The sequence below is a fragment of the Nocardia sp. CA-151230 genome (genome assembly GCF_050942175.1).
GTDB lineage: Bacteria > Actinomycetota > Actinomycetes > Mycobacteriales > Mycobacteriaceae > Nocardia.
Window position 1 is genome coordinate 4766716 of the sequence record NZ_CP192061.1, and the last position, 113342, is coordinate 4880057.

Sequence of the window (113342 nt, forward strand, 5' to 3'; positions counted from 1 at the left end):
ACGACGGCTTCTCTCGGCCGGCGATGGTCGGCAGATAGTGCCAGACCTCACCGTGCGCGGGGACGGCGCCGGTCACCAGGCGGCGCTGTCGGCGCGGATCGCTTCGGCCATCGCCGCGCGTTCGGCCTCGACCTCCGCGAAATACTCGGCAGTGTCGCGGCCTTGAGCACGCTCGTAGTCGGCAGCGATCCGCGAGGAAGTCATCAGTACCCGATCGCGCAGCGCAGCCTCGGTGAATGCCGAGAAAGTGGTACCGAGGGCCTCGGCAGCCTCCTTGGACTGTTCGAGCACCGCGTCGTCCAAACTCACCGAGGTATTAGCCTTCATAACAGGAATCGTAGCAAGAACTGCGGGTGCCCTCAGACGTCAGCCGAGGCAGTTCGGATCCCCTCGTGCGCCGAGCAGATTGGCCGACTAGTCAACCGCGGCGGCGCACATCGCTGCGCAGCAGGTCAGCGAGGGTGAGGGTAATCAATGCGAACGTACAGCGACGAACATGCAGCAGGTGATATCACGGGTGATCGGGTTCGTGCGGGTGGGTTGTTGCTGGCGCTTGGCGTGGGGACTTTTTGTCGGTCTGGTCGAGTGGCGTGTCGTGATGCTCGAGATAGTTGTTGCATGTGTGGTGGTACTGCCCTGCGGTGCAACAACTATCTCGAGCGGTGAGTTTCGGCGCCCTGCTTCTGGGCTGGTGCTATGCGGTTCGGGGCGATTGGTGGGTCACTGATGGTTCCGGGCCACTCGGCCTATGCCGGGTTGTCGTCCGGCAGGTCGGCGGGCCGCATTCCGGGTGGGCCCAGGATGACGTCTCCGAGTTCGGTGGTGATCGTGTTGAACAGGTCCAGATCCCATTCGGTGTCGGGCGTCGCTTCGGCTTCGGGTGTGCCCGCGCGACGGATGAGGTCGACGAAATGCGCTGGGGAACTCATGGTGAGCACCCGGACTCCTTCGGGACCGGCCTCGAGCATGTGCGGGGTATTCATGGTGATCGTGTAGAAGTCGCCGGGTCCCAAGGTGTAGGCGTCCTGGCCGGCCCACACGGAGACCGTGCCCTCGACCACCCAGAGCCGCTCCTCGTAGCGAGTGTGCTTGTGCAACGGGGTATCCGAACCCGGGGGCAGGGTGACATCGGCGAGGTCGTGGCGGCCGTCGGTCTCCTCCGGGGTGGTGAGGATGGTCATCCGCAGATGGTTGCCCAGGACGAAGCGACGGTCCTGTGCGACGGCGGGCGGAGGCGGGAATGCGGTCACGAGAGGAACTCCAGAAGTGAGGGGTTGACGATTTCGGGGTGGGTCCAGGCGATGTTGTGCGGGCCGCCTTCGACGGTGACCACGGTCAGGTCCTTGATCAGGCCGGGCAGGCGGGCCGCGGTCGCGGAGTAGGGCAGGATGCGGTCGGCGTCGCCGTGGATCAGCAGGACGGGTACGTCGATCGCGGGCAGATCGTCGCGGAAGTCGGTCAGCCAGGTGTCGACGCAGGCGTAGGCGGCGTGGGTCGAGGCGGTCACCGCGACGTTGAAGCTGTTCTGCCAGGCCTGTTCGCTGATGCGGGTGCCGCCGAGCACGTCGACGTTGTAAAAGGTGTCGAGGAAGTCCTTGAAGTAGGCGGGGCGGTCGGCGAGGATGGCGGCCTTGATGCCGTCGAAGACCGCCTCGTCCACGCCCTCGGGGTTGTCCTCGGCCTTGCGTAGATACGGTGGAATCGCGCCCATCAGAACGGCTTTCGTGATGCGCTTCGAGCCGTACCGGCTGAAGTACCGGGTGACTTTGCCGGTTCCCATGGAGAAGCCGACCAGGACGGCATCGGTCAGGTCGAGATGCTCGATGAGGGCGTGCAGATCTGCGGTGAAGATGTCGTAGTCGTAGCCGACGGTCGGGCGGCTGGAGTTGCCGAAACCGCGGCGGTCGTAGGTGATCACGCGGTAACCGGCGTCGAGCAGGACGCGCTGCTGCTTCTCCCATGAAGCGCCGTTGAGCGGGTATCCGTGAATGAGCACGACCGGTCGGCCACTGCCGTGGTCTTCGTAGTAGATGTCGATGGTATCGCTGTTCTCGCGACCCACGGTCAGCTTGGCCATGGTGGTTCCTGTTCGGTGATGAAATAGCGGGTGGATCAGTGGTGGTGTGCTGCGGGCGCTAGCCCATGAGCTCCCGTACGGACGGTCCACGACCGTGCAGCACGGCGGTCTCCGACCAGATCAGCATCGCGATCGGTCCGCAGACGAAAAGCTCTGCGATCAAAGGCCGTTCGGGATATTGCCGGTTCATCTCATGAGCCTTTCGGGACTGCTATCGCTCGGCGATGGCAGAGATTGAGTCGAGAGGACGAGGTTCTGGACGGCGTCGGTGAACCGCTCGGGTTCTTCCAGATGCCCCAGATGGCCACTGTTTTCGAGGACCACCAGCCACGAACCGGGGATCAGGTCGTGCAGTTCCTGCGCCCAGCGCGGTCCGCAGACGACGTCGAAGACACCCACGATGGCCAGCGCCGGGACAGTCACTTTCGGCAGGTCGGCGCGGTCATCGATGAGGGCGGGGGAACCGAACGCGTCCAGTCCGGAGATGTAGCCGGCGCGCAGCGCATCTCGGACCGGAGCCCAACGCTGTTCGTTACCCCAGTAGTCGGCGATGTACGAGGGCAGGACACCGCGGGCGACGGCAACGGTCTGCTCATCGCTCGAAATGTCTTGCATTCCACTGAATGCCGCGAGCACGTCCTTCGATCCGGGCCGGTCGGCGTGCGCGGCGGCGAACTCCTGCAGCCGCCGCCCGGCCTCCGCGCCGTGCTCGGATCCGGTCGCCGGAGCGCCCTCGTAGTGGATGATCCCCGCGAGCCCGGCAGGGCGGTGGATCGCATGGTAGGCGGCGACGAAGGCCCCGTGCGGGTGACCGAGCAGACGCACCTTCGGCACGCCGAGATGGTCGATGATCCGTTGCAGTGCAATGCTGTAGCGCTCGCGGGTGTGGCCGTTGGGTTGCGTCGGCAGCCGGCCGGATTCGCCGGTGCCGAGCGCTTCGACGTACACCATGGTCAGGTGTTCTTCGAGCTCGGTCATGCGCAGGTACTCCCAGTGGCTCCCTGGTCCGCCCGGATGCGCCGGGCAGACGGGTCCATTGCCGTACACGTGGTACCGCTGGACGACGCCGTCGGAGTCGAAGGCGTGCCCGCCGGGCGCGAGCGCGCCGGAGGTCTGCTGCCGCGCGGCCATTACGCGGCCTGCAGTGGTACGGCGAAGGATTTGCGCAGCGAGGACGGCCCGACCAGGGGCAGCAGCGCCGCCAGGATCTTGCCCTTGATCGTGTTCTCCTGTGGTGGTGGGGTTTCGGGTCAGTGCGCGGCTGCGGCAGCCTGCTCGATCACCTTGGCGACCACGTCCGGATGCGAGACCGCGACCGAATGCGAGGCGTCGACCTCGGTGACCTGCGCGTGGGCCCGCTCGGCCATGAAGCGCTGCGCCGCGAGCGGGATGTTCAGGTCCTTGGTGGTGACGATGTCCCAGCTCGGCTTCTCGTTCCAGGCCGCGACCGTGGCCTTCTCCTCGAGCGCGGACTGGGCGATCGGCCGCTGCGCCGCGGCAGCGAGCGCGGCGCGATCCTCGGGCACATCGGCCGCGAACTGGCCGCGGAACTTGTCCTGCCGGATGTAGAGATCGGTGCCGGCGCTGCCGTCGGAATTGGTGAACGGCACCGGATTCAAGGTGCCGGGCAGGGTGGAGCCGGGGTACTTGTTGGTCAGTTCGAGCGCGGTCTCGCCGGGCGCGGGCAGGAACGCGGCCACGTAGACGAGCCCCTTGACCTTGTCGTTTCCGGCCGCCGCGGCGCTGATGACCGAGCCACCGTAGGAATGCCCGACCAGAATGACTGGCCCGTCGATGTGGCTGATCACGCTGCGCAGCGCGGCGGCGTCATTGCCCGGACCGCGCAGCGGGTTGGCCGCCGCCACCACGGGATACCGGTCCTTGCTCAGCTTCGCGATCACATCGTTCCAGCTGGACCCGTCGGCGAACGCGCCGTGCTCCAGCACAATGGTCGGTCGCGGCGCATCCTCGTCGGGACCGGCGTGGGTGACGGTGTTCGAGGAGCAGGCGACGGCGAGGCTGAGGCCCGCGACACCGGCCACGAGTGCGCCGGCAGCCCGGGTAGCGCGTCGCTTGTTGCGGCCATTTCCGTTGTCGACCATGGGATTTCGTCCTTCTAGCAGGGGGATGCGGGTTGTACGATTCCACTGTCGTCGCCGGGCCCGGGCGGCACATCCGTCAGGTGACGCTGGCATCGACGTACGTCGTTCCGCGGCCCGATGAGCTACGTCGCGATCACCGTCACCTGACGGATGCGGGGGTACATCGCCCGGCGCGAGGGTGGTGTCCATGAGACTGCATGGCAAGAAGACCCTGATCACCGGCTCCACCAGCAATATCGGCCGCGCCATCGCGTTCGCCTTCGCGGCCGAAGGAGCGCACGTCATCGTGTCCGGGCGCGACCGGACACGCGGCGAGGCGGTCGTCGAGGAGATCCGCGTGGCGGGCGGGGAAGCGGATTACCTTGACGCCGATCTCGACGGCACCGCGGCCGCCAGCCGGGAACTTGCCGCCGCGGCGACCGAGCGGCTGGGCGGACGCATCGACATCCTGGTCAACAATGCGGGCATCTACCCGCCGGGAACCACCCTGACCATCGACGACGAGACCTTCAACCGCGTCTACGCCGTCAATGTCAAAGCGCCGTTCTTCCTGACCCAGGCCGTCGTCCCCGCCATGCTCGACGCCGGCGGCGGCGTGATCATCAACCTCGGCTCCTGGGTCGCGCGCCTCGGCATCCCGGTGGGCGCCCTCTACGCCTCCACCAAGGGCGCGATGGAAACCCTCACGCGCGCATGGGCATCCGAGTTCGGCGACCGCGGCATCCGCGTCAATGCCATCTCCCCGGGCGTCATCGTCACCCCCGACTGGGACCCCGCCGTCGAACACCCCGGCGAGGCGCTGATGCACGGCACCCCCGCCGGGCGCTCCGGTCACCCCGACGCCATCGCGGCCGCCGCCGTCTACCTCGCCTCCGACAACGCCGCCTTTGTCCACGGGACCGTCATCGATGTCGACGGCGGCCGAACGGGTGTCGCGGTCGTCGCCGACAGCAGAAGTGCCTGATCGACAGCGCCCGAATTCCTCGCGCACGACATAAAGGATGAACGAAATGCCTTCCTCCGATACCTACGACTTCGTCATCGTCGGCGGCGGTACCGCGGGCTGCGTGCTCGCCACCCGGCTCACCGAGGACGAGAACCTCCGGGTGCTGCTGCTGGAGGCCGGCGCCGCGGCGCTGCCGGACGCGGTCGCGCATCCTCCGGCCTGGCCGACCCTCGCCAACTCGTCGGCCGGATGGGGCGATCGAACTGTGCCACAGCGGTTTTCGCGAACACCGGTGCCGCTGCCGCGCGGGAAGGGACTGGGCGGCTCGTCGGCCATCAATGCCATGGTGTTCGCGCGCGGGCACCACACCTCATATGACGGCTGGAATGTCCACGGCGCCAAGGGCTGGACCTACGACGATCTGCTGCCCTATTTCCAGCGCAGCGAGACCGCCGTGACCGGTGCGCCCGGCCGCGGCACCGCCGGGCCGCTGACCGTCAGCCCGACCACCACGCCCAATGAGATCCTGCGCGCCTGCCTGGACGGGGCGATCGAGGTCGGATTCCCCCGCGCCACCGATATCAGCGGCGGACTCGAGGACGGTTTCGCTCCGGTCGACCTCAATATCGTGGCCGGACAACGGCAGAGCGCCGCCGACGCCTACCTCACGCCCGCACTGGGACGACCGAACCTCAGGGTCGTCACCGGTACGCTCGCACCGCGGCTGCTCCTCGAGGGTCAGCGCTGCACCGGGGTCGAGTACGGGGTGGGTGGTGAAATCCATCGCGCCACCGCCTCTTCCGAAGTCGTGCTGGCGGCCGGAACTATCGGCAGCGCACAACTGCTGCTGTGCTCGGGCATCGGACCGGAGTCCGTGCTGCGGGACGCGCACGTGGAGGTGGTACACCCGTTGGCGGGGGTGGGCCGCAATCTGCACGACCATCCCCGGATCAACCTCGTGCACAGTTCCCGCCGCCTGGTGCCCACGCCACGGGCGAATCACGGCGAGATCATCGGCCTCCTGCACAGCAACCCGGACCTGGCGGGGCCGGATGTGCAGATCATCTTCATCGATATCCCGCTGCCCAATCCCGTTGCGGCGGTGCCGAACGGCTTCACCATCGGCGTCTCGCCGATGCTTCCGGTAAGCCGGGGCTCCTTGCGCATCACCTCGGCCGACCCGTCCGCGCCGCCGATGCTCGACCCCGGATACTTCACGGCGGCCGCGGATGTCGAGGCAGTGGTCGCCGGTATCGAGGCCGCCCGCGAGATCGCGGGTTCGGCGGCACTGGCCGGATGGGGCGTCGCCGAGGTCGCGCCCGGACTCGACGTCACCGACGAGGCGGTGCTGCGCGACTACGCCCGCAGGAATTTCGGCTCCTACTGCCACCCGGTCGGTACCTGCGCCATGGGTGAGGACGAGTCCTCCGTCGTGAATTCCGAACTGCGAGTGCACGGGCTGGAGGGCCTGCGGATCGCCGACGGATCGGTCATACCGGCGATTCCGTCGGCCAACACCAACGCGACGGTCTACGCGATCGCCGAACGCGCCGCGGATCTGCTGCGGCGGTCATAGCTCGGACGAGCACATCACTTCTAGTGCAATCACAGTGAAACGGAGAATCTCATGGCCAGGATCGGCATCACCCTCGACAGCGCCGGTATCACGCTCGCCGGTCATCTCTACATCCCTGAACAGTCCGCGGACGGCCCGCGCCCCGCGATCGTCGTCGGTCACCCCGCCAGCGGCGTGAAGGAGCAGACCGCCGGGCTCTACGCGTCGAAACTTGCCGAAAAGGGCTTTGTGACACTGACTTTCGACGCCGCATACCAGGGCGAGAGCGGCGGCGAGCCCCGTGGCCTCGAAGACCCCACCCACCGAGTCGAAGACATCAAGGCCGCGATGTCCTATCTGACCACCAGACCCGAGGTCGACGCCGAACGCATTGGCGCGCTCGGTATCTGCGCATCCGGCGGCTATGTGCTCTCGGCCACCGGAAGTGACCACCGGGTGAGAGCGGCCGCGACCGTCAGCGGCGTGGATGTGGCTCGACTGTTCCGCTTGGGTCCCGACGGCGCACAGGATCCCGCGGTCTTCCAAGGCATGCTCGACGCGGCGGCACACGCCCGCACGGTCGAGGCCCGCGGAGAAAAGCCGCACACCCTGCCCCTGTTCCCCGAAACGATCGAGCAGGCCCGTGAGCTCGGCGGCGAGTACGGCGCCGAAGGCTTCGAGTACTACTGCACCCCGCGCGGTCAGCACCCCCGCGCCGCGAAGGCATTCGACTGGACCAGCATCGACAAGCTCGCGGCGTTCGACGCCTTCGCGGCGGTGCCGCTGATCGGGCAGCGTCCGCTTCTCATGATCCTGGGCACCCGTGCCATCACCGCCTGGATGGGTCTCGAAGCCTTCCAGAAGGCAGCCGGGCCCAAGAGGATTCACTGGATCGAGGGCGCGAGTCACGTCGACCTCTACGACAAGGAACAGTACGTCGGTCCGGCCGTGGAGCAGCTCACCGACTTCTTCACCGAAAGCCTCGTCTGAACCCGAATTACGTCGGCCGAGCGTCACCTGACTGATGCGTCGGTGGTGGCGCGCCGGACACAGTGGGTGCAATTCCAACTGAGGAGAGATCTTGAAGCGACGAGTACTCGCACTCGCAACCGTCGGTATCACGGTGGCAGGCGCTGCCGCCATCTACGCACTGGTGGACAGATCGGACGATTCCGCCACCACTCCAACGAACGCGAATGCGTTCAACTGCAATACATTTCAGATACCTGCACCGGCTGGCGCCACCGTGGAATCCCTGGCCGCGACCGCCGTCCCCGCGGGAACGTTCCAGGTCCCCGGGACCCCGCCGCTGGGCGGATACCCCGTGGCCGATGTCCCCGCGCACTGCGAAGTGACCGTCACCCTGACCCATCCCGGTGCGAATGACCATGCCAAGGTGCAGGTTTGACTGCCGGAGTCCGGCTGGAACGGCCGATTTCAGGCGGTCGGTGGCGCTGCCTACGCCGCCGGGAACATCGGCGGCGTGGCCGCGGCCGTCAAGCAGGGCTACGCGGTCGCAACCACCGACGCCGGCGTGGATATCAGTGGCCTGAACAGCAGTTGGGCGCTGAACTCGAACGGCCGGATCAACACCGCGCTGCTGGAGAACTTCTCGTCCCGCTCGGTGCACGAGCTGGCCGTCGTCGGCAAGCAGGTCGTCAACGACGTCTACGGGCATGCCGCGTCCTACGCCTACTGGAACGGCTGCTCCACCGGCGGACGACAGGGCTACATGGAGGCCCAGAAGTACCCGACCGACTTCAATGGCATCAACGCCGACGCCCCGGCCATCAACTGGAATCAGTTCGAGGTCGCCACACTCTGGCCGCAGGTGGTGATGAAGGAGGCGCACACCTACCCGACCACGTGCGAGTTCAATGCGTTCAACCAGGCCGCGGTCAAGGCCTGCGACCCACAGGACGGCGTTGCCGACGGTCTGATCAGTGACCCGAGCCGCTGCAACTTCGACCCGCGCAGCCTGATCGGCACCAAGGTCGCGTGCGACGGCAAGGAGTACACGATCAGCGAGGCCGATGCCGAAGTGGTCCGCAAAATCTGGGACGGTCCGCGGGACGGCAACGGCCAGCGGCTCTGGTACGGCCTGCCGATCGGCGCCGACTTCAGCAACCTGACGGCCAGCACCACCGGCCCCGGCGGTGTCACCGTGGGCGCGCCGTTCCCCGTCCCCGCCCAGTGGGTCGCCAACTTCGTGGAGAAGCAGCCCGCCTTCAACACCGCGAACCTCACCTACGCGCAGTTCGATCAGATCTTCCAGCAGGCCCGCTCCGAGTTCGACTCGGTCATCGGCACCGCCGACCCGAACCTGTCGGCGTTCCGCGACGCGGGCGGCAAGATCATCACCTGGCAGGGTGACGCCGACCAGCTCATCCCCACCGCCGGCACCGTCGACTACCGCAACCGCGTGGACGCGCAGCTGGGCGGCACCGCCAAGGTCGACGATTTCTATCGCGTCTTCCTGGCCCCGGGTGTCGCGCACTGCGCCCTCACCGGCAGCAACGACCTGACCGCCCTGACGGCGTGGGTCGAGCACGGCCAGGCGCCGGATGTCCTGCGGGCCGACTTGACCACCGCCACCGGCCAGACGGTCTCGCGCGACATCTGCCGTCTCCCGTTCGTCTCCCACTACAACGGCGACGGCGACCCGGCGTCCCCGGCCAGCTTCCGCTGCGTCGCACACACTCCCTGACCCGACCCTGGACCGGGCCCGCCCTCTCGATGGGGGTCGGGCCCGGACCCACAGTCCAGACGACGCAGAAAGGGGCCGAACGATGCCCGAGACCGAATCCGAGAACATGCCGGACGGCGCACCCGTGGCTCGGAGAACACTGCTGGGCATGCTCGGCCTCGGCGCGGCGGGGCTGATCACGGCGCCGTATCTGCAATCCGGCTGGGAAGGCTTGCTGGCCAAGGCTTCCCAGAATGATCCGACCGGCGTCACCGGCCTGCTCCCGAACCCGGGCGGGTTCCGCTATTACAGCGTCGTCCGCTCGGTCCCGCGCAAAGGCGAGACCGACTACGAGCTGAAAATCGACGGCCTGGTGGACCGGCCGCGGACCTACACACTCGCGGACCTGCGCGCATTGCCGCAGACCCGGGTCGTCCACGACGTGCAATGCACCGACGGCTGGCGCGTCGAGAAGGTGCCCTTCGACGGTGTGAGGCTGTCCGACCTGCTGGACGACGCCGGGGTCAGCGCAGGCGGTGAAGCCCTGAGCTTCGGCTGTTTCGACGGCGCGTACACCGAGAGCCTCACGCTCGAGCAGGCCCGGCGCTCCGACGTGCTGGTGGCCCTGCAGATGCAGGACGCGCCGATCACCCACGAGCACGGCGGCCCGGTCAGGCTCTACGTGGCACCGATGTACTTCTACAAGTCCGCCAAATGGCTATCGGGCATATCGGTCACCAGCCGGGTCGTCCCCGGCTACTGGGAGGAGCGCGGGTACGACGTGGACGGCTGGCTCGATGACAAGCACTGAACGGCGCGGCGGTGTGCGGCGGTTCACGAGAGCCGAGCGAATGGTCCACCGCACCACCGCGACACTGATACTGCTGTGCACGACGACCGCAGCATTTCTGTACATCGGGCCGCTGGCTCAACTCGTGGGTCAACGAAACATCGTGGCGACCGTCCACGAGTGGTCGGGCGTCCTACTGCCCGTGCCGGTCCTGCTGGGATTGTTCTCGCCCGCCTTCCGCGCCGACCTCCGCAGGCTGAACCGCTTCGCACCGTACGACCGTCGCTGGCTGAGCGCGGTCCGTCGGGGCCTGACCGCACCGGCGGACCGCCCCGCCGGCAAATTCAACGCCGGGCAGAAGCTCTACGCGGGCTGGATCGCCGGCGCCGTGCTGGTGATGATGTTTACGGGTCTGCTGATGTGGTTCATCCATCTGCTTCCTGCCATCTCCCGGACCAGCGCGATCTTCGTGCACGACGTCCTCGCGTGGGCCATCGCGGCAGTCCTGGCCGGTCACATTCGAAAGGCGTTCCAGGATCCGGAGGCGCGGCGCGGCATGCGGACCGGCCACGTCGACCGGGACTGGGCGGACCAGCAGCATCCCCGATGGCTGGCCAGAAACGACAATGGTCCGGAACCAAAAGGTTCCGGACCATTTCGCTCGTAGCGAGGACAGGATTTGAACCTGCGACCTCCGGGTTATGAGCCAACGAGGACCCGTCCCGCACGGTCCCTCTAGGTTCGCCGGAATCCGTTCTGTACTGGTCAGCGAGGTTTCGTTCGTCCGTCCTGTCCGCGTCGTAGCACCCAGCCCGCTGGATTGCACCGTGTCCGGTTGCCAAATCCGTTGCCAACTTCGGCCGATTCGTGGGCCCGACGCCAACCGTCCCGAAACCAACTGACGACCGCGGGACCGAAACTCTGGATCAAACCGGTGGGCACGCGCCAGACAACGTCGCATGGCCCCTCAGCCGTCATGAGTAGCCTCTGCTACGCGGTATGAGGGGGTCTCATGAATCCCTCATGGAGTAGCTGGCAGTGTGCACGCGTGGCAAAACGATGTACCCGCATGATCGGCATGTTCGCTGTCTGCCTTGCACCGGCGATTCTCGCGGTCGGTTGCTTCCAGCCGGCCCACGAGTCCGGCGACCGGTCAGGATCCCCACGTGCCGAGGTGCGCGTAGACCAGGTCGGGTACACCCCCGACGAGAGCAAACACGCTTACCTCATGACCGACACCGCCACGCCTGCAGCGACATTCCGAGTTCGGGACACCGCCGGAAACGAGGCGCTCAGCGGCCGAGTCGGCAACTCCGCCGGACAGTGGAACGACACCTTCGGAGCGGTCCAGGTGCTGGACCTGTCGCCTCTCACGACGCCCGGTGACTACCGTGTGGAGGTGTCGGGCCCGGTCACTGCGGTCTCTCCTCGGTTCCGTATCGCGCCCGCTGGTGAATTGTTCGGGACGCTCATCCGTGACAACGTCCGCTACTTCCAAGCCCAGCGAGACGGGGCCGAAGTCATTCCCACCGACCTTCGACGCCAGCCTTCACACCTGTCCGATCGTCAAGCGACCGTGTACGACAAGCCCGTCTACGACTCCGACGACCAGGTCTTGACCAAGCCCCTCGAGATCGTGGGTGGGCCGATCGACGTCGCCGGCGGTTGGAACGACGCGGGAGACTTCCTCAAGTTCACCCATACGGCCTCCTACTCGGTAGCCAGTCTGTTTCTGGCACAGCGGACCACACCGGTCGGTGGGCCATCGCTAGCCGCTGAGGCCCGCCACGGGTTGGACTGGCTCGACAAAATGTGGGACGACCAGTCGCGCACCCTCTATCTTCAGGTCGGACTCGGCAAAGGCGACACCGACGACGGCTCGGGCAACATCCGATCCGACCACGACCTGTGGCGGCTGCCCGAAGCCGACGACGCAATGCACGTCAGAGCGGGTGACCCGGACTACTTGATCAAACACCGCCCGGTCTTCCGCGCCGCACCGCCCGGACAGCCGATCAGCCCCAACCTGGCCGGACGCGTCGCTGCGGCCTTCGCTCTCGCAGCCCAACTGGATGCCACCGACAATCCCGCGCGGGCACGCGCGGAACTGGAAAAAGCCGCACACATCTACGAACTCGCCGATACCTCGCCGGGCGACGAGCTCGTCACCGCCTTCCCGCACAGCTTCTACCCGGAGGTCTCCTGGCAAGACGATATGGAATTCGGTGCCACCGAACTTGCCCTCGCCGGATACGCTCTCCGCGACAGCCGCACCACCGACTGGACCCAGCAAGCCGATCATTGGGCCGAGCAGTACCTCACCTCGGAGACCCTCGGCACCCTCGGGCTCGGCGATGTCAGCGCACTCGCCCACGCCGATCTCGCACACCTGCATGCCGCCGACCGCTCGAGCAGCGAGGTCAGCCGGGCGCAACTTGTTGCCGATCTCGCACGTCAGCTCGACGACGGCAGCGCCCGCGCAGCCCGCGACCCATTCCGCGCCGGAGCCGACATCACCGACTTCGACTCCGTACCGCATACCTTCGGCTTGGCCGCAACCGCCGTGCTGTACCGCCAGGTGACCGCAGACCCACGCTACGGAGCATTCGCGACGCAGCAACGAAACTGGGCGCTGGGTGCCAACCCATGGGGTTCTTCCTTCGTCATCGGGGCCGGCACAACTTTCCCGCGCTGTCCGGCACACCAGGTCGCCAATCTTGCCGGAGATCTCGACGGGGGCAACGGCATTCTTCGTGGTGGCGTCGTCAACGGCCCCAACGCATCGCACAAGCTCGCCGATCTGAATTCGTTCCCCTCCATGCGCACCTGCCCCTCGAACCATGGCAACCCCTTCGCCACGTTCGACGGGCACGAAAGTGCCTTCATGGACCACGCCGGCGCGTGGCAGACCGCCGAAACCGCAGATGATTTCACCGCCACCGCCCTGCTCTCCTTCGCTTTCTCCGCTGCTGAATCTCCTATCGCCTAGGCAGGTCCGGCCCCCGCGGCAAGGGCCTGTCGACGACTGGATTGTCAGCGGGCTCGGAGGTGACCGGGTGCGTGGCCGGCGTGGTGGCGGAACCATCGGGAGAAGGCGCTGAGTTCGGAGAAGCCGAGTTCTGTGGCGATATCGCTGAGGGTGCGGTCGTGGTGGGTGAGATAGCGGTGGGCCAGGTCGAGGCGGGTGCTGTTGAGGACGGTGAGGAAGGATTCGCCGTCGCGCTGGAGTTGGCGGTGCAGTGTTCTGCGGTCCATGCCCAGGTGATCGGCGACGGTGGCGGCCGAGCACTGTTGGGTGGGGAGCAGAGTTTCGATAATGGCCCGGACGCGGCCGGAGATGGTTTCGTCGGGTGCCGCCAGCGATCTCAGGTAGTCGCGCGCGTAGGGGCGCAACAGCGGGTCGGCGAGTGGGTTGGCGGAATCGAGATCGTGGCTGTAGCAGACGATTCCGTCGAAGCTCTGGTCGAATTCGATGGAGGGTCCGAGGATCGGATGGTCGTCGGTGCGCTGCGCCGGTGCGCCGTGGGTGAAGCAGACCGAGAGCGGGTGCCAGTCCTGACCGAGGAACTCGCGCAGGATCCGGCAGGTCGCGCCGACCGTCAGTTCGATGGACTGCCGACCGAGCACGAATCCCGGCGCGGACTGGATGAGAATCGTTGTCAGGCTGCCGGTTTCGGAGAGCCGGGTACGTAGCGCTTCGTTGTGCAGGGCGATGTGACGCAGCGCGATGGTGAGTGCGCTGCGAATCTCGGGCTCCTCACGCGCCACCAGGGCAACCGGTCCGAGATTGGCCAGGCCCCGCCGCGCGGCCAGCCGCAGCCCGAAGGTCTCGCAGTTCGATTCGTGTGCGGTGCGTTCCATCAACAGGTCGAGCGCGTCGGCGGGCAGCCACAGATCGCTGGCGGTGAGCGCCGCGGCGCCGATACCGACCGAACGCAGCAACAGCATCGGGTCGACGTCCAGCGAGAGCGCCAGATCGACGTAGCCGGACAGGACGGCGCTTCGGACCATGGGGGCCATCGATTCACCCTCGCTTCCATGTCCCAGATTGTCAAGTTTCTCGTCCCATATGGTCAAGCATCATGCGGTGCTCCCGAATACCGTGACGGCAGTTACGCCAGAACGCATCGAAGGAGCTGCCGGTGACCGCCGAGTCCGTCCCCACCACAGTCGTCGAAGCCATGCGCGCCCAAGGTGCCTGGAATCCGTTGTGGGACCAGCTGCATGACTGGGACCCCGAATGGACCGAGCAGTTCATGTCGATGGGTTCGCTGCCCATCCGCCGGGGCGTGCTGTCACCGCAAACCGTGGAGTTGCTGTGCATCGCGGTCGATGCCGCCTGCACCCACATGTACTCGCCGGGCGTCCGCCGTCATATTCGCGCCGCCCTGGAATTGGGTGTGTCCCGCGAGGAAATCCTCGCCGTTCTCCAACTGACCAGCGTGCTGGGCATTCACGCCTGCAATATCGGCGTCCCCGTTCTGGCTGAAGAACTCGACGCGTTCCAGCGTCGCCGTGCGGAGCAGCCGTAATCCCGCCCCGCACAGTGCAACCCAGAAGAATCAGGAAGGAAGATCATGCATTATCTCGATGATTCGCTGCTGCCGGAGAACCAGGAGAATCTGGTTATCCAGGTCGCCCCGTACGGCCCGGAGTTCCTGCCCGGCGATTCCGACGACATTCCCGTCACGATGGACGAGCAGGTCCAGAAGGCGGTGGACTGCTACAACGCGGGCGCGCAGGTGCTGCACGTCCACGTCCGCGAGGCCGACGGATTCGGATCCAAGCGACTCGAGCTGTTCAACGAGATGCTCGGTCGCCTGCGCGAAGCGGTGCCGGAGATGATTCTGCAGGTCGGCGGGTCGATTTCGTTCGCGCCGCCCGAGGACGGCGACAAAGCCAAGTGGCTGGACTACGACACCCGCCACCTGCTGGCCGACCTCGACCCGAAACCGGATCAGGTCACCATCGCCATCAACACCAGCCAGATGAACGTCATGGAGCTGCTCAGCGATGACGATATCGAGGGCACCTCACTGCAGAATCCGGTGCTGTACAAGGCATATCGCGACATGGTCCTGGAAGCGGGACCGGACTTCTACATCGAGCACCTGCGCCGTTTGACCACCGCCGGCATCCAGCCGCATTTCATGCTGGGACACGTACACCAGCTCGAGACGGTGGAGCGGCTGATCCGCCGCGGCATCTACACCGGGCCACTGATCCTGAATTACGTCGCGATCGGCGGCGGCGCGGCGGGCACCCATCCGGCCGACCTGATGGAGTTCATTCGCCGGACCCCGGACGGCGCGGTGCTGACCATCGAGACCATCATGCGCAATGTCACCCCGATGTGCACCATCGCGATGGCCATGGGCCAGCACGTGCGGGTCGGCATCGAGGACAACCTGTGGGGCCGCAAGGGCGAACGCCGGACCTCGGTGCAGCAGATCGAGCAGATGGTCCGCATCGCCGGTGAACTCGGCCGGGAAGTGGCCACCTGCAAGGAAGCCCGCGAGATCTACAAGTTCGACGAGGTCTACACCGACACCGACGACGCGCTGGCCAAGATCGGATTCCCGCCCAACCGGAAACCGGGACAGCTCGGATTCCTGCACCACGCTTGATCTTTCGCCAGGCAGGTGCGCCGACGCCGGTCGGCGCACCGCGACGTGTTGATTCCACCAGGCTCGAGGAAGCGCCATGGATCTCTCCACCACACCGTCCGACCCGCCGATCACCGCCCCGCCCGACAACCGTTCGCGGATCTTCCCCTGGGTCGTGTTCGGCCTGACCTTCGGGCTGCTGCTCTCGGATTACATGTCCCGCCAGGTGCTCTCAGCGGTATTCCCGTTGCTGAAATCCGAATGGGGACTGTCGGATTCACAGCTGGGCGCATTGACCAGCGTCGTCGCCCTGATGGTGGGGCTGCTGACGTTCCCGCTGTCGCTGCTCGCCGACCGGTGGGGGCGGGTGCGCAGCATGCTGGTGATGGCGACGGTCTGGAGTCTGGCCACCCTGCTGTGCGCGCTCGCCGAGAATTATCACCAGTTGCTCGGTGCGCGGTTCCTGGTCGGCGTCGGTGAGGCCGCGTACGGCAGTGTCGGTGCCGCGGTAATGCTTTCGGTGTTTGCGCCGCAACTGCGCGCCTCGTTGAGCGGGGCATTTCTCGCCGGTGGCTCGTTCGGATCGGTGGTGGGTGTCGCGGTGGGCGGGGTGATTGCCGAACATATCGGCTGGCGTTGGACTTTCGCCGTCATGGCCGCGCTGGGACTGTTGCTGGTCGCGGTGTTCCGCGTCCTGGTGACCGAATCATCTTTACGCCGGCATACTTTCACCGATTCCCCGGCGGGCGACGGAGACTCCCCCGCGCCGAGCAACACGGTGCGCGCACCCCTGTCCAGCTTGTTCTCGTCGGTCCCGTTGTGGTGCGCCTATATCGGCGGCGGCCTGCAACTGTTCGTCGGTGCGGCGCTGATGGCCTGGCTGCCGAGTTTCTTCCAGCGCTCCTACGCCATGCCCACCGACCACGCCGGACTCGCGGCCTCGGGGTATGTGTTGCTCATCGGAGCCGGAATGGTGGCGTGCGGCATTCTCACCGACCGCGCGGCTCGCCGAAATCCATTGCGGCAGTGGAGCAGCGCGCTGTTGTACTGCACGATCTCGCTGATCCTGCTGACGGCGGCCTTCAGCCTCGGCACGGGCCCGATTCAACTGACCGTTCTCGCACTGGGTGCGCTGACCGCCGCCGGATCAGCGGGCGCCATGTCTTCGATGGTGGTCAGCCTGACCCACCCCGGCTTGCGGGCAACGGCTCTCGCCGTAGTCACCTTGGCCAACAGCATCCTCGGACTCGCGCTCGGGCCTCTGGTCGTGGGCATTCTCGCCGATCGGTACGGGCTCGCGTCCTCCTTGCGCCTGGTGCCGCTGGCCTACCTCGGCGCCATCGGGTTCCTCGTGCTGGGCCGCTACACCTATCCAGCCGGACTGCGCCGACTCGCCGACTCGGGCCGGGAACCATCCGGCCCGTCTACCCTCCCGTGAGGACTCCCATGCTCAATCTCGCTGTCCTGCTGGGTGATACAGCCCGGCGCACTCCGAACCGCGATGCCGTGGTCGTCGGCGATCAACGACTGACCTACGCCCAGATCGACGCCGCCGCCAACCGAATCGCCCAGCTGCTGGTCGACCACGACATCCAGCCCGGTGACAAGGTCGCGCTGTCCTGCCCCAATATCGCGTGGTTCCCGATCATCTACTACGGCATCCTCGAGGCCGGAGCAACGGTGGTGCCGCTCAACACCCTGCTCAAGGATCGCGAAATCGCCTACCACCTCGATGATTCCGATGCCAAGGCGTTCTTCTGCCACGAGGGCACAGCGCAACTGCCGACCGGTGCATACGGCCGCGCCGGATTCGACCAGGCGCCCAACTGCCGCCACCTGTTCCTCATCGATTCCGCCGCCCCGCTGGACGTCGAGAATCCCGGCGAACTGGCGACCGCGATCCAGGCATACCCCGCCGAATTCACCATGCGGACAACGAATCCCGACGACACGGCGGTCATCCTCTACACCTCGGGCACCACCGGCAAACCCAAGGGCGCCGAACTGACCCATGCGAACATGCTGCTCAACGCCTTCACTGCCAACCGGCAATTCGGCAATGACCTCGCGCAGCACGATCGACGCCTGGTGGTGCTTCCGCTGTTCCACTCCTTCGGGCAGACGATCATCATGAATGCCGGTTTCTCGGTGGGCGCGACACTCGTGCTGCAACCACGTTTCGAAGCCGCGGGCGCCTTGGAGCTCATGCGCGCCGAGCGGATCACGCTCTTCGCCGGTGTGCCGACCATGTATTGGGCGTTGCTCGAAGCCCTAGGACACACCGGCAGCGCAGGCGATATCGCAGAACATCTGCGGCTCGCGCTCTCCGGCGGCGCCGCGCTCCCCGTCGAGATCCACACTCGCTTCCGGCAGCGCTTCGGAGTGAATATCGCCGAGGGCTACGGACTCTCGGAGACCTCCCCGCTCGCCCTGTTCGCGGACACGGCCGACGGACCACGACCCGGATCGATCGGCAAGCCGGTGTGGGGTGTGGACGTGCGTCTACTCGACGACGACCGGAACCCGATCACGGCGGACGACACCGTCGGTGAGATCGCCGTCCGCGGCCACGACGTCATGAAGGGCTACTACCGAAACCCCGGCGCCACAGCCGAAGTCATGCACGACGGCTGGTTCCGCACCGGCGATCTGGCCCGCCGCGACCCCGACGGCTACTACTACATCGTCGACCGCGCCAAGGACATGATCCTGCGCGGCGGACTCAACGTCTACCCCCGTGAAATCGAAGAAGTCCTGATGACCCACGAAGCGGTATCCCTGGCCGCGGTCATCGGAATCCCCCACCGAAGCCACGGCGAGGAAATCAAGGCGTACGTCATCGCGGCCCCCGGGACAGACCCGTCGGAGGCATCGCTCATCGACTGGGCCAGACAACGTATGGCCGCCTACAAATACCCCCGCCATATCGAATTCGTCCCCACGCTGCCGATGACCTCCACCGGCAAAATCCTCAAACGCGAACTCCGCACCAGCAGCTGAAAATTCCTGCGCGGCAAGCTCATTTACGCCGGATGCGAGAGAGCACCGAAAGCGAGAACACAATGCCACTATCCAACAGGACCGCCGTGGTAACCGGCGCGGGCCAGGGACTGGGCAGGGCGATCGCGGTGGCGATGGCCCGCGCGGGCGCCGACATCGTCGCCTGCGACATCCGGCCCGACACCCTCGCAGCCGTCACCGACGAGATCCACGCGATTGGCCGCCGGTGCCTACCGGCCCGGGTCGACGTCTCCGACCGAGACGCGGTCGACCAGATGTTCCACGGGGCCGCGGACCATTTCGGCAGCCTCGACATCCTGGTCAACAACGCCGCGCTCGTGCCCGACTCCCCGGCCGAGGAAGCACGCCGCAACCGGCACTACGCGTTTCTGACCACGCCGGCCGAACGCCAATCTCTCGGTATCACAACAAGTCTCACCGACGACGACTGGCTGAAATGGTGGAATGTGAACGTGCACGGCGTGTTCTGGTGCACACGCGCCGCGTTGCGGCACATGGAGCCGCGGCGCCACGGCCGGATCATCAATATCACCTCCATCGCCGGGATTTCCGCGGCGAGCACGCATAGTCCCGGCTATTCGGCCACCAAAGCCGCGGTCGCCAGCCTCACCAAGACCGTCGCCCTCGACGTCGCCGGAGCCGGTGTCCTGGTCAACGCCATCGCGTGCGGCGCCGTCGCCACGCCACCGTTCCAGACATACCTCGCCACGGCCACCGACGAACAGAAACGCAACCTGTACCAGCTGATCCCCGTCGGGCGGCTGGGGACGCCCGAGGAGTACGCATCCCTGGCCGTCTACCTCGCCGGTGACGATCACTACCTCACCGGACAGGTCATCAGCCCCAACGGCGGGGCCGTGATGTGACCCGCGCACCCCTGAGCGACTCCACCGAGCCCGCTCTCGTCATCGTTCCCGGACTCGACGACCGGTCCTCGAACCACTGGCTGAACACCCTGGCCGCCGCCCGGCCCCACGCTCGAACCGTGCCGCGACCGCCCGTGGGCGCTCACCTGGATCGGAAGGCATGGGTAGCGAACCTGTCGGACGTGGTGTCGACGCTGTCCGGCGAGATCGTCCTGACCGCCCATGGCGCGGGTGTCCTGACCGTCGCGCACTGGGCACAACGATCGAACCGGCCGATCCGCGCGGCATTGCTGGTCACACCACCGGACTTCGAACATCCACCCGGCGACGATTCGCGTCTTCGCCGACTCGGGTGCACTCACGGCTGGTCCCCAGTCCCCCGTAGCACGCTGCCGTTTCCCACCATCCTGGCCAGCAGCGCCAACGATCCCTACGCCAGCCACCGGCGTGTCACCGGTCTCGCCGAATCCTGGGGCAGCCGCCCCGTGGAACTCGGCCCGGTCGGACATCTGGACCCCACCGCCGGGTATGGACCCTGGCCCCGAGCAGCACAACTGCTCAACGAATTGATCTCGCCCACAAGGCACTCCGCAGTCATGCACCATCGATGAACCAAGGAACCACCTGATGAGGAAAACCACCGCCACCGCCGCGCTCGCCACGACCGCGCTCGTGCTCGCCGCCGCCACCGCCAACGCCGCCCCGCAACCCGGCGACGACAACGCCGCCGTGCACTACGAGGTCACCCGTCGAGGCGACGCCGCCGTCCTGACCATCAGCGGCGGCGAACTACACGCTGCCGCAGACCAACTCGTCCTCGTGGACCGCGACCGGCAAGCGGTCGCCGCCATCCCACTCACCTACCGCATCGACAACACCGCCTACCCGATCACCGCGCGAATCGACGGCGCCACAGCAACACTCACCCCCGATCGAAGCCACGGCCAGCCGATCCAGGCGGCCACCCGCGACCAGATCATCACGACCGACCAGGCCGCGACCCAGGTGGCCGAATCCTTCACACCGCGCGACACCCAAGCCCTGGGCGTCTTCGCCCAACGCGCCGCCATCGGCGCCGCAGTCAGCGCCGTACTGGGCGCGGTGCTCGGCGCGGGCGCCGGCTGCCTGGTCGGAGCGGCCGCCGGGGCCACGGTCAGCAGCCCGCTCCTCGTCCTGCTGGTGCCCTTCGTCGGAGCCACCATCGCAGGCTGTGTCCTGGGCGCCGCCACCCTCGGCGCCGTCGGCTCCATGATCGGCCTGGTCATCGCTGGCGGCCCCATCACCCTGTTCTCCGCGATCCAATACTTCTCAACGATCCTCGCCCCCTGCCCGCCCGACACCGTCTACTGCAAAGACCCGGCACAAACGACCACACCCGGGAAATAGCCCTCAGGGATTCGAACCGACAACACTGAACAATCGTTGGGCCGACACCCCAGCGAACGCAGCCGTCCCGTGGGTTCCGTTGCGTCCATCGGAAAATGACTGGTAGCAGTGGGTTTCGTAGTGTTCGTTGACTACTGGGCACGGACATACCGGACGGTTGCCAAATTCGTTGCCACAAACCTCGACAAAGATTGAGGGCGGTCCTGAAACCTACCGGTCAGGACCGCCCTCGTTTGTAGCGGGGACAGGATTTGAACCTGCGACCTCTGGGTTATGAGCCCAGCGAGCTACCGAGCTGCTCCACCCCGCGTCGGTGTTCACTACCTTGCAGACTCGCGGTCGCCGGAACCTAATCGCCTGGTGAGAGCCCGTTTTCAGGGCAGGGGGCAGGCGTCCGCGACGAGGGTGGTGGTGTTGTCGGTGCCGCCGGTGGCCAGGGCGGATTCGACGAGGGTTTCGGCGGCGGTCCGGCCCGAAGTGGCGTCGGCCAGAATCGATTTGATGGCGGGCATGGCGAGGCTCTTGCCGATGCCGTCGGTGCAGAGCAGCAGGCGGCCGGTGCTGGAGCCGGTGGTGGCGTGGCCGATGTCCTCCGGGCGGGCGGTGCGGGGCGGAGGTGGTGACGAGATGGGCCATGCCGGGGAGAGGGTCGTGGCCGCGGGCCCGGAAGTATTCGGCGACAGTATGATCGGTGGTGACGCGGTGCAGGACGCGGCCGTTCCACCGGTAGGCGCGGCAATCACCCACCCAGGCGAGGTCACAGGGGGCGTCGAGGTGACCGGCGGCGGGAAAAGCACGGCAACGACCAGTACGGTGTAGGCTCCGGCCTCGGGCAGCTCGCGGAGCAATTCCTGTTGGGTGGCAACGATTCCCGCGTGGCGCCCTGCCGGGCGGCCACCCGCGCCGCGGTCCGCGCCGCTAGCCGGGCCGCCCGCGCGGCGGCCATATGATCACCGACCCCCGTCGGCGACGACGAAAGCGCCACGGCCCGTGCGATTGTCGGTGCAGGTGGCGACGGACCCGAGCCGAGATGTCCCTGGCCCCACATCGGTCGGCAGCGAAGGCGAGCCCGACCTTCGTGAAGCCAAACACCCTGGGCAGAAGTGAATCTCGTTCAGGAGACCAAACCAGGGTTACGTGCAGCAAGATTGAGGATTCGGCACTGCGAAGACTGCACACGACCGAGCGGCGACTGCCCACTTCGAGCGCGCAAGGTTCTCTGCCATCAGGCCGAGGAATCGCCAAGTCGGAAAACGTGCAGATATGCAACAACCAAACTGAGCCGTTTGGCGAATCCGTGCTCAGTTCAGTTGTTGCACCGCAGGTCAGAGTCTTGGTGTGCAACAACTACACTGAGCGCCGACATGACGGTACAGAATCGGTGGGCAAGAAATATTGTGGCATGCTTGCCCCTTGGTGGAAAATTTCCGGATCGAGCCGAAATCGCTGGGTGTGGCCCACGACTGGACCGCTGGTTCCATTGACCGCTCCCCCGGCCCACGGCCCCTGGTCCATTGATCGTCACAGTGACGTATTAATCTGGACTGGCTGGATGGTGGAATCTGTTGCTATCAGGGCGAACTCGCTGCCGGATCAGCTCTCCGGTGCCGGCAAGCTCCGGGATGGGCCTTATCCCGCGGGCTGGGTGCGCCCGATGCCTCGCCAGCCCAGTGGGAGTTGGACGCGCCCTGCCCGGATGTCGCCGATGAGGTGGGCGTAGCCGTCACGAACTTCGCCGAGATGGACCCATGCGGAGTGCCGCAGCTCCTCGCAGTCGCTGTGCAGCACCGTCCACCATGCCTCGGCGTAGGTCTTGGCCACATGGCTGATCACCTCGCCGAAGGTATGCGTGTGGCGGCGGGCGCACCGGCTGTGGCGCACGGTGGACGCGGCCCAGGAGTTGATCTTGTCGATGACCTTCGCGATATCCGCGCACAGCGCCGCCTCGGTGACCTCCGGTACGTTCCGCCGCGGATTCAGAACCGCCGAAATCAGCGCGGCGTGCAGATCGCCGAGTTCTCTGGCCCACGTGATGAGCGGGAACGGCTCGGTGAGCCGCCCGGCGATCGCGGCCAGTAGTTGGTCCGGCGACAGCAGGGACGCCGCATCCGTCGCCTGATCCCCGTACGCCGCTACACCCGTGCTCATGGGTGACCACAGGTGACGCTGCCAGAGGAGCTGGTCGTCATGCGATAGGTGCGAAAGCTCGTCGCTCAATGACGGCCTCGGTGGAATGGACGTGGTGATACATGGGCGGTAAGTCAACTTTTCGCGGTGAATGGTTGATGTAGAGAACGCGCCGCTGCGACTCGGGGCATTATGCTAATACTGACTGCGTACTCAGTCAACGACTAGTCGAGTAGTCGGTCGGTGCGAGGGTGTCCGGAAATTTTGGACGAGGAGGGGCGGGATCGGTGAATGAACGTGCGGTGGGACCGGGCAAGTCAGGCGCGATTCTCGATATTTTCACGCGCCATGTCGCCGAGAAGGGCTATGACGGAACGAGTTTCAGCGGTGTCGCCAGCGAGCTGGGTATCTCGCAGGGCTTGATCGTGCATCATTACGGCACGAAGGCGCGGTTGATGGAGGCTCTGCACGTTTCCTATATGCGGCGCCGTATCGCTGAGGCGGAGCGAATCGTGTCGACCTTCGCTACACCGCCCGAGCAGCTGGCCGGGCTGCTGCACGCGGCCATGCTGTATCAGGTGCACGACCGAAATGGCACTGTCGCATTCCAGCGCGAGGTCGCACGGCTCGCGCAGGAGGATGAGGATTCCGAGGGGCGCAAGCTGCGCAGGCATTACATCGGAATCCTGCTCGGCGTCCTGGACGCGGGTATCGCGTCCGGTGACTTCCGGCCCGTCGATACCAGCATCCGGAGCCTGCTCATTTTCGGTGCCGCGCAATGGGCGTGGACGTGGTTCGAGCCGGAAGGGCGCAGATCCGCCGAACAGGTCGGTGCCGAACTGGTCGATCTCACTCTGGGATCTCTGTTGGTGGACAGGGCGTCGTTGCCGCGCCTCAGCGATCCCGAAGGCCAGATCGTCGCAACGGTGATCGGCATCATCTCCGGTGCCCCGGAGGCGTCTCCGGCAGCGTTGGGGGAATGACCCGGCGCCGACCTGAACCATTCGGGGGTATGCGGCGGCTCGGCAGGGTTAGTCGAGGCGGGTGGCGGCCACGGCCCACACGGGTATGTGCACCCGGTTGTTCTTCAGCAGCGGCCCGATGATCTGGAGTTGTTCCATCATCGGCTTCATCCGATCGGCCCATCGGGGGTCGTCGCTCATCTCCTTGGTCATGTAGGCGAACGTCTCGGGGCTGAAGTTGGCCTGGTAGGTGGTGGTTCCCAGGTGGTCGATGACCCACCCGGTCGCGGAGAGCACGCGGTCGAAATTCTCCGCCGGCAATCCTTCGAGCTGGAGGCCGTTGACGTTGTGGCGGCCGAATTCGAACATGAACAGTCGCGCCGCCGGTCTGGTGGCGCGGTGCAGGGCCTGCGCGTACCGGATCTGGGTTTCTTCGTCGTCGAGGAACACGTGGTAGAACGCGCTGTCGATGACGGTGTCGAACCGATTCTCCAAGCCCTCGAGTTTGGTGGCATCGGCCACCTGGAAGTCCACGGTCACCTCGGCCCGCTCGGCGTTGCGCTTGGCCCGCTCGATCGCCGAGGGCGAGGAGTCGATACCGGTGACCGAGTAGCCCTTGGATGCGTAGTAGATCGCGTGATGTCCCGGGCCGGTTCCGGGGTCGAGCACCTCGCCCCGTACCGCGCCGTAGGCCACCAGCTGCTGTACCACCGGCTGTGGGCCGCCGATGTCCCAGGGGATCAACGCGGGAGCATCCTGTTCCGATGACGTGTCGTGGTACAGCGCTTCGAAGTCTGGCTGATCGGTGTGTTTCGGTTCCGTGCCCATGACTCCTCCTTCGATTGCGGATGGGCAACATCTGAAGGGTCGTGCCAGCGATGAGACCAAATTGGTTCCGATGGTGGCGCGTCGGTTCTCGGATCATCAGTTTAGTTGTTGCACCACCGGCGCTTGGCCGGTGCTGTTGTTCTTTTCGTGTTCGGCGCCGAATATGCTTCTGGCGAATTGAAATCCTTTGGCGTATTTGGCTTCTGGTGGAATTTTCTGATTCGACCGAGATTGGTGATCGTGGCCGATGGCGTGGCTGCGTGTACCCCTACCCCTCCGGCTGCCGCCGCTTTCCCACCCTGATTTCTCGGCATTCGATACGTCACAGTGACGCAGCGTGGTCGATTGGCTGGATGGTGGAAACTGTTGCCGCCGCAGCGAGTTGGTTCGCGGTGTCGGCAGTTCCGCTCAGTGGGACACGGGCCGGTCGTCGGCCCGAAGGCTGGGTTACTGTCCGGTTGGTTCGATGATCAGCATCACATTCCGGGTAGCAGGGCTATGAAACTGACGTATTTGCTGTGGGGGGCCGAATTGAAGACGAGCCTGCATGATGGCGAACTGCGGCGGGCGCTGTCCTACCGTGGTGTCAGCGAACTGCAGGTGAATATCCGTGACGAGTACGTCGCCGCGGCCGAGCTGTGGATGTGCACCTACGACACACCCGTCGACGCCGTGGTGACGCTGCGTGGGGTCGAGGATCCCGATCAGATCACCGCACTGCTGCGGCCGCTGGCCGATCGGCTCGACGGGTTCGTCGTCGACGAGCTCACCCCGTTGCGCCCGCCGCGCACCGACAGCGGTGTCCGCGCCGACGCATTGGCGCGCATCGCGGTGATGAGGATTCCGGCGGGGATGACCCGGGCGCAGTGGCTGGAGAACTGGATCGGCGACCACACCCAGGTCGCGCTGGACAACCAGGCCAGTCTGGGCTACATCCAGAATCCGGTGCTGGGCTCGATCACCCCCGGCGGGCGGGTGGACGCCGTTGTCGAGGAACTGTTCCCGATGGCGGCCATGTCGGATCCGCACGCCTACTGGGGAAGTGGCGGTGACGACACCGAACTCGAGCGTCGCTGTACCCGCATGCTCGACAGCATCGCGCGTTTCGGCGCCGACCGCGACCTCGACGTCATCCCGACCAGCCGCTACGTCTACTCCCTGCGCTGACCGGTCCGCGGCGCAGCGGTATCAGCGGGATGTGGCGAGGATCGTGGAGGCCGGAACGGCGGATACCGCCCCACTCCGGCAGCCGCACGGCAGTGTCGGCCACCGCGGCGCGCGGGCGATCTCCATGTCGGGGCCGATGAGGAGGGTGGCCTTGCCGGCGGTCAGGGACCGGCCGGACGAACCCGGCCGCACCGGGCGCTGAACCGTTCGAGCAGATGATTGTTGGTCACGACAGCTGCTCGCGGTCGATGAGGACGCCCGGGTTGAGGATCCATGCGGGGTCGAGGGCGTGTTTGGTGGCGCGCAGCGCGGTGGCGAACGGGCCGGGTCGTTCCCGGTCGTACCAGGGCCGGTGGTCGCGGCCGACGGCGTGATGGTGGGTGATGGTGCCACAGTTGGCGGAAATCGCTTCGGAGACAGCGGTTTTGATCTCGTCCCACTGTTCGACGGTGCTCCCCCACCGGCCGGCGGCGTACACGCCGAAGTAGGGTGCGGGCCCGTCGGGATAGACGTGGGTGAACCGGCAGGTCAGCACGCCGGTGACACCGGTGGACCGGAATGCGTCGGCGGCGGCGGTCTCGACGGCGGCGCGCAGCTGGTCGAATCGGTCCCAGGTGCAGGCGGTTTCGAAGGTTTCGGTGATCATCGACTGGGCGGCGAGGGCGTCGCGCTGGTAGGGCATGCGCAGGAACGACGAGCGCCAGATGTCGGAGGGGTCGGTGTCGGGTGCGGTGGCGGGTGCCTCGTCGCGGGTGCGGCCGCCGAACCCGGCGCAGATCTCGACGGCACGCCGCAGGGAATCGTCGACGGGGTGGTCGGCGGATTCGAATCCGAGGACCAGGACTCCGCCGGCGGCGGCGACTCCGGCGTTGAGGAATGCTTCGGCGGGGTCGAGCAGCCGGCAGTTGGCCGGGTTCAGCCCGGATTGGGCCAGGGTGCGGGTGGCGTCGACGGCGGCGCGGTAGTCGTCGAACAGGACCGAGGCCTTCGCGCGCCAGCGGGGCCGATCCTGCAGCCGCATCCACGCTTCGGTGATGACGCCGAGGGTGCCCTCCGAGCCGAGGAACAGGCGGTCGGGGGCCGGCCCGGCGCCGGAGGCGGGCAGCCGCCGCGATTCGCTGACCCCGACGGGGGTGACGACGCGCATGGATTCGAGCAGGTCGTCGATGTGGGTGTAGAGGGTGGCGTAGTGTCCGCCGGCGCGGGTGGCGAGCCAGCCGCCGAGGGTGGAGAACTCGAACGATTGCGGGAAGTGCCGCAGGGTCAGGTCGTGGGGTCGCAGCGCGGATTCCAGTGCGGGCCCGAGGATTCCGGTCTGGATGCGGGCCGCGCGGCTGGTGCGGTCGATCTCGAGGACCTGGTCGAGCGCGGTGAGATCGAGCGCGACGGTGCCGGGATAGTCGCGGCAGTCGCGGGGTTCGACGCCGCCCACGACCGAGGTGCCGCCGCCGAAGGGGATGACCGCGAGTCCTGCACCGGCGCACCAGTCGAGGACATCGACGACGTCCTGCTCGGTGCGCGGCCGCACGACCAGGTCGGGGACGTCGCCGATGCGGCCGAGCAGGTTGCGCACGATGTCGCGGAAGGCCTGCCCGTGGCCGTGCAGGACACGGTCGGCGGTGTCGTAGGAGGCGATCCCGGCCAGGGCCTGCGGGGCGCGGGTGCGGGGTTGCGGGATCGGGAGTGCGGTGAGCTCGGGTGGCTGGTGGATGGTGAGGTCGGCGCCGGGCAGCAGGGCCGCGATCCGCTGGGTGAGTGCGGTGCGTTCGGCGCCGGTGACGGCGTCCTCGACGGTGCCCCATCCCCACCACGATCTGGTTGCCATGGTCGTATCCTCCACTCGCCACATTAATGACTGATGGGTAAATTACTACATGGTCAATAATGCTGGCGGCAAGAGGCAGCATCGCGGACACCGCTGCGTGGCCACCGGATTCGGGTCATCCGAACGCGGCGATGAGCCGGCGGGTCCTGGCCGCCATCTCCGGCCCCGGCACCTGCGGATGCCGCTGCCACCAGTGGATCAACGCGGTCACCGCACCGATCCACACCTCGGTGAACGCCGCGAGATCGACCGGATCGGTGATCTCACGCGCGGCCATGAACGCCGACATCCCGCGCGCGGCCTGCGCTTCGATCCGCGCGCGCGCCGCGTTCGCGGCCTCGGCGGCCGGGCCGTCGGCGGGATGGCTGCGATCCAGCAGCACGTTCCAGTCGTGCGGGCGGTGCTCGAGCGCACCGAAGAGCGCCAGCAGGGTCTGCTCGGCCGTGGTCGGATCCGCGGTCCCCGACAGCACCGGCTCGACCGCCCCGGTGACGGCCCGGGCGGCCCGGTCCACGCACGCGGCATAGAGTCCGTCCCTGGTGTCGAAACACGTGTGCACCAATGTCTTCGACACCCCGGCCTGTTTGGCGACGGCCGCCATCGACAGACCCGCGTAGCCGACCCGCGCGATCTGTGCGGCGGCGGCGTCGAGGATCTGCTCCTCGCGTTCGGCGCGCGGCACATTCCTGCTGCCCGCGGTGCGTGCCATCTCAGCCCCTCCCGGATGCGGCGGTCACGACAGTGCCGTGATCAGGCGGCGGCTGCGCGCGATCATCGCCGCGGCGGATTGTTCGGGATGGCGGATCCACCACGACACCAGCGCGGTGACCGAACCCATCCAGATATCGGTCAACACCGACAGATCCTGCGGATCGCCGACCCCGCGCGCCCGCATGACCGCGCTCGCCCCGTGCGCGGCCTGCGCGGCGATGCGCCGGCGCGCCGCCCGGGCGGCATCCGCGGCCGGGCCGTCGGCGGGATGACTGCGATCGAAGAGGACATTCCAGTAGTAGGGGCGATGCTCGAGGACTCCGAAGATCGCGGCGAGGGTGTTCGCCGCCATCTCCAGCTCGGCCGGACCGGCGATGACGGTGTCGATCGCGTCGCCGATCGCCGCGGCGGCCCGGTCCACGCACGCCGCGTACAACTGGTCCTTCGTGCCGAAGTAGGTGTACACCAACGGTTTCGACACCCCGGCCTGGGCGGCGACCTCACCGGGATTCAGCCCGGCATATCCGACCGCGGCGATACGTTCGGCGGCGATCTCCAGGATCTGGTTCTCCCGCTCGGCGCGCGGCACACCCTTGGTTCCCGCCGTACCCATTCCACCGTCCTCGGTCACACACCCTGTCACCAGCAACTTACCGAACCGGCGAACGCGCCCGGCCCTCCCGCCGCGCGCGCCGGGCACCGGGCGACCCTGTCGGGCTCGGCCGAGGACGGTCGCGGCCGCCCCGGTTCTCACGCGTGACGCGAGGGACGACCGATGGGTGCCCGAGCGTGGAAGCTGTTGGCGCCGAAGAGGATCGGGTGGATACGGCACACGTCGGGACCCGCGGGCCGGCCCGCCGCCGATCTGCCGCGCGGCGCGGACATGAGCGAGCCCCGCTGCGGGCAGGTGCCGGAAGGGGGCTCGCGCGGCGTCGGGTCAGCGGATGGTGCCGGCGCCCGGGATCAGGGGCAGATCCAGTGGGGTGACCCAGCCCGGCGGTAGGGCGTTGACCGCGGGCACGGCGTTGAGGGCGCGCATGCCGGTGGCCAGGCATCCCGCGACGGCGGGGGTGCGGCCCGAACCGTCGGTGAAACGGAACGAGGTCTCCTGCGAGATCGACGGGCTGCCGATGATGTCGACCCGGTAGACGTCGTCCTTGGTGCCCGCGGGCCAGTCGGGGGCGGCGTCGAGGCCGATGCGGTTGACGTGTTCGAGGGTGATGACCTCGCGGCCGCGATACACCCCGTTGACGGTGAAGCGGATCGCGGCGACCGTGCCGGCCTTGATGATGCCCTTGGCCGAGGGCCGGTCCTCGGGCGTCACCCACTTGTCCCAGGTGGTGGTGATGGCGTCGAGTTCGATCCCGGCGGCGGTGGCGATCATGGGAACCGTTGCGCCCCATGCCATCACGAGCATGTCGGGGTGTTCGAGCAGGGCGGTGAACTCGGGCGGGTGGCCGATGCCCATCTCGAATTCGTAGTCGCCCTCGTAGTCGGTGTAGTCGAGCAGTTCGGAGGCGCGCACGGATTCGACCTCACCGCACAGGCCCATCAGGGTCATGGGGAACAGGTCGTTGGCGAAGCCCGGGTCGATGCCGGTGGTGAAGCACGACGCCCCGCCGGCCGCGCACGCCTCGGTGATCGGGTCGCGCCACAACGCGGGCAGCTTGTCCATGTGCGGCCACACCCACGGGGTCATCGCGGTCGAGCACACGTCGATGCCCGCGCGCAGGAACGACCCGATGACGCGCATGTTCTCCTCGGCGAACGCGGCCGTCGGCCCGTAGTGCACGACCGCGTCCGGGCGCAGTGCGATCAGCTCCTCGACCGAATCTGTCGCGAGGACACCGGTTTTCGCGGCCCCGCACAGGTCCCCGGCGTCCTTGCCGACCTTGTCGGGATTGCTGACGCCGACCCCGACCAGGTCGAAGCGCGGGTGGCGCAGGATCTGGGCCAGCACCATGGACCCGACCACACCGGTTCCCCACAGCACGATGCGCTTGTTCACGGTTGCTCCTGTACTCATCGGTGGAACTCGCCGCAGTCGACGGTGAGCATCTGGCCGGTGACGGCGGTGGCGAGATCACTGGCCAGGAACAGGGCCGCGCGCGCGACCTCCTCGGGTCCGGCGAGGCGGCCCAGATCGGTGGGCGCGGCCTTCTGCCGGTAGATGTCGTCGTGGGTGACCCCGGCCTGGCCTGCCAGCCAATCGAAATAGGCCTTGTTGATGTCCTCGTACACATACGACGGTGCGACGGAATTGACGCGGATGCCGCGCGGCCCGAGTTCGGTGGCCAGCGACGAAGCCAGGTGCGCGAGTGCGCCTTTGGACAGTTTGTAGCCCGAGTACTCCGGTTGCGAACTGTAGGACACGCACGAGTTGAGCATGATGACCGACCCGCGTGAGCGTTCCAGCGCGTCGGCGAACAGCGCCGACAGTCGCAGCGGCGCGAACACGTTCGTTTCGTTGGCGTGGCGCAGCGCCTCCACCTCGATCTGGGTGATCGGGTACATGGGCGGAATGGCGAAGGCGTTGTTGATCAGGCAGTCGACCCGGCCCATTTCGGCCAGCGTGGTCTCGACGAGGGCGGCGCGCTGGGATTCGTCGGTGACGTCGGTCTTGGCGACCACGGCGGCGCGGCCCAGGGCGCGGACCTCGTCGGCGTATTCGTGCAGGCGTTTCTCGGTGCGTCCGGCCAGCACCAGATCCGCGCCCATGCGGGCGGCTTCGACGGTGAGCGAATGGCCCAGGCCCGGTCCGACACCGGAGACCACGATGACCTTGCCGGCCAGCAGCGGCACCGGCTGGTAGGTGTCGGCGGGGGTGACCTGCGGGGCAGCTGACACGACTCCTCCTCGAGTCCTCAGCGGTTACAGAATGTAACGACTTTGATGTGACAGACTGTATCGACTCCTGCCCGCAGCGACAAGGACGGATTTCCGTGACCACACGCCACCGGCTGGGCCCGCACCGCGACCCCGCGGTGGACGCCGCCGTCCTCGACGCCACCCGCGCCCTCGTCGTCGAACAGGGCTACGGCGCCACCTCCATCGACGCCATCGCCGCCCGCGCCGGCGTCAGCCGCCCCGCCATCTACCGGCGCTGGCCCTCCAAGGCCCACCTCATCGCCCAGGCCGTGTTCCCCGACGTCGGATCCGCGGTCGTCGCCCCCGATCTGCTCGCCGAGATCCGCAAGGTCATCCGCGGCACCATCCAGCTGTTCGGATCGGCCGAGACCCGCGCCGCCATGCCCGGACTCATGGCCGAGATGCGCCAGGACTCGGGCCTGTACGAGAAACTGTCCGCCCGCCTGGACACCCCCACCCGCGACGAGCTCGCCGACTACCTGCCCGGCGACGCCGAACGCCCGGGCCTGGACCCGAACACCGTGCTCGACACCATCGCCGGAGCCGCCCTGTTCGCGATGTGCATCCGCGACATCGACGACCTGGACGGTTTCGCCGCCTCCCTCGAGGACCTGCTGCTCTACGGCATCGTGGGCACCCGCCCCGACACCGAATGAACCTGTGAGGCCTCACATCTGGGCGAGACCGACACCCGCCATCAGGGCCGGCGAGTCGGCCGGCGGCCGGAATTCCACCGCCTCGCCCTCGCTCACCTGCCGGAGACCCCTCTCCTGACCTGCCGCATTCGGACCCGCGACACCCGCTCCGCGCCTTACCGTCTGAGAAGGCTTCGATGGTGAGTGGAACGAGAATTGTGATGAGCGAACCGAATACGTCCCCGGCCGCTTTCCAGGCGACCGCCGCGATCGACCCCGGCGCGGTCGCGGTCCGCGACATCGGCGGCACCCGCAGCCTGACCTGGGCCGACTACGCCACCCAGGTGCGCGAGGTCGCCGCCGGGCTGGCCGCGCTGGGGGTGGGGCGCGGGGACACGGTGGCGTTCATGATGGCCAACCGTGTCGAGTTCTACCCCCTCGAGGTCGGCGCCCAGCACACCGGCGCCACCTCGTTCTCGGTGTACAACACGCTCTCGGCCGAACAGCTGCACTACGTGTTCGGCAATGCCGGCAACCGGATCGTTCTGTGCGAGGCCCACTACGTCGAGCGCATCCGCGCCTGCGGGGTGCCCGTGCAGACCATCGTGTGCGTCGACGAGCCCGCTCCCGGCACACTGACCGTCGCGCAGCTCAAACAGTTGGGGCGCAACGATTTCGACTTCGACGCCACCTGGCAGGCGATCCGGCCCGACGACATCGTCACCCTCTGCTACACCTCCGGCACCACCGGCAACCCCAAGGGCGTGGAGATCTCCCACGCCAACCTCGCCTTCGAATGCCGCGCCTACGCCTCGGTCATGCCCGTCGAGTTCGGCGACCGCATCACCTCGTTCCTGCCCACCGCGCACATGGCCGACCGGGTCACCAACCTGTACCTGCACGAATACTTCGGCACCCAGATCACCGTGGTCCCCGACCGCACCCAGCTGCCCGCCGCCCTGGCCGACGTGCACCCCACCATCTGGGGCGCGGTCCCGCGCGTGTGGGAGAAACTCAAAGCGGCCGTGGAATATTCGGTCACCGCCGAAACCGACCCCACCCGCCGCGCCGCCCTCACCTGGGGGCTCGAGGTCGCCGCCCGCAAGGCCGCCGCCCAGCTGGCCGGGCAGCCGATCGACACCGACCTGGCCGCAGAGTGGGACAGGGCCGACGCTGCGGTGCTGCGGCCGCTACGCGCCAAACTCGGCCTGGACCAACTCAAATGGGCGCTGTCGGGGGCCGCGCCGATCCCGCCGGAAACCCTCGGATTCTTCTTCGGCCTGGGCATCCCCATCTCCGAAGTGTGGGGCATGTCCGAACTGACCTGCATCGTCAGCGTCTCCCCGCCCGCCGAAGCCCGCCTGGGCACCGTCGGGCGACTGCTGCCCGGACTGGAATCCAAGATCGCCGACGACGGCGAGTTCCTGGTCCGCGGGCCGCTGGTCATGCGCGAATACCGGCACGAACCCCAGAAGACCGCCGACGCGCTCGACCCGGACGGCTGGCTGGCCACCGGCGACATCATCACCTGCGACGCCGAGGGCTACCTGCGCGTGGTCGACCGCAAGAAGGAACTCATCATCAACTCCGCCGGAAAGAACATGTCCCCGGCCAACATCGAGAACACCGTCAAAGCCGCCACCCCGCTCATCGGCGCCCTGGCCACCATCGGCGACAACCGCGCCTACAACACCGCCCTCATCGTCCTCGACGCCGAATCCGCCGCACCCTACGCCGCCCAGCACCGGCTGCCCGACGCCTCCGCGGCCGCCCTGGCCGCCGACCCGGGCGTCATCGCCGAGATCGCGCGCGGCGTCGCCGCCGGCAACGCCAAACTCTCGCGCGTCGAACAGATCAAACGCTTCACCATCCTGCCCGCCTTCTGGGAACCCGGCGGCGACGAGATCACCCTCACCATGAAACTGCGCCGCACACCCATCGCCTGCAAATACGCCGCCGACATCGACCGCATGTACACACCCGCCCTCACCGACGGCGTCCACGAACCCGCCACCACCCCCTGACCCCACACCGGCATCCGATCCGGCCCTCTTGCCACCCTGTCGCGGAGGCGGCCGGATCTGTTCGCACCCGGGCCCGATTCGTGACCCGGCCCGAATCCCGCCCGCGCGGAGCGGGATCCGTTCGACCAGGCACCGACCCGCGCCCAGGCCGGAGCCCCGCAAGGAAACGGCCCGTGAGGGACATCGGTGCGAGAAGTAGCCCTTAGCGATCTACGGAACGGTCTGGTTGCTCTGACGGCAGTTGGGTGGAATCGGCAACGGCGTTGGACTGCTGCTGGTTTCATGTCCGGCTGTGCGTGATGAGGGCGCGTCGGCGTATGGCCGGCCGGTTCAGGGTGTTGTCGCGGGTGGAGCTGGAGCGGTATTTCCATCTCGACGACGAGGATCGTCGGCTGATCGCGGCTCGACGCCGCGTCACCGATCGTATCCGGCGTCGCCGCGCCCGCCCGTGCCCTCGGTGTCCACCGCCTGCAGTACATTCCGCGACAGGCCACCGCCTCCCAACGTCCGGTGCGCGAACTCCGCAGTGAACTCGACCACGTCGTATTACCGCTGTATTCTCGACTGTGTGACCTATGAATGGTTGCCGTGGTTGGCTGCACGCCTGACCCAGGCCGGTCTCACCCACGTCGAGGTCATCGAAGCGTTGGACAGCCCGAGGCGGTGGCCACGCATGAGCACCAGCAAGGACGGACTACGTGTCTTGCAGGTGTGGGCACGCACCGAGGCCGGGAAGCCGATCATCGTCGCGTTGCGGGCGCTGCGCGGACTGGACTGGACTGGCAGATCATCGGCGCGAAACCGATGACGAACCCGCAGGACATTGCTGATTTCTAGGAATGGGAGAGCCAGCGATGACAGAACACAGCGACCACGACGACGCTCGAGCCCTGTCGGAGGCCATGGCGCTGGCCGACGCGTTCGAGGCCGGCGAACTGGTCATCGACGACAGCGAACCCACCCCCGAGCTGCCGCCGGTCACCGAGCCCCTCGACGAGCAACTCGTGGTGACCACCGTCCGGCTCACCCTGCGCCAGCGCAAAGCCATCGAGGCACTCTGCGAGGTCCGGGGCCTGGACCGATCGGCGCTGATCCGCGGCTGGATCAACGAGGGCCTGGCCGAGACCGACGACGACCGCAAGATCTCCCTGGCCGACCTCAAGCGCGCCATCGCTGGACTGCCGCCCGCCGCCTGACCGGCTCGAAACCCCGCGCACCGATCGAGGTGATTACGCGCTCCTGCCAGTCTCAAGGCTCGTCTGGCTTGCCGACTGCAGTGCTTTGCGTGCTCTTGCGGAAATGCCACCATGTAAACGCGGCACACACCACACTGACCGCCGCCGCGACACCGGCGTGGCCCACCCGATCCGCGACCGGCTCATCGCTGCTCGCGAAGGGGCCGACGAGCGCGCCGCGAGCCAAGAGCCTGCACCCGCAGCACCGCGCGGCCGGCGCAAGTTCCTCGGACGCGACTAGCACCACCGGTTCGCACACGCTGACCGCCACCCAGGATCTGATCTCGAAGTCGATCACCGTCCAGGTGGATCCGGCCAGCAGCTTCGGTAGCTTCGGCTGCGGCCTCAACGGACTGCTGCCGAGCCTGTCCGGCTAGTCGCAGGACGGACAGACCCGTTCGAGCCCGCCCGGTCCGTGCCGCACGGACCGGGCGGGCTTGTCTCTACAGCCAGATTGGCCCTGCCCAGATCAGGTACGGGACAAAAGGTCGGGACGCATGGAGCTCGTGACGCGGACCTGAATACCCTCAGACAACCACAACCCCGGCGGGTAACGGCCGCCGGGGTTGTCGCTGTGTCCGGAAGGGTTATCGGCTGATACTGCTCTCTTCCAAGAGCTACTTCTCGCACGGATATCCCTCAACCCCCGAAACCGACCCCTTCATAACAGAGCACTTGCTCTGTTATGGTCGGTGCATGCCCCGCCCCCGCACCCACGACCCCGACCTCGTGCTCGACGCTGCCGAGGCCCTGGCCGTGCGATCCGGGCCCGCCGCGGTCACCATCCGCGCGGTCGCCGCCGCCACCGGCGTCTCCAACGGAGCGCTGTACCACACCTTCGGGTCACGCGCGGAACTGGTGGGGCGCACCTGGATCCGGGCCGCCCACCGGTTTCTCGCACTCCAGGCCGCCATGGTCACCGAGGCCGGCGACGGCGTGGCAGCCGTCATCGCCGCCGCCGAGGCGCCCGCGGAATTCGCCGCCCGCCACCCCCTGTCGACCCGGCTGTTCTTCACCGTCCGCCGCGACGACCTGCTCGGCGACGACCTGCCCGAACCCGTCCGCGCCGAACTCGCCGCCACCCAGGCCACCCTCGTCGAGCTGATGAAAACCCTCGCCCGCCGACTCTGGGACCGCGCCGACGCCGCCGCCGTCGACACCCTCACCCTGTGCCTGGTCGACCTGCCGACAGCGATCCTGCTCGACCGTGACCGCCTCGCCAATCCCCTTGCCCGCGCGCAGCTGCGGGCCGCCGTCGCCGCGGTCCTCGACCTGGGGCCCGCACCCACACGACCGAGAACCTCCTGAGGAAGGACACCCATGCCCACACTCACCTACCACGACAAGATCGCCGTTCTGGACCTCGGCGGCGACGAGAACCGCTTCTCACCCGAGTTCCTCGACCAGATCGGTGCGCACCTCGACACCGTCGTCGCCGACGGTGCGCACGCCCTGGTCACCACCGCCTCCGGCAAGTTCTACTCCAACGGCCTGGACCTGGACTGGCTCTCGGCCAACGGTGAACGCGCCGAATGGTATGTGGCGCAGGTGCAGTCGCTGCTGGCCCGCGTGCTCACCTTCGAGCTGCCCACCGCCGCCGCCCTGCCCGGGCACGCCTTCGGTGCCGGCGCCATGCTCGCCCTCGCCCACGACTTCCGGGTCATGCGCGCCGACCGCGGCTACTTCTGCTTCCCCGAAGCCGACATCCGCATCCCGTTCACCCGCGGCATGGCCGCGCTCATCCAGGCCAAACTCACCCCCAGGAGCGCGGTCGCGTCCATGACCACCGCACGCCGCTTCGGCGGGCCCGACGCCCTCGCCCACGACCTCGTCGACGCCACCACCGACCTCGACACCCTCACCGGCACCGCGCTCGGGATGCTCACCCCGCTCGGGGCCAAGGACCCGGCCACCCTCGGCGCCATCAAGGCCACCATGTTCGCCGACGCGGTCGCCGCCCTGAACAACGCCTGACCCTGCTCACCGGGGGCGCCCGGCCGCGAACACCGCCGGCCGCCCCGGTTGCGGGGTTGCTCAGCCGGCGTTCCCGCCCGCCGCGCGCAGATGCGGTAGCAGCAATTCCGCCACCGCATCCGGACGTTCGGCCTGCAGGAAATGCCCGCAGCCGGGGAGCTGCGCGTGCTGCACCCGGGCATGCGCTGCCAGCACACGCTGCAGATCCGGCGACAGGCAGCCATCGCGCAGCCCGGCCAGCGCCAGCGTCGGCAGCGGCGCGGCCTCGGCCATCAGGACGGTGGCGAACTCACGAGTCGCCCTGTGCTGCACCGTGAACAGCGACCGGTAGTACCGCGTCGCCGCCCACGCCATCACCGGATCGGTGAAAACGGCCGCCACCGGCGCGAACTGGTCCTGGGTGAAATCCCACCCCGGCGACCATCGCCGCCACAACGCTCGCACGAACCCCGCACCCCGGCGGGTCAGCAGCCGCGGCGACAGCCCCGACTGCATGACCGGGATGTAGGACGACAACACCAGCTGCCGCGGCAGATACCGCCACATCCCCGCCGCCACCCCGCCCCCGAACGGTGGAATCGCCAGCAGCGTCAACGACTCCCACCGCCGCGGATCCTGCTTCGACAGGATCATCGCTACGAACGCACCCCAGTCGTGCCCCACCAGATGCGCGCGCGGCCCACCCAGCTCCGCATGCCAGGCCGCCACATCCGTACTCACCGCCATCAGGTCATAGCGCGCCGCCCGCGACGCCGACCCCGGCGTATAGCCGCGCAACCACGGCGCCAGCACCTGATACCCGGCCTCGACCAGCAGCGGGATCACCCCGTCCCACGTGTGCGGCGTATCCGGGAACCCGTGCAGCAGCATCACCAGCGGCGCGTCGGGCGGCCCGACCTGACGAGCGGACAGTTCCAGACCGTCGCGGCGCAACGTCAGCGTGCGCGCGACAGGATGATCGAACGGCATGCACACACCCTCTCACTAGCTTCGATCGTCGAATTCCTCGACGCCTGAACACCTTCGGCTGCCACGGCACGAAGCCCCGACCCGGCGGCAGGTCCGCCGGCGGCCACCCGCCGAACCCGCCGCGGTCAGCGACCCTGCCAGACCGGGGGGCGCTTCTCCACGAACGCGCGCATGCCCTCCCCGGCGTCCTGCGACGACAGCGCGGCCGCGGCGACCTGCCCCTGCTTGGCGAACGCCTCGGCCACCGACCAGTCCGGGGCCTGCTCGATGATCTGCTTGCTCGCATCGATACTCAGCGGAGCGTTCACCGCGATCCGCGCGGCCAGCGCCAGCGCCGCCTCGAGCGCCGTGCCCGGCTCGGCGACCTCGTTGATCAAACCGATCTCCGCGGCCCGGGCCGCCGAGATCGGGTCACCGGTCAACGCCAGCTCCATGGCGATCGCCCGGGGTAGGCGCTGCGACAGGCGCAGCACGCCACCGCCGACGGCGACCAGTCCGCGTTTGACCTCCGGGATGCCGAACGTCGAATCGGCCGCCGCGACAATGAGATCCGCGGCCAGCGCCAACTCGCAGCCGCCGGCCAGCGCGGGACCCTCCACGGCCGCGATGAGAGGCTTGCGCGGCGGCTGGGAGACGATGCCCAGGATGCCGCGCTTCTCGGTGACCGGCATCTCGCCGCGGGCGGCCGCCTTGAGATCCATACCGGCACTGAAATATCCACCCGCGCCGGTGAGAATCGCGATGCGCGCGTTCGGGTCGCCCTCGTAAGCGTCGATCGCGCGTTCCAGGCCCAGCGCGGTGGCCAGGTTGATCGCATTGCGGACCCGGGGCCGGTTGATGGTGATGATCATGATGTGGCCGCGGCGCTCGATGAGCACCGGTGCGGGCGGCGGTGGCGGCAACGCGACCCGGGCCAGACCCGCCGTGCGCAACCCGTGACCGGGCGTCTCCGCCACCGCCGTATCGGCAGCGGTGCCGGCGGATACACCGGTATCGGTGGCTACGGCGGTATCGGTGGCGAGGCCATCCGATTCCACCGCGCCGGACTCGGCGGTCGCCGGGCCGGCATCGGAGTCCCCTGTGCTGGACCCGGATTCGCCGGCCTGCGCGGGCCCCGGGGTGATCGCGTCGCCGTCCACGGTCACCGGCAGGCCCAGCCAGTCGTCCTCGGTGAGGGCGCTCAGCAGGGCGGAATCGGTGGAGCGCACCAGGACTCGCTCGCCCTGCGGGGTCAGCACGCTCACGATCGCGGCCTCGGGACGGCCGTCTCGGCCGTAGGGCAGCGTGTAGGCCTCCACGACAGCCTCGCCGGTGTAGCCGATGCGGGCCGGGCGGGCCGGGGGATGCTCGATGACCGGGGTCAGATGCCGGTAGCTCTGCCGCGGAGGAGTCGCCGAGTACACGCCGAGAGCGTGCTTGGTCAGATACCAGCCCAGAGACGTTGCCAGACCGAAGGATTCCGGTTCGGCGCGCAACCGCTGCACCAGCGTCGCCACGGCGTGACCGCCGTAGTTGTTGCCCGGCCCGCCGCCGAAGGTCAGGCCCCCGGTCACCGACAGCGGCCGCTTCGGATCCTCCACCGGCAGCCCCAGCTCACGCGCCGCGATCTGCACCGCCACCGGGAAACACGCATACAGATCGACATGGGCCAGCGCGTCGGCGGTGATACCCGCATGGTCGAGCACCGCCGCACCCAGCGTGCGGATCGCGGGAGATGCCGCCAAGTCGGCGCGCTCACTGACGAACCACTCGTCGGTGCCCGAGGCGCCCGCGTGCAGGAACACCCACTTGTCCTGCGGAATACCCGCCGCCTCGGCGGCCGCCGCGCTGGCCACGATGATGCCCGAGGCCATGTCCACGGTCAGGTTCGCGCACTCGAGTTTGGTGTAGGGCGCCGAGATCATGCGATTGGCCTCGGTCACCGTCGCGATCTCGGGGGCCCCGAACTCCTGCGGCTGCCAGGCATTCGGATTGGCCGCCGCCACCGCCGAGAACCGCGACCACAACTCGGCCACCGCCGCCGCGTGCTCGGCCGGGGTGCGGCCCAGCCGGCCCCGATTGGCCGACTCGAGCAGCGCGTACATATTGATCGGCGCCTGCAGCCCCGCCGCCGACTCGGCCGCATTGTTGGCCGCCTTGTCGATCCCCACCGTGCGCGTCGGCGCCACCGCCGGATCCTGCACCGGCCAATCCAATTCGATCCCGGCGCGCTGGGCGGCCGCCTGCGTGGCCCCGGCCTCGGCGCCGGTCACCAGCACCAGGTCGTGGTCGCCGGCCGCGATCGCCGCGGCCGCCTCGTTGAGCACCAGCTGCCCGCCGTCACCACCGAACGGGCTCGACTGCACCGTCTGCGCCGCGCCCGCGCCCACCGCGCGCGCCACCAGCGCACCCAGATCCCGGTACTGCCACGACGTCGGCGACACCGCGAACACCGCATTCGCCTGCGCCAGCAGCGCTTCCCCCGCCCCGGCATCGGCGGCCGCCGCGCGCAACGCCCGCACCGCCAGCTGCGCGGGATCACCGTAGGACGGGTCGGGGGTGCGCTGCACCACCTGCCCGACGCCCACCAGCACCGGCGTGCTCGGCGCCAGCAGCGTCCCGGACGCTCGGTGCCGCACCGCCTTGTGCGCCGCCCGCCCGGTCGAGCTCGACGTGGCCGCCGCCACGGCCGCGGGCAGCGCCGCCAGGGAATCACGCAGCGCGTCACCGAGGGCCCGCGCCACCGTCGCTCCCAGCGGTCCGTCGATCGGCTGCCCCGACAGACCCGCGTCGAGGTACACACTCGACCCGGACCCGTTGGGCGCCACCGTGATCCACAACCCCAGACCCAGCCCCTGCGGCCCGCGCCCGCGCATCGCCAGCCCGGTGTCGCCGACCTCGGTCACCGTCCACGTCACATCCGCCGGGATCCCCATGAACCTGGCCACCTGCGTGTACTCCACGCCCACCGCCGCCGCACCGGGCGCCTCCCCGCGCCAGCCCGCATGGAACACCGCCCACTCCGGAAGTCGTTGCAGCTGCGCCAGATACGCCAGCGTCTCGGCCGGGCCGGTCTCGAGATCGTGATGGGCGTGCGCGGTGCGCGGGTAGTCCGCCAGCCCCGCCGGCACCGTGTGCTCGGCCGGGACCGCCGCCTCGCCGGTGCCGTCGTGGCCGGTCAACCCGGCGATCAGCTCCCGCACGATGCGTGGATCGCGGCGCACGCTGCCGACCAGCTGACCGCCCGCGCGCAACTGTTTGCGCACCGACGCACTCCGATCGAGTCCCTGCCCGACCACCGCACGCAAACGCTCGAAACCCGGCACCGCACTCACGGCCACCTCCTCACTGAGGGTCCACATCATCCGGCCCTCACGGTATCGGCCGCCGACCGGCGGCGGGAAGGGCGACGGCGACTTCGCACCCCCGCCAACCGGATTCGCCATCACCCCTTTCACCCACCCGTGTGTAAGCGTAGACTTACGGTTCGTGGGTACTTACCAAAGCGCCGCTCTCGACGCTCTCGGTGACCCGACCCGGCGAGCCATCTTCGAACGCCTCGGCCAGGGCCCGTGTGCGGTCGGCGAACTCGCCCGCGAGCTTCCCGTGTCCCGGCCCGCCGTCTCCCAGCACCTCAAGGTGCTCAAACAGGCCGGCCTGGTCCGCGACGAGGCCGTCGGCACCCGGCGCGTCTACCGGCTCGACCCCAGCGGCATCGACGCGCTGCGCGCGTACTTCACCCACTTCTGGTCGACCGCGCTGTCGGCCTTTCGCGACGAAGTGAACCGCCAAGCCCAGCAGGACCACACCCAGGAGCAGTCATGACCCAGCACACCGACACCGTCACCGTCGAACTCACCGTCGATGCACCCATCGACAAGGCCTACCGCGTCTTCACCACCGGCATGGACACCTGGTGGCCGCGCGAGCACCACATCGGCTCCGGCCCCCTGGCCGAAGTCGTCGTCGAACCCCACGTCGGCGGCCGCCTCTACGGCCGCGAAGCCGACGGCACCGAATGCCCGTGGGGCCGGGTCCTGGTGTGGTCACCCGACACCCACTTCGCCTTCTCCTGGGACATCGACCTGAGCTGGAAACCCGAATCCGACCCGGCCCGCACCAGCCGCGTCGATGTCACCTTCACCGCCCTCGACCCCGCCCGCACCGCCGTCACCCTGGTGCACTCCGGCTTCGAAAACCACGGCCCCGGCTGGGAATCCATGCGCGACGCCGTCGGCTCCCCGGACGGCTGGCCGGCACTGCGCGACAACTACGCCAAGGTCGTCGCCGCCTGAGCGGGCACCCTCACAGCAGCCGGGTGAACCACACCTGATCGCGCAACCGGATCCCGTCCACCACGATCTCCTGCGGATACCCGGCCGCGGCGGTGAACACATCGGGCACCACCCGCGACATCCGGAACCCGCATCGCTGATAGAACCGCAGGTTCCCCACATCGGCGGTGGCGGTGGCCACCTCCAGCCGGCGCACCCCGGCATCGGTGGCCGCCGCCGCCACCCGATCGATCAGCCGCCGACCCACCCCGGTGCCCCGCACCGGTTCCGCCACAGCGGTATTGACGATCTCCCAGGCCGATTCGCCGGCCCCCGGCGCGGCCTGGACATGGCCGACCACCGCACCGGAGTCGTTGCGCGCCACCCACACCCGCCCCCGGCCGATATACCCGGCCAGCGCCTGCTCGGAATCCTCGGCCATCCGGAACGACCACGCGATCTCGGCGCGATCACCGAGGAACTCCTCGATCCGCACCCCGCCCGCCGCCTCCGGCACCACGATCAGCATCCACCCCTCCGGATCCAGCACCGCGAACGCCCCCGCCGCCACCCAGTACGGATTGTCCGGAACCACCTCGGCCACACCATGATCGGCCAGCCGTGCCCGCAACCGCGCGAACCCCGACCGCAGATACAGCACCACCGCATGCTCGGGGCCCGGCAGCGCGGGTGGCGGCGCGCCCGCCCGGCGCACCAGTTCCAGCTGCGCCGACGCGTCCGGCAGCCCGAACACGACCCCGCTGTAGCCGTCATGACCCTCGAACGCGGCAAGTTCGCTCAGCCCGACGATCTCCCGATAGAACGCCGCACACTCCTCCAGCCGATCGGTCTCCCGCGCGAAACGCGCCGCGGCCAGCGACCACCGGCCGCGACCGGACTCCGAGGCAACCACAGGCACATCCTCCTCACAGACAACGACACCCGCGTGCCAGCATGCGCGGCCCGGCACCGAGCAGTCGACCCATTTCTCCCGAACCGCCGGCCCGCCCGGGCCCGCGACACCGCACGCCGTCGCCGAACACCGAGCGGCCGAAACACGAACGCGCGAGCCCGGATCCGGGCTCGCGCGTTCGGCTCACGCTCTCGTGGGGCTCAGAGCACGACACCGAGCAGGGCGTCGACGGTGTCCTCGATCAGACCCGGCGCCGCGGTGTCGGGTCCGCCGTAGGCCAGCGCCTGCTGCGCCCACGCGTCGATCGCCGCGATCGCCTTCGGCGTGTCCAGATCGTCGGCCAGATGCCGCCGCACCCGCGCCACCGTGTCACCGGCCTCGGGACCCGACTCGAGCGCCACCGCCGACCGCCAGCGCTCCAGCCGCGAAACCGCCTCGGCCAGTACCGCATCCGACCACTCCCGGTCGGCGCGATAGTGGCCCGCGAACAACCCCAGCCGGATCGCGGCCGGGTCGGTGCCCGCGCGACGCAGCTTCGACACGAACACCAGATTGCCGCGCGACTTCGACATCTTCTCGCCGTCGAGCCCGATCAGGCCCGCGTGCACGTAGTGGCGGGCGAAACGGCGCCCCTTCACCAGCGCCTCGGCGTGCGCGGCCGAATACTCGTGGTGCGGATAGATCAGATCGCTGCCCCCGCCCTGCACATCGAACTCGGTGCCGATGCGGTTGAGCGCGATCGCCGCGCACTCGATGTGCCAGCCGGGACGGCCCGCCCCGAACGGCGCCGGCCACGACGGCTCACCCGGCCGCTCCGCGCGCCACAGCAGCGCGTCGATCGGATCCCGCTTGCCCGGCCGCTGCGGATCCCCGCCGCGCTCGGCGAACAGTCGCTCCATCGTCGCCCGGTCGTAGCCGGACTCGTACCCGAACTGCTCGGTCGCGTCGTGACGGAAGTAGATGTCGGCGTACTCCGGATCGTCGACCACATACGCCGCGCCCGAGGCGAGCAGCTTGTCGACCAGCTCCACCACCTCCTGCACCGACTCGATCGCGCCGATGTAGTCGCGCGGCGGGATCACCCGCAACGCGGCCATGTCCTCACGGAACAGGTTGATCTCGCGGGTGCCGAGCTCGCGCCAGCCGATGCCGTCGCGCTGCGCGCGCTCGAACAGCGGATCGTCGACATCGGTGGTGTTCTGCACGTAGTGCACCTCGTGCCCGCCGTCGCGCCACAACCGGTTGACCAGGTCAAAGGTCAGATAGGTGGCCGCGTGCCCGAGATGGGTCGCGTCATAGGGGGTGATGCCGCACACGTACATCGTCGCGGTGGCGCCGGGGGTCACCGGGCGCACCTGCTTGTCGGCGGTGTCGTACAACCGCAACGCCGGTCCGGATCCGGGGACGGTCGGGACAGCGATATCGGACCAGGACTGCATGAATCGAGGTTATCGCTGTGATCGCGCCCCATCCCCGCCGCCCCCGCACCGGTGTGCCGCGCGCCACCCGTCCGCCCCGGCCGACCAGCACCCTAGTCGCGGGCGCGGGGGTGTCAACAGTTGCAATCACGACGAGGTGAACCTCGCCGCCGGCCTCGTGGCCGGCCGGGTCAGAACGCGGGCCAGGGGATCGGGCGCTGACTCACCGGCATCGGCATCACCGGCTCCTCCAGCAGTGCCCGCCCGCGCGCCTCGAGCGCCTCGATCTCGGCGTCGGTGAGGAACTCCGCCAGCCGCTCACCCAGCTCACCGGGCAGCGCCTTGACGAAAACCGTGATGTCGGTGAGCAATTCGTCGCCGATCGGCTCACCGGCCCAGCCCCACAACACCGTGCGCAACTTCGGCTCGCGGTGCAGGCAGATGCCGTGATCGACACCGTAGACCCGCCCGTCGAGCCCCTCGAGAGCGTGCCCGCCCTTGCGGTCGGCATTGTTGAGCAGCACATCGAGCACCGCCATCCGATGCAGTCGCGGATCATCGGCGTGCACCAGCGACACCGGATGCCCGCCCGGATCCAGCGCCCGCAACACCTCCCGGTACCCCTCGGGCACCGCATCCACCGGGCACAGATCCACCAGATCCGGGCCCGGCGCATCCTCGGCGGTCTCGACCCAGCGCTGCACCATGCCCGGCCCGAAAGGCCCCTCCCGTAACACCGTTTCGGGGATCACGCCCCAGCCGATCGCCTCCGACACCAGATACGAGGCCACCTCGCGCCCGGCCAGGGTGCCGTCGGGGAAATCCCACAGCGGCCGCTCCCCGCGCACCGGCTTGTACACCACCCGCATCCCCGCACCGTCGGCCTCGCAGACGAGCGTGACATTGCTGGCGGTGGTGACCTGCCCGATCACCGTCAGCTCGGCGGTGCGCAGCCCGTCCTCGCTCACGCCGTCATTCCTCGAGCTCGTTGCCGCCGAAGATGTCGCCGCGCTTGTAGCCGTTGGTGCGCACGCACATGTGCCCCTTGGACGACAGCGGCTCCCCGCACAGCGGGCACGGCGGGCGTCCGGCGGCGATCACGCGCGCCGAGCGTAGCGCGAACTCGCGTGCCTGCACCGGGGTCAGGAACACCCGCACCGCGTCGGGCCCCTCCTCGGTGTCGTCGAGCACCACCGATTCGTCCACCTCGGTCTCGGTGATCGCCAGCAGCTCCACCACCACCGCGCCCGCGTCGGCATCCCAGCCCAAACCCATGGTGCCGACCCGGAATTCGGCATCGATCGGGGTGATCAACGGCGCGGTGTCGGCCACATCGGCGGCCAGCGGCGGCACGGAGGTGCCGAAACGTCGTTGCACCTCGTCCAGCAGCAGACCCATCCGATCGGCCAGCACCTTCACCTGCTGCTTCTCCAGCAGCACGCTGATCACCCGCGGATCCTGCACGGCCTGCAGGTAGAACGCGCGGTCGCCCGGCTCGCCGACGGTGCCGGCGACGAAACGATCGGGGGTGCGGAAGATATGGATTGCTCGGCCCATTGCACCTCCATTCGGTTCACTCACACTTATGAATCGGGGCGTTCCGCTACCCCATTATCCGTACTGACGGTGGTACCCGTTTCTCCGCCGGGAACCGGCCCCGAGCGCGATTCGCCGCCGGTTCGCGGTGAAATCGCCGCCAAACCGGACAGGTCCGTCCCGGTGTCGTTGACCCGCCACACGTACGGGGCGGTCGGGGTGTAACGGATGACGCTGATCGACGCCGGCTCCACCACGATGCGCTGGAACCCGTCGAGGTGAATGCCGAACGCGTCGGCCAGCACCGATTTGATGACGTCGCCGTGCGTGCACGCAATCCACAACACATCGCTACCATGCCGGGCCGCGAACTGCCGATCCCGTTCGCGGACAGCGGACACGGCCCGAAACTGCACCTGTGCCAAGGACTCTCCGGAGGGGAAGGTCGCGGCCGAGGCGTGGCGCTGCACCACCTTCCACAACGGCTCGCTGATCAGGTCGGCCAGCGCCTTGCCGGTCCAGTCGCCGTAGTCGACCTCGAGCAGGCGTTCGTCGGGTTCGGGTTCGAGTCCGAGCTTGTCGGCCAGGGGGGCGACGGTGCGCTGGCAGCGCAGCAGCGGCGAGCACACGATGTGTTCGATGGGCAGTGATCCCAGCCGCTCCATCAGGCTCTGCGCCTGTTCGCGTCCACGCTCGGTCAGATCGACGCCCGCGCTGCGGCCGGCCAGGGTGCGAGCGGTATTCGACGTGGACACGCCGTGCCGCAACAGGATCACCGTCACCGGGACAGCCTACTGGCTACGTCGCCGGCACGACGCCGGTCGCCAGCAGCACCATCACCGTCAACCCCAGCAGGATGCGGTAACCGACGAACCAGTCCAGCGAGTGCCGCGCCACGAACTTCAGCAGCCACGCCACCGACGCATACCCCACCGCGAAGGACACGATGGTCGCCACCAGCAGCTGCGGACCCGACGCATTGAGGCCCTCACCAGCGGGTTCGAACGCGTCGGGGAGACTGAACAGGCCCGAGGCCAGCACCGCCGGGATCGCCAGCAGGAACGAGAACCGCACCGACGCCTCCCGGGTCAGCCCGCAGAACAGGCCCGCCGACGAGGTCGCGCCCGAACGCGACACGCCCGGGATGAGGGCCAGGCACTGTGCCAGCCCCATGATCAGGCCGTCGCGGGTGCTCAGCAGCTCGATCGGGCGGCGCCGGCGACTGTAGGCCTTGCCCGAGTAGTACTCCGCGGCCGCGATCACCAGAGCGAACACGATCAGCATGATCGACACCAGCCACAGATTCCGTGCGCCGGTACGGATCTGGTCCTTCAGCAGCAGACCCAGCACCCCGATCGGGACGGTGGCGATGATCACATACCAGCCGATCCGATAGTCCAGCTCGCGCTGCACGTCGGGGTCGGGGCCGAAGGAGAAGCGCCCGTCCTCGGTCAGCACCGGCAGCCGGGTGGTCGCACGTTCGGACACCGGCACCGAAACCCGTTGTGGCGCGGCCACCTTCGACCACATGGTGGTGCACCAGGCGACCAGGATGCGCCAGATGTCCTTGGCGAAGTACACCAGCACCGCCGCCTCGGTGCCCAGCTGGGTGACCGCGGTGAACGACGCGCCCGCATCGTCACCGAAGAACACCGCCGAGGTGATCCGCAGATGCGCCGAGGAGGAGATCGGAAGAAACTCCGTCAGCCCCTGCACCAGGCCCAGCACCAGCGCCTGCACCCACGTCATCGACTCGCCCACACACCCTCCAGTCCCGAATCGTCGTCTCCCGGTGCGGATTTCGGCGCCACACCGCGCCCGAACCGCCACCGCCCCGGCGCATCCGCGCCGCAACACCGCAGCGACCCTACCGGGCGGGTGTCCGAATTCGGACATGCATGCGCGAAATCGGAGGTATGGCCCCGGTCCGGCATCGACCCGCCGCGCTCGCCGCGGGCCGTAGCCCGGCAGATGCGACAGGTGGGCCTAGGCTGACGCGTGTGACGAAAGTGCAAGCGCGGTGATGGAACAACGGACGGTCGGCCGCAGCGGACTGCGGGTCTCGAGGCTCGGGCTGGCCACCCACACCTGGGGCAGGGAAACCGACGCCGAGGACGCGGCCGCCCAACTGATGGCGTTCGTCGAAGCCGGCGGCACCCTGGTCGACACCTCCCCCGCCTACGGGGACGGCGCCGCGCAACACATTCTCGGCGAACTGCTCTCCGAGGTCGGGCGTGAGGACCTGGTGCTGTCCGGAAGTGCCGGATACACACCGGTACTCAGCGATGCCGCCGCCGAAGCGCCCGCCGCCGTGCGCTGGACCGTCGACGCCTCCCGGCGCACCATGAGGCGCCAGCTCGACCACACCCTGCGCCAGCTCGGCACCGACCACCTCGACCTGTGGACCGTCGCCGCCTGGGACCCGCACACCCCCCTCGAGGAGATCGCCGACACCCTGTCGTGGGCGGTGCGCTCGGGGCGGGTGCGCTACGCGGGCGCGCGCGGCTACGACGGCTGGCAGCTGGCCACCCTGGCCGCCGCGGCGCCCATCACCGCCGCGACCACCCAGTACTCGCTGCTCGCACGCGGGGTCGAACACGAATTCGTGCCCGCCGCACAGCATCACGGCATCGGCCTGATCGCCACCGCGCCACTGGCCGGGGGCATCCTCACCGGCAAATACCGCGACGGCGTGCCCGCCGACTCGCGCGGTGCCGACGAGGCCACCGCCGCCGAGATCACCGCCCACCTCGACGATCGCGCGGTGCGGGTGGTCGACGCGGTGGTCACCGCCGCCGACGGGCTGGGCACCTCACCGCTGGCGGTGGCGCTGGCCTGGATCCGCGATCAGCCCGCGGTGGCGACGATGCTGGTCGGGGCGCGGGATATCGGGCAGCTCACCGGGATTCTGGCCGCCGAAACCCTCGAGCTGCCGCGTGCCATCACCGCCGCACTGGGAGACGTGAGCGCACGCACAGAATGAGCAAGGCTAACCTTACCTGCATGAGGTGTCTCGTGAATGCCCGCTCGGCCGCCCGCACGCTGCTGATCATGCTGCTCGGCATCGGCCTGGTCGCGGGCGTCACCGCCTGCAGCAGCGGCACCTCCGGCACCGGCGGCGCGCGCGGCCCGGTCACCGCCAGCGTCGGCGATCTGAACCCGGTGGCGATCGGACCCGAACCCACCCCGGTGCTGCCCGCGACCGTGAAGTCCTTCGACGGCAGCGACGTCACCGTCACCGACGCCGGCCGCATCATCGCCGCCGACCGCTACGGCACCCTCGCCCAGACCGTCGTCGCGCTCGGCCTCCGGTCAAAACTGGTCGGCCGCTCCAACTCTGCGGCGTTCCCCGCCGTCTCCGACCTGCCCACCGTCTCCAGCGGCGCGGGCACCCTGAGCGTGGAAGCGGTTGCGGCACTGCGGCCCACCGTGTTCCTCACCGACACCACCGCCGTCACCCCCGCCCTGCGCGACCAGTTGAAATCGCTGGGCATCACCGTGGTCTACTTCGACCCGCAGCGCACCATGGACGGCGTCGTCCCCCAGATCCAGGCCGTCGCCGCCGCCCTCGGCGTCCCCGACGCCGGCAAGGCCCTGGCCCAGCGCACCCGCGACGAGATCTCCGCCGCGACCGCCTCGGTGCCACACCAGGATTCGAAGCCCAAGATCGCGTTCCTGTACCTGCGCAGCACCGCCATCACCATGATCGCCGGACCCGGCTCGGGCGCCGACTCGCTCATCACCGCCCTCGGCGGCATCGACGCCGGCACCGCCTCGGGCATCACCCAGGACTTCCTGCCCATCACCAGCGAAGCCATGATCGCCGCCGCCCCGGACGTCTTCCTGCTCATGAGCGACGGCCTGGCCTCCGTCGGCGGCATCGACGGACTCGAGAAGATCCCCGGCGTCGCTCAGACACCGGCCGGACGTGACCGCCGCGTCGTCGACATGTCCGACGCCGTCCTGCTGTCCTTCGGCCCCGACACCGGCCGCGTCCTGGCCGCCCTCGTCAAGGCCGTCTACGGCCAGTCCACCACATGAGCGACCCCACCCGCGCCACCGGCAACGGCGCCGAGCAGACCGATTCGCGGGCCCCGCTCGACACCGGTCCTCGCGCCACCGAGCCCGAGGACCGATCGCAGGCCTCGGGACCGGCGACCGAACCGACTCCCGTCCCTGGCGAAAACGCCACTGCGGCAGCGCAACTCGCCGCACCATCCGCCGCCGGCGCCGCGCACGCTGAGCTTGTCGCGCACCCGGCCGGTAGCGTGCACGCCGTGCATACCGCGGAATCCGGCACCGCAGACCGGAACACGGACGACACCCACCCACCCGACGATCCGGCAACTCCAGCTCCGGCGGCCATGCCCGGTGCCTCGAAGAACCGCCGCCGGTGGTCACGCACCGCGCTCATCTTCCTCGGCGCGCTGGCCGGACTGGTTGTGCTGGCACTGATCTCGGCGGCCATCGGCCAGGTGCCGACCAGCCCGGCCGAGGTCGCCGGCGCCGTACTCCATCGCATCGGCCTGAACTGGGGGCCGATGCCCGCACATCCCGCCGGGTACGTCACCCTGTGGGAGGTCCGGTTCCCGCGCGTCGTGCTCGGCATGCTCGTCGGGGCCGCCCTGGCGACCGCCGGCGCGCTGCTGCAGGGCGTATTCGCCAATCCGCTCGCCGAACCCGGCGTGATCGGTGTGTCCGCCGGTGCCGCGGTCGGCGCGGGCACGGTCATCGTGGTCGGCGGCGCGTTCGCCGCGGCCTGGTCGGTGGCCGCGGGCGCGTTCGTCGCCGGATTGGGCACCACCCTGGTGGTGTATCTGCTCTCGCGCTCGGGCGGCCGCACCGAAGTGGTGACCTTGATCCTCACCGGCGTCGCCATCAACGCCTTCGCCGGTGGCGTGATCTCGTTCCTGCTGTTCAAGGCGTCCCCGGCGGCACGCGATCAGCTGGTGTTCTGGCAGATGGGCAGCCTCAACGGCGCCACCTGGCAGGCGGTCAACGTGGTGTGGCCGCTGACCCTGCTCGGTATCGCGGCCGCGATCTGGATGGCCCCGCGCCTGGACCTGCTCGCCCTCGGTGAATCCGCGGCCCGCCACCTCGGTGTCGACGTGGAACGGTTGCGCCGCAACATCATCGTGGTCGTCGCGGTGCTCGCCACCGCCGGCGTCGCCTTCACCGGCATCATCCTGTTCGTCGGATTGATCGTGCCGCACCTGGTGCGCATGCTCGTCGGGCCCGGACACCGGGTGCTGATCCCGCTGTCGGCGATCCTCGGCGCGGCGGTACTCGTTGCCGCCGACATCGGGGCCCGCGCCCTGGTCCACAACGCGGACCTGCCGCTGGGCATGATCACCTCGCTGGTCGGCGGGCCGTTCTTCTTCTGGCTGCTGCGCCGCACCCGCGCACGATCGGGAGGCTGGGCATGAGCGCTCTCCGTGGGCTGGCAGCGGTTTTCGGGCGTTCCCCGGCACTGCCGGAGATGCCCGAACCGGGCGCGGTCACCTTGCGCGCCCGCAACGTCAGCGCCAAGCGCGGTGACCGTACGGTCCTCGAGGGCATCGACTTCCCCGTGATCGCCGGGCAGATCGTGGCGCTGGTCGGACCCAACGGCGCCGGTAAGTCGACGCTGCTGGCCGCGCTCGCCGGGGAACTCGAATTGTCCGGCGGCAGCGTCGAACTCGACGGGCACGCCCTGACCCACTGGACCCACCTGGACATGGCGCGCCGCCGCGCGGTGCTGCCGCAGTCGCACACCGTCGGATTCCCGTTCCGCGCACGCGAAGTCGTGGCCATGGGACGCTCCCCGTGGGCGCACACCGACCGTCAGGACCGCGACGACGAGGCGATCGCCGCCGCCATGGCCGCCACCGACGTCGAACGCTTCGCCGCCCGCCCCTTCCCGGCCCTGTCCGGCGGTGAACGCGCCCGCGTCGCCCTGGCCCGGGTGCTGGCCCAGGACACCGCGACGCTGCTGCTCGACGAGCCCACCGCCGCGCTCGATCTCGGCCACCAGGAGCAGGTGCTGCACCTGGCGCGCGAGCGGGCCGCCGCGGGCGCGGCCGTCGTGGTCGTCCTGCACGACCTCGGTGTCGCCGCCGCCTACGCCGACCGGGTGGCCGTGCTGGAAGCCGGGCGCATCGCCGCCGACGGCCCGCCCCGCCAGATCCTCACCCCGCAACTGCTCTCCCGCGTCTACCAGCACCCGGTCGACGTCTTCGACCACCCGGTGACCGGCGCGCAACTGGTGCTGCCCGTGCGCGGCTGACCCGCCGAAAACCCGTGCGGGCCAGGCGCATTCGCCCCGGCCCGCACGGCGGCAGCATCGATCAGAGCTGCTGCTGACCCCACAGCAGCCGCAGCGCGCCGTTGCCCAGCCACACCGCGAACATGACCCCGCCCGCGAGCGGAGTCCAGGCCAGGCCCAGCAGCACCGACGCCGCGCCGAACCACACGACCTCCAAAACCACCCGCCGCCAACCGGTTTGCGGGAACCGGGGATCCCTGGCCGCGCCGAACAGCGCCCACACCACGATGAACACCGCCGGGGCCGCCAGCCCCAGCAGCACCCGCACCGCGATCGGGGCCGACACCGTGAACCCCCACCACGCCGCCGCACCCAGCACACCCAGTTCCAGCAGGAACATCACCAACAGGTTCGCGCCTTTGAGCACGCTCATCGCCAGACCAACTTCAATACCGCAGGAGTCAACAGCATGCGGATCACGGTGGCGTCCAACACCAGTGCCGCGATCATGCCGTAGGCAATGTATTTCATCAGCACCAGATCCGAGAACCCGAACGCCCCGGTCACCACGATCAGAATCGCCGCGGCCGAGGTGATCACGCCGCCGGTGTGGGCGATGCCGTAGCGGATCGCCTCGGGCGCATCGGCCCCCGCCGCACGCGCCTCGGCCATGCGTGACTGCAGGAACACCTCGTAGTCGGTCGACAGGCCGAACACCACCGTCACGATCAGCACCAGCACCGCGAACATCAGCGGGCCCGGCGTGAAATCGAACAGGCTCGCGCCGTGGCCCTGCACGAAGATCCAGGTCAGCACACCCAGGGTGGCGCCGAGGCTGAGCGCGCTCATCACCACCGCCTTGATCGCCAGCACCAGCGACCGGAACGCCGCGTACATCAACGCGATCGCCGCCACGACCAGGATCGCCGCCAGCAACGGCAGCCCCTTGATCAGGCCCTGGATCGAATCCCGTTCCAGCGCGGGCACCCCCGCGACCATCACCTGCACCCCGTCCGGTTGCGGGATCGAGCGCAGCGCCGCGATCACGGGGTCGGCGTCGCGTTTGTCGCGCAGCCCGCTGGCCAGCACCGTCACCCGATCCTTGGTCGGCGCGGCCGGATCGAACGGGCCCGTCATCTCCGGGCCCACCGTCTGATTGGCCGCATAGCGGATATCGGAGAGCTGCTGCGGGTTCGCGCCCACCACCACCAGCTTCAACGGCTCGGTGCGGAACTGCGGGAACACGCGGTCGAAGTCCTGCTGCGCCACCCGCGCCGGATTGTCCGACGCCAGATACCGCTCGCTCAGCCCCCCGAACTCGATACTGCGGAACGGCAGGATCAGCACCAGCAGCATCAGCACCACCGGCACGATCACCAGCCACGGCTTGCGCATCGCGAAAAGCGCCAGCCGCGCGAAGAATCCGGCATCGATCTGCTCGGCGGTGCGCACACTGGCCAGCCCGTGCCATCCCCACAGATCGATGCGCCGCCCCACGATCGACAACACCGCCGGCAGCGCCGTCACCGACAGCACCGCCGCCAGCAGCACCGAGGAGATACCGCCCAGCGGCACCGACCGCAGCACACCGTTGGGGTAGATGAACAACGCGCCCAGGCTCACCGCGATGATCGCCGCCGAGAACAACACCGTCCGCCCGGCCGTCGCCACCGTCCGCGCGGTCGCCTCCTCGACACTGCGGCCCGCCGCCAGCTCCTCGCGGAACCGGGTCACCGCGAACAGCCCGTAGTCGATCGCCAGCCCCAGGCTCACGAGCGTGACCACCGCCGAGGCGAACACGTTGACCTGCAGATGATTCGTCAGCAGCCGCATGATGCCCTGGCTGCCCAGGATGGTCATGGCGCCGATCAGCACCGGCAGCAGCGCCCCCACCACCCCGCCGAACACGAAATACAGCAGGATCGCCACCAGCGGCAGCGCGATCAGCTCCGCCCGGTGGATGTCGTCCTGCATGCCGGTGTTGATGCCCTCCACCACCGGCTGCAATCCGGCCAGCTGCACCGTCGTCCCGCCCGGACCGGAACCGGTTGCGCCCGCGCGGAATTCGCTCTTGATGGCCAGATAGTTGTCGACCGTGTCGGTGCCGCCGGCCCCGCGCAGCCCGATGCTGGCGAAGGCGTGCGTGCGCGAGGCGTCGGCGAACTGCCCCAGCAGCGCGCCGTCCCAATACGAGTCGATCTTCAGGATCCGATCGGGATGCTCGGTGCGCAGCCGGGTCAACTCCGCCGCCACCGCCGAACGCACCGGCTCGTCGTCGACGGTCATCCCGGGCGGGGCGGTGTAGAGGGCGATCAGATCCGCGTCGGTGTCGCGCCCGAAGGTGGCATCGGCCAGCTTCGACGCCGCCACCGACTGGCTGGATTCGTCGAACCACCCCTCCTGCGTGAGGTGATCGCCCAGGTCCCGCCCGTAGAACCCCGATGCCAGCACCACCAGCCCGAACACGGCGAACACGGCGAACCGGAAACGGTGGATCAGCCGCCCCCACCGCAGGGATCCGGCCTCGAGCATCAGCCGCAGGCCGCGGTCTTGTAGTCGGCCGACCGCAGAATGCCGCACAGGTCGGTGCGCGAGATCTTCCAGTGCCCGTCCTTGTAGACGAAATGCACCACCGTGGTGCGCACATCGGTGCCGGTGCCGTCCTTGTCCAGGCTCAGCGTCGCGGTCAGGGTGCCGTCGTGATTGTCGAACACCGGATCCTTGACCCCGTACACCGCGCGCGGATGATCGGCCAGCGCCTTGTACATGTCCGGGATCGCGTCCTTGAACGCCTCCCCGTCCTCGATCAGCGCGGTCCGCTCACTGTCGGGCAGATTCGGATCCAGCGCGCTCTTGATCTGCGCGTCCAGCTCCTGCGCGGTCGGGATGGTCGGCTTGTTGGCGCTACTCTGCGCGGCCGCGGCCGCCGAGGACGAGCTCAGTGCCGCATACGCCGAGGACCGCGCCCGGGCCACCTTGGACTCGTCGTCGGAGCCGCCGCACGCGGCGATCGACGCGCCGAGCACGGTCAACAGGAGCGCGGCGGCGGCCGGTCGTCGAAGTCGCATCAACATCCTCGTCAGCTCGAACTGCGGTTGTGTGCCGTTAGTTTGTCACGCGCCGCGCCCGAGGGTGATTCCCGTGTCACGGACACCCGGTTCCGCGCGGGCGGCTCACATGCCGTCGATGACCGCGCTGAGCCGGCCCAGCAGCGCCCGCACCGTGGTGGCCTCCCGCGGCTGCGCGGCCGGCACCGGCGTGGCCTGCGGAATCAGATCGCGCACCAGCGCCACCACGCTGCGCTCGTCGTCGAGATCGATATCGGTCACCGGCGCCAGCGCCACCGCTTCGACGTCCTCCGGGCCGGGCACGGCGGTGGCCAGCCCGAGCCGGTAGATCTCGAGGGTGAGGGTCGCGCGGTGGGTGCGGAAGGCGAAGGACCGCCCGTCCGCGGTGACCCCGAACCCGTGCGCGTAACGACCCACGGTCACGTCTTCGACGGTGAAGCCCGAAGTGTGGTCGGCTACCAACAGATCTCCCTGATACAGCACGCTTTTGCCTTCCACGGTAACCGCACGGGCCGACAGCGCCACCGAAAGCCCATGTCACATCATGCAAATCGGCCCGGGAGGCGCGCGCCACGCCGCCGCGAAGACCCCCGCTTGTCGGGTGCGGTGACCGATCATGGTCAGATAAGAGAGCACGCATGATTTCGTCGGTCAGTTCGGTCAGTTCGGTCAGTAAGGAGTTCGCTGCATGCGCCGTCGCGGCTGGATCGGTTCAGCCCTCGCGGGTGTGACCGTGGTGACCCTGCTGGCGGGCTGTTCCTCCCAGGAGAACAACGCCGACAACGCCACTCGCGACCCGGCCACCCCCGCCGCCGCGCCCGCGGCCACCGCGGCCCCTGCCGGGGAGGTGACCCCCAGCACCCCGATCTCGCTGCTGGTCTCCGAGCCGGCCACCGGAATCCTGGCCGCCGTGACCACCGTCGGCGACGCGCCCGTACTGCGGCTCACCGATACCGCCACGCCCGGCACCCATCGGACCACCGATGTCCCGCTGCCCAGCAAGGCCGCCTCGCTCGCCCTCGGCAAGCCCGGCGAGGTCCTGGTCGCGCTGCCCGGCAGGATCCTTCGCGTCGACGCCGCCTCCGCCAAGGTCACCGAGATCGCGATCGACGGCGACGTGCACGCGGTGGCGCTGCGCCCCGACGGCTCGCTGGTGGCGGGCCTGGCCAACGGCAAGGTGCTGCTGCTGGACGCGGACGGCACCGTGCGCCACACCATCTCGGGTCTGTCCTCCGCCGATGCCGTCGAGGCCGGCGACGATGCGGTGGTCGTGCTCGATCGCCGCCAGACCGCCATCGTCCAGCTCGACGGCACCAGCAAGCTCGGGCTGTCGCTGCGCGCCGGCGACGGGGCGTCGAACATGATCGGCGACCACTTCGGCCGCCGCATCGTCACCGACACCGCCGGACAGGAACTGCTGGTCTACACCGCCGATCCCTTGGTCCTGCACCAGCGTTTCCCGGTAGGCTCGTCGCCCTACGCACTCGCCTACGATCAGCGGTCCGAGACCGTGTGGGTGACGCTGACAGGCAGCAACGAAGTCGTCGGCTACGACCTGTCGACGGGTATACCGGTAGAGGTGGGGCGCTACCCGACGGTGCGCCAGCCCAACACGGTGACCGTCGACAGTCGCACCGGTGACATGTTCGTGGGATCCGCGACCGGTGACGGTCTGCAACGGATCGGCGCGGACCAGCGGAAGAGAGGGCAGTGATGGCTCGGGCCTCACGATCGGCGCACCAATCGCGCACATTACCGGAGGGCTGGGAGGAATCCAGCGACGAATGGGAATACGTGCCCCTGCGGCTGCCGCCCGGCATCAGCAGGGTCACCGCCTCCATGCGACTGTCCATTCACGCCGAATACGGTGGCTGGGAGTTGTCGCGGGTGCGCGCCTACACCGACGGCAGCCGTCGCGTGTTGCTGCGCCGCCGCAAGACGACCCCCCTGCTATCCCCGACACCCGAGGCGGTGATGTAACCCCCCATGTACGAGCGCCTGTACAGCCTGTTGCTGAAGGTGATGTTCCTGCTGCCGCCGGAACGCATCCACCACCTGGCCTTCGCCGCCATGCGGCTCGCGACCCGCTTCGCCCCGGGTCGTGCACTGACCGGCAGGCTGCTGGTGGCCGACGATCCGATCCTGCGCACCCGCGTGTTCGGCGTGGACTTCCCCGCGCCCCTGGGTCTGGCCGCCGGCTTCGACAAGAACGCCGACGGCGTCGACGCGTGGGGCCCGCTCGGTTTCGGCTACGCCGAGATCGGCACCGTCACCGCCCAGGCCCAGCCCGGCAACCCGGCCCCCCGGCTGTTCCGCCTGCCCGCGGACCGGGCGCTCATCAACCGCATGGGCTTCAACAACTTCGGCGCGGCCGCCGCCGCCGAACACCTGGCCCACCGCCTGCCCGGCGGCGTCCCCATCGGCGCCAACATCGGCAAGACCAAGATCGTCGAACCCGAGGACGCCGCAGGCGATTACGCCATCTCGGCGAAACTGCTGGGCCCGCTGGCCGACTTCATGGTCGTCAACGTCAGCTCCCCCAACACCCCCGGCCTGCGCGACCTGCAGGCGGTGACCTCGCTGCGCCCGATCCTGCAGGCGGTCCTCGACACCGTCTCGGTCCCCGTCCTGGTCAAGATCGCCCCCGACCTGTCCGACGAGGACATCGACGCCGTCGCCGACCTCGCCGTCGAACTCGGCCTGGCCGGCATCGTCGCCACCAACACCACCATCCGTCGTGACGGCCTGCGCACCCCCGCCTCCGACGTGGAACCCCTTGGCGCAGGCGGCCTCTCGGGCGCCCCCGTCGCCGACCGCTCCCTCGAAGTCCTGCGCCGCCTCTACGCCCGGGTAGGCGACAAACTCGCCCTCATCTCCGTCGGCGGCATCGAAACCGCCGACCAGGCCTGGGAACGCATCCTCGCCGGCGCCTCCCTCCTGCAGGGCTACACCGGCTTCATCTACGGCGGCCCCCTCTGGGCCAAACACATCCACCGCGGCCTCGCCGCCAAACTGCGCGCCCACGGCTACACCACCCTCTCCGACGCCGTCGGCGCCGAGCACACGACCCGCGCCTGACAACCGATACCGGCCACCGACCTCGGATGGGCGGCGGCCGCCATCGCTGCCCGCGACGCGCAGGGACCCCGCACACCGGGATCTGTGACGTCGCGCGAAGCGATCGACAACCGCCCGCCGCGTCGTAGGGACGATCGGGTGCGGCGAATCGTGGTGCGGGTCGGGTCGGTCAGGCCCACAGGTGGCGGGAGCGGGCGCCTGTCGTCGAGGGACCGCGGTATGTCCATCCTGCGAGGATCGATTCGGCTCGTTCGTCCTCCTCGTCGGTCTCTCGGGCAGCGTCCTCGCGGTACATCCGCTCGGCCAGGCGTTGCGCCAGCAGGAGTACCGCGCGGTCGACGCCGATGCCGACGCGGGTGGCCAGGTCGGCGGCCCACAGGTGGGCCCGTTCGTCGTAGACGACGGCCGGGTCGGACAGGATTTCGTCCAATTCCATTCCGGCGCGGGCCTGTTCGTGGGTGAGCCGGTGGGTCGGAAGCCAGCTCAGGCGCCAGACCACTTCGCTGCCCCGGTGCTCGCCGATCGCATACTCGGGGCTGATCGTGCTGGTCATGGCGGTGGTGGTGATGTCGATCATGGGGCCCTCCCTCGGCCGTGCACGCGAGCGGCAGGATCGCTGTCCGTTCGCGCTGTGGTGCGCTCGGTCGCGGCCGATGTCCCGCGCCGGGCTGTCTGCTCCCTCATCGAATGCTGGTCGGTTGTGCTCATGCCGACCGCCGGCGCAGCAGAAACATGGCCTGCTCCACCGGAATCCCCAGTTCGCCCGCGCCGGCGATCAGGCGGCCCTGGACGATTTCGTCGCGTGGATACGGATCGACGGCGACGATTTCGGCCAGCACCATGGCCGCCAGCGCCTGGGCGCGGGTCAGCAACCGATCCGGCAGCCAGCTGCACCGCCACGCCAACATCCACCTGTCCGCGACCCGGACCGCGTGCTCTCCGGTGAGGTCGCTGGTCATCGTCCAGTCGTCGGTGGCATAGATGGTCACACGTCCCCCCGCTCCTGCCGGCGCCTGCGGAGGGTGTCGCAGGCTGCTTCCACATCGATGTCGAGTTCGGCGGCGACGATCTGCACTCGCCGCCACACCGTGTCGGAGCCGACCAGCGGGGTGCACAGGATTTCGGTGAGTTCCATTGCCGCCAGCGCTTGTTCGCGAGTCAGCAACGGCCGAGGCCGCCAGCTGAGCTCCCATGCCGGTTCCGGGCAGTCGGGGCGCCGCTGCGCCCATTCGAAGACTGCGATGCTGCTGGTGATCGAGTTGACACTGGGATAGATCACGGTGGCCCCCGGGGCAGAATGTGTGTCGCTCTCGCGCGGCCGCTGGGATGCCGGTACCGGCCGACCCTCGGGAGGCGACCGGCCGGTGGGCGGTCGCCTGCGAATGATGGTGTCGGCCAGAGCGATTGGCGACATGGATGGATGGTGGCGGTCGTGGTGCGGACGGATTCCCGTCCTAGCCGACGGCGACATCGATGTCCTGCTCCGCATCGCACTCGCTGGTCGCACCGCGTCTGTGCCGGCGGATGTGTCGAATCAGTAGAAGCACTCCGGACACCGGACCTCCCGAACCTGCCTGGTGGGCACGGTACTTCGCCACCATCAGTATGGCATTTGCCCGGGCTGTGTGGTTTTTGCCGCTGAGACCCGGCATTTGCCGCTGCGACAACCGGATTGACGTTTTGGCTGTTCACTAAACATGGACGACGGTATTCTTGAGTTCTGATGGCCACCGACAACAATCCCCACGGCTCCGGAGCCGCCATCGTGGCGCCGGACAACGCTGTCTTCGCCGTCGTCGCGGTGCTGAAGAGCCTGCGCACGCGAGCGGGCCTGCGCTCCGGGCGGATCCAGAAGACTCAGGTCGACACCCGAAGTCTGCTGCGGCTCAGCGTGGTTCGCCGCTACGCTCACCTGGGCGGAACCACCTCCGAGGGTGCGCTGACCGAGGCGCTTCGGCACGTGGCATGCAAACTGGACAGCACCGACCGATTGATCGTCGACGCCGAGCTGTGCCTGGGGCTGTTCGGTGATGTCGATCGGCCGCCGGGCATCGATCTCGCCAAGTTGTACGGCGAGAAGCTCATGGACCGCCGCCGCTACCTCACCCTGCACTGGCGCCGGCTGCACGAGGCGGTAGGTGCGACAACGATTCCCGCCGCGCCGAGCGTGCGCACCATCCGCGATGCGCCGGAGGAGAAGGCGTTCACCGCGCTGGCGACCCTGCTGACCTCGGAGTCCGATCCCGAAGCGGCGGAACGGCAAACGGTGACGATCATCGGTGACGCGGTCATGGACATGGCCGTCGAAACGGACCGGTTCCCGGAGCCGGGAATCGATATGTGGGGAGACTTCCGCCGTCGACCGGGCGGGAAGGGGCTCACGCGAGCGGTTGCGCTCTCCCGCCTCGGACTCGATACCCGCCTGCTCACCGCGATCGGTCAGGACAACGAAGGCGTCGAGATTCTGGAATACCTCGCCGAGGAGGGCGTCGACACGAGCCTGATCAAGGTCGTGCCGGGCGCCAGCACTCCGGTGACGGTCGTGATCACACCCCAGGACGGCGAGGACTACACGAACATCGCCGCCAAGGCCGGTCGTACCCAGCTCGCCTCCGCGGACCTCGAGGTCGCCTCCAATCTGCAGGCGATCACCGACGTCACCGCGGTCGTGCTGACCTTCGAGCAGTCGGTGCCGGTCATCGAGCGGGCCCTCGAGGCGGTCAGCGCGCAGAACAACGCCGCCGACGCGGCGAGCTCGCCCTGGCTGATCGTGAACGCGACCCCCAAGCGCCCACTCACGCACGCGATGAGTGTCAACCTGTCGGCGATCGACTATCTGGTGGGTTCACCCGAGGAACTCGCGGCACTGCGTCCCGACGAGCCGCCCGAGACCGTCGCGGCCTGGTTGCTGAAGCGTGGTGTCGGCGCTGTCGTGGTCATCGAACGATCCCGGTGCACGATCCACCACCCGGGCGCGCGCACGGTGGAGGTCTCGCGCTTCGACAACCCGCTTCCGGGTGTCACCGGCGCCGCGTCGGCGTTTTCCGCCGCCCTGACCTTTCGGCTGGTCACCCACGACCGCTCCGCGGAAACGGCCGACTTCGAATGGGCGACAGCGGCGATGGCCGACCTCATCCGGCGGGCCGCACGCGTACCGTCCGGTCGGCCAGCTCCGGACGGCATGCCGTCCGCGGACGCCATCGACGCCTTCGTCGCAGGCAGAGCGGACGCGTCGACACCGCAATGATCCCGTGTGAAACAGGGCGCGGTTGCTGCGACCGATATACGATCGCTCGCGGCTCGTCGTATGCCCGTGATCGGTGATCGCCTCACCACTGTGCATCCACACCACTGTGCATTTCATCCCTGACCGGAGGATCGCTTGACGACAGCGAACGTGCAGTCGCTGCATGACGAGACCGAGCATGTCTTCACCCGCTTCGGCCGCACCATCACCGTGCGGGTGATTCCGCTCGATTCCGACGAAAGTCTCGGTCACGCGCTGGTATTCGGTCGAATCGAACCGGACTGCCTGGTTCGTATTCATTCGCGTTGCCTCTATGGTGACGCCCTGCATTCGGACGACTGCGATTGCGGCCCCGAGCTCGACCTGGCCATGGACATGATCCAGGCCGAGGGCAGAGGGGTCCTGCTCTACCTCGAACAGGAGGGCCGTGGGGCGGGCCTGGTCGGCAAGGCTCGCGGGTACTCGCTGAGTCAGCGCGAGCACCTGAACACGTTCGCCAGCTATGAGCGGCTCGGGCTGTCCCCGGACTCGCGCACCTACACCGCCGCCGCGAAGATGCTGCTGAATCTGGGACTCGCCTCGGTGCGGTTGCTGACCAACAATCCCGACAAGGTCGAGCAATTGCGTGCCGTCGGTGTGAAGGTGCAGCCGGTGCCGCTGCTCATCCTGCCCCGCAATCCCTGGGTGTACCAGTACCTTCAGGCCAAGCGCGAATACCGCGGGCACAAGCTGCCGCACGGCTGGGGCGCCCTCCGCACGCTGCGCGCGTTGTCGAACGCGGCGTTCGCCACCGCGTTCGGCGCCACCTGCGCGGCCGTGGCGGGTGTTGTCGGGCACGGCCTCGGCGTCGAGTGGATCGTTCCGGTGGTGGCGGCCTCGGCGGCCGTCGCCGGACTGGCGGTGGGCTGCTGGGCTCCCCGACGCACCCGGCTACTGCGGGCCCGGGCCCGCCTGATACGGAGTCGCCTCTCCGGGTTCTGAGCTCTTCGTGCAACTCATGTCCTGAAATCGACCGCTCGGCCATAATTGCCAGAGGCAGGGCGGCAGGTGGAGCAGGCGTGAAAGAGCTTCAGGCAACCGCGCATTCGTTGCTCCGGAAGGGGCGTGAGTTGCGGGTGCGGGTGAAGGAAGTGCACGACGAAACCGGTGTCGGGCACATGCTGATCTTCGGGGAGCCGGCGGACGACTGCCTGGTACGCATCCATTCCCGCTGCCTCTACGGCGATGTGCTCGGCTCCCAGGACTGTGACTGCGGGCCCGAGCTCGAGCTGGCCATGGACCTCATCCAGGGTGAGGGCGGGCAGGGTGTGCTCATCTATCTCGAGCAGGAGGGCCGCGGTGCGGGCCTCGAGGTCAAGGCGATGGGGTTGCACCTCGGCGAGGAGACCGGGGCCGATACCTTCGATGCCTATCGCCGCCTGGGGCATCCCGACGACTCGCGCACCTACGACCATGCCGCCTACGCACTGGCCGCGCTGGGCCTGCGGTCGGTGCGGCTGATGACCAACAACCCGGACAAGGTCGCCGCGCTGCGCGACGCGGGCCTGATCGTGGCAGCGGTGCCGCTCGAGACCGAGCCGCGCAGTCCGCAGGCGGCGCTGTACATGGCGGCGAAAGCCAAGCGCCGCAGCGCGTATCCGGGTCATGCCGGGATCGGCGGGCGTGACCCGGCGATCGCGCCGTGTGGGCGCACCGTCGATTCCGCCGCCCGCCACCAGGATCGGTAAATTCGGCCACCGACGTGGCCGTGTAGCCCAGGACACAACTGTGATGATCTGGTTACGATGAGTGAGCCGCGCCACAGACGGCGCGTGGCCATCGCGTGATCGGGTTGGTCGTTCTCTCGGACGTCGGGGTTCGCGCAGGTGGGTGCGCGTGTGGCGGGCGAAGCGAGAGGCAATCGGGAAAAGGGTTATGACGACTGACATCGGGTATGCGCACGCATCTGGGAAAACCGTTCACACGATTCCGCAGGCGTTCCAGGAGACATTGACGCTGCGGCCGGGGCAGGTGGCGTTGCGGACCGTCGGAGGGACACAGCAGATCACCTGGCGCGAGTACGGGGAACGGGTGCGCGCCATCGCGGCGGGGCTGGCCGGGTTGGGGGTGGGGCGCGGGGACACCGTGGGGATCATGTTGACCAACCGGCCGGAATTCAATCTGGTCGATACGGCGGCGTTGCACGTTGGGGCGACGCCGTTCTCGATCTACAACACCAGCTCCGCCGAGCAGATCGCGCACCTGTTCACCAATGCCGAGAACAAGGTCGTGATCACCGAGCCGGCGTTCCTGGACGTGGTGCGCGGGGCGGGGGTGGAGCTGGAACACATTGTGCTGGTGGAGGGTTCGGCGGCGGGCACGGTGACGCTGGCCGAGGTGGAGGCCGCGCCGAAGGAGGACTTCGACTTCGATGCCGCCTGGCAGGCGGTGCAGCCCGACGATGTCGCCACACTGATCTACACCTCGGGCACCACCGGCCCCTCCAAGGGTGTGGAGCTCACTCACACCAATGTGGTGGCCCAGATCGTGGGCCTGGTCGAGGGCCCGCTGACCGTCGGCCTCGACGACCGCTCGGTGTCCTACCTGCCGGCCGCCCATGTGGCCGACCGTATTTCGGGGCACTGCGCCAACCTGTTCACCGGCGTGCAGATGACCTGTGTGCCCGACCCGCGCGAGATCGCCGCCGCCCTGCCCGACGCCCGCCCGACCGCGTTCTTCGGCGTGCCGCGTGTGTGGCAGAAGATCAAGGCCGGGATCGACGCCAAGCTCGCCACCGAGGCCAGCCCGGTGAAGAAGGCCCTCGCCAACTGGGCGCTCGGCGTCGGCGCGCAGGCCGCCCGCGCGGATCTGGCCGGCACCGGCCGCGGCCCGCTGCTGGATGTGCAGCACAAGCTGGCCGATGCGCTGGTGCTGTCGAAGCTGCGCCACGCCCTGGGCTTCGACGAGTTGCGCGTCGCCGCCTCCGGTGCGGCCGCGATCCCGCCCGAGACCCTGGAATACCTGCTGGGCCTGGGCTTCACGGTGACCGAGGTGTGGGGTATGTCGGAGACCTCCGGCGTCGGCACCTACACCCCGCTGGCCAAGCCGAAGCCGGGCACCGTCGGTGTTCCGTTGCGCGGGGTGGAGATTCGCCTGGGCGAGGACGGGGAGCTGCTCGTCCGCGGCGGCATCGTCACCCACGGCTACCGCAAGATGCCCGACAAGACCGCCGAGGCCCTCGACGGCGACGGCTGGCTGCACACCGGCGACGTCGCCACCATCGACGGCGACGGCTACGTCAGCATCGTGGACCGCAAGAAGGAACTCATCATCAACGAGGCGGGAAAGAACCTGTCTCCCACCAATATCGAGAACACCGTCAAGGCGGTGTCCTCGCTGGTCGGCCAGGTGGTGGCGATCGGTGACGCCAAGCCGTTCATCTCCGCGCTCATCGTGCTCGACCCCGACACCGCGGTGGTGCGGGCCAAGGCCCTGGGCACCCCCGACGCCGAGCTGAAGACCCTGGCCGCGCACCCGGAGATCGTCGCCGAGATCAAGGCCGCGGTCGCCGAGGCCAATGCCAAGCTCTCGCGCGTGGAGCAGATCAAGCGCTTCACCATCCTGGATCTGGGCTGGGAGCCCGGCGGTGACGAACTCACCCCGACCCTCAAGCTCAAGCGCAACCCGATCGCGGCCAAGTACGCCACCGAGATCGCCGCGCTGTATCTGACCCCGGCCCCCGACGGCGTGGTCGACATGAAATAGCCCGCCGCCCAGGCGTGCTCACCGCACGCCGGGTGGCGAGAACGAGACACCGAGCCGACTGTGCGCCTGGACATCCAGACCCACAGTCGGCTCGCGCTCTGCGGGGAGATCACCCCGGGGATCCTCGCCGGCCGGAATCCACTGAACCGGAACGGATCCCCGCACGCAGGGTCTCGATGACCACCGACGTGCGGCCGGATCCTCAGCCGCGCAGCGCCGCCGCCCGCGTCACCCGCGCGAGCTGATCGCTCATCGCCTCGGCGACCCGCCCCATCTGGGTGTGGCTGTGCTCGGCGGTGTCGTATTCGACCTGGATCGTCAGCCGATCCCCGACGGTGAAAACGGTCATCTTCGGCGGCATGCCCGCCGCCATCGCGAACACCTCGTCCCGCACGAACGCCAGACTCTCCGGCACCGGATGTGCCGGCAGCCGGCCCATATTCGACAGAGCGATCGCCGGCGCACCCGACAGCATCGCCGCCACCTCCGGCGTCATCGGCCGCTGCGAGGCCCGCATGAACAAGGCCGGGAACCGCGCGTCGAGCATCTGCCGCATGGTCGCGTCGACCACCGCGCCCGGCGCCCGCGGATCGGACTCCCGATCCACCAGCGCCGGGGTTCCCGCCCCGGACGCGCAATTGAGCATCGTCGAGACCGGCAGTCGTGGTGACAGCTCCGGCCGCAGATCCGCGGCATGCCCGCACATCAACGGCAGCGGTCCGTCCTCGGCGAGCTCGGCGCGCACCGCCACCAGTGCCGCGCCCGCCAGCAGACTGTTGACCGAGATCGCCTGCCCGCGCGCCACCTTCACCAGCTCGGCGGTCTGCCGGGCGGACAACTCGATACGCCGCAACGCCAGACGCCCACCGCGATCGCCGGTCCCGTCACCGTCGTGCGGGAGAGTGCGCGGCACGGCCTCGGGCCCGAAGCTCGCCGCCATGTCCAGGACCTGCGCCAGGAACCCATCCACCTCGGCGTCGGTCGTCACCCCTGCCAGCAGCTCGTCGACCCCGGCGAGCAGCTCCCGATCCGAATCCTGCAGCGGCAGCACCGTTCCCGCGACGTGCGCGCTGTAGCGCCGCCACATCTCGTCCAGCAGCGCGAAAGCCGAACGCCCATCGCAGATCCCGTGATGGATGACCAGCACGATGTGGCTGTCGACGGTCCCGCGCAGCAGCACCGCCCGGAACAACCCCGCACTCCAGTCGGGGCGGGTGTTGACCAGCTCCCAGTAGTCGTCGACCTGGCCGTCGCTCACCTGCAACGGCGGCGCATATCCCTCGTCCACCTGGAACCGCGACACCCCGTCGGTGGCGACGACCCGGCTGCGCAGCAGCACATGCCCGGCCGCGAGCTCGCGCAGCACCCGCTGCAGGACGGCGGCGTCGACCTCGCCGCGCACGGTACTGCCGATGAACAGTGGCATGCCGCCGATCGGCACGCTGCCGAGGCGGGTGTCGGTGGCGAAGTAACTGGTTTCGAAGGGGGACAACAGTCGCTGCTCGGTCATGTCGGGGCTCGTACTTCCGTGTGATGGATCGTGCCGAACTCGACCATACACACGTTTCACACGAACGTACAAAACAATTGTTTGAAACGAATGTTACAAACGTCCGTATGGTCCACTGCTAGGCTGGCCGCCGTGGGAACCCGAGAAGACCTGCTCGCCGCCGCCAAGCAGTGCCTGGCCGAACGCGGCTACGCCCGCACCACCGTGCGTGACATCGTGGCCGCCTCCGGCGCGAACCTGGCCGCTATCAACTACCACTTCGGCACCCGCGACAAGCTCATGAATCAGGCCATGCTGGAGTCGACCGCCGCCGCGGTCACCCGCCTGCTGGACTCCCTGCCCGGCGACGAGTCTGCCGACGCGGCCGCGCGCCTGAACACCTTCTGGCACAAGCTGATCGACTCGTTCACCAGCGACCGGGCGCTGTGGGTGGCGAATGTCGAATCGATGGCCCAGGCGCTGCACTCCCCCGCCCTGCGCGCCGAAACCGGTGCCGCCCAGGAACAAGCCCGCGCCGGCCTGTCCCACGACCTCGGCGAGGGTGACCGCGCCGTCGGCGCGGTCCTGCAAACCCTCATCGGCGGACTACTGGTCCAATACCTGATCGACCCCGACCACGCCCCCTCCGCCGAAGATCTCGCCACCGGCCTGCGCGGCCTGGCCACCCTCTCGTCCCCCGACTGACTCCGGGATGCCGCCGGTGGATCCGGCGCCGGCGAGCGCGGCCGCAACCGTGGGCTGCGATCGCGCGCCTGTCGAAACGACTGTGACCCCGAACGAGTTGCTCGGGGCCACAGCGATTTTCGGCGTGGACGCCTACTTCTGCTCGTGGGTGCCGATGATGGTGGCACGGCCGATGGCGTTCATGAACAGGTTGAAGCCCAGGTAGGCGGGCGAGGCGTTCTCGTCGACCTCGAGCCGCTCGACGCCGACGGCGTGCACGACCACGAAGTAGCGGTGTGCGCCGTGCCCGGCGGGCGGGAACGCGCCGGTGTACTCGTGCAGGCCCGCGTCATTGCGCAGGTGGATGGCGCCGGCCGGCAGGGTGCCGCCGTTGCCGGCCTGCCCGCTCGCGAGGCTGGTGGTGGTGACGGGGACATTGGCGAGGACCCAGTGCCAGAAGCCCGAGGCGGTCGGCGCGTCCGGGTCGTACATGGTGATGGCGAAACTCTTGGTCTCGGCCGGGAAGCCCGACCAGCTCAGCTGCGGCGAGATGTCCCGTCCGCCCGCGCCGCCCAGCGCGCTGACCTGATCCAGGTGCAGGGGCTTACCGTCGCTGATATCGGTGGAGGTCAGGGTGAACTCGGGCAGCTGCGGCAGCGGCGCGTAGGGATTGTAGGAGTAGTCGGGCACGAGCAGTCCTTTCGAATCGTCAGCTGTGCAACAGGAAGTGTTCCAGTACGCGGGTGCCGAATTCGAGCGATTCCACTGGAACCCGCTCGTCGACCCCGTGGAACAGGGCGGAAAAGTCCAGTTCGGGCGGCAGCCGCAGCGGCGCGAAACCGAAGCAGCGAATCCCCAACTTGGCGAAGGCTTTCGCGTCGGTGCCGCCGGAGAGCATGTAGGGCACGGTGCGCCCGTTCGGATCGTGGGCCAGGATGGCGTCGTTCATGGCGTCCACGAGGTGCCCGTCGAAGGTGGTCTCGTAGGACTCGAGCTTGGTGATCCACTCCCGTTCCACATCGGGTCCGATGAGCGCGTCCACCTCCTGCTCGAATTCGGCCTGCCGTCCCGGCACCACCCGGCAGTCGACCACGGCCTCGGCGGTCTGCGGAATCACATTGGCCTTGTAGCCCGCCCGCAGCATGGTCGGGTTGGCGGTGTCGCGCAGGGTCGCGCCGATGATGCGGGAGATGGTGCCCAGTTTGGCCAGCTGGCCCTCGATATCCGGTGAGCCGGGATCGAATTCGAGCCCGGACTCCTCGGCGACGGCGGCCAGGAACTCCGCGACCGAATCGGAGACCACCAGCGGGAAGGTGTGGGTGCCCAGCCGCGCCACCGCCTGCGACAGGATCGTCACCGCGTTGTCCTCGTGCAGGAACGAGCCGTGCCCGGCACGGGCCTTGGCGCGCAACCGCATCCAGCCCAGGCCCTTCTCCGCGGTCTCGACCAGATACAGCCGCCGCTCGCTGCCGTCGGGCCGCGGCACGGTCAGCGAGAATCCGCCGACCTCGCCGACCGCCTCGGTGACGCCCTCGAACAGGTCGGGCCGGTGCTCGACCAGCCACTGGCAGCCCCAGCGCCCGCCGTTCTCCTCGTCGGCCACGAACGCCCACACGATGTCGCGCGGCGGCACCGTGCCCTCGATCTTGAACTGGCGGGCCACCGCCAGCATCATGCCGACCATGTCCTTCATGTCGATGGCCCCGCGGCCCCACACGTAGCCGTCGCGCACCGCACCGGAGAACGGGTGCACACTCCAGTCGGCGGCCTCGGCGGGCACCACGTCCAGATGCCCGTGCATCATCAGCGCCCCGCGCGAGGAGTCCGCGCCCTTCAGCCGCGCGAACACATTGCCACGTCCCGGCGCACCCGATTCGACGTATTCGGTGGTGTACCCGGCCTCCTCGAGCTGTGCGGCCACCCACTGCGCGCATTCGCGCTCGCCCTTGGTGGTTTCCAGTTCGCCGGTATTGGAGGTGTCGAACCGGATCAGCGTGCTGACCAGGTCCACCACTTCCGATACGGCGCGAGGGGTGCGGGTTTCGGCGGTTTCGGACACGTCACCTTTCCTACCACCTCCCCGGCGCACCGTCGCCCACCGCCGCCCGCACGACCCGGCCCGCCGCAGGTCGAGCGACGCCGCGGAGTTGGAATCATCCGTGGCACAAGGGTTCCCGTACCCGGCGGGAAGACGCCCCGCGCGAACCCGATCGACGCCGGCGGCGCGCTCAGCGCAGGAAACGGATCGTGTTGGTCAGCGTGGCCAGCAGCGTATCCAGGTGCTGGTCGGCGATGCGGCGTTCGAGGACCTCGAGGTCCAGGCGGGTGGCGGTGGCCCACAGCTCGCCCACGCGGGCCTGGACATCGACATCGGTCGCCGACAGCACCCACAGCAGTGGCGGCCACAACCGGGCGGCCTGGGCCAGGGCGGGCAGCATGAGCAGCGTGGGGGCATCCAGGGTGGCCAGGCGCAGGCCCGCCCGGCGGCGCACTTCGGCGGGAGTGCGCGCGAGGGGTTCGAGGACCCCGCGCCACACGGCCAGGTCGCTGCTGCCGTCGACGGCGTCGACGAGGGTCTCGGCGATCTCCGGCAGCACCGGGTTGAGGGCCAGCCGGGTCAGGGTGTTGGGGCTGAGCCGCCCGAAGAAACGCAGCATGTCGTCGGTGGCGTCGGCGGCGATATAGGTGGCGATCAGGTCCGCCACCGCCGAGGGCGGGGCCACCTCGAAGAGGATGTCGCCCACCGCGGCGATCACATCGGGGGCGCAGCGCGCGAACACCGACAGCGCCGCGAGCCGTAACTCCTTGGAACCATTGATGACCGTGCCCAGCAGCCGCGGCACCCGCTGACCGCTGCCCGCGAGCAGCTGCCGCATCACTGCACTGAGCGATTCCCCCGAATACGCGTAGGCGGCCGAGCGGATGAGGCCCTCGTCATCGGGCACCCCCTGCTCGACCGCCTGGATCAATTCCGGTGTCGCATAGGCCAGGAACGGCCCCGCGGTGATGTAGTCGCGCCGGGCGAGCAGCTCGTTCAGGATCGCCACCACCGGCGCGGGCGGTGCGTCGTCGGCGAGCTGGCCGACCGTGCGCGGATCCAGATACGGCGCACAGTCCGCGGCGTATCCGACATCCAGGCGCAGCAGCGCCTCGATCGCCTTGGCCGGATATTTCACCCCGATCGCGCCGGCCGCGCGCCCGGTCATGGTGGGTGGCACAAGCCGCTGCACGATCGGCAGCGAGATGCTCAGCGGGATGACGGGGACCAGCCCGGCGATGCGCTCGAACACCGGCGCATGCTGGTCGAAGAGGTTGCCCGCCATGCGTTGTTGCAGCTCGTGCAGGCGATGCGGGCCGAGCCGTTCGAGGTGGGCGAGCCGTTCCACCGGCACGTGCAGGGTCCGGGCCAGGAGGACGAGCTGGGCTCGCGTCACCAGTTCGGTCATAAGCGCGGCCGCACTGTGTACGCGTGGCAACCCGCGAATTCGACTGTGGCGGACATACTTTCCCCGTCTCCCCGGGTGACCCGAGCTGGGCCTCCGGATGTCGACCGCCCATCATAGAGGTGACAGCGGGGCGAAAAGTGCAAAAAGTGCAGAGTCCCTGTACACCGTTAGGATGCGGCCATGAGTCAACCCGCGGGGTGGTACCCCGAGCGTCCCGGATCTCCAGTGCTCCGCTGGTGGGACGGCAGCCAATGGACGAATCACACTCAGCCCCAGCAGCAACCGGCGCCGGCGCCGCAGCAACCGGATCGACCCCGGTCCGACCAGTTCGCGCAGCAGCCCCGCCCGCAGCACCCGAACCAGCCGCCCGCCCAGCAGTCGCAGCCGCACCAGGTCCAGCAGCAGTACGCGCCGCAGCCCCAGCAGCAATACGGCCAACAGCCCCAGCAGCAGTACGGCCAACAGCCGCAACAACAATACGGTCAGCGCCCGCCACACCCGCAGCAGCCGGGCCGGCCCTACGGCGCGCAACCGCAGCAGTTCGGTGGTCGCAGTGAGGCCAGCCCCTGGGAGCTCGAGGTCGGCAGCGCCGACAACCCCGCCGACATCCAGCGCCAGGTGCAGCAGCAGGCCGGGATCGCCCCCGCCCAGGCCGGTGGCGGCACCGTGTTCACCGAACCCGTTCTGGTGGTGAACCAGAAGGTCAAGTTGATCGAAATGGTCAACGAGTACAGCGTCTTCGACCAGCACGGCCGTCAGATCGGCGCGGTCGCCGAGGTCGGGCAGAGCGCGCTGAAGAAGGCCGTGCGCTTCCTGTCCAGCTACGACCAGTTCATGACCCACAAACTGGAGATCCGCGACGCGCACGGCCAGTGCCTCATGCGAATCACCCGCCCGGCCAAGGTCTTCAAGTCGAAGTTCCTGCTCGAGCACGGCAATGGCGCACCGATCGGGGAGATCGTCCAGGAGAACATGATCGGCAAGATCAACTTCGCCTTCGTGGTCAACGGTCAGCAGATCGGCGGCATCCGCGCCGAGAACTGGCGGGCCTGGAACTTCGCCATCCACGACCACACCGGTCAGGAGGTCGCCCGCATCACCAAGACGTGGGAGGGCCTGCTCAAGACCATGTTCACCACCGCCGACAACTATGTCGTGCAGATCCACCGCCAGCTCCCCCAGCCGCTGCTGTCCATGGTGGTGGCCTCCGGCCTGGCCATCGACACCGCCCTGAAGCAGGATTCGCGCGGCTGGAACTGACCGCGCAAGCGGTGCGCAAGCCGACGCAAGCGCCCGGTGATCGGCTACCACCACAGTGATTCTCATGAACGAGACACGAGATGTGGTGGTGGCCGGGGCCGGACCGGTCGGGCTGATGCTGGCCTGCGAGCTGCGGCTGGCGGGGGTGGACGTGCTGGTCGTCGAGCGTCTCACCGAACCGGATTCGACGATCAAGGCGGGCGCGATCAATGTGCCCACCGCCCAGGCGCTCGGCCGGCGCGGTCTGGTGCCGGAGCTGCGGGCGGCCCACGAGGCGGCGCTGGCCCGCATGGGCCGGATGTTCGCGGGCGCAGCGGTTCCCACCGCCCCGCGGCGCACACCGGCCGGCGCGCACTTCGCCGGCATCATGCTGTGGGCCGACAATGTCGACAGTGAGGATCCGGCCTTCGCCGATCTGGGCCCGGCGGCCGAATACCGGTTTCTCGATCAGCAGACCATCGAGGCCGTCCTGGCCCGCCGCGCCGCCGACCTCGGAGTACCGGTGCGCCGCGGGGTCGAGCTGACCGGATTCGACGACGACGGCGTCGGTGTCACCGTCGACTGCGGCGGGCACACCGTGCGCGCCGGCTGGCTGGTCGGCTGCGACGGCGGCCGCAGCACCGTGCGCAAACTGGCCGGATTCGAATTCCCCGGCCTGGACCCCGAAATCACCGGCCGCCAGGCCCTGGTCGAGATGACCGGCGCGGAGAACCTGCCCCTGGGCTGGCACACCACTCCCACCGGCATCTTCGTCAACGGCCCCCAACCCGGCCGCATCCTGACCGTGGAACTCGACGGCCCGCCCGCCGACCGCACCAACCCGGTCACCGCAGGGGAGCTCGAGGACAGCTTCGAACGCGTCACCGGCGTGAAAGTGCAGATCTCCACGGTGGTTTCGGCGACCCGCTTCACCGACAACACCCGTCAGGTCCCCGACTACCGCAGGGGCCGGATCCTGCTGGCCGGCGACGCCGCCCACGTGCACTCCCCGTTCGGCGGCCAGGGCCTGAATCTGGGTATCGGCGATGCGGTCAACCTGGGCTGGAAGCTGGCCGCCGTGATCCGCGGCCGGTCCCCGGAGGCGTTGCTGGACACCTACACTCGCGAACGCCACCCGATCGGCGCCTGGGTGCTGGACTGGACGCGCGCGCAGATCGCGCTCATGCGCACCGATCCGCGCAGCCGCGCGCTGCGGGCGGTCACCACCGAACTGCTCGACACCCCGGCGGCCACCACGCAGGTGGTCAAGAAGCTCACCGGCGTGCTGCACCGCTACGACCTGGGCAGCGGTGACCCGCTGGTCGGTACGGCCACACCCGATTTCGCACTGTCCGACGGCACCAGCGTGTCCGATCACTTCGCCGACGGCCATGGCGTGCTGCTGGATCCGACCGACTCCCCCGCACTGCGCGCCCGGGTCGAGCCGTGGGCGGATCGCATCCGGATCGTCACCGCCAAGTCCGCTCAGCCGCGCGAGCCGCAGGCGCTGCTGATCCGACCCGACGGCATCGTCGCCTGGACCTCCGCCGAGCCGCATGAGCTCGAACAGGCCTCGAGCACCTGGTTCGGCAGCCCGGCGTGACCGGCCCCCGCGGCACCGGCCCGCGGTGGGCAGCTCACCCCACCACCGCGGCCGAGGCCGGCGGTACCCGTGGCCGCACCGGCGGTATCCGGTGAGTGGGACAGGCGTTTTCGGTCGGCGCGACGGGCTGGGACCGTTCGCGGTGGACGAGATGGAAGGACGGTGCGGTCGTGGCCGACTCGGGTGCGGTGTGGGATGTCGAGGCCGATGTGGTGGTCGTGGGATTCGGCGGGGCGGGCTGCGCGGCCGCCATCGCGGCCCACGATGCCGGGGCGCGAGTACTGGTGCTGGACAAGGAATCCGGTGGCCGGGCCGGTGGCAGCACCCGGGTATCGGGCGCGGTGTGGTTCGACAACCGGGATCCCGAGCGGGCCGCGGTCTACCTGCGCAGCCTCAGCGCCGGACGACCGATCCCGGAACCGGTGGTGCGGGTGTGGGCGCAGGAGACCGCCCGCAACAGCGAGTGGATGGAAAGCCTCGGCATCCCGGTCGGTCTGGCGGTGCCCGCGCCACCGGAATTCCCCGACCTCGACGGCAGCGACGTCATGTGCGGCTGGATCGGCGTCGAGGGCCGCATGGGTGACGGACTGCTGTGGGCGGCCCTGTCGGAGGCGGTCCGCGCCCGCGACATCGAGGTCCGGTTGCAGACGCCCGCACGCGAATTGATCACCGGCGACGGCGCGGTGCTCGGCGTCCTGGCCACCGCACCGGACGGGACCGCCCTGCGGATCCGCGCCGACCGCGGAGTCGTGCTGGCCACCGGCGGATTCGAGGCGAACCCGGAGATGGTGCGCGATCACCTGCGCCTGACCGACCCGGTGGTCTGGGGCACGCCCGCCGCCACCGGCGACGGCCTGCGCATGGCGGTCAAGGCCGGAGCCGACCTGTGGCACATGTCCAACATGATGACCCTGCCCGGATTGCGTGCTCCCGGTTACGAAGCCGGGTTCTACACCGCGTTCCCCAACACCAACAGCTTCGTCTACCTCGGCCTCGACGGTCGCCGCTACTGCAACGAACGGGTGGCCCTGGGCCACGGCCATGCCCGCATCAACGGCAGCTACCAGCTGTTCCCCACCACCCCGATGCACATCGTCTTCGACGAATCCGCCCGCCGCGCAGGCCCGATCGTGCCCGGACGCGAGCGCCTCGCCGTCGGCTGGGCCGGCCTGATCGAAGGCTACGACTGGAGCGCCGACAACAGCGCCGAGATCGGCAAGGGCTGGATCCACCGCGCCGACACCCTCGCCGAACTCGCCGCCATCCTGCACGTGGACGCGGACGTCCTGCAGCAGACCGTCGACCGCTACAACGCCGCCTGCGCCGCCGGGAACGACGACCAGTTCGGGCGCCCCGCAAAGACTCTCGCGCCCCTGTCCGAGCCGCCCTACTACGCCTTCACCGCCGCGCCCGTCCTGGCCTGGAGCAACGGCGGCCCCCGCCGCAACGAGAACGCCGAAGTCCTCGATCCTTTCGGCGCGGTCATCCCCGGCCTCTACGCGGCGGGCAATGTCAGCTCCACCTACTCCTGGTGCAAGGACGGCGGTTTCCACATCGCCGACGCCCTCGCCTTCGGCCGCGTCGCGGGCAGGCGCGCAGCCGAACGCCGCTAGCGCTGGAGTGTCGGACCGCCGTCGGTCAGGCGCTGCGCACGTGTCCGGTGGGATGGACTGCGGTCTTGTCGTCGGTAGGCGTGTCGCCGGCCCCCGCCTTGATCTGGGCGATCTGCTTGGCCGCATCCGCGGTGAAGTAACCGCCGACGACAACGCCGGTGAGCACGGTGAAGTTCGCGGTCAGCGGATCCATGGCGGTCCCGCCTCGACTACCGACAAGACTCAGGAAAGCCGTCCAGGCGACGAGCACCAGATAGGTCACGACGAATCCGGCGGCGATGGCATCACGCATCGAGTTCCGGTTGGCCCGCCCCTGTGCGTGCTTGCGCTGTATCAGCCAGACCCCGAAAAAGGTCGCCGCCGCGATCACCCCGGCGCCGCCCGCGAGCGGGGCATCTCTCGTGTGGAAGAAGTAGTCCCATAGTGGGGCAGCAGCAGCGACGACTACGACCGAGGTCATGAGAATCGTCGCGCCGACCGCGGTCGCGCTGAGTTCGGAAAGTCTGGGCATGGTGTTCTCCCGAGGGCAGGTCCGCCCGGCTCGGTGTCGGCTTCCTCCAGTGGAAAACTGGTGCCCTCCACTACAGTCGCAGACCGGACCTGCGGAAACGATCAAATCGAGCGAAGGTCTTCACCAATTGCGATCACCACCGCACCACGACACGAGCCACCGGGACAGGTGCCTGCCTTGGGCCACGTCGCCGGCCGGGACTGACAGACCGGCGAATATTCGGAAACCTGAACGGCGCGTCGGGCAGCATCGGCGCCGCCGCGGTCCTCGCGGTGGCGCGCAGCGCTCGAGTGATCGGTACTACCGGACCCGCCAACCAGGACTACCTGCGTTCGCTGGGGGCCGAGCCGACCATCTACGGCGAGGGCACGGCCGACCGAGTTCGCGCCCTCGCCCCCAACGGCGTCGATCCGGCCCTCGACGTCGCAGGTAGTGGTGTCCTGCCCGAGCTCATCCAGCTCGCGGGCACAGCCGACAGCGTCCTCCCGGTCGCGCGAACCTTCCCCCTCTCCGCAGTGGCGAAGGCACACCGTGTCAGCGAGAACAGCCACTCGCGCGGCAAATCGGTGCTGGTCGTCGACGCCCGGTGACGTCCAGCTGGAGACAAACCTTTTCGTAAGTAGCTGAGCTGTTTGTGCGTACTTGTGGGACGACTCCGTAACCGGCAGCCTCGAATTCAGCGCGCGCCGTAACCACTCGCCAACGAGCGACAAGGAGTTGTCCTGTAATGACGAACATCCAGCACAGCCCGGTGACCGTACTCGGCCTCGGTGCGATGGGGCGGGCGCTGGCGGCAGCGTTGCTGAAGGCCGGCGTGGCGGCCACGGTGTGGAATCGCAGCCCCGGGAAGGAGGCCGAACTGGTTGCCGCGGGAGCGGTTTCAGCTCGGGCGGCCGGGCAGGCGGTGGGCGGCGGTGAGCTGGTGGTCACCGTGCTGCTCGATCACGCGTCCGTGCACGAGACCCTCGATCCGATCGCGGCCGAGCTCCGCGGCAAACACTGGCTCAATCTCACCAGCACCTCGCCGGAACAGTCGCGGGAACTGGCAGCCTGGGCGTCCGGGCACGGCATCGACTTCCTCGACGGCGGGATCATGGCGGTCCCGGACATGATCGGGGCGGAGGGCTCGAGCATTCTCTACAGCGGGTCGCAGGCGATCTTCGACGCCCACCGCCCCACCCTCGAATTACTGGGCTCGGCCGAATATTTCGGCACCGACGCGGGCCTGGCCGCACTGTGGGATTTCGCGCTGCTGTCGACCATGTACGCCATGTTCGGCGGTTTCTTCCAGGGCGCGGCCATGGTCGGCTCGGCCGGAGTTCCGGCCTCGGAGTTCGCGACTCGCGCGGCGGGGTGGGTGGCCGCCATGTCCCAGATGCTGCCCGCCTACGGCCGCGTCATCGACACCGGCGACTACACCAGCGACGTCTTCCAGGACCTGGTCTTCACCAAGACCGCCCTGGACACGTTGCGTCAAGCCGCATTCGATGCCGGAATCACCGCCGAACCGCTCGACGGGATCGCCGCCCTGGTGGACCGTCAGGTCACCGATGGACATGGTGCGTCCGCGTTCGAACGCAGCATCGAGGCCCTGCGCGGGCAATGACGGACCGTGCGTCCGGGCGGTGACCGCGCCACGCGTGAGTACCGAAAACCGCTGCGGTCCCCGCGACTCGAACATCGCCGGGGGCCGCAGGGTCGGTGACCTTATTGCGTGAGCTGCAATGTTGCGATCAGTGTCGTCGACTGCTCGCCCAGCCCGAGATCGGCGATGCGCTGCTCGATCTCGTTGCGTTCCAAGGCCGGCAGCGGCGACCACAGTTCCCCGATCCGCGACTGCGCGTCCGGCTCGGCGGTGGCGAGGACCTTCAGCAGCGGCGGCCACAGGTGCGCGGTCGCCGCCAGCCCCGGGAGCCCGGTCAGCGTTGCGGTGTCGAAATGCGAGATGGCCCCGCCGATCCGGCGCGAGATGCCCGGCTCGGTGCGCTCGGCCAGCTCCAGCAGACCCCGCCAGACCGCGGCCTCGCTGCTGCCGTCGGCCGCGCCCGCGACCGCGTCGATGGACTCCGGTTCGGCCAGAATCGGATTGGCCGCGAGCAGGTCCAGCGCCGCGGGGCTCAGCTGCCCGGCGAATCGCAGCGTCTCCGGGACCGCCCCGGCGGAAATGAAGGTCTCGACCAGGTCGGCGATCTCGTCGGCGGAGCCCACATCGAAGAGGATGTCGCCGATCGCCACGATCACATCGGTGTCGCAGCGCGCGAACACCGACAGCGCCGCCAGCCGCAACTCCTTGGAGCCCTGCAGGATGGTGCGGGCCAGTTTCGGGATCCGCCGCCCCTCGCCGGTCAGCAGGTGCCGGATGATCACACTGATGTTCTCGCCGGAGAACGAGTACGACGCCGACCGGATCAGGCCCTCGTCGTCGTGCACATCGCGCTCGACCGCGTGCACCAGATCCGGTGTCGCATAGGCCAGGAACGGTCCCGCCGTGATGTAGTCCCCGCGGCGCAGCAGCTCGTTGATGATCCGCATGACCGGCTCGGCGGGCGCGATATCGGCCAGCTGCCCGATGCTGTGCGGATCCATGTAGGGCGCGGCCTCGGCCGCATAGCCCGGATCGAACATGCCGACCGCTTCGGCGGCCTTCCGGGGGTGATCCACCCCGATCGCCCCCGCGGCGCGACCGGCCATCACCGGCGGCACCAGCTTCTGCACCAGCGGCAGCGAGATGCTCAGCGGGATGATCGGCACCAGCAGCGACAGCCGCGAGAAGATCGCATTGTGCTCGGCGAACATCACCTTCGCCATGCGTTCCTGCAGTTCGTGCAGGTTGGCGGCGCCGAGTTTCTCCAGATACGCGAGCTTGTCCTCGGAGACGTGCAGCGTCCGCGACAGCAGGGTGATCTGCGCGCGGGTGACCAGGTCGCTCATCGCCCCTACCCGAGCTTGTTGCCGAACATGATCTTCTTGGCGGCCGTGCGCAACGGCCACGGCAGCGCGCCGACGGTCTTGTCGACGGCCTCGACCATGGCGATGTTCTCGGTGCGCTGCGCCTGCTGGAAGATGGCCAGCAGATCGGCGGTCTCGGCCTCGGTCAGCAGATCGAGCGCGGCCAGCGACCCACCCAGTTCCCGCTCCAGTTCGGCTCTGGCACCCATTGATTCGTCCCCATCCTCCGGAATGATCCGGATCACCCCTTTTGTGCTCATACCAATCTCTACCAAGATCACAGGTAGTGCGCCAGAGGGGCGGCGGGGCGAATCCGGTCAATTGAGGTCGGCTGCAATCAGATCGGCGGCGCGCAGGGCGAAGGCCATGATGGTGACCTGCGGATTGACCCCCAGCGAGGTCGGGACGACCGAACCGTCGGCGACGTACAGACCGGTCGTGCCGAAAACCCGATGGCCGAAATCCACCACCGCTGTCCGGGCATCGGCGCCCATCCGGGCGGTGCCCAGCGGGTGTGGCCCCATCATCCGGAATTGCCGCGGACTCAACCGGATCTGCGCGACCGTGCGGGCCTGATCGAGGGTGCGGATCGGCGGGGTCCCCGCGATCGGCAACGCCACCGCCTCCGCCCCGCCGTGCAGGAACAGCTCGGCCAGGCTCGCGCAGGCGTGCTGCAACGCGGCCTGCACGCGCGGGGTCAGGTGATAGCGGATCAGGGTCCGCCCGCCCGGACCGTGATGCACGCTGCCGGTGCCGGTGTCACGCACCATCGCGCCGAACTGCTCGGTGTGGGTCCAGCGGTTCATCCATTCGGTGAGCCGCGCACCGTGGAAGGGCAGGGCGCCGGCCGCGAACTGCGGTGGGATGGCGACGCCTTCGAAGGTGACCAGCCGATCGCCCAGTCCTTCCACCTGGTAGCCCTGCGGGATCCCCGACCACGGTGTTCCGGGCGTCGGCATCATGGCCACCGCGCCGAGGGACGGATGCACCGACAGGTGGCGTCCCAGCGCGGGCAGGGTCAGGCCGTTGCGGCGCAGCAGCAGCGGCGTCATGAGCGTGCCGGCCGCGACCACCACCGCACGGGCACGGATCTCCACCGTGCGCGGCGCGCCGTGCGCGTCCTGGCCCTCGGCCAGCACACCGGTGGCGCGGCTACCCGACAACAGGATTCGGGTGACGGTCAGATTCGTGAACAGCTGCGCACCGCCCTTCAATGCCCGCGGCACCCAGCTGACATTGCTCGAACGTTTGGCCTCGGTCGGGCAGCCGTGCACGCACTGGCCCTGCCCGTCGCAGCCCACCGCATTGCGCGGCAGCGGACCGTGCGCCGCGCCCAGGGCGCCCGCGCCCGCGCCGATGATCTCCGCGACCCGGCCCAGATAGCGGGGATCGGCGGGTCCGATACCCAGTTCGGTGGCGACCTCGTCCAGATAGGGCGCGAACTTCTCGGAGGTGAAGTCGCCGGGGAAGCCCAGGTCCCGCCATTCCCGCAGCACCGCGTCCGGGGTGCGGAAGGCGGTGCCGGAATTGATGGCGGTCGTCCCGCCCACCAGCCGTCCCGTGCTGACGCCGAGCACCGTATTGCCGAGTGCGAGGTTGTATCCGCCATCGCGCCAATACTTCTGGGTGCGCTCCCCCAGATCCCCGCGGAACTGTGCGCGACCGGCGTAGTCGCCCTCCTCGACCATCACCACGCCGAGGCCGTGCTCGGTGAGCCGGGCGGCCGCGGCCGCACCGCCCGCGCCGGTGCCGATCACCACGACATCGCAGTCGATCGTCTCCCGCCGCGAGAGCTCGGTCGGGGTGCAGACATTGGCCATCCAGCCCGGCCGCTGCTCGAGCACGGGCTGGTCATAACGTGGCGCGCCGATCGCATCCAGATAGCGGCGGTCACCGAAATGCGCGATCCGCAACGGAGTCTCGACGGCATCGACCGCGTGGCGCAGGGTGCTGCCGCGCCGCGCCTCCTCCACCAGGGCGCGGCGTTGCGGAACCGCCAGCGCCGCAGCACGTTTGCCGTGTCTGGCGCGCGCTGCCACATCGAGCCCGCGCAGTGCCGCCCGCAGCCCGGATTGCATGAGCGGGGTCATGTTGCCGATATAGGTGTCGACCCGGTCGATGGTGCCGGCGTCGACCGCGGGCACCGACCCGCCCGGCTCGATCAGCACCTCGGCCAGCGCCGCGAGGGTCTCGCGATGCCCCGGTCCGAGTATCGCCTCCGGATGGCGCCCCTCGGGCAGGTCGGCGCGCAGCGACACCCAGGGCTGGAACGAGCGCAGAAAACTCGGATAGTCGTTGGCGAAGAACTGCATTCGTCCCTGCGCGACCTGCTCGCCCTCACACGACAGGGTGGTGGCGAGGTTGGTCAGGCCGGCGTGCGCGCCGCGCAGCCAGTGCACATCCTTGCGACCGCTCAGCTGCCAGGCGCGGCCGTCGTCGTCGCGGAACTCGAGTTCGTAGCTCATCAGCCGCTTGGTCACCGGCAGCGCGACGAGGGTGCCGAGCACCGCCGCGCCGTCGGCCCACGGCAGGGCCCGGATGGTGCCGGTGATGCGGGCGCGCCCATTGGTGACGAATCCGCGCGCGTGCCCGGATTCGCAGCGCAGATCCATGGCCACGTGATGAGCCAGCCCGTCGGCGTCGTAGAGCTCGCCGCGCATGGTCTCGAAGAAGGTCAAAGGCATAGCGGGTTCTGTCAGACGATCGGGGACACCGACGCAACCGGGTGCGGGACAAGGAATTCCAGCGCTCCGCCGTGCGGGCTGCGCAGCTCGAAGGCGTTGCCGTTGATCGGGGCGACATGCACGGAGACGGCGGCGGTCTTGGAATTGAGGCAGTAGCTGGTGCCGCGCGCCGGGTTCCGGTAGGCCAGGCACACCATCTGCTCGGGCTCGGCGTGCATGCGCAGGTCCGCGGTGCCGTGGCGGCCGCGCATGCGCAGGGTCCATGCGGGGAAGTCGAGCCGGGGGCGCTGCCGCCACAGGTCGACGATCCGGTCGAACCGGAATTCCTCGTCGCCGCGGCGGATGACCAGCATGGACAGCAACGGTGAGGTGCGGCCCGCGATACGGGTGCGGCCCGAGGCCGCCTCCATCACGGCGAAGGGTTCCCCGCCCCGGGCATCGGTGAAAACGCACTGGCCCCAGGCGTATTCGGGGCTGTGTTCGCGGCCCCAGTTGTGGCCCTGCATCCCGTGCCAGCCGCTCAGGTCCCAGTGCTCGCCCTGCCATTCCAGCCGGCCCGTGCAGGTCAGCACCGGGAACGGGGTCACGAGTTTGTTGTTCGGCACCGGAGTGTCGAGCAACCGGTCGCCGGGCAGCAGCGACATCGGCTCACCCAGGCCCTCCACCTTGCTGAAGCTCAGATCCCAGGCGACGGTCTGCGCGGCATCGGACAGTGCGCCGCCGGTCGTACCGCCGTTCCCGGTCAACGACAGGGTCAACGGACCGACGGTGACGTCCTGCCCGATCGAGTGCGCCTCGAATCGTGCCGCGGCCAAGGGAATATCGAGACACCACGCGTGCGTGCGCTGCCCGTCGAAGACGCTGCACCACGCCTGCGCCAGCGCGGTCCCCTCGCGCGAGGTGAGCACGGTCGCCTTGATCCACACCGCGCGCGGCGAGTGCGGGTCGTTGGCGCGCACGAACCACGATTCGACGTGATCGTCCCCCGCCCGCAGCCGCGGAGCATTGTGGGCGATGGCGGTCATGACTTGGTTGTTCACCGATTCCCGTCCTTCAGAGTTTCGGCTGCCGGCTGAGCATGCCCAGCAGCACGTGACCGGCCCGCCCGTATCCTCGCAGCCGAGCCGCTGCCCGCGGCGTGACCGCGCCGGAGGCCAGCGCCCGCATCGCGTCCTCGAGCTCGGGCCCGTACGGATACCACCAGGGCCGCTTCGGCCCGAACGCCGGGCCGCGCGGCAGATCCACCACCTGCACCCGGCTCGCATCCAGCAGCGCATCCACCCCGTGCGAGCGGCCGAAGCCCGACCGGCCGACCCCGCCCCACGGCAGCTCCGGTGTCGAATACATGGTCGCCGCAACATCATTGATCGATACCGCGCCGGCTCGCAGCCGCTGTGCCAGCGCGCGGGCGCGCCCGACATCGGCGGAGAACACGCTGGCGGTGAGTCCGTACTCGGTCGCGTTGTGCAGTGTGACGGCCTCGTCGTCGGACCCGAACCGCGCGATCGCCGCCACCGGCCCGAACGTCTCCTCCCGCCACACCTCGGCCGTCGTGACACCCGCACCGCTCACCAATGCGGGCGAGAGGTGGCGGTCCCGCAACGGTTCTCCGCCGCGTACCTGCAGACCGCCCTGCCGCGCCGCAGCGAGATGGCGTTCCCACACCCGCTGCTGGCGGTCATCGATGGCCGGCGCCAGATCCCGCCCGGTGTCGATGCGCCGCACCTTGTCCTCGAGCCGGACCAGGAACGCGTCGTGCAGCGATTCGTGCACCAGCACCCGCTCGATCGAGCAACAGGCCTGTCCCCCATTGAAGTTCGCGCCCCAGGCCACCGCCGAGGTGGTGAACTCCAGGTCGGCATCGTCGAGCACGATCGCGGCGTCGATCCCGCCCAGTTCCAGCCCGACCGGAATCGGGAAGCGCGCGGCGGCGGCCATCACCGTCCGCCCGGTGGCCACCGAACCGGTGAACAGCACCTTGTCCGGCCGCCCGGCGATCAACTCGGCGCCGACCGCCCCGTCTCCGAGCGCCAGTTGCAGGACCCCGGCGGGCAATCCGCAGTCGGAGATCAGCCCGACGAGCGCCTCGGCCACCCGCGGCGTGAGCTCGGAAGGCTTGAGCACCACCGCATTTCCCGCGATCAATGCGGGCAGCACCTGACTGAACGGGATCAGGAACGGCAAGTTCCAGGGCGCGATGGCGACCACGACCCAGTAGGGCCGATGGGTGCGAAGCGCCTTCCGATGCGGCACGGTCGCGGAGCTGATCCGGGTCGCGCCCAGGGCCGCGACGGCACTGTCGAGGTGATGGCGCGCCAGGGCGATCGCCGGGACGACCTCGTGCGCCAGCGCCTCGGCGAGTGGCTTGCCGTTCTCGGCGACGATCACCTGCGCGATCCGGTCCATCCGGTCGAACAACAGCTGCGGCAGCGACCCCAGCACCCGGACCCGTTCGGCGACCGTCAGCGCAGCCCACTGCGACTGCACCTCCCGCGCTTGCTCGAGCAACACGGCCGGGGCAACCACGTCCGGCCGCTCGGCGCGAGCCTCGCGGTGCGATTGCAGAGGGGGCGTCATACACGTACCGCCTTGTCCAGACAGATGATCTTGGCCTGATGGCCAAGTGGTCAGACCAATATATCGATCCAGTGTCGAAACACAAGACCTTCGTCCGGATCGGTCAGCTGTGCCAGCGATCTGCGATCGCCGGGACGGAGCTCGGTACCGGCGGCGGTCCACGCGCCGGGACGCGGCGGGCGTTCTTCGAGCCGGGGTCGGTGCGAGCGGGCGTCCTATGCGCCGGGTCGAGCCTGCCGCAGAAATGCGTCGAACGACTCCGCCGCGATCGCCAGCAGGGCATCCGCCGCCGCCCGCGCCTCCTGGGCGTCGCCCGCGATGACCGCCTCGGCCAGCCCACGGTAGCGATCGATGCTGCCCACCTCGCCGGCCATCACTCCCGCCAGCGCCTCCACCGCGGGTTCGTACACCGCGCGCAGATCGTTGTAGAGCAGCCGGTACACGATGGAATCCGCACCATCCACCAGGTGATCCCAGAAGGCGACCGCCGACATCTGCTGTGCTACCGGATCGTGTTCCACCGCAAGCGCTTCCACTGCCGCGTGCAGCGCCTCGGCCAGCCCGGCCCCGGCGCGCACGGCGGCCAGCCCCGCGACCTCCCGCCCGAGCACCCGCCGCGTCTCCAGGATCGACCGCACCACCGCGTGGTCCAGCTCCCCCTGCCGAATCAGCAACCGCGGCAACATCTCCAGCCCCGCGTGCCGCCGGAAGTCCTGCACCGTCGTCGACCCACCCTGCCGCACCTCGACCAGCCCGGTGTGCGCGAGCCTCTGCAGCGCCTCCCGCACCGTCGGCCGCGACACCCCCAGGGTCTCCGCCAGGGCCCGCTCCGCCGGCAGGGCCGCCCCCGGCGCCAACTCGCCGTCCAGCACCTCACCCACGAGCTGCTCGAACACGGTGTCCGGCACCGTCCGCCGATCGATACGCTTGAACGCCATCCCCGAACGCTAAATCCGTCCACGCGACAGGTCAAGCGGCCAGACCAGTTGCTGCACTACCCGGTGCCCGGGCCGCCGGCAGCGGCGCAGGGTTGCCAGGCAATGGGCGATCGAGGTGACCAAGATCAGCGAGCCGATTGCTCGCTGACGTGATCAGAACGCGGTGACAGCGTCACGCACCCGATCTCCGGCCATGACGGTCCGGGTCGAACGGGACCTTCACGAACGCGCGAAAACCGCGGTGGGCGAGATCGATTCGAACCCGAACGCACACGTGGTCGCGTTCCCGCGCCGGCTGGTCAACGACACCGACGAACGTCCAGCACGTCCGCGGACACCGACTTCCTGCGATGGCACGGTTAGCCGCCCGGGCAAATCGGACGTCCTCGTCGCGCCTCGTCGCGCCTCGCTCGCGGAGAGCGTGGGTGGCGCTACGGTTCCGCCATGATGCTGCTGCAGCCGCCCACGATCGCGTCAGCGCAGGAGAAGGGGATGATCCTCGATGTGGCCGCTCTCGGCCGCCACGATCCCCTCGGTGCCGACATCCCGTATCTGCGCCTCACCGACGGCTGGATGTTCCAGCTGCCCGAGGAGTTGCGGGAGTGGGCAAGGGTCGTCATCGGAGGCAACTGGCACGCCGGCGCCGCGGGATACCCGTCGCATTTCCCGTGTCGGATCGAATTCGGGGTGCGCGACGGCCGCGTGTACGCCCAGATGCTGGAGCGCGCATAGAGAGGCCGACGGGCGGCAGGCAGAAGTCTCCTGGAGGCAGGCCACTTCGTTGTTCTTCGCGCGATTACCTCCGGAATTCCCGGAGCTTCCCTTCGTCCGAGTGTCGGGGAGGAATTGGGGACTGCTTGGATCAAGCTCGATCGGACACTGTCGTCGGAGTTCAACCACTCGGCTCGGCCACTGAGCACTCCGGCCTGTACGACATGGGCATCCGCGCCGAATGTCTCGGATGTTCGCTGTCGAGGATTCAGTCGGTCCAGCTGGTGGTGTGGTGGCCACCGCTGTCCGAGTGGCCACCATGGTGGCCACCGCTGTCGTGGTGGTGCCCACCGTGGTGGTGGCCGCCGTGGTGGGGCGCGATGTCGGAATGTGAAGTGTCGGAGGAGATTCCGAGGGTGTCGATCGAACCGCTGCTGCGGCGGCGTGGCCGTGAGTCGCGGTGGACGATCGCGTTGAAGATTGTGTAGACGGTCAGCAGCGCGAAGAAGACGGCCAGCGGCACGAGCACCAGCACGAGGAGCCCCAGCACGATGTAGACGAAAATCATCACCGGCGCAGCGTGCGCCTGGCGCGCGTGCGGCGTCAATACCGGAGACCCATCGCCGACACGCTGCTACCGGCAACTTCGATCGTGCTGGTGTTCCGGACTGGCGCCGGTCCTGTTGAGTTCTGGTTGTCGTGGGTTCTGTGAATTCGTGAGCAGGGTTGTCGCGCTGGTGGTTTCATGTGCGGCTGTGCGTTCGGAACCACACTTCGCCGGTGGTTTCGGGATTGACCCGCAGTTGGGTGTTCGCCGGGCCCCTGTGGTCCGGGGCTCGCGATCGTGGGTGTTCGTCGTGACGGACCTGCCTGCGGAAACATTCCGCGGCCCACGGAGCCGTGGATGTCTGCTACAACCGTTGAGCCATGCGACGGTGCACACCCCGCCGCCGGGCGCTCATCGGAACGGACCCGGCCCAGTGACGGGTTGCCCTGGATATTGGGGTCCCCGGACTTGATTCGAAACACATTTGGTTCACTTAGTCTTCGCTGCATGATCTTGCATAGTCGCACCGCCCGAACCGGACTCGCTCTCTTCGCGCTCACGGCGGCCCTCGCCACAGCCTCGAGCCCCGCCTACGCCGGCACGCCCGCATCGGCGCCCGGGGTCAACGTCATCGCGGATAGCACACCCACCACCAACGCGGGGAGTTCGAGCGGTTCGTCATCACTCGCCTCCCTGCTCGGGCAGCTCTGGCCCCGCGCGGCAGACTCCTGCAATGCCAACGGAATCTGCCCGGGCGGACCTCGCTGAGGGTATCCACGTCCGTACGCATTGGCCTCTACGCGGCCCATGGGGTCCGCACGGCCGAAAAGCCACGGTAAGGACCCGGCTACCGCAGATAATTTCCCGAGTCGGCAGATGGGCACCCGAGTTACCGGGGCTTGAGACTGGTGAAGTCGCGTATTCGACTGTCTCCGATTGTGGTGCACTGCCAGGGCTTCAGGAGGTCCGGTCGAGGCCAGGGGACCTTTCATCCCAGGTCAGCACAGTCCCTCGGTCAGATCCTGGTGAGTCGCATCCGATGCGAGGATCTCGCGCCGGATGCGAGTGCCCGCTGAACCGCAGGTAACTGAGCTGAATCGGTCCATCGAAATATCTGGTCGGCATACTCTCTCAACACTCGCTGTGTCGCCGGGTTCCATTGGCCGCGAGCACCTTCGCTCCCCGAAGCGCGGTTGGCGGAGAGACAGTCGCGAGTTCGCATCCGCTGCAATTGGCGGCAGAAGGTCCAAGTCTGCGAAATGTCCCGCTAAAGCGCTGACCAGCCCCGCTTCGACAGTTCGACCAACATGGTTGTGGCGGTGATGGTTTCATCAGGAGCTGTGCGTGATGAGGCGGCGGAGTACGGCCGGTTCGGTGCGTTGTCGCGGGTGGAGTTGGAGAGCGATCTTCGCTGGCGCCGTCGAGTGGCTGCGCAAGAAGCCCGCGTTGCTGCCTCGTGGGTCAGAATGAAGGTGTCACGGACCCGCAGCGGTCGGAGGTCGCGGCTGGGTCAGCGCGGTATTCAGCCAGGATAGTGCGCGGCTTTGCGCCAGCCGACGCTGACATCGACTGCTGCTCCACGTGTTCCGCTGACCTTGCACCCTGGCTGACGGTCGCATGCGAGACTCTTCGCATGGCTGTGGGTTCTGCTCTTCCGCCAGGGTTTCATTCAGTGACACCACGCATGGTGGTGGACGACCAAGTTGCGGCGGTTGCGTTCCTAAGGACGGCGTTCGACGCAGTCGGCGAGGTCGAGCCGAATCGGCCGACCGAGGTTCGTATCGGCGACTCGGTGATCATGGTGTCGGAAGCCGGCGAACGGGAGGTGTTTCCGGCCTTTCTGTACGTCTATGTCGATGACATGGCCGCCACCTATCAGCGGGCGGTGAGCGCTGGGGCAGTCACCGTGGAGGAACCGCTCGACACCCCGTATGGTGACCGTCGTGCCATGATCCGCGACCCGTTCGGCAACGTCTATCAGATCGCGAGTCGCCTCGGGACCACTGCGTGAGAGGTCGAGCACGCCATCAGTCCAGCAACAAAGGTGAGGTTTCCCGGACACCGATTTGGCAGGACCGGAGGTTCTGCTGGAAGACATCTCACGTTGTTAGCTGTCAAGCGGCTGGCTCAGGTTGTCGTGGAAAGGCCTGGTGCTCGTCGTATTGCTGTCAGGTTTGGAGGCAGTGGTGAAGCTGGCCCAGGAACTTGTTGAACAGGTGGCGTTGGGCTTGATGGTTCCAGTCCCCTGCCGCGCGGCGGGTGTCGAAGTGTCGGCGAGCACCGGGCGATGCGCGTAACGAGCCCAAAGCCCAGACCGAGCCTGCCGCCGCGAGTCGGTTGTTCTTGATATACCGGTGCAGCACAACGGTTTTCTTGCCGCTGGCGCGTGTTATGGGGCGGATCCAGCGTATGCCTTCAGGCCGCGCGAGTCGGGAGATCGAGTCCGGATCGAACCCGTTGTGGTGCATGGGACATCACCCACTCGGCGACCGTTATTGGATGGAGAACAGACCCCAGGTGATTGCCCAGGTCAGCCAGGCGCACCCGGCGGCGAGCAGGACGCCGAGCCCGGCGTGCCGCGCCGTGGCCACCCCGGTTCGGCCGCGCACGGCAGTGGTCGCCGTGAGGGCTAACAGCACAGCGGTGAGTATTGCGAGTCCTTGCAGCATCAGCCACACGAGCGATCGGCCAGCGACCACCGGGCCGACGGTTCGGGCATCGTCAGCGAGGATCGACTCCACGTACACCACGGTCGCGACCAGCGAGAGTAGCCCGCACAGTGCCAGCAGCCGGGCGGATCGGCGGGCAGGGCGGGGGCGGCGGTTCGTCGATGACACCAACAGGTAGCCGAGGAAGACGACCAGCACGGTGGCGAGCAGGATCGACTGGACCCGCGCCGAGGTCCACCAGCCGTGACCGGGGTCGATACTCGACAGGGTCTGAGCCGGAGGCGGTTGCTCCGAGGAGACCGGTGGGGCATCGTTCGCGACCTGGTTAACCCATGCGGTCATATCATCGAGGTAGCCGGGAGCGAAGGCGCCTTTCGGCGCGCCCGGACCCGCTGCGGCGCCCAGCCGGTCGAAGCCGTCGGTAGTCGAGCGACCGTTGTGGGCGGCGCCCGTGATGAAGCGGATGGTGACCGAAGCAGATCCGGTCAGCGTGTTCCGCAGCACCGCAGCACTTTCCGCGGGTGGGGCCTGTACGTCATGATCTCCCCACAGCGCGAGCACTGGGACATGCACGCCGCGCAGCGCTGGCAGGGGATCGAATCCGGCTGCGGGGAACGCCCCGGTCTCGCCGATCAATCGTGCTGCGGGCCCCTCGACGATGTCCGCGAGCGGACCGGTATCACCGTGGCGGCGCAGGGTTTCGGCCAGACTCCAGGTCTGCGTGCGCAATGGCGTGAACCCGGGGGCTCCGAGGGTGACCAGGAATGCGACGTCGCTGGATCTCGCGGCAACCAGCGGGGTGACCCAGGCGCCTTCGCTGAATCCCCACAGTCCGACCCGATCGGCCCGTACTCCCGGTGTGTGACGGAGGGTTTCGAGCGCGGCGAAAGCGTCGTCGGCGAGCAGGGATAAGTCGCGGTGGGTGCGTGAGTAGTCCGTGGTTCGTTTGTCATAGATCAGTGTCGTGATCCCGGCCGCTGCGAAGGCGCGGGCCTCGGCGAGGTATTCCGTGCGGGGCCCGCGTCCGGAGCCGCCGACCAGGACGATACCGGGTGCGGTGGAATGCGGTGCGGCCGAGGCGATCACCGTGCCGTGCAGCGTCAGCCCGCCACCTCCGGTGAAGATGATATCTGTGCCGTCGGTCGACGATACGGGCGCGGGCGCGGGATCGGCGACGGCAGCCGGGGTGAATAGAGCGGTGAACGACACCGATACCAGCAGGGCAAGTACAAGTGATCGGAGAGAATGCATATTCGGTTGCCTTCCGAAGCCGGCTCAGGTCTCGGGAAAACCGAACAGTCGTAGCAGCACGGATTTTCGCTCGTCGCCGGCATCCTCGGCAGCGGCGCCGTAGCGTTGGACGAGCTGGATGTATTCTTCGAAGAACTCGCGCAGGCGCGGCAGATCTACGCGAATAGTGGCGCGGGAGAACAGGAATGCGTCTGCCCATTCCCCGAGTTCGGGCGCCTGTCGTTCGAATCCTTCGTAGAGCTCGACGAGTTCGGCGAGATTGTTGCGGCTCATTTCCGCGCTGGCCGCGCGCATTTCGGTAGTCTGTGCGGTGTACGGCGGGAAGCGGCGGTCGCCGGGGACGGCGCGCCACCAGCGTTCCTTGCCGGCGGCCAGCTCCGGGACTTCTTCGACGAACCCGTATTTGGCGAGTTGCCGCAGGTGATAGCTGGTGAGCCCACTGCTCTCGCCGAGTGCCTGAGCGAGTGTGGTGGCGGTGACCGGCCCACCACGCAGTTGTTCCTCGATGCGGCGGCGCAGTGGATGCGCGAGAAGTCGCAGCACGGCCACGTCGGTAATCGTCTGGGGGAAAGGCTGATCGGCCACGAGGATCACCCTAACTCATGCAAAGGGTCTTTGCAAAGCTCATTTGCAACTTGGATCCCAGGATCGTTGGCAACGAACGCGCTCGCCGCAGCACCACCGTGAACCTCGGCCTACCAGCGTTCAGTACGATCGCCGACCCGCTGATCCGGTGGCGGCGAAGAATCCGCCGGCGCGCGTCCCGACCGCGGCTGCCGAACACCGCGCTGCCGTCGAGAAGGTGCTGTCCTCGCCCCGCTCGATCCGTGAGGTCTTGATGTGGGTCCGCGACATACTCGACACCGGCCAACTACGCGGCGGCGCAGCCGAACCGGTACACAACGGCCTCGCCTACCTGACCCACAGGACGGACCGCCGCTGACCCCCGGCCGCTAGTGTGGTGTCTCGGTGGCAAGCCAGCGCAGCTGGTGCGGCAGCAGCTTCGGACGCAACCGCGTCGCCGACCGCAGCGTCCGCGCCCGGCCGGATGTCGCCCCGATCCTGCTCTGCCCCAAGCGTTCCCACTCGGTTTCCGTGCCGCTCCCGGCCCTGGTTTCTCGACCACCCTCGATTGAGTGCTCGCAGAGCGAGGGTGGTCAAGAAACCGGAAGCCTGCGGACGGAAGGGCCGGGAGCGCAACGGGGGTCGAGGGACAGATCCGCGAAAAGTCACGCTACCCGTTTTGGCTATCAATCCAGCGTGCTGCAGCAGATAACGGCGACCCGGGGCTGCCGGAGGACCGCATCGGCGCGACCTTGTCAGTCCATCAACGCGCGCAACAGCGGCTGATTCCAGCTCTGGGATTCGAGGTCGTAGAGGGAGAAGGTGGGCGCGAAAGACCAGCAACCCCAGGAGAACCCGTGTTCTTCGGCCTGCCGCCTGTTGAACTCGGTCCAGCAGGCGCGGCTGGCCGGGTCGGCTTTGGCGGTGGTGCCGAACTCGCCGACGAAGACGGGCCGCTGGTTGGCTTCGGCCCATGCGGCCAGGCCCCCGTAGCCCGCCGCCAATTCGCCGCGCTGCTGGTCGGTTCCGGTCCAGGTGGTGCAGAGCCATGAGCGCGGATCACCGAACGGAGTGTCGGCGCCCAGCCATTCCTCGCCCTGCATGGTGAAGGTGATCGGCCAGTACTGATGGATGGTGACGATCAGGTTGGGGTCGTCGGGCAGCGCCAACTGGGGCAGCATGCGAATGTTGTTGTAAGCGCTGGGGCCGAAGACGACGGCGCGCTCGGTATCGGTCTTGCGGATCACGGTCAGTAGCTCGCGCAGGGTGTCGTTCCACAGCGGGTCGAGGGCGTCGCGCGGTTCGGTGAACGGCTCGAGCACCACCGACCGCGGGCGGTCGGCGAACGCAGTCGCGACCTGGTCGGTGATCGACAGCAGGCGCGGCAGGTACCGGGTTGGGTTCGCGATCAGGTCCGGGTCGAGGAAATTGGTGAGCACCACCGCCAGGTCGCGTTCGGCCGCCAGGTCCAGATAGGTGTGCACGCGGTCCAAAGCCTGTGATGCGATCCGGAATTCGGGTGTGTCACCGCAGTGCGCCGCCCAGTACACACCCAACCGGACCGCGGAGAACCCCGCCCGCTCGAAGAGGTCGAATTCGTGTGCGGTCAGCTCGACGGTGTAGCCGGACTCCAGGGGAGACCCGAGGTCCGGGCACACGTTGATCGTGCGGGCCAGCAGCCGGTTGATGTCATGAATGGTCATCGGAGTACTCCTCATCGGCGAGAGGCCAGGTCAATGTGCCCTGGCGGAGGTCGGCAGCGAAGGCGAGCAGCCAATCGCGCTCGGCACGGCGTAGTGCCTGGGCGTAGGTGTGATCGGTGAGGAAGACCGGCTCGACGTCCGAGGCGGCGGCGAGTCCGGCCTCGACCTCCTCGACGGTGGCGTCGATGTGCTCGGCGCGACGCGAGATCAGTTCCGCCACTTCACTTCCGGGTAGCGCGAACATGAACGCCAGCGCCGTGGCGAAGGCGGCCGCGTCGTGCGTTGGATCGCAGAGCAACTTCCGCAGCCCGGTCTTCAGCGCAGTGACCCCGGCCGGGGTGATGCGATAGACCGTGCGCTCCGGCCGGTTTCCGGCGCGCGCCGGGTCGTCCTGCTCGACCAGTCCGGCCGCCGTCAGCCGGGGCAGCAGGTCGTAGAGCGTCGCGTGCTTGAGCTTGAGAGTGCGGTCGAGCCCGCGCTCGCACAACAGGGTTCGCATCTCATACGGGTGCCGCGCGCTTTCGGCCAGGAGTCCCAGCACGGCCAGGGCGGGCGGACTGAACAGTGGCCTGGGCGGCATGCTCCCCCTTTAGTCGAATTCGATTGGTCGAATTCGACTATATGTGGTCACAGGCCACCACGGCCACTGGGAGTCGCCGTAGTACTCGCCGAAATCGGGCAGACATCGGAGTAACCGCCGCCGAGGGCGCGATCGGTCGTGACGACCGGTCCAAAGAGGCGTCGCCACCAATGGTCCACCAGCAACCAACAGCACCCGATCATCAACGCTCACCATGCCCACAGCCTGTACAGGGCGGGCGGGCGGTATAGGCAATAATCGAATGCATGTTCGAGTACTGGAGTGACGAATTCGCGGCAGCTCAGCGCCGCGTCGTGGATCCTCCGACGCCGGTACTCGTCGATCTGAGCATCGCGATCCCCACCCATGGCCCGTTCCGCAGGGACGCGGTGTCCCTGCGGATCAAGGCCGGCGCGCTCGATCTCAACGCCACAGTGCCCGGCCTGCTCTACGCGTGGGCCCAGTGCACCGACGGAACCTGGATCGGGCTCGTCGGGTTCGCCATCCCGACCGCCAACCGGCGCGGACGCGTCGAAACCCGACAGTGGACGCCGGGAAATGCCTTGTCACGAACACCGGGCGCTGCGGGCGGTCAGAGCCGCAAAACCGGTCAGCTCACGAGATTTCGCCCCGACCAGTGAGAGAGCGGGGTGCCGACTACGCCGGGTTTGCTGGGTCTTTCGCGGGTGTTCATGTGGTGTTGGCGCCGGAGGTGCCGACGGTAACCCGTTGCCCTGCACGATCGGCCACGTGCGCATCGTTCAGCTGGCGAACTTCTATGGTCCGCGGTCGGGTGGGTTGCGCACCGCGTTGCATCACCTGGGTGCGGGATATGCGGCCGCCGGGCACGAGGTGGTGCTGGTCGTGCCGGGGCCGAAGCGGGCCGAGGAGGTGCTGCCGACCGGGGTACTGCGGATCACGGTGCCCGCGCCGCAGATTCCTTGGACGGGCGGTTATCGGGCGGCGGACCCGCGCCGGGTCGCGGACACCCTGGCCGGGCTGCGGCCGGATGTGCTGGAGGTGTCGGACCGGTTGACGCTGCGTGGCTTCGGCCGGTGGGCGCGCCGACGCGACATCGCTGGCGTGATGATCTCCCACGAGCGCCTCGACCGGTTGCTGGGCCAGATCCTGCCCGGTCCGATAGCCCGCCGCGCCGCCGACGCCGCCAACCGCCGCACCGCCGAGGACTACGACGTGGTCGTCTGCACCACGCAGTTCGCGCGCGAGGAGTTCCACCGCATCGACGTCGAGAACGTCGAACTCGTCCCGCTCGGCGTCGATCTGGACATGTTCCGGCCGGACCGCCACGACCACCGCCTGCGCACCGATCTCGGCGCCGACGACTACCCGTTGCTGGTGCATTGCGGCCGCCTCTCGGTCGAGAAGCGGGTCGACCGCAGTATCGCCGCAGTGAGCGCATTGCGCCGCCGCGGCCTCGACGCCCGTCTGGTCGTCGCGGGCGACGGCCCCCGCCGCGACGCCCTCGAGCGCCGCGCCCGCACCATCCCACCGCTCCCGGACGGGCGCCCCACCGTGCACTTCGCCGGATTCATCGACGACAGAACCGCTTTGGCCACCCTGCTGGCCACCGCCGACGTCTCGCTGGCCCCCGGCCCGCACGAGACCTTCGGCCTGGCCGCGCTGGAAGCCCTCGCCGCCGGCACCCCGGTCGTGGTCAGCCGCTCCTCCGCCCTGGCCGACATCATCACCGCCGAAGCCGGAGCGGTTGCCGCAGACCACCCCCGGGCCTTCGCCGAGGCCGTCACCGACGTGCTGTCCCGCCCGGCCGCCGAACGCCGCCGGGCCGCCCGCAGCCGCGCCGAGGAATTCACCTGGCCCGCAGCCGTTTCCGGCATGCTCGGCCTGCTCGGTCAGGGCTGACGGCTCGCCTCGGGAGCGACGGGTCGGCGCGCCGGGTGAGCAGTGCGCAAGGCGCACTGCTCACCCGGGACTCTGGGCACGACCCACGTACAGCAGACCTACTTTCGCTGGAGCCGGTCAGTCGCGCGACGGGTCCGGCTGCCAGGGCACGTAGGGCCGGCCCGACGCCTCCGCGGCATTCTTCGAGGAGTTCAGCTGGTACGGCGTGATCCCGCCGTGCTGCCATGGTCCTGCCGAGCCCGCCGCAAGTGCCGACCCGGTCTTGGGGACCAGGCCGATCTCATTGCGCACCACCGTGATCGGGCGGTCGGCCAGCGAGAACCAGTCCAGGTCGAGGAAGTCGTGGCTGCCCTGGGTGAGCGCGCCGCGCCGCATGGCATCGCCGAGCCGTTCGGCCATTCCATGCGTGCTGAGGTGGCCTTCGTCGGCCTCGAACAGGCCCGCGCCCGCGCGCAGGTACCCGGTCTCGAACAGCGAGATCACCATGGCCAGCAGGCTGAACGCGCGCGGGTCGTCATTGGCGCGGGCCATGAAGGCGAAGACCTCGATCTCGTTCTCGAGGGTGGTCCCGTACCCGGCGAGCACGTGCACCCAGTCGTGCTGGGCCAGCAGCGGCGGGGCGGAACCGGGCAGACCGGGGGTGACGAAGCCCCGGTCGCGATAGAAGTCGGCGACGCCGCGTCCCAGCGTGCCGACCGGCAGATCCCACAGGTCGGCCCAGCGCCCTGCCAGTACCGGATCATCGGTGACCGCGCTCCACGAACTGTCCAGGCCCTCGGTGTGCAGCGCGTCCAGCCGCAGCGTGTTCGTATTGCCCAGATAGCCATTGCGGGTGAAGTCGACCGCGGCCAGATCCACCGCGCCCTCGGCGTAGCGTTGCGCGACGGCGATCATGTCGTCGTCGACGCCGAGCGCATCGGCGAACTCCCGCAGCCGGTTTCCCACTGCCGCGGGCAGCGGCCGCACCACCAGCGCCGCGAGCAGCATGGTCTGCACGATCCGCTCCCGGAACACCCGATTGCGCCGGGCCATGCCGTCCGCGAACTCCGCCGCCCCGATCGGGCCCACCTCGGCCAGTTCCACCGGATGCCCGGTCATCGACAGGAACAAGGCCGGAACCAGCAACTGCTGCAGCGGCGTCAGCCCCGCCTCCCCCGCCGCCGCACTGACCACACCCCGCGCCAGGAACCGCACCTCGGCGGCATCCGGCGGCGTGAGCAGCACCTCGTCCATCTCCACCCTCCAGAACCTCGGGCCCCAGCGGCCCGCCTCATTCTCACCGCGAAGCACCGTCGCCGCGCGTTCATTTCACTGACGGCGTAGTCCGCCCACCTCCCGCCTCGCTCGACTCCGAATCCTGCGGTAAGAGGTGATCGCGAATGAACCCGCCGCAGATGCTGTGCAACTGGATGTCCACGCTCGTGCCCGGCTGCTGAGGCGAGAGGCCGGGTGCTCCGGGCGACTGTCCCGGGCGATTCGATTGAATTTCGAGTGAACTCCGGCGTGTGGGCGTTCTGCGCACGGTATTCCGTTGTGACACTGGAGTTGTGAGCGCTGAGCTACTGGTTCTCTTGATCGTGGTGGTTACCGCGTTGGCGTTCGATTTCACCAACGGTTTTCACGACACGGCGAATGCGATGGCGACCTCCATCGCGACCGGCGCGCTCGCTCCCCGGGTGGCAGTGGCCCTTTCGGCCGTGCTCAACCTGGTCGGGGCGTTCCTGTCGGTCGAGGTCGCCAAGACGGTCTCGGGTGGGCTGCTGAATATCGGCGGTATCCACGGTATGGCCCTGCTGCACATAGTTTTCGCGGGCCTGGTCGGCGGAATTCTGTGGAATCTGTTCACCTGGCTGGTCGGAATTCCGTCGAGTTCCTCCCATGCCCTCTTCGGTGGCCTGATCGGGGCCGCGGTCGCCGCGCTGGGCGCGAGCGGCGTGATCTGGACCGGGGATCAGAAGACCGGCCTGATCAACAAGATCATCCTCCCGGCCCTGCTGGCCCCCTTCGTCGCCGCGCTGGTGGCCGGACTGGGCACCTACGCGGTCTACCGACTGACCCGTCACTCCCGCAAGGACCGGGTGAGCACCGCATTCCGCTGGGGCCAAATCGGTTCCGCGTCCCTGGTCTCGCTGGCCCACGGCACCAATGACGCGCAGAAGACCATGGGCGTCATCTTCATGGCCCTGGTCGCCCGCGGCACCTACACCAATGCCGACGACATCCCGCTGTGGGTGAAGGTGTGCTGCGCCCTGGCGATCGCCGCGGGTACCTATCTGGGCGGGTGGCGCATCATCCGCACCCTGGGCAAGGGCCTGGTGCAGATCGATTCGCCGCAGGGTTTCGCGGCCGAAACCTCCTCGGCGGCCATCATTCTCACCTCGGCCCAGTTCGGCCTGCCGCTGTCGACCACCCAGACCGCGACCGGATCCATCCTGGGCACGGGCCTGGGCAAGCCCGGCGCGGAGGTGCGCTGGGGTGTCATGGGCCGCATGGCCGTGGCCTGGCTGCTGACCCTGCCGCTGGCCGGTCTGGTCGGCGCGGCCTGCTGGTGGGTCGCCGATCTCGGCGGTGGCCTGCTCGGCGTGCTGATCGTGCTGGCCGTGCTGATCGCCGTGTCGGTCTACATGTACCTGCGCTCGCGCCGCAATCCGATCGACACCAGCAATGTCAACGACGACTGGGAGGACGGCCTCACCCCGTCGGCCCAGCCGCGCGAGACCACCACGGCCTGAGGAGAGCGAGCATGCACACCTTCGACGCCATCGCCAAGTCCCTGGGCGAGGTCACGCTGATCGCGCTGGTGCTCGGGGTCGGCGTGCCGGTGATCTTCGGGATCGGCGTCCGGCTCTGGGCCCTGGAACCGGCCGCCGACGGCCCGGCCACCGCCAACCGCAATGTGGTCGTCACCGCCATCGCCTACCTGTGCTTCGCGGCCGCCCTGGTCGTGGTCGCTGCCGGAATCCTCTACATCGCCAAGGATTTCATCAGCCACAGCTTCGACATCCAGTTGTTCGGCGCGAAACCCCCGAAGAAGTGAGCCATGACGACCAATCGTTCGATCCTCGCCACCGTCCTGGCCTGGCTGCGCGCGGGTTACCCGCACGGCATCCCGCGTGAGGACTACGTGGCCCTGTTCGCGGTGCTGCACCGCAAACTCACCGACCGCGAAGTCGACGAGGTCATCGAGGGATTGCTCGCCTCCGGCGGTGTGCTGGACCGGGCCGCCATCGAAACCGCCATCGCGAAACTCGCCCACGAGAAGCCCGGCGCCGACGACGTGAACCGGGTCGCGGCCCGGCTGGCGGCCGGCGGGTGGCCGCTGGGCGACCCGCCCGAAGCGTGAATTCCGTTCCGGCGGAGTAGAACCGAGCACCGATGGAGTTGTCTGAGCTACTGGCCAGGATTGTCGGCTGGCTGCGCGCCGGGTACCCGCAGGGCGTGCCCGACACCGACTATCTGCCGCTGCTGGCCGTCCTGGCCCGGCGGCTGTCCGAGGACGAGGTGCGGCAGGTGGCCGCCGAGCTGGTGCTGCTCGGCGCGCTGCCCGCCGACCGGGCCGACGTCGGGGTGATCATCACCAAACTCACCGACGAGATGCCGCGCGCCGCCGATCTGGATCGGGTCCGGGCCCAGTTGCGGGCGGGTGGCTGGGCGATCGACGACAGCTGGCCGGAGCCGTTGCAGTAGCGCCGCAAACGCCGAATATGCTTCGATGTGACCCAGCTCTCAATCATTGATTTCGAGTATTCGGATAGGCAACGGCGAATTCAGAGAATCTTATTCACCGCTCTGGAGCTAATCGCGCACAATATTCATACTTACTCTCTGGCGGCGATCCCGCCGAAACCCCAGTCGAGAGAGTCAGGAGTGCGGATGAAGATCGGAATTCCCCGCGAGGTCAAGAACCACGAGTACCGGGTGGCCTGCACGCCCGCCGGCGTGCACGAGCTGGTGGCCCGCGGCCACGAGGTGGTCGTCGAGGCCGGCGCGGGTGTCGGCTCGACGTTCGAGGACGACGCCTACCGCTTCGCCGGTGCGCAGGTGCTCGACACCGCCGACGAGGTCTGGGGCATTGCCGATCTGGTCCTCAAGGTGAAAGAGCCCGTCGCCGAGGAGTATGCGCGCCTGCGCCAGGACCAGGTGCTGTTCACCTACCTGCACCTGGCCGCCTCCCGGGAGTGCACCGACGCCCTGCTGTCCTCGGGCATCACCTCCCTGGCCTACGAAACCGTCACCGCCCCCGACGGTTCCTTGCCGCTGCTGGCCCCGATGAGCGAGGTCGCGGGCCGGTTGGCGCCGCAGGCGGGCGCGTATCACCTGATGCGCAGCGGCGGCGGCCGCGGCGTGCTCATGGGCGGTGTGCCGGGTGTGCGCCCGGCCCGCGTGGTGGTGATCGGTGCGGGCGTGTCCGGGCGCAATGCCATCGCCGTCGCGCACGGCATGCACGCCGAGGTCACGGTGCTGGATTTGAACATTCAGCGCCTGCGCGAGATCGACGACCTGTACCACGGCCAGGTGCGCACCGTCATGTCCAACCGGCTCGAGGTCGAGAATCTGGTGCGCGAGGCCGACCTGGTCATCGGCGCGGTGCTGGTGCCCGGCGCGAAGGCTCCGACCCTGGTCTCCAATGACCTTGTCGCCCAGATGAAGCCGGGCTCGGTGCTGGTCGACATCGCCATCGACCAGGGCGGCTGCTTCGCCGATTCGCGCCCCACCACGCACGCCGAGCCCACCTACCGGGTGCACGACTCGATCTTCTACTGCGTGGCCAATATGCCCGGCGCGGTGCCGCACACCTCGACGGTGGCCCTCACCAACGCCACTCTCCCCTATGCGGTCGCCCTGGCCGACAAGGGCTGGCGCGCCGCCGTCGCCGCCGACCCGGGCCTGGCCGCGGGACTGAGCACCCACAATGGCGAACTGCTCTCGGAATCGGTTGCGGCAGCGCACGGTTACGCCGCACACTCCCTGGCCGCCTGAGGCCTCGTCCGGAAAGGTCGACACGGTAATGCCCGGGGATGGTGACCGGCCATGACCACCGAAGGATGGTTCCCGCGCGAAGGTGATGTTCACGTGCGAATCTGGCTGGCCGACGTGGTCTTCGACTACACCGTCACCGCGGCGGCAGTGCGCCACTTGATCCACGATTGGAAGCAAAAGCATTGGTTCACAATCGAATTCATACGCGACACCATCGACGACTGTCGGCTGCTGCCGCGCCTGCCGTGCGAACGACTGTTCCTCGGACCGTGAGGGTTCCGCATACTGAACAAACCTTTCCGGACATGGCACCAGCCCCCGCGCCGCCGATCAGGTCGCGGGGCGATGCCCCGGGCGCACGTGCTCGAAGATGAGGATCGTCTCGGTGGACGCGACGCTGGAATGCGCGCTCAGATGCTCGAGCACGAAGGTGCGCAGCTCGCCGGAGTCGGCGGTGGCGACATGGATCAGGTAATCGTCGGCCCCGGCAATGAAATACACGTTCTCGACCTCCGGCAGCGCGGCCATCTGCTCACCGAATTCGGCCAGCTGGCCGCGCGCCGCCGCACGCACCCGCACCGCGATCATCGCCTGCAGATCGCGACCCAGCGCGGCCGGGTCGATATCGGCGTGGAACCCGCGGATCACCCCGTGCTCCACCAGTGCCCGCACCCGGCCCAGGCAGGTCGAGGGTGCGATCCCCGCCGCCGCGGCCAGCGCATTGTTGGTCATTCGCCCGTCGCGGGCCAGCTCATCGAGCAGCAGCCGGTCGATGGCATCCAGCGGAACCGGCCCGCCCGACACATTCGATCCTGAAGAAACCTTCTTCATGGAGGAACTGTATCGAACTTCCTTCGCGCGATAGGGGCGAATCAACGGAATATTCGTCCCGAGCGGTCACTCACCGGCCCAGATCTTCCAGCTGGTGACCCCGCGCTCCCGGTACCCGCTCCGCTTCAGGTAGGGCACCGGCCGAGGTCGATTCACCACATCAACTCTCTACGTGTCGAGCGTCGGCCGGTACCGGTGCCGCGCACGCGATGAGCCGATGCTCGGCCCAGTGGGCACTGTGTCGCCGCCCATGTCGAACGGCTGTGCTGGACAATCGAACTGAGCGCCGACCAGATCCACGATCCGTTCACCACATGCAGCGACTGGACGGCCGCCGAAGTCGACGAGGGGACCTGCGCGGCACACACTCTCGGCGGATACGTACTCGAGCACTACCTCACTCCGCCGATAGTCCTGAAACACGCCGGACCCGCCACCACCTGACCACCGGGGAGGGCCGGCGCGAGGCTGTTGGGTAATCTCGACCCATGGGTACGTTCTGGCACTCCGTCACGCCGCCGCCGGCCGCCTGATCGGGCGCAGCGGCAGACTCTCGTTTCGCGTTCCGGCTGACCTCCGACGGCAGCCCGGATTCGTCGTGCGCCCGTTTCGATTCCTTCCCCCTTCGGAATTCGACGACGGAGTACTCGACAGTGTCCGAACGCACGTCCACGCTCACCCCTGAACACACCCCCTCGACCTCCTGGCGCGGTAGTGCGCCGATCCTCGCCGCGTCGGTGCTGTGGGGCAGCACCGGTACCGCGGCATCGCTGGCTCCGGCCGGAACATCCGCTGCCGCAATCGGTTCGGCCGGATTGGTCCTCGGCGGGTTGTTGCTGTTCGTCACCGGCCGCGGGCACCGCATGCGAGCCTCGGCAGCAGAGCGCTCGCTGCTGATGCTCGGCGCCTGTGCGGTGGCCGGGTATCCGGTCACCTTCTATCCGGCCGTGGCCCGGACCGGCGTCGCGGTGGCGACGGTCATCGCTCTCGGGAGCGCTCCGGTCTTCGCGGGCCTGCTGGCCTGGCTGACCGGACACGGTAGGCCGACCGCACGCTGGTGTGTCGCCACCGGAATGGCCGTAATCGGTTGCGCCGTACTGGTTGTCGGTCCAAGGTTCGGCGACGATGCGGCGATCGACCTGCTCGGCGTGCTGCTCGCGGCCTGCGCAGGCCTCACCTACGCCGTCTACTCCCTGATCGGCGGCACCCTCATCGCTCGCGACCACGCCTCCGGCTCGGTCATGGGCACCATGTTCGGTCTCGCCGCCGTCCTGGCGCTGCCTGTGGTCGCAACGTCCGACCCGATCTGGCTGACCACTCCGCGCGGCGCAGCGGTGGCCCTGCACCTCGCCCTCTTCACGACGTTCCTGGCCTACCGCCTCTTCGGATACGGTCTGCGGCACACGACCGTCGCGTCCGCTACCACGCTGACCCTCGCCGAGCCCGCCGTCGCCACCCTCCTCGGTGTCACCGTCGTCGGTGAGCACCTTCCGGTCCTGTCGTGGTGCGGCCTGGTCGTGCTCGGTGCGGGTCTGGCCGTCCTGACATTCCCCGCCAAACGGTGAAAAGCGCTGCTCGCCAGGCACTTCCATCGTCTCGATCGATCGATGGCGAAACATCGTCCGGGGAACCTCGGCGCGGCGCTCGATCGGCGCGACAAGACGATCCACAACGAGGCCGTCCGTGCCGTCGGACGGCGCAGTCCGCTGTGGCTGTCCGACGCGGCCGATCGGTGCCGAGGTGAGGGTCAGTCCTTGAAATACACGAGCTGGTGGCTGGTGGCCAGCGCGGTGCCCTCCTCGGTCCACAGGTGGGCCGACTGGTCGAAGAAGCCATTGCCGAAGTGTTGCGCCCGGGCGGTCGCGAGAACGAACCGTGCCGGATCCGCTTGCGGGTCGAGCTCGGCGTGGAAGTAGACGGTGAGCGAGACGGTCCCTGCGGGGACCATCCGGCCCAGGCGCAGCATGACGCGCGGAAAGAAGATATCGCTCATCGCCGCCACGGCCGGAAAGTCCAGCGAGCGGGCAGGCGTGTCCCGAACCCACAGGATGGAGGTGGACGTCGGTGCCGGTGCGCCGTCATCGCCCCCGGCGAACGGGCCGCGGCCCGCCACGAACCGCATCTCGTAATTCCGCAGCCACGCAGGCGATTCGGGCAGTACCGCCACCTCGAGGGAGTCCGGCGCGGGCGCGGCGGGCGGGCTGATCTCGGTGTCGGACCAGGTCGAGCGGCGCAACGCGCACACCACGGTCGCGGTGGTCGCCACGGTGTCGTCCTGCCGCATGGTCACCACCCAGTGCTGGGTGGTGCGATTGGTCCGCACCGGCTCCGCGTCGATGGTGAACGGTCCCGTGGCGACGGGCCCGGCGTAGTTGACCGTCAGCGACAGCGGACTGCCCGCGCAGCGCGGGTCGTCGAGAACGGCCCGCAGCATGGTGGCGGCCGTGATCCCACCGAAGGGGCCCACCATGTTCGAGTACTCGACGCTGGTGTGGCCGAGGAAGCGGCCCTCCCCGTCCGGCTTCAGCGTGGTGGCGGTATCGAACGGGTGCTCGAGGGCTGTGGTCGACCGCAAGGCGAAATCTCCTTCGAACAGGTGCGTATTCGTGCGCGCGTATGCGTGGCTCTCCGGCTCGCCGGAGAATGTCCTGCACCGACTATAACGACCGTTATATATGTCCGGTGCGCGGGGACCCACGTCACATGGAATCGCCCGGCCGCGACACGAATTCGAGATCTATTGCACGGCCGGTGCCCCGTGGTTATAACCAGCCTATGACGGTTCACGCCACGCTTGCCGCCCGCGGCCTCCTGCTCGACATGGACAGCACCCTCGTGAATTCCGAAGCCGTAGTGGAACTGCTGTGGCGACGCTGGGCCGCCGAGCACGAGCTCGTCGCGGCCGATGTACTGGCGATAGCGCACGGCCGCCAGGGCTGGGCGACCATGGCCGACCTCCTCCCCGACCGCCCCGCGGAGCTCAACCGCGCCGACTGTGATCGCATGCTCGCCGAGGAAGCCACCATCATCGAGGGCGTCGTTCCCATCCCCGGCGCACCCGAATTCATGGCCGCCCTCACCGATCTCCCCCACGCCCTGGTCACCTCCGCCAGCGACCTCCTCGCCGAAACCCGGATGAACGCTGCCGGCCTGCCCCTCCCCCGAATCCGCATCACCGCCGAGTCCGTGACGGTGAGCAAACCCCACCCCGAAGGCTTCCTGAAAGCCGCAGCCGAACTTGGCCTTTCCCCCGGCGACTGCCTGGTCTTCGAAGATTCCCGAGCGGGCATCGCCGCCGCCAAGGCGGCAGGCATGCGCGTCATCGGCGTAGGCCCCCGGGCCGCCACCCTCACCCCCACCGCCCACGTCCCCGACCTGACCCACATCCGAGTCGACGCGCGCCCCGACAGCTCGATCGCCATCCACGTATCAGCGTGACCCCGAAGCGGTTTCACCCCGTCCGACCCTCCTGAGCGCAGATCACAGATCGCCGCCGAACCATCCGCTATCCGCTGCCCACTCGGCCGGCGTCAAGACGCCGAGGACCGCGGCGCCGACCAGCCGCCCCAGCCGGGCACGGGCCGCCGAAGCCCATAAGACCGTGGGAATTCCGGTGAAAGCCAGCGCGAAGGTCACGCCGCGAGACTGGCCCACGGCCGGATGCGGCGGCCTCGTCCCTTTCCCGCTGCTGACGATCGGGCTGCCGATCGGCGAGCAGCGGAACGAGGTGTGAGGCGGGGTCCGGGCGGCGCCGGCGTCGGTGCGCCGCCCGGAGTCTATTCCGGCTCAGGCGTTTTCGATCGAGGCCCGATGCCCCAGACGGGAGTTGAAGCGGGAGTAGCCGAAGTACACGATGAGTCCGACCACCAACCATGCTGCGAAGCGCACCCAGGTTTCCCAGGGCAGCGACCAGATCAGGTAGATGGAGAAGCCGATGCCCACCACCGGCACCACCGGCATGAGCGGGAGCCGGAATTCACGCGGCTCGTCGGGGCGGGTGTAGCGGAGGACGATCACCGACACGCTGACCACGATGAACGCCATCAGGATGCCGATATTGGTCAGCTCCGCAACGGTATTGATGGGCAGCAGCCCGGCCAGGATCGCCGAGCCGGCGCCCACGATCCAGGTCACCCGGGTGGGAACCTTGCGGGTGGGATGGGTCTTGGCGAACCATTCCGGCAGCAGCCCGTCGCGGCTCATGGCGTACCAGACGCGGGTCACACCCAGCATGAAGGTGAGCACCACGGTGATGATGCCGACGATGGCGCCGATCGCGATGATGTTCGCGATGCCCGGCATCCCCACGGATTTGAACGCGGTGGAGAATCCGGAGGTCGGGCTGATCTCGGTGTACTTCTGCATGCCGGTGAGCACCAGCGTGGCCAGCACGTACAGCACCATGGCGATGGCCAGCGAGTAGATGATCGCCTTGGGCAGATGCTTTTTCGCCTCGGTGGACTCCTCGGCCGCGGTGCTCATGGCGTCGTAGCCGAAGACGGCGAAGAACACCGTGGCCGCGCCCGTCCACACCGCGCCGGTGCCGAACGGGAAGTACGGGTGGTAGTTCGCGCTGTCGATCTTGAACAGGCCGAGCACGATGATCAGCAGCACGATCGCCACCTTGATCCCCACCGCAACGGTCTCGAACCGTCCCACGCTCTTGATGCCGCGCGACAGCACCCACGCACTGCCGAGGCAGAACAGGATCGCGAACACGTCCACCACATGCCCGTCCCCGGTGCCGGAGGCCCCGAGCATCCAGTGCGGCAAGGTGATTCCGATCTGATCGAGAAGGAAGTTGAAGTACCCGGATACGCCGATGGCGACCACCGCCGCCACCGCCACGTACTCGAGCAGCAGATCCCACCCGATGAACCAGCCCGCCAGCTCACCCAGCGACACGTACCCGTAGGTGTAGGCCGACCCCGCCTTGGGCACCATGCCCGCGAATTCCGCGTAGCAGAGCGCCGCACACGCACTGGCCACACCCGCGATCAGGAACGAGATGAGGACCGAGGGCCCGGTCGTATTGTGCGCGACCGACCCGGCCAGGGCGAAGATGCCCGCGCCGATGATGCCGCCCACCCCGATGGCCGTCAGCTGCCACAGACCGAGGTGTTTCGACAGCCGCTCGTCCGCGGGCGTGTCGTCGTCTACCTCCGAGATCGGCTTGCGGCGCAGGATCTGGCCGCGCAACTCCGCAAAAGACATGCGGGATCCTTTCGTTCCGCTGCGCACTGCCACTCTGTGGTAACGCAGGTCACACTCGAGCTAGCTCAGCTAATCGGACCATGGCCGATGCTGTGATCGGGCGGTTGGTTGAATAAAGTTCAGAATTGTCGTCTCATCGGCCAAAGCTCTCGTGTTCGGCGTGTGTGTTGTGCCGTGCGCCTACCCGCCGCGTCGTCCGAGCCGCTACCGCGCGAAACGCCCTGTGGCTCGGGGGTTTCGGTAGTCCTCGGGGTTTCGGTAGTCAAGGTCGCCGAGTTGATCGGCCCATGCCTACACGTTCCGCGGTGCGATCTCCAACGGCGACGCTCTGGACACGGAGGTCCATCGGTTCCGGATCCTCCACAACACGATCAGACCGCACCAGGCGCTCGACGATCGGACACCCAGCGCGGCCTACATCGGGTTCGACCAGCGGAATACCGCTCGATAAGCGGCAGATGAGTGTGTTCGCAGCCCGAAGACGGCGGGGGCGTTCGCGACGTAGTTCATGGCCGCCATACGAAGCGGATATCCGGCTCGCGCTCCTCGTTCCGCGAGCCGTCCGTTCGGTCGACCTCGACGAATCCGTGCCGCTCATAGAATCGCCGCGCGGGTTCGTTGACCTGGAATGTCCACAATCCCAGCCCCTTCGGTCTCAACCGCTTGGCCAAGTCCACAAACCGGTCCCCGAGGCCACTACCCCGCCATGACGGTTCCAGATAAAGCTGTTCCAGTTCGCCGGCATCGAGAACCAAAAGCCCGCGGACCACACCGTCGGCAACTGCAACCCATGTCTCCTGCTGGGGCACAACCACATCGGAGAACCAGCGCTGAACGGCAGCATCGGTGTGCCCACGTCTGACCATCGGCAGCGCTGCGGCAAACGATCGCAGCCACATACCAGCGATGTCGGCAGCATCGGTGTTCTCGGCACGCCTGAACAGCAGATCCATGGCCTGAACGCTAACGCGACGAGGCTGACCCCGGCTGTCCGACCGAATGCGCGGCGTTCGGCCACTCCAGACCGGTGTCAGGGGCGGATCCCGGCCAGGATTCGGTCCAGATGCCCGATGGGGTGCTCTCTCATGCGGCTGCCCACCATCGTCATTGGTGTGATCGCCAGTGCGTTGTCGGATCACCGGTCCATTGATCTATGCGCAATGGCCACTAACCTTGCAGATCAGCGATGTTCGCCTTCTCGCAGGAGAGCGCGTGCGCGTCGAATCCGTTGGCGAGGACCGCGGTGGTGTCGAGTTCGCAGCCGATCCGCTCACGCGTCGCCGGATCGGTCTTCGTCGGCCGGCCCCTGCGCAGGCCGACATCACCCCCGGCGCCCCGGCCGGCGCACAGCGGCCTCGACGGCGCCGAACCATCCTCACAACCCGATCTTGATGCAGGTGAACTGCATGACGTCGAGGTGGCCGTGACGGAAGTGGTCGGCGCACCCGGTCATATGGCTGATGTAGGCGTTGTAGGTGTCGCGCCCGGCCAGTTCGATCGCCCGGTCGCGGTGCTCGCGCAGCGCGGTGGCCCAGTTCTGCAGTGTGGTGGTGTAGTGCGGTCCCAGTTTCCTGATTCCGGCGATGGTGAATCCGGCATCTTCCGCGTACTCGGTGACCCCCTTGGGGTTGCGGCCGGTCGGTGGCGGAACTCGGTCGAAGGGCAGGATGATCCCGGGCGTGAACACGGAATCGGTACTCGCGGAACGTGTCTGGTGGACATCCGAGGGGTCGCGGCCCGGTGCGACGACGGTCTGCACCAACAGCACCCCGTTATCGGGCAGGATCCGGTAAGCGAAATCGAAGAAATCGGCGTAGCGCTGCGGGTGTAGGTGTTCCAGCGTCCCGATACACACGATGCGGTCCACGCGGCGGTCGAATTCCTCCCAATCCTGCCGCCGGACCCCGCCGTAGGGGCGGCCGCGGATCAGCCGGTCGACCAGGCGGTCCCGCACATACCGGTACTGGTGGCGGTTGCCGGTCAACCCGATCGCGTTCACCCCATAGGTGTCCATGGCGCGCAACATGGTCGAACCCCAGCCGCAGCCGACATCCAACAAGGTCATCCCCGCCTGCAGATCGCACTTGGCCAACGCGAGGTCGATCTTCGCCGACTGGGCTCGTTCCAGGGTGTCGTCCGGGCGAGTCCACAGCGCGCAACTGTAGGTGCGGGTCGGGTCGAGGAACAGGGCGAAGAATTCATCCGGGAGTTCGTCGCGAGATCGGACCTCACCAAGCACGGGTGTGTCAACAGTCATGAGGGCGGATCCTTCTTGCAATCGAGCACTGCCGTGGACGGCAGCCGAGGTAGCCCGCTCCCCTCGTCACCTCCATCCGGGAGGTCGAGCACCCTGCCGAGCCTAGGCGACCTCACATGCCGGACTGAAGGACTGTGAGCAGGAGTTCACCCGCAGGTAACGTGCGCCGGTGCGCTACGCGGGTCCGGCCGGTGCCCTGTGCTCGGCCCAGCGGAGCCCGGACGGGGCCGGGTCTCAACCCGATGAGGTGTCAGGGTCGCCGACTTCGAGGGTGAACATCCTCGTCCAACCGGCCGGCTGGAAATCCTCAGCGTCCCGCGCCCGGTCCGAAGGAGCGCAGGAAGAACGCGAGATTGGCCGGGCGCTCGGCCAATCGGCGCATGAAGTAGCCGTACCACTGGTCGCCGTAGGGCACATAGGTGCGCAGGTGCGCGCCCGTGGCGACCAGCCGTTGCTGCTCGTCGTCGCGGATGCCGTAGAGCATCTGGAATTCGAAACGGTCCGGCGACCGCCGCGCCGCCCGCACGTAGTGGGCGGCGGCGTCGAGCATGACCGGGTCGTGGGTGGCCACCATGGGATAGCCCAGGCCGCGCACGAGGATGTCGAGGCAGTGCAGATAGGACGCGTCCACCTCGTCGCGGCTCTGGTACGCGGCCCCGGCCGGTTCGCGATAGGCGCCCTTGCACAGGCGGATTCGCGATCCGGGACCGGACAGGTCGCGGCAGTCGCCCTCGGTACGCAGCAGGTACGCCTGCAACACCGTGCCCACCCAGGGGAAGTCCGCCCGCAGTGAGTGCACGACGGACAGGGTGGAATCGGTGGTGGTGTGGTCCTCGGCGTCCACGGTGACCCAGACCCCCGCCGTCGCGGCGGCGGTGCAGATCTTGTGGGCGTGTTCGAGAGCGATGGCGTGGCCGTCCCGGGGCAGCGCCTGGCCCAGCGCGGAGAGCTTGAGCGAAACTTCCAGTGGCCGTACCTCTCCCGCGGATCCGGGCAGATCGCCCAGGGTTTCGAGCAGGGCGAGGTAATGCGCGACGGTGGCGCGCGCCTGCGCGAGGTCGGTGGTGTCCTCGCCCAGATAGTCGAGGCTGACGTACCGCCCGGAGTCGAGCAGCGTCCCCGTGGCCGCCGCAGCATCTCCCTCGGATTCCCCGGCGACGAAGCGCCGCACCATCTTCCGGGTCGATGCCAGCCCGGTGAGGGTCCGTTCCACCCGAGGCGACCGTGAGGCCGCCAGCAGCGCCGGACGCAGCACGGTCGTGAACATCAGCGTTCCCCCGCTTCCGTGGCCACGGCCTGGTGCGGATACCGGTGATCGGTCGGCGGCACGAAGGTCTCCTTGATGGTGCGCGCCGAGGTCCAGCGCAACAGGTTCTGCGCCGACCCGGCCTTGTCGTTGGTGCCGGAGCCCCGCGAGCCGCCGAAAGGCTGCTGTCCGACCACCGCGCCGGTCGGCTTGTCATTGACGTAGAAATTGCCCGCCGCGTACCGAAGTCGCTCGGACGCCCTCGCGACCGCCGTCCGATCATCGGCGATCACCGCGCCGGTGAGTCCGTACGACGACCCGCGATCGACCAGATCCAGCACCGCGCCGAACCCGTCGGGCGTCGTGTCGTCGTAGACGTGCACGGCCAGAATCGGCCCGAAGTACTCGGTCCGGAACGCCTCGTCACCCGGATCCTCGCCCAGCAGGACGGTCGGCTCGACGAAGTAGCCCACACTGTCGTCGGCGCGACCACCGGTGAGCACGGTCAGACCGGGTGTCGCCTCGGCCCGGGCGAGGGCGTCCACATTGCGGTCGAAGGCACGCCGATCGATCAGCGCCCCACCGAAATTCGTGAAATCGGTGACGTCGCCGTAGGTCAGCTCCGACACCTTGCTCAGGAAGTCCCCGGACATGCGCGACCACACCGATTTCGGAATGAACGCCCGCGACGCCGCCGAACACTTCTGCCCCTGGTAGTCGAACGCCCCGCGAATCAGCGCCGTGCTCAACACGTCCGGATCGGCCGAGCTGTGCGCGACCACGAAATCCTTGCCGCCGGTCTCGCCGACCAGCCGCGGATAGGTGTCGTACCCGGCGATGTTCTCCCCGACCGTGCGCCACAGCCGCTGGAACGTCCCCGTCGAACCCGTGAAGTGAATGCCCGCCAGCCGCCGATCGGCCAGCGCCACGGCCGACACCTCGGGACCGTGGCCGTGCACCAGATTGATCACGCCCGGTGGCAGCCCCGCCGCCTCCAGCAGCCGCATTGTCCAGTACGCCGAAAATGCCTGTGTGGGTGAGGGTTTCCACACCACCGTATTGCCCATCAGCGCCGGCGCGGTCGGCAGATTGGCCGCGATGGCGGTGAAATTGAACGGCGTGACCGCGTACACGAACCCTTCCAGTGACCGGTAGTCCACCCGATTCCACACCCCCGGCGTCGAGAGCGGCTGCCCGGCCAGGATCCCGCGCGCGAAGTGCACATTGAACCGCCAGAAATCCACCAGCTCACACGGTGCGTCGATCTCGGCCTGATACGCGGTCTTCGACTGCCCCAGCATGGTTGCCGCCGCCACCGTCTCCCGCCACGGTCCGGACAGTAGATCCGCGGCCCGCAGGAATACCGCCGCCCGCTCATCGAACGACAGCGCCCGCCACCCCGGCGCCGCAGCGGTCGCCGCCTCGATCGCGTCGGCCGCATCCCTCGCCTCGGCCACCGTGATGGTCCCGAGCACCGCCGAATGCCGGTGCGGCTGCACGACATCCAGCACCTCACCCGCGCTCCGCCGCTCCCGTCCACCGATCACGTGCGGAATCTCGAGCGGCGTCGCGGCGAGTTCGGTGAGCTCGGCCTGCAGTCGCGCGCGCTCCGGGGTGCCGGGCGCGAAGGTCCCCACCGGTTCGTTCACCGGCGGTGGAGTGACTGTGACGGCGTCCATGACAACCTCCTGGCGGATTATGGCCCGTGTCACCGGGCGAGTACGCCGAGTCAACCCCGAATCGCCTCGGGGATATTGAGCCGATCGGCCAAAGAACCATCGGACCTGTTGTACGTTCGGCCCAACACGTTCGACACCTGCATGCCCGGAATCGGTGGCGCGACTCCGGCCCACCCGGCCGGGCGTGCGCAGCAGCACCCATGCTCTGAACACCGGAGACAGCATGACCCCAGGCCGACGCCGCACCCCCGCCGATCAGCGGACCGCCGAGCCCGGCTCGGTCCCCGTGGGAAACGGCATCGACCGCGCCATCGGCGTGCCGGACGAGGCACCGGGGAGCCCGAACGAGGCGGAGGCCGTACGGAGCTCCTTCACCCGAACCGGAGTAGCGCTGCGGGAACTGCTGGGGGCACTGGGCACGACGCTCGTCGACCTGGTCGACGCACCGCTCGGGGACGAGGTGGCCATCCGGTCGGTAGCGCTGGTCGACAGTTCGGACCTGAGCTCGGAAACCGTTGCGCACGCACCCATGTCGGACATGTACCTGCACGTGGGGATCGCCGAGGCCGAGGCCGTGCGGTGGCTCGAGGAGGTCGCACAGCGGGCACCGGCACAGCGACCGCGCGCGGTGCTGTCGAAGTCCGCGGCCGCGGCGGGCGGGTTGCGGCGGGCCGCGCTACGGGCCGGAGTGGCGGTGGTCGGGGTGCATCCGAAGGCCCGCTGGGATCACGTGTACCCGCTGATCCGACGGGTGCTGGATCGCACGGGCCCGGCCCGCGACAGCGCGGACCAGGATCTGCTGGCTGCCGATACCGACCTGTTCGGGCTGGCGCAGATCATCGCGCAGAATGCCGGCGGCATGGTCACCATCGAGGACGCGCACTCGCACGTGCTCGCCTACTCGGCCTCCAACGACGCCGCGGACCGCCTGCGGATCCAATCCATCCTGGGCCGGGAGGGGCCGCGCGAATATCTGCGGATCCTGCAGCAATGGGGTGTCTTCGACCGGCTGCGGCACACCGACGAGGTGGTCGACCTGCCCGCGCACGCCGAGCTCGACATCAAACACCGTCTGGCCGTGGGGATTCGGCGGCCGGGCGAGGGCAGGGCCGCCACCGTCCTCGGATCGATCTGGCTGCAGGAGGGCGAGCGGCCGTTCAAGTCCGATGCGGCCGAAGTGCTGCGGGGCGCGTCGGCCATTGCCGCACGCATCATCTCGCGCAGCCTGGACGCACCGTCCACCGAGGCCCTGCTGATCCAGCGCCTGTTCGGCGCGCGCGGCGGCGGTGTCGATGTGCCGTCGGTGGCCAGTGCCCTGGGTATCCCGGTGTCCGGCCCGGCGGCGGTCATCGGTTTCGCATCCACCGGCGCGGCGCCCGCCGCCGCGGAACTGTCGGCGCTGGGCAGCGCACTTCGCCTGCGCGCGAGCGCCTTCCGCCGCGACTCGCTGGCGACCCTCATCGGCGACCGCGCCTACATCCTGCTTCCGCGCTACCACTCGGCCCGCGCGGTCACCGCCTGGACCCGGCAGCTGGTCGATCAGTTGGAATCCACCGGCACCCCGATCCTGCGCGCCGCCATCGCCGTTCCCGTCGCCGAGCTCACCGGCGTCGCCCGCGCCCGCCTCGAGGTGGA

112 protein-coding genes, 1 tRNA gene and 3 pseudogenes (1 of these 116 running past the window's edge) are annotated in these 113342 nt (G+C 68.6%); 58 read left to right on the top strand and 58 right to left on the bottom strand.

Annotated features, from left to right (window positions below; all coding sequences use genetic code 11):
• Positions 1–72: 72 nt before the first annotated feature.
• The 6 genes from ACQP1O_RS22540 to ACQP1O_RS22565 all read right to left on the bottom strand — a co-directional run bounded on the left by ACQP1O_RS22540 (position 73) and on the right by ACQP1O_RS22565 (position 4179).
• The gene (locus ACQP1O_RS22540; RefSeq protein ID WP_433560475.1) at positions 73–303 is read right to left on the bottom strand and encodes a hypothetical protein; all 231 of its coding nucleotides are present in this window, start codon (positions 301–303) and stop codon (positions 73–75) included.
• A gap of 443 nt (positions 304–746) precedes the next feature.
• On the bottom strand, positions 747–1250 hold the full coding sequence (locus tag ACQP1O_RS22545) for a cupin domain-containing protein (RefSeq protein WP_433560476.1): 504 nt from the start codon (positions 1248–1250) through the stop codon (positions 747–749).
• Positions 1247–2077, bottom strand: coding sequence for an alpha/beta fold hydrolase (locus tag ACQP1O_RS22550; protein ID WP_433560477.1), 831 nt, complete (start codon positions 2075–2077; stop codon positions 1247–1249). The genes ACQP1O_RS22545 and ACQP1O_RS22550 overlap by 4 nt, the downstream gene beginning before the upstream one ends.
• Positions 2078–2135: 58 nt before the next feature.
• The gene (locus ACQP1O_RS22555) at positions 2136–2267 is read right to left on the bottom strand and encodes a hypothetical protein (RefSeq protein WP_433560478.1); all 132 of its coding nucleotides are present in this window, start codon (positions 2265–2267) and stop codon (positions 2136–2138) included.
• Positions 2264–3208, bottom strand: coding sequence for an alpha/beta fold hydrolase (locus tag ACQP1O_RS22560; protein ID WP_433560479.1), 945 nt, complete (start codon positions 3206–3208; stop codon positions 2264–2266). Before ACQP1O_RS22560 ends, ACQP1O_RS22555 begins: the two co-directional genes overlap by 4 nt.
• Positions 3209–3327: 119 nt before the next feature.
• Complete coding sequence (locus tag ACQP1O_RS22565) at positions 3328–4179, bottom strand: alpha/beta fold hydrolase (RefSeq protein ID WP_433560480.1); 852 nt, start codon at positions 4177–4179, stop codon at positions 3328–3330.
• Between the two features lie 187 nt (positions 4180–4366).
• Here ACQP1O_RS22565 and ACQP1O_RS22570 point away from each other — a divergent pair, with 187 nt between their 5' ends.
• The 8 genes from ACQP1O_RS22570 to ACQP1O_RS22605 all read left to right on the top strand — a co-directional run bounded on the left by ACQP1O_RS22570 (position 4367) and on the right by ACQP1O_RS22605 (position 13145).
• The gene (locus ACQP1O_RS22570; RefSeq protein WP_433560481.1) at positions 4367–5143 is read left to right on the top strand and encodes an SDR family NAD(P)-dependent oxidoreductase; all 777 of its coding nucleotides are present in this window, start codon (positions 4367–4369) and stop codon (positions 5141–5143) included.
• 46 nt (positions 5144–5189) lie between these two features.
• Positions 5190–6701, top strand: coding sequence for a GMC family oxidoreductase (locus ACQP1O_RS22575; RefSeq protein WP_433560482.1), 1512 nt, complete (start codon positions 5190–5192; stop codon positions 6699–6701).
• A gap of 51 nt (positions 6702–6752) precedes the next feature.
• On the top strand, positions 6753–7670 hold the full coding sequence (locus ACQP1O_RS22580; protein ID WP_433560483.1) for an alpha/beta hydrolase: 918 nt from the start codon (positions 6753–6755) through the stop codon (positions 7668–7670).
• 91 nt (positions 7671–7761) lie between these two features.
• The gene (locus ACQP1O_RS22585) at positions 7762–8088 is read left to right on the top strand and encodes a hypothetical protein (protein ID WP_433560484.1); all 327 of its coding nucleotides are present in this window, start codon (positions 7762–7764) and stop codon (positions 8086–8088) included.
• Complete coding sequence (locus tag ACQP1O_RS22590) at positions 8089–9387, top strand: tannase/feruloyl esterase family alpha/beta hydrolase (protein ID WP_433567752.1); 1299 nt, start codon at positions 8089–8091, stop codon at positions 9385–9387. It abuts the gene before it with no gap.
• Positions 9388–9469: 82 nt separating this feature from the next.
• On the top strand, positions 9470–10177 hold the full coding sequence (locus ACQP1O_RS22595) for a molybdopterin-dependent oxidoreductase (protein WP_433560485.1): 708 nt from the start codon (positions 9470–9472) through the stop codon (positions 10175–10177).
• Positions 10164–10823 carry a cytochrome b/b6 domain-containing protein gene (locus ACQP1O_RS22600; RefSeq protein WP_433560486.1) on the top strand — a complete coding sequence of 220 codons (660 nt, stop codon included), beginning with the start codon at positions 10164–10166 and terminating at the stop codon, positions 10821–10823. The genes ACQP1O_RS22595 and ACQP1O_RS22600 overlap by 14 nt, the downstream gene beginning before the upstream one ends.
• A gap of 411 nt (positions 10824–11234) precedes the next feature.
• A complete protein-coding gene (locus tag ACQP1O_RS22605) occupies positions 11235–13145 on the top strand; it encodes a glycoside hydrolase family 9 protein (RefSeq protein ID WP_433567753.1) in 1911 nt (636 codons plus the stop codon).
• 44 nt (positions 13146–13189) lie between these two features.
• Here the strand turns inward: ACQP1O_RS22605 and ACQP1O_RS22610 are convergent, their stop codons facing one another.
• A complete protein-coding gene (locus ACQP1O_RS22610; RefSeq protein WP_433560487.1) occupies positions 13190–14176 on the bottom strand; it encodes an AraC family transcriptional regulator in 987 nt (328 codons plus the stop codon).
• 161 nt (positions 14177–14337) lie between these two features.
• On the opposite strand from ACQP1O_RS22610, the gene ACQP1O_RS22615 reads away from it, so the two are divergent.
• The 7 genes from ACQP1O_RS22615 (at position 14338) to ACQP1O_RS22645 (ending at position 21035) form a co-directional block, all read left to right on the top strand.
• Positions 14338–14688, top strand: a complete 351-nt coding sequence (locus tag ACQP1O_RS22615) for a carboxymuconolactone decarboxylase family protein (RefSeq protein WP_433567754.1) — start codon at positions 14338–14340, stop codon at positions 14686–14688.
• 45 nt (positions 14689–14733) lie between these two features.
• Positions 14734–15783 carry a 3-keto-5-aminohexanoate cleavage protein gene (locus tag ACQP1O_RS22620; RefSeq protein ID WP_433560488.1) on the top strand — a complete coding sequence of 350 codons (1050 nt, stop codon included), beginning with the start codon at positions 14734–14736 and terminating at the stop codon, positions 15781–15783.
• Positions 15784–15859: 76 nt separating this feature from the next.
• Positions 15860–17200, top strand: coding sequence for an MFS transporter (locus ACQP1O_RS22625; RefSeq protein WP_433560489.1), 1341 nt, complete (start codon positions 15860–15862; stop codon positions 17198–17200).
• An 8-nt stretch (positions 17201–17208) separates the two neighbouring features.
• Positions 17209–18762, top strand: coding sequence for a long-chain-fatty-acid--CoA ligase (locus tag ACQP1O_RS22630; protein WP_433560490.1), 1554 nt, complete (start codon positions 17209–17211; stop codon positions 18760–18762).
• A gap of 62 nt (positions 18763–18824) precedes the next feature.
• Entirely contained in the window at positions 18825–19649 is an 825-nt protein-coding gene (locus tag ACQP1O_RS22635) for an SDR family NAD(P)-dependent oxidoreductase (RefSeq protein WP_433560491.1), read from the top strand.
• Complete coding sequence (locus ACQP1O_RS22640) at positions 19646–20260, top strand: RBBP9/YdeN family alpha/beta hydrolase (protein WP_433560492.1); 615 nt, start codon at positions 19646–19648, stop codon at positions 20258–20260. The genes ACQP1O_RS22635 and ACQP1O_RS22640 overlap by 4 nt, the downstream gene beginning before the upstream one ends.
• A 16-nt stretch (positions 20261–20276) precedes the next feature.
• Positions 20277–21035: a hypothetical protein gene (locus ACQP1O_RS22645; RefSeq protein WP_433560493.1), complete on the top strand. Its 759-nt coding sequence runs from the start codon at positions 20277–20279 to the stop codon at positions 21033–21035.
• A gap of 236 nt (positions 21036–21271) precedes the next feature.
• Here ACQP1O_RS22645 and ACQP1O_RS22650 read toward each other — a convergent pair.
• The 3 genes from ACQP1O_RS22650 to ACQP1O_RS22660 form a co-directional block, all read right to left on the bottom strand.
• A tRNA-Met gene (locus tag ACQP1O_RS22650) sits at positions 21272–21345 on the bottom strand.
• A 64-nt stretch (positions 21346–21409) separates the two neighbouring features.
• Positions 21410–21883 (bottom strand): hypothetical protein, encoded by a 474-nt coding sequence (locus tag ACQP1O_RS22655; RefSeq protein ID WP_433560494.1) that lies wholly within the window; start codon positions 21881–21883, stop codon positions 21410–21412.
• A gap of 781 nt (positions 21884–22664) precedes the next feature.
• A complete protein-coding gene (locus tag ACQP1O_RS22660) occupies positions 22665–23183 on the bottom strand; it encodes a hypothetical protein (protein WP_433560495.1) in 519 nt (172 codons plus the stop codon).
• A 266-nt stretch (positions 23184–23449) separates the two neighbouring features.
• Here ACQP1O_RS22660 and ACQP1O_RS22665 point away from each other — a divergent pair, with 266 nt between their 5' ends.
• Positions 23450–24145, top strand: coding sequence for a TetR/AcrR family transcriptional regulator (locus ACQP1O_RS22665; protein ID WP_433560496.1), 696 nt, complete (start codon positions 23450–23452; stop codon positions 24143–24145).
• 48 nt (positions 24146–24193) lie between these two features.
• Here ACQP1O_RS22665 and ACQP1O_RS22670 read toward each other — a convergent pair whose 3' ends face one another.
• The gene (locus ACQP1O_RS22670; RefSeq protein WP_433560497.1) at positions 24194–24952 is read right to left on the bottom strand and encodes a class I SAM-dependent methyltransferase; all 759 of its coding nucleotides are present in this window, start codon (positions 24950–24952) and stop codon (positions 24194–24196) included.
• 498 nt (positions 24953–25450) lie between these two features.
• Here ACQP1O_RS22670 and ACQP1O_RS22675 point away from each other — a divergent pair, with 498 nt between their 5' ends.
• On the top strand, positions 25451–26119 hold the full coding sequence (locus tag ACQP1O_RS22675) for a hypothetical protein (RefSeq protein WP_433560498.1): 669 nt from the start codon (positions 25451–25453) through the stop codon (positions 26117–26119).
• 226 nt (positions 26120–26345) lie between these two features.
• On the opposite strand, the gene ACQP1O_RS22680 is transcribed toward ACQP1O_RS22675, so the two are convergent.
• The 5 genes from ACQP1O_RS22680 to ACQP1O_RS22700 form a co-directional block, all read right to left on the bottom strand.
• On the bottom strand, positions 26346–27944 hold the full coding sequence (locus ACQP1O_RS22680; protein ID WP_433560499.1) for an FAD-binding oxidoreductase: 1599 nt from the start codon (positions 27942–27944) through the stop codon (positions 26346–26348).
• A gap of 115 nt (positions 27945–28059) precedes the next feature.
• The gene (locus ACQP1O_RS22685; protein WP_433560500.1) at positions 28060–28653 is read right to left on the bottom strand and encodes a TetR/AcrR family transcriptional regulator; all 594 of its coding nucleotides are present in this window, start codon (positions 28651–28653) and stop codon (positions 28060–28062) included.
• A gap of 24 nt (positions 28654–28677) precedes the next feature.
• Positions 28678–29268: a TetR/AcrR family transcriptional regulator gene (locus tag ACQP1O_RS22690; protein WP_433560501.1), complete on the bottom strand. Its 591-nt coding sequence runs from the start codon at positions 29266–29268 to the stop codon at positions 28678–28680.
• A 324-nt stretch (positions 29269–29592) separates the two neighbouring features.
• On the bottom strand, positions 29593–30681 hold the full coding sequence (locus ACQP1O_RS22695) for an NAD(P)H-dependent amine dehydrogenase family protein (protein ID WP_433560502.1): 1089 nt from the start codon (positions 30679–30681) through the stop codon (positions 29593–29595).
• Positions 30678–31502 carry an SDR family oxidoreductase gene (locus ACQP1O_RS22700; protein WP_433560503.1) on the bottom strand — a complete coding sequence of 275 codons (825 nt, stop codon included), beginning with the start codon at positions 31500–31502 and terminating at the stop codon, positions 30678–30680. Before ACQP1O_RS22700 ends, ACQP1O_RS22695 begins: the two co-directional genes overlap by 4 nt.
• 95 nt (positions 31503–31597) lie before the next feature.
• Between ACQP1O_RS22700 and ACQP1O_RS22705 the strand changes: the two genes are divergently transcribed.
• From ACQP1O_RS22705 to ACQP1O_RS22735, 7 genes are all read left to right on the top strand, one after another.
• Entirely contained in the window at positions 31598–32179 is a 582-nt protein-coding gene (locus ACQP1O_RS22705) for a TetR/AcrR family transcriptional regulator (RefSeq protein WP_433560504.1), read from the top strand.
• 200 nt (positions 32180–32379) lie between these two features.
• A complete protein-coding gene (gene fadD11, locus ACQP1O_RS22710) occupies positions 32380–34182 on the top strand; it encodes a fatty acid--CoA ligase FadD11 (protein WP_433560505.1) in 1803 nt (600 codons plus the stop codon).
• 568 nt (positions 34183–34750) lie between these two features.
• Positions 34751–34990, top strand: coding sequence for a hypothetical protein (locus tag ACQP1O_RS22715; protein ID WP_433560506.1), 240 nt, complete (start codon positions 34751–34753; stop codon positions 34988–34990).
• Positions 34991–35036: 46 nt separating this feature from the next.
• Positions 35037–35378: a hypothetical protein gene (locus tag ACQP1O_RS22720; protein ID WP_433560507.1), complete on the top strand. Its 342-nt coding sequence runs from the start codon at positions 35037–35039 to the stop codon at positions 35376–35378.
• 89 nt (positions 35379–35467) lie between these two features.
• Positions 35468–35794 (top strand): hypothetical protein, encoded by a 327-nt coding sequence (locus ACQP1O_RS22725; RefSeq protein WP_433560508.1) that lies wholly within the window; start codon positions 35468–35470, stop codon positions 35792–35794.
• Between the two features lie 319 nt (positions 35795–36113).
• Entirely contained in the window at positions 36114–36725 is a 612-nt protein-coding gene (locus tag ACQP1O_RS22730) for a TetR/AcrR family transcriptional regulator (RefSeq protein ID WP_433560509.1), read from the top strand.
• Positions 36726–36737: 12 nt separating this feature from the next.
• Entirely contained in the window at positions 36738–37391 is a 654-nt protein-coding gene (locus ACQP1O_RS22735) for an enoyl-CoA hydratase-related protein (protein ID WP_433560510.1), read from the top strand.
• A 60-nt stretch (positions 37392–37451) separates the two neighbouring features.
• On the opposite strand, the gene ACQP1O_RS22740 is transcribed toward ACQP1O_RS22735, so the two are convergent.
• From ACQP1O_RS22740 to ACQP1O_RS22750, 3 genes and pseudogenes are all read right to left on the bottom strand, one after another.
• Positions 37452–38360, bottom strand: a complete 909-nt coding sequence (locus tag ACQP1O_RS22740) for an alpha/beta fold hydrolase (protein WP_433560511.1) — start codon at positions 38358–38360, stop codon at positions 37452–37454.
• Between the two features lie 125 nt (positions 38361–38485).
• Complete coding sequence (locus ACQP1O_RS22745; protein WP_433567755.1) at positions 38486–39238, bottom strand: crotonase/enoyl-CoA hydratase family protein; 753 nt, start codon at positions 39236–39238, stop codon at positions 38486–38488.
• A gap of 261 nt (positions 39239–39499) precedes the next feature.
• Positions 39500–41785, bottom strand: a pseudogene (locus ACQP1O_RS22750) (type II toxin-antitoxin system Rv0910 family toxin); the annotation flags it as partial.
• A gap of 43 nt (positions 41786–41828) precedes the next feature.
• On the opposite strand from ACQP1O_RS22750, the gene ACQP1O_RS22755 reads away from it, so the two are divergent.
• Both ACQP1O_RS22755 and ACQP1O_RS22760 read left to right on the top strand, forming a co-directional pair.
• Positions 41829–42164: an ArsR/SmtB family transcription factor gene (locus ACQP1O_RS22755; RefSeq protein WP_433560512.1), complete on the top strand. Its 336-nt coding sequence runs from the start codon at positions 41829–41831 to the stop codon at positions 42162–42164.
• Positions 42161–42634 carry an SRPBCC family protein gene (locus ACQP1O_RS22760; protein ID WP_433560513.1) on the top strand — a complete coding sequence of 158 codons (474 nt, stop codon included), beginning with the start codon at positions 42161–42163 and terminating at the stop codon, positions 42632–42634. Before ACQP1O_RS22755 ends, ACQP1O_RS22760 begins: the two co-directional genes overlap by 4 nt.
• 10 nt (positions 42635–42644) lie before the next feature.
• Here the strand turns inward: ACQP1O_RS22760 and ACQP1O_RS22765 are convergent, their stop codons facing one another.
• The 6 genes from ACQP1O_RS22765 to ACQP1O_RS22790 all read right to left on the bottom strand — a co-directional run bounded on the left by ACQP1O_RS22765 (position 42645) and on the right by ACQP1O_RS22790 (position 48376).
• Positions 42645–43526, bottom strand: a complete 882-nt coding sequence (locus tag ACQP1O_RS22765) for a GNAT family N-acetyltransferase (RefSeq protein WP_433560514.1) — start codon at positions 43524–43526, stop codon at positions 42645–42647.
• A gap of 200 nt (positions 43527–43726) precedes the next feature.
• Positions 43727–44965, bottom strand: coding sequence for a cysteine--1-D-myo-inosityl 2-amino-2-deoxy-alpha-D-glucopyranoside ligase (gene mshC, locus ACQP1O_RS22770; protein ID WP_433560515.1), 1239 nt, complete (start codon positions 44963–44965; stop codon positions 43727–43729).
• Positions 44966–45135: 170 nt separating this feature from the next.
• A complete protein-coding gene (locus tag ACQP1O_RS22775; RefSeq protein ID WP_433560516.1) occupies positions 45136–45912 on the bottom strand; it encodes an SCO1664 family protein in 777 nt (258 codons plus the stop codon).
• A 4-nt stretch (positions 45913–45916) separates the two neighbouring features.
• Positions 45917–46501, bottom strand: a complete 585-nt coding sequence (locus ACQP1O_RS22780) for a DUF3090 domain-containing protein (RefSeq protein WP_433560517.1) — start codon at positions 46499–46501, stop codon at positions 45917–45919.
• A 26-nt stretch (positions 46502–46527) separates the two neighbouring features.
• Positions 46528–47262: a histidine phosphatase family protein gene (locus ACQP1O_RS22785; RefSeq protein WP_433560518.1), complete on the bottom strand. Its 735-nt coding sequence runs from the start codon at positions 47260–47262 to the stop codon at positions 46528–46530.
• 16 nt (positions 47263–47278) lie between these two features.
• The gene (locus tag ACQP1O_RS22790; protein WP_433560519.1) at positions 47279–48376 is read right to left on the bottom strand and encodes an undecaprenyl-diphosphate phosphatase; all 1098 of its coding nucleotides are present in this window, start codon (positions 48374–48376) and stop codon (positions 47279–47281) included.
• Positions 48377–48503: 127 nt separating this feature from the next.
• Between ACQP1O_RS22790 and ACQP1O_RS22795 the strand changes: the two genes are divergently transcribed.
• The 4 genes from ACQP1O_RS22795 (at position 48504) to ACQP1O_RS22810 (ending at position 52745) form a co-directional block, all read left to right on the top strand.
• A complete protein-coding gene (locus ACQP1O_RS22795; protein WP_433560520.1) occupies positions 48504–49463 on the top strand; it encodes an aldo/keto reductase in 960 nt (319 codons plus the stop codon).
• 20 nt (positions 49464–49483) lie between these two features.
• On the top strand, positions 49484–50521 hold the full coding sequence (locus tag ACQP1O_RS22800; protein ID WP_433560521.1) for a heme/hemin ABC transporter substrate-binding protein: 1038 nt from the start codon (positions 49484–49486) through the stop codon (positions 50519–50521).
• A gap of 323 nt (positions 50522–50844) precedes the next feature.
• Positions 50845–51906 (top strand): FecCD family ABC transporter permease, encoded by a 1062-nt coding sequence (locus ACQP1O_RS22805; RefSeq protein ID WP_433567756.1) that lies wholly within the window; start codon positions 50845–50847, stop codon positions 51904–51906.
• A gap of 53 nt (positions 51907–51959) precedes the next feature.
• Positions 51960–52745, top strand: a complete 786-nt coding sequence (locus tag ACQP1O_RS22810) for a heme ABC transporter ATP-binding protein (protein WP_433567757.1) — start codon at positions 51960–51962, stop codon at positions 52743–52745.
• Between the two features lie 61 nt (positions 52746–52806).
• On the opposite strand, the gene ACQP1O_RS22815 is transcribed toward ACQP1O_RS22810, so the two are convergent.
• From ACQP1O_RS22815 to ACQP1O_RS22830, 4 genes are all read right to left on the bottom strand, one after another.
• Positions 52807–53157, bottom strand: coding sequence for a YrdB family protein (locus ACQP1O_RS22815; RefSeq protein WP_433560522.1), 351 nt, complete (start codon positions 53155–53157; stop codon positions 52807–52809).
• On the bottom strand, positions 53154–55256 hold the full coding sequence (locus ACQP1O_RS22820) for an MMPL family transporter (RefSeq protein WP_433560523.1): 2103 nt from the start codon (positions 55254–55256) through the stop codon (positions 53154–53156). The genes ACQP1O_RS22815 and ACQP1O_RS22820 overlap by 4 nt, the downstream gene beginning before the upstream one ends.
• A complete protein-coding gene (locus ACQP1O_RS22825) occupies positions 55256–55792 on the bottom strand; it encodes a hypothetical protein (RefSeq protein ID WP_433560524.1) in 537 nt (178 codons plus the stop codon). The genes ACQP1O_RS22820 and ACQP1O_RS22825 overlap by 1 nt, the downstream gene beginning before the upstream one ends.
• A gap of 105 nt (positions 55793–55897) precedes the next feature.
• Complete coding sequence (locus tag ACQP1O_RS22830) at positions 55898–56275, bottom strand: hypothetical protein (protein ID WP_433560525.1); 378 nt, start codon at positions 56273–56275, stop codon at positions 55898–55900.
• Between the two features lie 205 nt (positions 56276–56480).
• Between ACQP1O_RS22830 and ACQP1O_RS22835 the strand changes: the two genes are divergently transcribed.
• Genes ACQP1O_RS22835 through ACQP1O_RS22845 form a run of 3 tightly spaced genes read left to right on the top strand, consistent with a single transcriptional unit; the run spans position 56481 to position 58870 of the window.
• The gene (locus tag ACQP1O_RS22835; RefSeq protein ID WP_433560526.1) at positions 56481–57506 is read left to right on the top strand and encodes a hypothetical protein; all 1026 of its coding nucleotides are present in this window, start codon (positions 56481–56483) and stop codon (positions 57504–57506) included.
• On the top strand, positions 57506–57772 hold the full coding sequence (locus tag ACQP1O_RS22840) for a DUF5703 family protein (RefSeq protein WP_040857817.1): 267 nt from the start codon (positions 57506–57508) through the stop codon (positions 57770–57772). Before ACQP1O_RS22835 ends, ACQP1O_RS22840 begins: the two co-directional genes overlap by 1 nt.
• An 18-nt stretch (positions 57773–57790) precedes the next feature.
• Positions 57791–58870: a quinone-dependent dihydroorotate dehydrogenase gene (locus ACQP1O_RS22845; RefSeq protein WP_433567758.1), complete on the top strand. Its 1080-nt coding sequence runs from the start codon at positions 57791–57793 to the stop codon at positions 58868–58870.
• Positions 58871–59039: 169 nt separating this feature from the next.
• Here ACQP1O_RS22845 and ACQP1O_RS22850 read toward each other — a convergent pair whose 3' ends face one another.
• From ACQP1O_RS22850 to ACQP1O_RS22860, 3 genes are all read right to left on the bottom strand, one after another.
• Positions 59040–59447 (bottom strand): hypothetical protein, encoded by a 408-nt coding sequence (locus ACQP1O_RS22850; RefSeq protein ID WP_433560527.1) that lies wholly within the window; start codon positions 59445–59447, stop codon positions 59040–59042.
• A gap of 127 nt (positions 59448–59574) precedes the next feature.
• Positions 59575–59859 carry a hypothetical protein gene (locus ACQP1O_RS22855; protein ID WP_433560528.1) on the bottom strand — a complete coding sequence of 95 codons (285 nt, stop codon included), beginning with the start codon at positions 59857–59859 and terminating at the stop codon, positions 59575–59577.
• Positions 59856–60149 carry a hypothetical protein gene (locus tag ACQP1O_RS22860; protein ID WP_433560529.1) on the bottom strand — a complete coding sequence of 98 codons (294 nt, stop codon included), beginning with the start codon at positions 60147–60149 and terminating at the stop codon, positions 59856–59858. Before ACQP1O_RS22860 ends, ACQP1O_RS22855 begins: the two co-directional genes overlap by 4 nt.
• A gap of 444 nt (positions 60150–60593) precedes the next feature.
• Here ACQP1O_RS22860 and ACQP1O_RS22865 point away from each other — a divergent pair, with 444 nt between their 5' ends.
• From ACQP1O_RS22865 to ACQP1O_RS22880, 4 genes are all read left to right on the top strand, one after another.
• Positions 60594–62117, top strand: a complete 1524-nt coding sequence (locus ACQP1O_RS22865; protein ID WP_433560530.1) for a carbohydrate kinase family protein — start codon at positions 60594–60596, stop codon at positions 62115–62117.
• Positions 62118–62252: 135 nt separating this feature from the next.
• On the top strand, positions 62253–63098 hold the full coding sequence (locus ACQP1O_RS22870; RefSeq protein WP_433560531.1) for a GTP cyclohydrolase II: 846 nt from the start codon (positions 62253–62255) through the stop codon (positions 63096–63098).
• Between the two features lie 77 nt (positions 63099–63175).
• The gene (ribA, locus tag ACQP1O_RS22875) at positions 63176–63844 is read left to right on the top strand and encodes a GTP cyclohydrolase II RibA (RefSeq protein ID WP_433560532.1); all 669 of its coding nucleotides are present in this window, start codon (positions 63176–63178) and stop codon (positions 63842–63844) included.
• 187 nt (positions 63845–64031) lie between these two features.
• The gene (locus ACQP1O_RS22880; RefSeq protein WP_433560533.1) at positions 64032–65861 is read left to right on the top strand and encodes an AMP-dependent synthetase/ligase; all 1830 of its coding nucleotides are present in this window, start codon (positions 64032–64034) and stop codon (positions 65859–65861) included.
• A 202-nt stretch (positions 65862–66063) separates the two neighbouring features.
• Here ACQP1O_RS22880 and ACQP1O_RS22885 read toward each other — a convergent pair whose 3' ends face one another.
• On the bottom strand, positions 66064–67371 hold the full coding sequence (locus tag ACQP1O_RS22885; RefSeq protein WP_433560534.1) for a phthiocerol/phthiodiolone dimycocerosyl transferase family protein: 1308 nt from the start codon (positions 67369–67371) through the stop codon (positions 66064–66066).
• Between the two features lie 132 nt (positions 67372–67503).
• On the opposite strand from ACQP1O_RS22885, the gene ACQP1O_RS22890 reads away from it, so the two are divergent.
• Positions 67504–68055, top strand: coding sequence for a TetR/AcrR family transcriptional regulator (locus ACQP1O_RS22890; RefSeq protein WP_433560535.1), 552 nt, complete (start codon positions 67504–67506; stop codon positions 68053–68055).
• Between the two features lie 132 nt (positions 68056–68187).
• On the opposite strand, the gene ACQP1O_RS22895 is transcribed toward ACQP1O_RS22890, so the two are convergent.
• The 3 genes from ACQP1O_RS22895 to ACQP1O_RS22905 form a co-directional block, all read right to left on the bottom strand.
• On the bottom strand, positions 68188–68724 hold the full coding sequence (locus ACQP1O_RS22895) for a YbhB/YbcL family Raf kinase inhibitor-like protein (protein ID WP_433560536.1): 537 nt from the start codon (positions 68722–68724) through the stop codon (positions 68188–68190).
• Positions 68725–68743: 19 nt separating this feature from the next.
• Positions 68744–70093 (bottom strand): M20/M25/M40 family metallo-hydrolase, encoded by a 1350-nt coding sequence (locus tag ACQP1O_RS22900; protein WP_433560537.1) that lies wholly within the window; start codon positions 70091–70093, stop codon positions 68744–68746.
• A 169-nt stretch (positions 70094–70262) separates the two neighbouring features.
• The gene (locus tag ACQP1O_RS22905) at positions 70263–71468 is read right to left on the bottom strand and encodes a hypothetical protein (RefSeq protein WP_433560538.1); all 1206 of its coding nucleotides are present in this window, start codon (positions 71466–71468) and stop codon (positions 70263–70265) included.
• A 192-nt stretch (positions 71469–71660) separates the two neighbouring features.
• Here ACQP1O_RS22905 and ACQP1O_RS22910 point away from each other — a divergent pair, with 192 nt between their 5' ends.
• The 3 genes from ACQP1O_RS22910 to ACQP1O_RS22920 all read left to right on the top strand — a co-directional run bounded on the left by ACQP1O_RS22910 (position 71661) and on the right by ACQP1O_RS22920 (position 75935).
• On the top strand, positions 71661–72740 hold the full coding sequence (locus tag ACQP1O_RS22910) for a phospholipid scramblase-related protein (RefSeq protein WP_433560539.1): 1080 nt from the start codon (positions 71661–71663) through the stop codon (positions 72738–72740).
• 64 nt (positions 72741–72804) lie between these two features.
• The gene (locus ACQP1O_RS22915; RefSeq protein WP_433560540.1) at positions 72805–74322 is read left to right on the top strand and encodes an FAD-dependent monooxygenase; all 1518 of its coding nucleotides are present in this window, start codon (positions 72805–72807) and stop codon (positions 74320–74322) included.
• Between the two features lie 170 nt (positions 74323–74492).
• Entirely contained in the window at positions 74493–75935 is a 1443-nt protein-coding gene (locus ACQP1O_RS22920; RefSeq protein ID WP_433560541.1) for an FAD-dependent oxidoreductase, read from the top strand.
• 25 nt (positions 75936–75960) lie between these two features.
• Here ACQP1O_RS22920 and ACQP1O_RS22925 read toward each other — a convergent pair whose 3' ends face one another.
• Positions 75961–76446, bottom strand: coding sequence for a hypothetical protein (locus ACQP1O_RS22925; RefSeq protein WP_433560542.1), 486 nt, complete (start codon positions 76444–76446; stop codon positions 75961–75963).
• Positions 76447–76673: 227 nt separating this feature from the next.
• Between ACQP1O_RS22925 and ACQP1O_RS22930 the strand changes: the two are divergent.
• Both ACQP1O_RS22930 and ACQP1O_RS22935 read left to right on the top strand, forming a co-directional pair.
• Positions 76674–77036: pseudogene (locus ACQP1O_RS22930) on the top strand (NADP-dependent oxidoreductase); the annotation flags it as partial.
• Between the two features lie 137 nt (positions 77037–77173).
• Positions 77174–78052 carry an NAD(P)-binding domain-containing protein gene (locus ACQP1O_RS22935; RefSeq protein WP_433560543.1) on the top strand — a complete coding sequence of 293 codons (879 nt, stop codon included), beginning with the start codon at positions 77174–77176 and terminating at the stop codon, positions 78050–78052.
• A gap of 101 nt (positions 78053–78153) precedes the next feature.
• Here ACQP1O_RS22935 and ACQP1O_RS22940 read toward each other — a convergent pair whose 3' ends face one another.
• From ACQP1O_RS22940 to ACQP1O_RS22965, 6 genes are all read right to left on the bottom strand, one after another.
• A complete protein-coding gene (locus ACQP1O_RS22940; protein WP_433560544.1) occupies positions 78154–79377 on the bottom strand; it encodes a hypothetical protein in 1224 nt (407 codons plus the stop codon).
• 5 nt (positions 79378–79382) lie between these two features.
• Positions 79383–79604, bottom strand: a complete 222-nt coding sequence (locus ACQP1O_RS22945; RefSeq protein WP_357005732.1) for a hypothetical protein — start codon at positions 79602–79604, stop codon at positions 79383–79385.
• A 108-nt stretch (positions 79605–79712) separates the two neighbouring features.
• Positions 79713–82079: a GMC family oxidoreductase N-terminal domain-containing protein gene (locus tag ACQP1O_RS22950; RefSeq protein WP_433560545.1), complete on the bottom strand. Its 2367-nt coding sequence runs from the start codon at positions 82077–82079 to the stop codon at positions 79713–79715.
• A gap of 11 nt (positions 82080–82090) precedes the next feature.
• The gene (locus ACQP1O_RS22955; protein WP_433560546.1) at positions 82091–83119 is read right to left on the bottom strand and encodes a hypothetical protein; all 1029 of its coding nucleotides are present in this window, start codon (positions 83117–83119) and stop codon (positions 82091–82093) included.
• Positions 83120–83132: 13 nt separating this feature from the next.
• Positions 83133–84656 (bottom strand): aldehyde dehydrogenase family protein, encoded by a 1524-nt coding sequence (locus ACQP1O_RS22960; RefSeq protein WP_433560547.1) that lies wholly within the window; start codon positions 84654–84656, stop codon positions 83133–83135.
• 215 nt (positions 84657–84871) lie between these two features.
• Entirely contained in the window at positions 84872–85594 is a 723-nt protein-coding gene (locus ACQP1O_RS22965; protein ID WP_433560548.1) for a FadR/GntR family transcriptional regulator, read from the bottom strand.
• Positions 85595–86038: 444 nt separating this feature from the next.
• Between ACQP1O_RS22965 and ACQP1O_RS22970 the strand changes: the two genes are divergently transcribed.
• Positions 86039–86326: a hypothetical protein gene (locus ACQP1O_RS22970; RefSeq protein ID WP_433560549.1), complete on the top strand. Its 288-nt coding sequence runs from the start codon at positions 86039–86041 to the stop codon at positions 86324–86326.
• A gap of 247 nt (positions 86327–86573) precedes the next feature.
• Here the strand turns inward: ACQP1O_RS22970 and ACQP1O_RS22975 are convergent, their stop codons facing one another.
• Positions 86574–86876 carry a hypothetical protein gene (locus tag ACQP1O_RS22975; protein WP_433560550.1) on the bottom strand — a complete coding sequence of 101 codons (303 nt, stop codon included), beginning with the start codon at positions 86874–86876 and terminating at the stop codon, positions 86574–86576.
• Positions 86877–87359: 483 nt separating this feature from the next.
• On the opposite strand from ACQP1O_RS22975, the gene ACQP1O_RS22980 reads away from it, so the two are divergent.
• Together ACQP1O_RS22980 and ACQP1O_RS22985 are read left to right on the top strand one after the other, a co-directional pair.
• Positions 87360–87620 carry a hypothetical protein gene (locus ACQP1O_RS22980; RefSeq protein WP_433560551.1) on the top strand — a complete coding sequence of 87 codons (261 nt, stop codon included), beginning with the start codon at positions 87360–87362 and terminating at the stop codon, positions 87618–87620.
• Between the two features lie 916 nt (positions 87621–88536).
• Positions 88537–88863: a VOC family protein gene (locus tag ACQP1O_RS22985; protein ID WP_433560552.1), complete on the top strand. Its 327-nt coding sequence runs from the start codon at positions 88537–88539 to the stop codon at positions 88861–88863.
• A 157-nt stretch (positions 88864–89020) separates the two neighbouring features.
• Here the strand turns inward: ACQP1O_RS22985 and ACQP1O_RS22990 are convergent.
• From ACQP1O_RS22990 to ACQP1O_RS23000, 3 genes and pseudogenes are all read right to left on the bottom strand, one after another.
• A pseudogene (locus tag ACQP1O_RS22990) lies at positions 89021–89307 on the bottom strand (IS110 family transposase); the annotation flags it as partial.
• A 37-nt stretch (positions 89308–89344) separates the two neighbouring features.
• Positions 89345–90730: an alpha/beta hydrolase family protein gene (locus ACQP1O_RS22995; protein WP_433560553.1), complete on the bottom strand. Its 1386-nt coding sequence runs from the start codon at positions 90728–90730 to the stop codon at positions 89345–89347.
• A gap of 66 nt (positions 90731–90796) precedes the next feature.
• Positions 90797–91357 (bottom strand): ArsR/SmtB family transcription factor, encoded by a 561-nt coding sequence (locus ACQP1O_RS23000; protein ID WP_433560554.1) that lies wholly within the window; start codon positions 91355–91357, stop codon positions 90797–90799.
• Positions 91358–91505: 148 nt separating this feature from the next.
• Here ACQP1O_RS23000 and ACQP1O_RS23005 point away from each other — a divergent pair, with 148 nt between their 5' ends.
• The gene (locus tag ACQP1O_RS23005) at positions 91506–91715 is read left to right on the top strand and encodes a hypothetical protein (RefSeq protein ID WP_433560555.1); all 210 of its coding nucleotides are present in this window, start codon (positions 91506–91508) and stop codon (positions 91713–91715) included.
• Positions 91716–92091: 376 nt separating this feature from the next.
• On the opposite strand, the gene ACQP1O_RS23010 is transcribed toward ACQP1O_RS23005, so the two are convergent.
• Entirely contained in the window at positions 92092–93039 is a 948-nt protein-coding gene (locus ACQP1O_RS23010; RefSeq protein WP_433560556.1) for a glycoside hydrolase family 5 protein, read from the bottom strand.
• On the bottom strand, positions 93026–93619 hold the full coding sequence (locus ACQP1O_RS23015; protein WP_433560557.1) for a PadR family transcriptional regulator: 594 nt from the start codon (positions 93617–93619) through the stop codon (positions 93026–93028). Before ACQP1O_RS23015 ends, ACQP1O_RS23010 begins: the two co-directional genes overlap by 14 nt.
• A gap of 266 nt (positions 93620–93885) precedes the next feature.
• On the opposite strand from ACQP1O_RS23015, the gene ACQP1O_RS23020 reads away from it, so the two are divergent.
• Together ACQP1O_RS23020 and ACQP1O_RS23025 are read left to right on the top strand one after the other, a co-directional pair.
• Complete coding sequence (locus ACQP1O_RS23020; RefSeq protein WP_433560558.1) at positions 93886–94260, top strand: hypothetical protein; 375 nt, start codon at positions 93886–93888, stop codon at positions 94258–94260.
• A 109-nt stretch (positions 94261–94369) separates the two neighbouring features.
• On the top strand, positions 94370–95500 hold the full coding sequence (locus ACQP1O_RS23025; RefSeq protein ID WP_433560559.1) for a glycosyltransferase: 1131 nt from the start codon (positions 94370–94372) through the stop codon (positions 95498–95500).
• A 117-nt stretch (positions 95501–95617) separates the two neighbouring features.
• Here ACQP1O_RS23025 and ACQP1O_RS23030 read toward each other — a convergent pair whose 3' ends face one another.
• Positions 95618–96739: a hypothetical protein gene (locus ACQP1O_RS23030; protein WP_433560560.1), complete on the bottom strand. Its 1122-nt coding sequence runs from the start codon at positions 96737–96739 to the stop codon at positions 95618–95620.
• A 308-nt stretch (positions 96740–97047) separates the two neighbouring features.
• On the opposite strand from ACQP1O_RS23030, the gene ACQP1O_RS23035 reads away from it, so the two are divergent.
• The 6 genes from ACQP1O_RS23035 to ACQP1O_RS23060 all read left to right on the top strand — a co-directional run bounded on the left by ACQP1O_RS23035 (position 97048) and on the right by ACQP1O_RS23060 (position 100753).
• On the top strand, positions 97048–98232 hold the full coding sequence (locus ACQP1O_RS23035) for an anion permease (protein ID WP_433560561.1): 1185 nt from the start codon (positions 97048–97050) through the stop codon (positions 98230–98232).
• A gap of 11 nt (positions 98233–98243) precedes the next feature.
• Positions 98244–98537 carry a hypothetical protein gene (locus ACQP1O_RS23040; protein ID WP_433560562.1) on the top strand — a complete coding sequence of 98 codons (294 nt, stop codon included), beginning with the start codon at positions 98244–98246 and terminating at the stop codon, positions 98535–98537.
• Positions 98538–98540: 3 nt separating this feature from the next.
• Positions 98541–98843 (top strand): DUF3349 domain-containing protein, encoded by a 303-nt coding sequence (locus ACQP1O_RS23045; protein ID WP_433560563.1) that lies wholly within the window; start codon positions 98541–98543, stop codon positions 98841–98843.
• A gap of 32 nt (positions 98844–98875) precedes the next feature.
• Positions 98876–99187 (top strand): DUF3349 domain-containing protein, encoded by a 312-nt coding sequence (locus ACQP1O_RS23050; protein ID WP_433560564.1) that lies wholly within the window; start codon positions 98876–98878, stop codon positions 99185–99187.
• A gap of 186 nt (positions 99188–99373) precedes the next feature.
• Complete coding sequence (ald, locus tag ACQP1O_RS23055) at positions 99374–100480, top strand: alanine dehydrogenase (RefSeq protein WP_433560565.1); 1107 nt, start codon at positions 99374–99376, stop codon at positions 100478–100480.
• Between the two features lie 51 nt (positions 100481–100531).
• Positions 100532–100753, top strand: coding sequence for a hypothetical protein (locus ACQP1O_RS23060; protein ID WP_433560566.1), 222 nt, complete (start codon positions 100532–100534; stop codon positions 100751–100753).
• A 57-nt stretch (positions 100754–100810) separates the two neighbouring features.
• Here the strand turns inward: ACQP1O_RS23060 and ACQP1O_RS23065 are convergent, their stop codons facing one another.
• Positions 100811–101311 carry an Lrp/AsnC family transcriptional regulator gene (locus tag ACQP1O_RS23065; protein ID WP_433560567.1) on the bottom strand — a complete coding sequence of 167 codons (501 nt, stop codon included), beginning with the start codon at positions 101309–101311 and terminating at the stop codon, positions 100811–100813.
• A 653-nt stretch (positions 101312–101964) separates the two neighbouring features.
• On the opposite strand from ACQP1O_RS23065, the gene ACQP1O_RS23070 reads away from it, so the two are divergent.
• Entirely contained in the window at positions 101965–102876 is a 912-nt protein-coding gene (locus ACQP1O_RS23070) for a DMT family transporter (RefSeq protein WP_433560568.1), read from the top strand.
• Between the two features lie 182 nt (positions 102877–103058).
• Here the strand turns inward: ACQP1O_RS23070 and ACQP1O_RS23075 are convergent, their stop codons facing one another.
• The gene (locus tag ACQP1O_RS23075; RefSeq protein ID WP_433560569.1) at positions 103059–103886 is read right to left on the bottom strand and encodes an acyl-CoA thioesterase; all 828 of its coding nucleotides are present in this window, start codon (positions 103884–103886) and stop codon (positions 103059–103061) included.
• A gap of 200 nt (positions 103887–104086) precedes the next feature.
• On the opposite strand from ACQP1O_RS23075, the gene ACQP1O_RS23080 reads away from it, so the two are divergent.
• Positions 104087–104749, top strand: a complete 663-nt coding sequence (locus ACQP1O_RS23080; RefSeq protein ID WP_433560570.1) for an HAD-IA family hydrolase — start codon at positions 104087–104089, stop codon at positions 104747–104749.
• Between the two features lie 42 nt (positions 104750–104791).
• On the opposite strand, the gene ACQP1O_RS23085 is transcribed toward ACQP1O_RS23080, so the two are convergent.
• From ACQP1O_RS23085 to pruA, 6 genes are all read right to left on the bottom strand, one after another.
• Positions 104792–104947 carry a hypothetical protein gene (locus tag ACQP1O_RS23085; protein ID WP_433560571.1) on the bottom strand — a complete coding sequence of 52 codons (156 nt, stop codon included), beginning with the start codon at positions 104945–104947 and terminating at the stop codon, positions 104792–104794.
• A gap of 150 nt (positions 104948–105097) precedes the next feature.
• Complete coding sequence (locus ACQP1O_RS23090; protein WP_433560572.1) at positions 105098–106525, bottom strand: amino acid permease; 1428 nt, start codon at positions 106523–106525, stop codon at positions 105098–105100.
• A gap of 506 nt (positions 106526–107031) precedes the next feature.
• On the bottom strand, positions 107032–107478 hold the full coding sequence (locus ACQP1O_RS23095; protein ID WP_433560573.1) for an N-acetyltransferase family protein: 447 nt from the start codon (positions 107476–107478) through the stop codon (positions 107032–107034).
• A 422-nt stretch (positions 107479–107900) separates the two neighbouring features.
• The gene (locus ACQP1O_RS23100) at positions 107901–108782 is read right to left on the bottom strand and encodes a class I SAM-dependent methyltransferase (RefSeq protein ID WP_433560574.1); all 882 of its coding nucleotides are present in this window, start codon (positions 108780–108782) and stop codon (positions 107901–107903) included.
• A gap of 307 nt (positions 108783–109089) precedes the next feature.
• A complete protein-coding gene (locus ACQP1O_RS23105; protein ID WP_433567759.1) occupies positions 109090–110052 on the bottom strand; it encodes a proline dehydrogenase family protein in 963 nt (320 codons plus the stop codon).
• Positions 110049–111707, bottom strand: coding sequence for an L-glutamate gamma-semialdehyde dehydrogenase (gene pruA / locus ACQP1O_RS23110; RefSeq protein WP_433560575.1), 1659 nt, complete (start codon positions 111705–111707; stop codon positions 110049–110051). Before pruA ends, ACQP1O_RS23105 begins: the two co-directional genes overlap by 4 nt.
• A gap of 223 nt (positions 111708–111930) precedes the next feature.
• Between pruA and ACQP1O_RS23115 the strand changes: the two genes are divergently transcribed.
• Positions 111931–113342, top strand: partial view of a PucR family transcriptional regulator gene (locus tag ACQP1O_RS23115; protein WP_433560576.1) — the 5' portion only. 400 nt of this gene lie beyond the right edge of the window; 1412 of the gene's 1812 nt are visible here — the first part of the coding sequence; the start codon lies at positions 111931–111933; the stop codon falls past the right edge of the window.

Excerpts from the sequence above, each read along its gene's own strand:
- ACQP1O_RS22550 (WP_433560477.1), bottom strand. The coding sequence starts at position 2,077 with ATGGCCAAGCTGACCGTGGGTCGCGAGAACAGCGATACCATCGACATC.
- ACQP1O_RS22555 (WP_433560478.1), bottom strand. The coding sequence starts at position 2,267 with ATGAACCGGCAATATCCCGAACGGCCTTTGATCGCAGAGCTTTTCGTC.
- ACQP1O_RS22560 (WP_433560479.1), bottom strand. The coding sequence starts at position 3,208 with ATGGCCGCGCGGCAGCAGACCTCCGGCGCGCTCGCGCCCGGCGGGCAC.
- ACQP1O_RS22565 (WP_433560480.1), bottom strand. The coding sequence starts at position 4,179 with ATGGTCGACAACGGAAATGGCCGCAACAAGCGACGCGCTACCCGGGCT.
- ACQP1O_RS22570 (WP_433560481.1), top strand. The coding sequence starts at position 4,367 with ATGAGACTGCATGGCAAGAAGACCCTGATCACCGGCTCCACCAGCAAT.
- ACQP1O_RS22575 (WP_433560482.1), top strand. The coding sequence starts at position 5,190 with ATGCCTTCCTCCGATACCTACGACTTCGTCATCGTCGGCGGCGGTACC.
- ACQP1O_RS22580 (WP_433560483.1), top strand. The coding sequence starts at position 6,753 with ATGGCCAGGATCGGCATCACCCTCGACAGCGCCGGTATCACGCTCGCC.
- ACQP1O_RS22595 (WP_433560485.1), top strand. The coding sequence starts at position 9,470 with ATGCCCGAGACCGAATCCGAGAACATGCCGGACGGCGCACCCGTGGCT.
- ACQP1O_RS22600 (WP_433560486.1), top strand. The coding sequence starts at position 10,164 with ATGACAAGCACTGAACGGCGCGGCGGTGTGCGGCGGTTCACGAGAGCC.
- ACQP1O_RS22605 (WP_433567753.1), top strand. The coding sequence starts at position 11,235 with ATGTTCGCTGTCTGCCTTGCACCGGCGATTCTCGCGGTCGGTTGCTTC.
- ACQP1O_RS22610 (WP_433560487.1), bottom strand. The coding sequence starts at position 14,176 with ATGGCCCCCATGGTCCGAAGCGCCGTCCTGTCCGGCTACGTCGATCTG.
- ACQP1O_RS22615 (WP_433567754.1), top strand. The coding sequence starts at position 14,338 with ATGCGCGCCCAAGGTGCCTGGAATCCGTTGTGGGACCAGCTGCATGAC.
- ACQP1O_RS22620 (WP_433560488.1), top strand. The coding sequence starts at position 14,734 with ATGCATTATCTCGATGATTCGCTGCTGCCGGAGAACCAGGAGAATCTG.
- ACQP1O_RS22625 (WP_433560489.1), top strand. The coding sequence starts at position 15,860 with ATGGATCTCTCCACCACACCGTCCGACCCGCCGATCACCGCCCCGCCC.
- ACQP1O_RS22630 (WP_433560490.1), top strand. The coding sequence starts at position 17,209 with ATGCTCAATCTCGCTGTCCTGCTGGGTGATACAGCCCGGCGCACTCCG.
- ACQP1O_RS22635 (WP_433560491.1), top strand. The coding sequence starts at position 18,825 with ATGCCACTATCCAACAGGACCGCCGTGGTAACCGGCGCGGGCCAGGGA.
- ACQP1O_RS22645 (WP_433560493.1), top strand. The coding sequence starts at position 20,277 with ATGAGGAAAACCACCGCCACCGCCGCGCTCGCCACGACCGCGCTCGTG.
- ACQP1O_RS22660 (WP_433560495.1), bottom strand. The coding sequence starts at position 23,183 with ATGAGCACGGGTGTAGCGGCGTACGGGGATCAGGCGACGGATGCGGCG.
- ACQP1O_RS22670 (WP_433560497.1), bottom strand. The coding sequence starts at position 24,952 with ATGGGCACGGAACCGAAACACACCGATCAGCCAGACTTCGAAGCGCTG.
- ACQP1O_RS22675 (WP_433560498.1), top strand. The coding sequence starts at position 25,451 with ATGAAACTGACGTATTTGCTGTGGGGGGCCGAATTGAAGACGAGCCTG.
- ACQP1O_RS22680 (WP_433560499.1), bottom strand. The coding sequence starts at position 27,944 with ATGGCAACCAGATCGTGGTGGGGATGGGGCACCGTCGAGGACGCCGTC.
- ACQP1O_RS22685 (WP_433560500.1), bottom strand. The coding sequence starts at position 28,653 with ATGGCACGCACCGCGGGCAGCAGGAATGTGCCGCGCGCCGAACGCGAG.
- ACQP1O_RS22690 (WP_433560501.1), bottom strand. The coding sequence starts at position 29,268 with ATGGGTACGGCGGGAACCAAGGGTGTGCCGCGCGCCGAGCGGGAGAAC.
- ACQP1O_RS22695 (WP_433560502.1), bottom strand. The coding sequence starts at position 30,681 with ATGAGTACAGGAGCAACCGTGAACAAGCGCATCGTGCTGTGGGGAACC.
- fadD11 (WP_433560505.1), top strand. The coding sequence starts at position 32,380 with ATGAGCGAACCGAATACGTCCCCGGCCGCTTTCCAGGCGACCGCCGCG.
- ACQP1O_RS22720 (WP_433560507.1), top strand. The coding sequence starts at position 35,037 with ATGACAGAACACAGCGACCACGACGACGCTCGAGCCCTGTCGGAGGCC.
- ACQP1O_RS22730 (WP_433560509.1), top strand. The coding sequence starts at position 36,114 with ATGCCCCGCCCCCGCACCCACGACCCCGACCTCGTGCTCGACGCTGCC.
- ACQP1O_RS22735 (WP_433560510.1), top strand. The coding sequence starts at position 36,738 with ATGCCCACACTCACCTACCACGACAAGATCGCCGTTCTGGACCTCGGC.
- ACQP1O_RS22740 (WP_433560511.1), bottom strand. The coding sequence starts at position 38,360 with ATGCCGTTCGATCATCCTGTCGCGCGCACGCTGACGTTGCGCCGCGAC.
- ACQP1O_RS22760 (WP_433560513.1), top strand. The coding sequence starts at position 42,161 with ATGACCCAGCACACCGACACCGTCACCGTCGAACTCACCGTCGATGCA.
- mshC (WP_433560515.1), bottom strand. The coding sequence starts at position 44,965 with ATGCAGTCCTGGTCCGATATCGCTGTCCCGACCGTCCCCGGATCCGGA.
- ACQP1O_RS22780 (WP_433560517.1), bottom strand. The coding sequence starts at position 46,501 with ATGGGCCGAGCAATCCATATCTTCCGCACCCCCGATCGTTTCGTCGCC.
- ACQP1O_RS22790 (WP_433560519.1), bottom strand. The coding sequence starts at position 48,376 with ATGTCCGAATTCGGACACCCGCCCGGTAGGGTCGCTGCGGTGTTGCGG.
- ACQP1O_RS22795 (WP_433560520.1), top strand. The coding sequence starts at position 48,504 with ATGGAACAACGGACGGTCGGCCGCAGCGGACTGCGGGTCTCGAGGCTC.
- ACQP1O_RS22800 (WP_433560521.1), top strand. The coding sequence starts at position 49,484 with ATGAGGTGTCTCGTGAATGCCCGCTCGGCCGCCCGCACGCTGCTGATC.
- ACQP1O_RS22805 (WP_433567756.1), top strand. The coding sequence starts at position 50,845 with ATGCCCGGTGCCTCGAAGAACCGCCGCCGGTGGTCACGCACCGCGCTC.
- ACQP1O_RS22810 (WP_433567757.1), top strand. The coding sequence starts at position 51,960 with ATGCCCGAACCGGGCGCGGTCACCTTGCGCGCCCGCAACGTCAGCGCC.
- ACQP1O_RS22815 (WP_433560522.1), bottom strand. The coding sequence starts at position 53,157 with ATGAGCGTGCTCAAAGGCGCGAACCTGTTGGTGATGTTCCTGCTGGAA.
- ACQP1O_RS22820 (WP_433560523.1), bottom strand. The coding sequence starts at position 55,256 with ATGCTCGAGGCCGGATCCCTGCGGTGGGGGCGGCTGATCCACCGTTTC.
- ACQP1O_RS22825 (WP_433560524.1), bottom strand. The coding sequence starts at position 55,792 with ATGCGACTTCGACGACCGGCCGCCGCCGCGCTCCTGTTGACCGTGCTC.
- ACQP1O_RS22835 (WP_433560526.1), top strand. The coding sequence starts at position 56,481 with ATGCGCCGTCGCGGCTGGATCGGTTCAGCCCTCGCGGGTGTGACCGTG.
- ACQP1O_RS22840 (WP_040857817.1), top strand. The coding sequence starts at position 57,506 with ATGGCTCGGGCCTCACGATCGGCGCACCAATCGCGCACATTACCGGAG.
- ACQP1O_RS22850 (WP_433560527.1), bottom strand. The coding sequence starts at position 59,447 with ATGATCGACATCACCACCACCGCCATGACCAGCACGATCAGCCCCGAG.
- ACQP1O_RS22865 (WP_433560530.1), top strand. The coding sequence starts at position 60,594 with ATGGCCACCGACAACAATCCCCACGGCTCCGGAGCCGCCATCGTGGCG.
- ACQP1O_RS22880 (WP_433560533.1), top strand. The coding sequence starts at position 64,032 with ATGACGACTGACATCGGGTATGCGCACGCATCTGGGAAAACCGTTCAC.
- ACQP1O_RS22885 (WP_433560534.1), bottom strand. The coding sequence starts at position 67,371 with ATGACCGAGCAGCGACTGTTGTCCCCCTTCGAAACCAGTTACTTCGCC.
- ACQP1O_RS22910 (WP_433560539.1), top strand. The coding sequence starts at position 71,661 with ATGAGTCAACCCGCGGGGTGGTACCCCGAGCGTCCCGGATCTCCAGTG.
- ACQP1O_RS22915 (WP_433560540.1), top strand. The coding sequence starts at position 72,805 with ATGAACGAGACACGAGATGTGGTGGTGGCCGGGGCCGGACCGGTCGGG.
- ACQP1O_RS22925 (WP_433560542.1), bottom strand. The coding sequence starts at position 76,446 with ATGCCCAGACTTTCCGAACTCAGCGCGACCGCGGTCGGCGCGACGATT.
- ACQP1O_RS22935 (WP_433560543.1), top strand. The coding sequence starts at position 77,174 with ATGACGAACATCCAGCACAGCCCGGTGACCGTACTCGGCCTCGGTGCG.
- ACQP1O_RS22940 (WP_433560544.1), bottom strand. The coding sequence starts at position 79,377 with ATGAGCGACCTGGTCACCCGCGCGCAGATCACCCTGCTGTCGCGGACG.
- ACQP1O_RS22945 (WP_357005732.1), bottom strand. The coding sequence starts at position 79,604 with ATGGGTGCCAGAGCCGAACTGGAGCGGGAACTGGGTGGGTCGCTGGCC.
- ACQP1O_RS22950 (WP_433560545.1), bottom strand. The coding sequence starts at position 82,079 with ATGCCTTTGACCTTCTTCGAGACCATGCGCGGCGAGCTCTACGACGCC.
- ACQP1O_RS22960 (WP_433560547.1), bottom strand. The coding sequence starts at position 84,656 with ATGACGCCCCCTCTGCAATCGCACCGCGAGGCTCGCGCCGAGCGGCCG.
- ACQP1O_RS22965 (WP_433560548.1), bottom strand. The coding sequence starts at position 85,594 with ATGGCGTTCAAGCGTATCGATCGGCGGACGGTGCCGGACACCGTGTTC.
- ACQP1O_RS22970 (WP_433560549.1), top strand. The coding sequence starts at position 86,039 with ATGATGCTGCTGCAGCCGCCCACGATCGCGTCAGCGCAGGAGAAGGGG.
- ACQP1O_RS22980 (WP_433560551.1), top strand. The coding sequence starts at position 87,360 with ATGATCTTGCATAGTCGCACCGCCCGAACCGGACTCGCTCTCTTCGCG.
- ACQP1O_RS22985 (WP_433560552.1), top strand. The coding sequence starts at position 88,537 with ATGGTGGTGGACGACCAAGTTGCGGCGGTTGCGTTCCTAAGGACGGCG.
- ACQP1O_RS23010 (WP_433560556.1), bottom strand. The coding sequence starts at position 93,039 with ATGACCATTCATGACATCAACCGGCTGCTGGCCCGCACGATCAACGTG.
- ACQP1O_RS23015 (WP_433560557.1), bottom strand. The coding sequence starts at position 93,619 with ATGCCGCCCAGGCCACTGTTCAGTCCGCCCGCCCTGGCCGTGCTGGGA.
- ACQP1O_RS23020 (WP_433560558.1), top strand. The coding sequence starts at position 93,886 with ATGTTCGAGTACTGGAGTGACGAATTCGCGGCAGCTCAGCGCCGCGTC.
- ACQP1O_RS23040 (WP_433560562.1), top strand. The coding sequence starts at position 98,244 with ATGCACACCTTCGACGCCATCGCCAAGTCCCTGGGCGAGGTCACGCTG.
- ACQP1O_RS23045 (WP_433560563.1), top strand. The coding sequence starts at position 98,541 with ATGACGACCAATCGTTCGATCCTCGCCACCGTCCTGGCCTGGCTGCGC.
- ACQP1O_RS23050 (WP_433560564.1), top strand. The coding sequence starts at position 98,876 with ATGGAGTTGTCTGAGCTACTGGCCAGGATTGTCGGCTGGCTGCGCGCC.
- ald (WP_433560565.1), top strand. The coding sequence starts at position 99,374 with ATGAAGATCGGAATTCCCCGCGAGGTCAAGAACCACGAGTACCGGGTG.
- ACQP1O_RS23060 (WP_433560566.1), top strand. The coding sequence starts at position 100,532 with ATGACCACCGAAGGATGGTTCCCGCGCGAAGGTGATGTTCACGTGCGA.
- ACQP1O_RS23065 (WP_433560567.1), bottom strand. The coding sequence starts at position 101,311 with ATGAAGAAGGTTTCTTCAGGATCGAATGTGTCGGGCGGGCCGGTTCCG.
- ACQP1O_RS23080 (WP_433560570.1), top strand. The coding sequence starts at position 104,087 with ATGACGGTTCACGCCACGCTTGCCGCCCGCGGCCTCCTGCTCGACATG.
- ACQP1O_RS23090 (WP_433560572.1), bottom strand. The coding sequence starts at position 106,525 with ATGTCTTTTGCGGAGTTGCGCGGCCAGATCCTGCGCCGCAAGCCGATC.
- ACQP1O_RS23095 (WP_433560573.1), bottom strand. The coding sequence starts at position 107,478 with ATGGATCTGCTGTTCAGGCGTGCCGAGAACACCGATGCTGCCGACATC.
- ACQP1O_RS23100 (WP_433560574.1), bottom strand. The coding sequence starts at position 108,782 with ATGACTGTTGACACACCCGTGCTTGGTGAGGTCCGATCTCGCGACGAA.
- pruA (WP_433560575.1), bottom strand. The coding sequence starts at position 111,707 with ATGGACGCCGTCACAGTCACTCCACCGCCGGTGAACGAACCGGTGGGG.